The organism is Brevibacillus sp. NPDC003359 (assembly GCF_042878995.1).
Taxonomy (GTDB): Bacteria; Bacillota; Bacilli; order Brevibacillales; family Brevibacillaceae; genus Brevibacillus.
The window spans coordinates 1,644,139-1,759,481 of the sequence record NZ_JBIAOR010000001.1; the positions used below are offsets into that span (position 1 = coordinate 1,644,139).

Genomic DNA, 115,343 nt, shown 5'->3' on the forward strand with positions numbered 1-115,343 from the left:
GCCTGCTCCGCCGCCCATACCTCCGCCTTGGCCTGCTCTGCCGCCCATGCCTCCGCCTTGACCTGCTCCGCCGCCCATACCTCCGCCTTGGCCTGCTCCGCCACCGATGCCTTTACCACCACCTTGGCCTGCTCCGCCACCGATGCCTTTACCACCACCTTGGCCTGCTCCGCCACCGATGCCTTTACCGCCACCATGACCCGCTCCGCCTCCGTGACCTTTGCCGCCTCCGTGGCCGCGTTTGCCAGTTTTGATATTATCATAGGAATAAACAATGCTTTGGAACGTACGATTATCCACATTTCCTGTAACCGGCAATCCATGTTTTTTCTGATAATGTTTCACACCGCGTACGGTTACATCATCGTAGTATCCATTGATTTGGCCCGAGTAACTACCTAATGATTTCAACATCCCCTGAATCACATAAATATCTGGCCCATGAGCACCTTTACCCACTGCCAGTCCCGTATGAGGAAGAGAAAACATAAGGGTAACAGATAATAAAGCTGCACCGATGATTTTCTTTACCTTCCCTGTTTTCATAAGAGAGCCCAGGCTCCCGATTCCTATTATCATGCACAAGCACCCACCTTTACTTTTTTGGTAACCCCCCTTACTATTCCCTACTTTTCTTTCCTATTGCATCTGACCAATCTCTCTTCCTCTTATTTTTTTGCTGATATATCAACGTTTTTATGACTTGCAAAAATAAGGAAGAACACATATACTTTGGTTTAAATGATTAAGTTTATTAACGGAGTGTGCAATGACGAATCCAACTTGCAATGAAAAAGCGATTCAAATATTTATGGAGCTAAGTCCATACTTCCAAGGCTTGGGTGATCCGATTCGGCAGCAAATCGTAGCACTTCTCATCGACAAGGAAAGTATGAACGTAACCCAAATCGCCGAGCATATTCCCATGTCTAGACCTACAGTGTCTCATCACCTGAAAATATTAAAGCAAGCCGGCCTAGTAAACGTTCAAAAGAAAGGAACGGAAATGTTTTATCGGCTTGAAATTACAGAGGCGATCAGACTTTTTAAGCAATTGGTGACTTTCGTCGAAGAAGAATGCAGCTGATTTCAAATCGCTGCGAAAAGGGACAGTATGTCCCTGTTTTTTCACACTTATTCGTTAATGAACTTAAACAAATAAACATTTAATCAGAGGAGTATTTTCATGAATCTCACTAAAGCTTTAGTTGTTGGAGGCTACGGAACGGTTGGGAGCCAAATCGCCAAGATTCTGCACGATCACCACCCTACTCTCGAATTATTGCTGGGAGGAAGGTCTGCGGGAAAGCCTTTGCCTTTTGCGTCCACTAGGCTAAAGCCCTTCCTCCTAGACGTCTCCAAATCCGATCCTCTCGCCCATGCACCAGATGATTTGAACTTGATTATTAGTGTAGTAAATGATCCTGATGACACTCTGCTTCTTGCTGCGGTTCGCCGACAGATCCCTTTCATTGACGTCACGCGTTGGACAGAACGATTTACACGATCGATCGAACGCTTGAAGAATGAGAACATTGGCTCTCCAGTTATTCTAGCCTCAGGATGGATGGGTGGAACTGTAGCGCTTCTCGCAAGCATACATGCAGCTTCCCTACAAGATGTTCAAATTCATATGCACGCCCTTTATTCACTTCAAGACAAAGCGGGTCCAGATTCCACCGACTATATGGATCGCATGACGATTCCGTTTTCTGTCACCACACCCACTGGCGTAAAACAAGTCACACCCTTGTCAGATCCGGTACCCGTCACTTTTCCGAACGGATATCATACGAAATGCTATCGACTTGACACACCGGATCACACGACGCTCGTAAAAGCCCCAAACGTAACAACCGCTGATTTTCGCATCGCCTTCGACAATAAACTATCTACTTTGGCACTCGTTTCATTGGTAAAAAGTCGGATATGGAACCTGCTTAGCAAAAGCACACGTCAAAAAATACTGTACAATCCAGGCACAGGATCTCCTCACCATGTTGTCATCCAAATAAATGGGCGCAATCAGCATGGCATGAACGTAAAACGTCAAGTCGAGATCACTGATCCGAAAGGGCAGACTCACCTGACTGCGATGGGGGCTGCCATTTTTGCACAACAAATCATTCGGCAAAACGAACGCTCAGCTGTTACGTCTGGAATTCTTTTTCCAGAGGATTTGGGCCATTTCGAAATGAGTGCCGACGATATACTCCAGTTCTATCGATCCGTAGGGGTCCAGATTGTCATCCACGACGAAACAAAAAAGAGTAGGACGGTTTGATCGCCGCCCTACTCTCCATCATGTATCACTCATTATTCAAAAAAAGTACGCGGGGACTTCCGCCATTCGCCCAATACTTTTTCCTGTTCGCTTGTAATAACCCCTTGCTCTGATGCAACTTCCAAAAGTGCTGTGTAATTCGATATGGTGGAGCAAGGAATGCCTGCCTCCTCAAACAGGGCTTGGGCATCCGGGAATTGGTAGCTGAAAATGGCTACGACCCCCAGTACCTCTCCACCCTCAGCCTGCACAGCTTGCGCTGCTTTCAAGGAGCTGCCTCCTGTGGAAATCAGGTCTTCAATCACGACGACCTTTTGACCAGCCGCCAATGCGCCTTCAATCTGATTTTGGCGACCATGGCCTTTTGCCTTGTCCCGTACATAAATCATGGGTAGATCAAGCAGCTCTGCTACCCATGCAGCATGTGGAATACCAGCAGTCGCCGTTCCAGCCACGACTTGCGCATCTGGGTACTGCTCTTTGATCAAATCGGCAAATGCTTCCGCAATGGCGCGGCGCACATGCGGATAGGACATCGTGATCCGGTTGTCGCAATAAATTGGGGATTTGATCCCGGACGTCCATGTAAAGGGTTGCTCTGGTCGCAGATGGACTGCTCCGATTTCGAGAAGGTTCGCTGCAATATGTTTAGCGGTTGTCATTGTCGTCATTTCTCTTATTCCCTCCAGCTGGCTACTTTACGAACGATCTTTTTCCACTGCGGTGACGATACTTTGCCAAACACCTACCGGATCTTTTGCACCCGTAATCGCGCGTCCGATCACGAGGTAATCACTGCCCAAACGGAATGCCTGTTCTGGCGTAGTGATACGCGTTTGATCGCCTTGATCCGCTCCCAGTGGACGAATTCCTGGCGTTACTGTGACAAATGCATCTCCAGCAGCTTTTTTGATCATCGGTACCTCTAGCGGAGATGCAACTACCCCATCCAAACCAGCTTGCTTGGTCATCAGCGCATAGTGCACGACGACATCTTCTACCGCACCTGGAATCGCCAATTCTTGATTCATCGTTTGCAAACCAGTAGATGTCAGCATCGTCACACCAATCAGGAGGGGACGAGCAGCACCTGCCGCTGTCCCTTGCTCCAAGCCTTCTCTCGCTGCCGCCATCATGGCTACGCCGCCAGCCGCATGGACGTTTACCATGTCTGCTCCGAGACGTGCCAGGCTTTTCATCGCGCCTTTGGCTGTATTGGGTATATCGTGAACCTTCAAGTCTAGAAACACCTTGAGTCCTTTTTCCTTCAAGAAGGAAACGATTGCTGGTCCTTCTGCGTATGCAAGCTCCATCCCCACTTTTACATAGCGGATATGCCCTTGCAGGGGCTCGATGCACTTCTTGACTTCATCCAGTGTGGAAAAGTCGAGCGCAACAATCATGCGTTCGCGTATATCGGTCAATTGATGTTGCACACTGCTCTCCCCCTTTTCTTTGCTCCGGTCACTTATACGGTAATTGCCACTTTTGCACCAGCACGCTGGGCTGGCATTGCTTCTGTGGAGAATGTGATCGTCTCGAGTACGTGTAGGAGAGCGGAAGCTGTATCCAGTGAAGTCAAGCATACTGCTCCGTTTTCTACTGCTTCCCGACGGATGCGGAAGCCGTCACGTTGTGGCGTTTTGCCTTTTGTCAGTGTATTGAGTACGATGTTCGCTTCGCCTGTATGGATGACATCCAACAGGTTTGGCGTGCCTTCGGACAGTTTGCTTACGCGAGTCACTTGCAGTCCCGCTTGCTCCAAATAGTCTGCTGTACCTGCGGTCGCCATCAGCTTGAAGCCGAGGTGGCGGAAGCGTTTCACGATGTCTAGCGCTTCTTCCTTGTCTTTATCAGCAACAGTCACGAGCAAGGTGCCTTGTGTCGGGATATTCATGCCCGCTGCGACCAAACCCTTGTACAATGCTTTTGCCAATGTGCTCTCGCGTCCCATGACTTCTCCGGTCGATTTCATTTCAGGGCCGAGTGTAATATCGACGCGGCGCAGTTTTGCGAAGGAGAAGACTGGTACTTTGACAGAAACCATCGACTCCTCTGGATGGTAGCCCGGTGTAAAGCCTTGTTCGATAATCGAGTGACCAAGGATCGCTTTCGTTGCGATGTTCGCCATCGGAATCCCCGTTACTTTGGAGAGGAACGGCACCGTACGGGACGAACGCGGATTCACCTCGATCACGTATGGGCGGTCTTTATAGATGACGAACTGGATGTTGAGCAGGCCTTTGATTTGCAGCGCACGCGCCAGCTTCGTCGTCATGTCGATCAGCTCATCCTTGATCGCTTGAGACAAGGATTGCGGTGGATATACGGCGATGGAGTCACCGGAGTGCACTCCCGCGCGTTCGATATGCTCCATGATGCCTGGGATCAGGACGTTTTCGCCGTCGCAGATCGCATCGACTTCCGCTTCTACCCCGACCATGTAACGGTCTACCAGGACAGGGTGATCAGGATTTACTTTCACCGCTTTTTCCATGTACTCCAACAGTTCGGACTCGTTGTAGACGATTTCCATCGCACGTCCGCCAAGTACGTAAGATGGGCGAACCAGGACAGGGAAGCTAAGACCTTCTGCTGCCACAACTGCCTGCTCGACAGAAGTTACTGTTTTGCCTGGTGGTTGAGCGATGTCCAGCTCGCGCAACAGCGCTTCGAACTTCTCGCGGTTTTCCGCTGCATCGATGTTTTCCAAGCTCGTACCCAAGATTTTGATTCCGCGTGCAGTCAACTTGTCAGCCAGGTTGATCGCGGTTTGACCACCGAATTGTACGATGACACCTTCTGGTTTTTCCACATCGAGAATGTTCATGACGTCCTCGATGTACAGTGGCTCGAAGTACAGGCGATCAGAAGTGTTGAAGTCTGTTGAAACGGTCTCCGGGTTGTTGTTGATAATGACAGCCTCATAACCCGCTTCTCTCAGTGCCCATACAGCGTGGACAGTTGCATAGTCAAACTCGATTCCTTGGCCGATGCGGATCGGTCCGGAGCCCAATACGACCACGCGCTTCTTGCCAGTCTCGATGCGCTCGTCTTCCACTTCATACGCGGAGTAGTAGTACGGTGTTTGCGCTTCGAATTCTGCCGCGCAAGTATCTACCATTTTATATACAGGTACAAAGCCTTTTTCTTTGCGCATTGCGTGTACCGCTTCTTCTGTCTCACCGCACAGCTCTGCAATTTTGCGGTCCGTGAAGCCCATGCGTTTTGCCTCGTACAGCTTTTCGCTCGTCAAGCCTTTTGCCAGTTCAGCTTCAAAGACAATCATTTTATGGAACTTGTGCAGGAAGAACAGATCGATCTTGGTCAGGCTGTGCAGTTCTTCGATCGTCCAGCCACGGCGCAGTGCTTCTGCCAGGAGGAAAAGGCGTTCGTCATCGGCGTGCACCAGTCGAGCTTTCAAGTCTTGCTCGCTGATTTCTCCTGCTCCTTTGATCTCGATGTGATAGCTACCGATTTCCAAGGAACGGATGGCTTTCATGATCGATTCTTCAAAAGTACGTCCGATCGCCATGACTTCACCCGTCGCTTTCATTTGCGTACCGAGCTTGCGGTTGGCGGATTGGAACTTGTCGAACGGCCAGCGTGGAATTTTGCTGACGATGTAGTCCAGTGTTGGCTCGAAGCATGCGTACGTTTGGCCTGTCACCGGGTTTTTCAGTTCATCCAACGTGTATCCGATTGCGATTTTGGCTGCCATCTTTGCGATTGGGTAGCCAGTTGCCTTGGAAGCCAGTGCAGAAGAGCGGCTCACACGCGGGTTTACTTCGATCACGTAGTACTGGAAGCTGTGTGGATCGAGTGCGTATTGTACGTTGCAACCACCCTCAATACCAAGCGCTCGGATGATGTTCAGTGCAGATGTACGCAACATTTGATATTCGCGGTCAGCCAGAGTTTGGCTAGGTGCGACTACGATGGAGTCACCTGTATGCACGCCGACTGGGTCGATGTTTTCCATGTTGCAGACTACGATGCAGTTGTCGTTGGCATCGCGCATCACTTCGTACTCGATTTCTTTCATACCGGCAATGCTTTTCTCGATCAAGCATTGCGTGATTGGGGAGTATTTCAATCCGCTTGCGACGATCTCGCGGAGGGTTTCTTCATCTTCACAAATTCCGCCGCCTGTACCACCTAAGGTGTACGCAGGACGAACGATGATTGGATAACCGATTTCGTTTGCAAAATCGACAGCTTCTTCTACCGTGCTCACGATGACTGATTCAGGTACAGGCTCGCCCAGTTCATTCATAAGTGAGCGGAACAGGTCGCGGTCTTCTGCTTGCTTGATCGATTCCAACTTGGTTCCGAGCAGTTTCACATTTTCTTGCTCGAGAACTCCTGCTTCTGAGAGGGCAACAGCCATGTTCAAGCCTGTTTGACCTCCAAGCGTAGGTAGAAGTCCATCCGGCTTCTCTTGACGAATGACTCGCGCTACGAATTCAAGTGTGATTGGCTCGATATATACTTTGTCAGCCATGTTCGTATCGGTCATGATGGTCGCCGGGTTGGAGTTGATCAGAACTACCTCCATACCCTCTTCTTTTAACGCTTCGCATGCTTGCGTGCCTGCATAGTCAAATTCAGCAGCCTGCCCGATGACGATTGGTCCAGAGCCGATTACGAGGATTTTTTTCAGATTATCTTGTTTTGGCATGAGTTTTTTCCTCCTTAGCGGTTTCCATCATCGCAAGAAACTGGTCGAACAGGTAGCCGGAATCATACGGCCCTGGAGCTGCTTCTGGATGGTACTGTACTGAGAATGCATTCTTCGCTGCATGACGTACGCCTTCGATCGTGCCATCATTGAGTGCGATATGTGTAACTTCCAGTTCCGTGCCTGCCAGCGAGTCTTCTTTGACTGCATAGCTGTGGTTCTGGGATGTGATATATGTGCGTCCGGTTGGTAGCTCTTTTACCGGATGGTTGCCGCCACGGTGTCCGAATTTCATTTTCGTCGTGTCAGCGCCAGATGCCAGTGCGAACAGCTGGTGACCGAGGCAAATTCCGAACAGAGGATATTCACCCAAGATTTCGCGAATCATCTCTGCGGCTTGCGGTACGTCTTTCGGGTCCCCAGGGCCATTGGACAAGAGTATCCCGTCCGGCTGAATGCGGCGGATTTCTTCTGCTGTCACATTGTAAGGCACGACCACTACGTCGCAGTTGCGCTTTGTCAGCTCGCGCAAAATCCCGTGCTTGGCTCCGAAGTCTACCAGCACTACCCGATGACCTGTACCTGGGCAGCTGAAGACGCTTTTCGTAGAAACGCGCGATACTTGGTCTGTCATCAATGTCGTGCCGTTTAAGGACGCAACCAATTCAGCCAACGGGGCTTCACTGGTCGTAATCATCCCCTTCATCGTGCCGTGGTAACGAATTTTTCTCGTCAGCATCCGGGTGTCGATTCCGGCAATGCCCGGGATGTCATAGGTTTTCAACAGTTCATCGAGTGTGTTCGTATTGCGCCAGTTGCTCGGTGCCTCACAATGCTCGCGAACAACGAAGCCGTGAATGTATGGACGAACAGCTTCAAAGTCGTCTCGATTGATCCCGTAATTTCCGATCAGCGGGTATGTCATGGTGACGATCTGTCCGCAGTAGGATGGGTCGGACAAAACCTCCTGATAGCCAGTCAGCCCTGTATTGAAAACTACTTCCCCGTAAGACTCCTTTGTCGCTCCAAATGCCGTCCCGATAAATTCCGTTCCGTCTTCCAAGATCAATCTTGCACGCATTTATGCTCCTCCTCCATTGTCGTGTAAAAACTTGTGTCTTGTCTGTAAGTCGTTTTTACACGTTTTGATATACGATCTTGCCATCTACCAGCGTCAGGGTCGGCCAGCCTTTGCATACCCACCCAGCAAATGGTGTGTTGATTCCCTTACTTGCGAATGTGCTTGGGTCAATTGTTTTTTCCGTTTCCAGATCAATCACAGTCAGGTCTGCTGGTGCGCCTACTTCCAGACGCCCGTATGGCAGTTTGAATGCTTCTGCTGGCTTCACAGTCAACAGCTCAACCAGCTTCTTCAGGGTCAGCTCTCCGTTTTGCACGAGATTTGTGTACAGGAGCGGGAATGCTGTTTCCAGTCCGACAATTCCGAACGGTGCACGGTTAATCCCGTTTGCCTTTTCCTCTTGGGTGTGTGGTGCATGGTCTGTGGCGATCATATCAATGGTGCCATCTTTCAATCCCGCAATCAGTGCAGCGCGATCTTCACGAGAGCGCAGCGGCGGATTCATTTTCCAATTCGTATCCAGATTGTCCGGGATATCCTCGTCACACAGCAAGAGGTGATGCGGACTGACTTCACACGTTACATTTACGCCAGCGCGTTTCCCGTCGCGTACTAGTCTCACAGATTCTTTCGCGCTGATGTGGCATACGTGGTAGTGCACACCTGTCTGTTCTGCCAGCAAAATATCGCGGCCAACGTGGATGGATTCTGACTCAGAAGGTATTCCAGCGAGTCCATGTCGAGCTGCTACCACCCCGTCATGCAAAGCTGCTCCCGGGATCAACAGGTCTTCGTCCTCGCAGTGAGCGACGATGGAGATACCGAGCTCTGCTGCTTTTTGCATAGCCTTTTTCATCATCGCTGTTGATTGCACACCCACACCGTCATCTGTCAGCGCGAAGATCCCTGCTTCTTTTAACCCAGCGAAATCTGTCAGCTCTTTTCCCAATTGGCGAACGGTAATCGCACCATACGGGATTACGCGCGCCATACCTGCCTCGCTCGCTTTGTCCAAAATGTAGGTCACTGTCTCGACACTGTCGATGGACGGTCGTGTGTTCGGCATGCATGCTACTGTTGTAAATCCGCCTTGCACGGCTGCTTTTGCCCCTGTTTCGATCGTTTCTTTATGTTCAAAGCCTGGCTCACGCAGATGTACGTGGGCATCGATGAGACCCGCGCTAATCATGCCGCCGTGGCAATCGACCCATTCATGCCCCTCACGATCGAGCGTTTCCCCCATCGCTGTGATTCTTCCCTTTTCCACCAATATTTCCATCGGGGTGAGTTCCCCCGCCTGATTTAGTACGTTGCCGTTGCCAAGGATGATTCCCATGTCATTTCGCTCCCTTTCAAAAGAGTTTCTAGAACTGCCATTCTTGCTGCGACTCCGTTGGTCACTTGGGTTTGAATCAAGGACGTTTCGCATTCTACCAAATCGGTATGGATCTCAACCCCGCGATTGACGGGTGCCGGATGCATGATGACTGCGCCGGACTTCATCATTTTGGCTCTTTCCAGCGTGAGCCCGTGTGCCTTGTGGTACTCTTCCTTCGATAGATAGAGGGAGTCTGCATGGCGCTCTAGCTGAACGCGCAGCATCATAACCACATCTGCGGTTTGAACCGCTTCTTCCATTTCCACGATTTTGACACCTTGCGGGATTGGCGCTGGCATCATCGTAGGAGGCCCTGCAAGCAGCAGATTCACACCCAGCTTCGGAAGCGCATGGAGGTGAGAACCAAGCACGCGGCTGTGGCGCAGGTCTCCAATGATCGCTACCGTCAGACCAGAGAGCTTGCCAAACTGCCTTTTCATCGTCAGCAGATCAAGCAGGCATTGGGTCGGATGCTCATTGGTTCCATCTCCCGCATTGATCAGTTTCAGGTCGACACTTTCTGCCAGCTCTTGTAGCAGGCCTTCTTTCTTGGTGCGGATAACGGCTGCTTCCACACCCATTGCTTCCAAGGTACGGATCGTATCATAGACTGTCTCGCCTTTTACCGTAGAGGAGGTTTCCGGAATGAAGTTCAATACATGTGCGCCCAGTCGCTTTTGTGCTACTTCAAAAGAAAAGCGGGTTCTGGTGCTGGCCTCGAAGAACAGATTCGCGACAAACCGTCCTCGCAGGATATCCGCTTGCTCAGTAGGTCTGGCAGCCCAATACTCTGCTCGCTCGAGGAGCTGGATGATCTGTTCTTTCGATAAGTCTTTGAGGCCAATCAGGTGCGCTACATTTTTCATCATGAATCCCTCCGCTTCATTTTGGTCAAAAGAAAAAGCTTCTTGGCATCGCTTTGCATCTGGAGGCAAGCGAGACAAGAAGCTGGTTGAGTGCCTTTTTGGGCAGCCAAAACAGCGTTCTTTGCCTTGCCAGCCTCTCTGGACTGGATTTAAAGGATCGGGAACGTTTAGGCTATTTATTTTTGTTCTTCACGGTGCGCTTCTCCCATCGCGGACTCTTTACCTGGAAGGATCAGGTGCAGAATGATTCCTAGGAAGGTAGAGAGTGCGATATTATCGATGGTCAGATCGTTCAGGAATGCGATATCTGTACCTGCAAAACTGATTTTGTATCCGCCGATTCCCGTGACGAGGATGACCGCTGCGAGAATCATGTTGCGCTTGTCTGCAAAATTTACTTTGTGCTCGACGTACATCCGCAAGCCTTGTGCAGCGATGATACCGAACAAGATGATGGAGACACCGCCCAGTACCGGCGTTGGGATCGTCATTAAGAAGGCACTGATCTTACCTGCGAAGGCGAACATAATCGCGAGCACAGCAGCCAAACCGATGACGACGCGGCTGTATACCTTAGTAATCGCAAGGACTCCGATGTTCTCACCGTACGTCGTTGCTGGTGGACCGCCCATAATCGCAGCGAGTGACGTTGCAATCCCGTCCCCAAGTAAACTTCTGTGCAATCCCGGGTCTTTCATCAAATCACGATCCATGACCTTGCTCGTTACCAGCAAGTGACCGAGATGCTCCGCCAGTGTGACAAAAGCGACTGGTGCGATAACTAGGGCAGCGAGCCAAGCACTTGGATTCGCCATTGCACTCGTCACTTCTGCAAATTTGAAGTGAGAGGTAAACATTTCACTGAATCCAACAACCCATGGTGCATCTTTCACTGTTTGAAAATGAATCAGATCAGGGTGACGCAGCAGTGTGTATACATAACCTGAAACCATTCCGATCAAGATTGGGATAAGACCAAGGAAACCGCGTAGCATGACTGCTGCAAGCACGGTTATGACCACCGTAACGAGCGAGATTTCAATTGAAGTCAGTGACATTTGCGATTGGCCGTCTACGGTGACTTTCGTTGCCATGTCTACTGCTACGCCAGCCAGGCTCAGACCGATCACAACGATGACGGATGCGATGACGACTGGTGGCAGTACCCGATCAAGCCATTTGACTCCTGCTTTCTTCACGATTCCGGCGACGATGATGTACACAATCCCGGAGAGGAAGCAGCCTAAGAGCGCCGTCCCTACGCCATGCGATTGACTCACGACGATAATCGGACCGATGAAGGCGAAGGAAGAACCGAGATAGTTCGGAAGCTTTCCTTTGGTGATCCACAGGAACAGAAGTGTCCCGATCCCGCTCGCCAAGAGGGCCGTTGCTACGTCCAGACCTGTCAAGATCGGTACGAGTACAGTCGAGCCGAACATGGCAAACAAGTGTTGAATACTAAGTGGCAGCAATCGCGAAATATGTGGTGTTTCGTCTACATCGATGTAATTTTTTTGGCTCATGCCTGTATGCCCCCTGTTTTATCTTTGTTTCAAACAAAAAACCTCTTTGTGCGGACACAAAGAGGCTAGCTTCGCCATGCTCATGGGAAGTATCTTGCCTCTTGCCGACCTCACGGGATCGTTTTTAAAGAGGAGGTATTTTATTTTTACAGTAGCTGTCGGATGGACACAATGTCCATAACGTCCACTTCTGCCAATTGTACATCGACAATTTCCGTTCGAGCAGTTGGGAGGTTTTTTCCGACGAAATCAGGGCGGATGGGCAGCTCGCGATGACCGCGATCAACCAGGACAGCCAGTTGAATCATCCGTGGGCGCCCGTTATCAACAAGTGCATCCAAAGCAGCACGTACGGTGCGTCCGGTATAGAGAACATCGTCCACCAGAATCACAGTCTTGCCTGTGATTTGATCCGGGAGCTTGGAGCCTTGCAAAATGGCATCTTCAGACTTGTGCTGCAGATCGTCACGATAAAACGTAATGTCCAGCTCACCGACTGGCACTTTCACATTTTCAATCATTTCGATTCTTTCCACGAGACGTTGCGCGAGGTAGATCCCTCTGGTCTTAATGCCCACGATAATGAGATCCTCGACGCCTTTGTTTCGCTCGATAATTTCATGTGCGATTCGAGTGAGCGCGCGGCGGATCGCCGCTTCATCCATAATAACGCTTTTGTTGATCATCTCAATATCCCCCTTCTTGACGGGAACAGTGGACCTTACGAAAAAAGGCTCCTTGTCAGGAGACAAGAAGCCCTCGGACAAACTGACCGGACTGTAAGAGTCCCGCCTGCTTGTCATTCCGTGCCCTTGCCAGCCTCACTGGACTGGATTTAAAGGTTCCATTCGTCATGTAGAATTATGTCACGATTCTGGACGGGTGTCAATGCAGCCCGGAAAAGTCTAACTATTCCCAATAGACGCTGACCCATGGTGGCAAGTAGTTTGCATAATAACCAATGTCCCCTGTAATGTTTTTGATCAGCTCGATTTGTTTGTCCGCATCCTCGCCTATTCCTTGGATAAACAGGGAGCCATGCTCCGCTCGATCCAACCGCAAGAAAAGAAGCTGTTTCCCATCTGGAGATGGCGCAGGATAGTAATCCGCTGTATTCGCATCCCCTTTTGTCACCTGCTGCTCAGCTCCATCTGCGGATCGCCGCCAGATACCTTGTTCCGGTACCATGACCTTCTTTGGGTCGTACGAATACTGTGTAGCCAAGCCCCTAGTGAAAAGTAGCGTGTACGGAGCTTTTGGAATCCATACCGGATAAGTATCTACCACGATTGGACCAGGGCTGACTGTTTTGATCTTTCCTGCTCGATCCGCCAGCTTCAACTGCTTGTTAGTCGTGGCGATCCGGTCAGTGCCATCGATAAAAGCGAGCTGTTCGCTATTTGGTGTCCAGGTAAGCCAATCAGGATACGCCAAACCTGTACCGAGCTCTATTGGCTTTTTGCTAGGCTGTGTCAAATCAAACCATTGAATAGGTACGCCATCAGCAGACAAGGAGCCGGAGTTATACCTGACGAAGTAGGCGACAAACTTACCATCCGGGGATACTTTTAAGCCTGTCGCTGCCCATGGGTAGATTCCTTCCTCTACTTTTGGCGGTTCTGCAATTGGGTAGGCAGCCAGCGGTTTGCCTACAAGTGTGCGCAAGGCCAGCGTCATCGGCTTATTTTTTTCGGCGGGTAGCGAGACAAGCATGTTTTCTCCATCCGGCATCCAAGCAAAATCTGCGTAATCAGCCTTCGTTGTACTTTGCAAGGCTAATTCGCCACTGTCCTGGACGTCTTTTACAATCAGCAATGGTCTCGGCTCTTCATTGCTGCCGATATTCACGGTGTACGCTAGCTTGTTCGCTTTCGGGGACCATTTTGGCTTTTCAAAAACCGCTCGCTCGTCCACCTGCACAGCTTTGCTTCCATCTGCTCTAACGATCCACACGTAGCCCGGTGTCGAGTAATTGTCATTGCCTTTGTATTTCACGAACAGCAGCCACTTGCCATCCGGCGACCAGCCCACAATCTCTGCATAGCCGTCCTTTGTGATTTGCTTTATCTTTCCCGTTGCATCCCGTCCATCTACCAAAAACAAATGCTGGTTGCTCGTAAAAGCAATTTTCGCTGGAACGCTTATTTCCTTGTTCACACGCTCTGGACCTAGGCTTTGGGCTGCCACCTTTGCTTCACCGTTTGCTGTGACAAGTACAACCACAAGGACAAAAAGGCTGATCAGCATCCCCCATTTTCCGTTCACAGGCATTCACTCCTTACACTCTCTATTGAATGATGCAAAAAAAACGCCAGAAGAAAGTAATAAGCTCTCTACTAGCGTTTTCCAATCCAACTACCATTATGTAAGTGTCACATGAAGACTGGCTGCAACAACAAAAAACGATTGCCATACAGATCCTCGAAAACAACCTCAATCCCATACATCACGTCGTTTGGTTCACTCACAAACTTCACACCACGTTGACGCAGTGTTTCGTATGTGGACCAAAAATCATCCGTCTCCCATACCCACATGGGATTTTTGCCCACCTGACGAAGCATTTCCTGCGCAACCTCTTCCTGATGCCAATGGGTAGGGTCATGCAAGACGATCTCTATCTCCTGCCCAGGAAGACCGACGGTGAGCCAACGAGAACCATCATCCATGCGAGAATCCATGCGTTTTTCGAAACCGAGTTTTTCTGTGTAAAACCGCAATGCATCTTCGCAATCGTGAACGTACAGTGTCACATGCGCTAATCTTTTTAGCACGGTTGTTCCTCCTGTTCTCTTACGCTTGTCTGAGAACTTCTATGACGTCGAGTAATTCCTTCGGCATTGGCGCTTCGAATTCGAGCTGCTCTCCTGTACGGGGATGGATGAAGCCCAGTGTTGTCGCATGCAGTGCTTGTCCATCGAGCTCCAATGTATTTTTCGGACCGTATTTCGGATCTCCAGCCAGTGGATAGTCAATGTACTTCATGTGTACGCGAATTTGATGGGTCCGTCCTGTTTCGAGCTTCAGTTCCACCAACGTGTACTCCTTGAAACGCTCCAGCACGATAAAATGCGTGACAGCAGGCTTGCTGTTCTCAAAAACGACCGCCATTTGCTGGCGATTTTTCGGATCGCGCCCAATTGGTGCGTCAATCGTTCCCATTTCATGCGGGATGACTCCATGAACAATCGCGACATACTTTCGATCGACCGTATGTGCTTTCAATTGTTCAGCCAAACCCATATGTGCCTTGTCGTTTTTGGCTACCATCAACAGACCGGATGTATCCTTGTCAATGCGGTGGACAATTCCGGGACGCAATACGCCATTGATTCCCGACAAATCCATGCAATGTGCCAAAAGTCCATTGACGAGTGTCCCACTGTAATGACCAGGAGCAGGATGCACGACGAGGCCACGTGGTTTATTCACGACAACGACATCGCTGTCCTCGTAAATGATCTCGAGTGACATCTCCTCTGCCTGAATCGCCATTTCCTTTGGTGGTGGAACACGCAGGGTCACTTCGTCCTCTACTTGCAGCTTGTAGTTGTTTTTACTCGGTTCACCATTTACAGTGACACGGCCTTCTTTCACCCAAGCCTGCACCTGTGAACGGGACCAATCTTCATTTTGCAGCGTGATAAACTTATCGATGCGCTCGTTCGCATCCGCTGGCTCTACCGTCCAATCGTAACGTTCAAACAATTGCGTGTCATTCATGTATGTTCTCCACCTATCCGAGCTTTTTCATTATTATTCTCATGACTATCTGTTTTTCTTCCCATCCAGAAAAACATCCAGAAGCAAAATCCCCACGCCAATCGTGATCGCCATATCAGCCACGTTAAAGATCGGGAAGTTAATCAACGTAAAATCGAGAAAATCGACGACTTGACCAGTCATCGCACGATCAATGAAATTCCCGATGGCTCCACCTAAGACCAAAGACAGCGCCAGCGATGCACGAGGTTGGTTTTTCCCTAAGCGAATCAATGAAATGACAATCCCAATCACAACGGCAATGGTAATGACAACAAAAAACCAACGTCGATTTTGCAAGATGCCAAATGCCGCTCCCATGTTTCGATGGGAAGTTAGATGAAATACGTCCGCGATCAAAGGAATAGATTGCCCCAGTTCCATATACTTCACGACTAAATACTTTGTAAACTGATCAAGCGCAATAATTACTGCCGCAATGAGATAATACCACAATGGAATGTCCTCCTTATTCTGCTTCGACCAGCAACTGTACAAACACAATGTCAAATGATCATTTTACCAGAGACAGTCTACGTGAACAAGCGCTTTCCTTTTTTGTACAGTCGATAGCCTTTTCGCACGACTTCCAGCATCCACAATGGAATTTTCCATCCACGATCTTTGATAAATGGCAGATACACCTTGTAATACGCCTTGCGTAAATCACGCCATTTCGTGTCTGTATCATTGACATAGTAATCTGATACGTCAATCAAATAACCGCGTCCCTGATCCATTAAAACGTTTTTCCCATGGACATCATGCGGAAACAATCCCTTCCTGCGTGCCTCTTCTAGCGCTTCCTCCACGTCTTCAATCACTTGCAGAGGAATCGGGATACCGAAGCGAACACAGTCAAACAGGGGTATGCCGTTCATCCGCGTAATGACCAAGTATCCCTCCCCATAATCATAACAGACGGGGAAGGAACGAGTCTCCCCAAGCTTGCGATAGACTTCGATTTCCTGTTCGGCTCCTGGTCTTCCAGGTGCGTACAGCTTGATCACTACCTTCGGATAGTCCGGGTGGGCAAATACGGCAGCATAATTGCCGGTACCGACCAACTCCCACGGGTACGGTGTGTGGTGTACCACGACTGGATCATCCGGCGACAGACTCTCCACTTGAACTTCCTGTAAAAAAGCTTGCAATATATGCTGATCGATCCGCATCGTTTCTCATCATCTCTCATCAGTACCGACTTCGAACTACGTTAAAACAAAATTAATGAAGATTGCTCTACTACGATCATTCAGACAATTCCTCTAGGGGGCAAAAAATCCTTTGCACTGGTGAGGTCAGGAAATCCTGTCCGATTCCAATGAAAGGATTGCATATGGACAAGAATACCTCATTTTTTTCATTTGGTAAATGGGTTGAATGTCCACCAATAGCACCTGTTTTATGTAGTGTATAACGATTGATTCTATCTGATTCATGGAGAATAGAAGACTCTTTTATGGTGCTGTTGTGGTGGGGAGGAAACAGGAGAAAACGCTCAGATTCTAGGGCCACCCCCTGGGGGATTGACTGCACGACTCCATGCAAAAAGCGAAACCGCGTCCAAAGTAGTCCTTTCAGGATGTGTTTTCAGAGGTGGACGCTTAAGAGCATGTTTCGCTTTTTGCATTGCGTCTCGGTCGGTGTCCCTAAGATCTTCGCTTTTTTCTCCTGTTTCCTCTACAAGCTTTCAGTGTGATCCGATATTTAAATGCCCTAAAAGATTGAAGAATGTGATCAGTTACGCTATAGAAGAATATTTCCAGACGTAGCGACTTGTGGAGTCCTTACCGAGCGGAGAAGGGATTGGCGGGCAACAGAAACGCAACGTGCCCATACGTCGAAGCGGCTACCACTTTTGCGTTTCCCCGCTAATCCCTTCGGAGCGGGCAGTCCAGGCTTCCCTGTGGGACGGAGCCTGGAGCCTAGACTGGAAATATTCTTCTCTTCCCCGCAGCCACATAACAGAAACCTACACAAAAAAGAAGAACCTCGCACATCCATGCAGGCTCTCCTCTCATCCTTTTACACATTAATCTCCAAAAACCATTCGCGAATAGCATCTTGTAGCTTCTGCAAGGCAGTCGCATTTGTTGCTTCACAATAGATGCGTACCAGCGGTTCTGTGCCAGAAGGACGAATCAAGACCCAATGTCCTTCCTCGAGCAACAGCTTGACCCCATCCACTCGTTGAATCTCCAAAACCTGATAAGGACCAATGAGTGCAGGTGGCTTGGCGATCATTTGCTGTATCCATTGATCTTTTTCTGGCAGTTTCATGTCAAGCCGCGTATGGAATAGCTCGCCAAACTGCTCGTATACGTCTCGCAATATTTGATCGATCCCTTTGTTTTCATACGCGCACATCTCGGCGAGCAACAAATTGATGAGGACGCCGTCCTTCTCTGGGATGTGACCAAGAATACTGGCCCCACCACTTTCCTCTCCGCCAATGAGCACATCGCCTTTGCGCATTTCTTCACCGACGTACTTGAAGCCAACGGGCGTCTCCACCAGCTCAAGACCATAATGCTTTGCCATCCGATCCAGTAGATGTGTGGTCGCTACTGTCCTGACAATCCGTCCGGTCAAGCCTCGATTTTTTCGCAAATGATAGGTCAGGAGAACGAGTGCTTCGTTTGGCGTGATGTACTGCCCGAAGCGGTCGACGACTCCGAAGCGATCCGCATCGCCGTCATTGGCAAGACCAAGAGATGCTTGGCGTTCTACCACTTCTTTTTTTAGCAAATGCAAATGCTTATCGTTTGGCTCAGGCAAATCCCCTCCAAAAGCCGCGTCCGGGACTTCTCTGATTCCGACGTTTTTCACCCCAGCCTCTGACAAAAAACCGCTCACGTAGCCCATGCCGGCACCATGCATGGCATCGACAACAACAGATAAGGAAGACTTTTGCAAAACGTCCATGTTGATCATCCGTCTAAGATGCGCCTCGTAATGAGGACGCAGCACAATGATTTGCAGTAACTTGCGGGTCTTTGCTTCCGCGAGTGAAATCGTCCGCACCGATTTCACCTGGCAGGTTTCGGTGATCCACTCTTCCAATCTTTGCGTGATCGCGGGCGTTGCAGGTCCGGCATAGTCCGGAATGTATTTGATGCCGTTATATTCGGGCGGATTGTGACTTGCCGTGATCATGATTGCGCCACTCGCCGCAAAATGCTTCACGCCAAAGGCTACGGCAGGCGTTGGCGCTGCTTCGTTCACCAAATAGGTTCGAATGTCATTGGCGGTCAGGACAGCAGCAACCTCTTCCGCAAAGCGTCTCCCCAAAAAACGCGTGTCGTGCCCGACCAAAATAGGCTGCTCCTGTTGCCCGATTTCCTTGGTATAGCTGGCGATGGCTTGTGCGACAATGCGGACATTCTCGACAGTAAAGCCATCTGCGATTATGTCACGCCAACCGTCCGTACCGAACCGGATCGTTGTCATCTCCTCATCTCTCCCCTCGTTACCGCAACTCATTCATCTTCTCCAAATAACGCAAAACAGTGGCAACATAAGTAGCATGCGACCACGTCAGCGGTGCAACTGATACCGGAGCACCTGTATACGGATCGAGCTGTTCGGATAGCACGCCGCTTTGTAGGGCATGACGTACGACCCAGGCCAATCTGTTCTTTGGCACTTGGAGTTCTTCGAGCGATTTCGCCTTGGCAATTTCCCAATCAGCCACCCATAAGGTGCAAATGATCCACGGATTGCCCGGTACTTTCGCCGTGTCATGCGATTTTTTGAAATAGTAATCCCCTTGGTAGCGAGCTATTCCACCGATCGCAGTGTCTACCCGCAAACTCTTTTTGACAGCTTCCATCGTCCTCTCAACTCTTGGATCGTCTACGGAAAACACATCAAGCGCAAATAAGGCGAACAAGCTGCTCTCCACCGTGAAATCTTTTTCGACACTCCCATCTGCTCTTACATAAATCCCACGCAGAAAACGCCCGATTTCAGGGTCGTACAGATGCGTTTCCATTGCCCCACGAATGCGCTCTGCCCCTTCCGCGTAGCGTTTGTAGCGTCGATCATCCCCAAACAGTTGGGCGAAACGAGCTGCTGCCATCAAGCCTGCGAAAACCGTAGCGCTAGTAAACGTAAAAATTCCCCTTCGCTCTTCCCATAAGTCGTAGCTTGGCTTAGGGAGTTGCAGCTCAGAATGGACATACTCCAGCAAAAAGCGAGCCGCTGGACGAACCAACGTGGGATAGAGCGCCTGGCAGTCTTCAATTTGTTTGCCGCTCTTGTATTGCTCCCAGAGCGCGTACAGCACTAGCGCCGTCTCATCCTCCTGAATCGGCAGCTGAATTTCTCCGTCAACGATATATGGATGCCAGCTGGAGCCGACAGACCCATCCGGATTGTACTTGTGCAGTAAATACCCGTCCTTGTTCAATGCGTCGGCGCAAAATCGAAAAAATGGTGCGACCACTCCCGTATAGCCCGCTTTCGCCATCGCACTCGCAATCAACGCCCCGTCTCTAGGCCACATGTAGCTGTAATGGTCGCGATTGAATTGGAGAATATCCGAATCATTCGCAGCGAGAATAGCCCCGTTCTGATCGATTTGCGTGCGCACGAGAAGCAAGCTGGTCTTGTACAGATTGACAACCTCTGCCGGAAGATCAGCAAAGTCCCGCTCCTCCTTGTTAACCCAACGCTGCCAATAGACCGCTACCCGACTGAGCAAACGTTCCGGATCACTTTCGATTACATACTGGTTCAATGCTTTGACATCCTCATACGATTCACCAATGCACATCCAGTAAAAGAGCGCCTTCTCTTCTTGCGGTTGCAGTATGAGGGAAAAGGAGATCGTACTATCTACGGAGCCTTGTGCAATCGGATTGCCAGACAAAAGACCATCCTCCGCATCCCTCCAGGTCCCCTCTGCATAGTTGAACCGTTTGATTCCCACGCTATATTGATTAATCCCACCCGTATCCGTTTTTCCATTCGCCATGATGTACACATTGCGCTTGTAATGATAAATGGTGCGCAAGATGGGATCAAAAACACCTGTATCCCCTACCTCCGTCTCATTCAAGCTGAAGTCGTGATTAAAAAATAGCCTGACCTCCCGCACCTCGCTCGTAAGATTTCGAACGCACACCTTTTTCAAATAAATCGGGTCACGCTGATGTACCCCATCCGCGATTTGCAGGGAAATGCCCAGATGTTCATGATGCGCATGAACATCCGTCACCAAAGATTCCTGTCCGTATCCGAGCTTCCGCGTCCAGCCGTCTTCATCCAGCCAGGAAAAACGACCTTGCACCCAAATCCCCAGCTTGCTAAAGTGTCCCCCGACATGATTCAGCTGACCGACATACGGAAAGTAGAGATCTCGCATGTGCAGCTTGTCATCAAAATTAATCAGCAGCTTTCCGTTCCCGACGACGAGCGGTCTCGGCATGCCTTCACGTCCTTTTCGTTATAGGCTGTCGATCTCTCTCTTTTCGTGAAACTGATATTCGGCAATTCGCCTCGCATAGGAAGAAGCAAGCGTAGCTGCTGTCTCTGCCGTCGCCCCTTGCGAAATCACTTTTACGTGCGAATCCTCTGAATCGGGTAAAATCAACACCCAGCCGTTCGAATCGTATACCTTGATTCCATCGACGAGCTCCAGCAGCTTACCTTTGTTTTCTTCCATCACTCTGCGCATGACCTTCCCTTTTGCTGCCCATGGGCAAAAGACAGTCTTTTTCTCCATATGGCACGCGGGCAACAGCTCCAGCAGAACGCTAAGCGGTTTTTCCTCCGAAGCGAGATACGAAAGAATGGTCATGAGGCTGTATACCGCATCAAACATCGGATGAAAGCGCTGTTCGCTAGATACCTCCATCATGGAGCGTGGAGAGACCTTGGTGCGCACAACCTCCATTTGCAACAGCTGGGCCATATGCTCCAATTCAATCGGTGCACTTACAGGAAGGCCGATGCGTCGGTGTTGACCACTGCAAGCCAGCAGTTGCAGAGCCGTGATCTGCTCGTTCGAGAGCTTTTCTCCATGCTCGGTAAACAAGGCAAATTGCTCGCCATTTTTATCGAGACGAACCCCTATATCCGCGCCCTTATTACGAATACCGTCTTGGATGGAGCAGTAATGTGCAGTGACTCCCAGTGTATGCAAAAGTGGCGCAAGAAAGGTCGGGAAAAAACGCTGTTCACTATCGATCAGCAGGTGGAAGCGTTGGCGCTGGATGGACGAGACATTCAACTGCTGGACCAAAGCGTGAAGATAAGCTTCTTGTACTTGATGCTCGACTTGCAGTGCTCCCAACCGATGCAGGTTGCGAACATAAGTCTCTTGCCAGTAAGCATTCTCAATTTTGCGCTCCATATCACGGGAAATCGGCAGGCCCGCATGATCGATGAATTGGATGACAATCTCCTTATCATCCACTGGCTCTGCCATATATATATGAATGCCGCCTTTGCAAGCCAGAGAGCGTACACCGTATCGAATCAAGGGTGAATTGCCAATCCCGAGATCGACCGTATCAATTCCGGAAGAGCACAAACTCGTCATGATGCTATGCTTCAATAGTTGAGCAAATGGGTGTGAGCATGCCGAGAGCGCGATTTTATTCCCCGCTTGGAGTAAGTACGCATAGGCAGCAGCGAGTCTCGTGACGAATTCGGGCGTGATGTCGACGTTGCCAATGCCCTTGATTCCATGCGTCCCAAACAAATTTTTGGTTTGCTTGGCACCGTAGATGAGCGAAGTGGTGACAGTCGCGTTTTCCCCAATTTCCTTATCCGGCCAAATTTTGACCCCTGCCTTTACCACCGACTTCGCCCCAATGTGGCACTGGTCTCCGATGACCGCCCCTTCCCCGAGTTGTACACAATCTTCAATTCGGGTGTTACGGCAGAGGGTCGTTCCTGTGATCTCTGCTTTTTTCCCAATGACACTATTTTCCCAAATAATCCCCCTGGACAGCTTCGTACCGGAAGAAATCACCGTATTTTTTCCCAGAATGGAATAAGCACCAACGGCGACTCCAGCCTGTAAGTGTACATTTTCACCAATATAGACAGGGCCCTCCAAACGGACCGATGAATCGATGCGAACATCATTTTCCAAGAAAATGCGTGGCGCGATTTCCTGTGCTTTTATTTCGAGACCAACGCGTCCGTCCAGCAAGTCAAACTGGGCTTGCTGGTAAACCTCCAAAGAGCCAATATCAGACCAATAACCGCTTGCCTCATAGCCGTATAAAGGCTTTGCAGCTTGTAAAAAGGCCGGGAAAACTTCCTTGCTGAAATCCACTTCCCGCTCTTCTTCTATATAAGACAAGACCTCAGGCTCGCAGACGTACATCCCGGTATTCACCGTATCGCTGAAAACCTCCGCCCAGCTCGGCTTTTCTAAAAAGCGGGTAATGCGTCCGCTCTCATCTGTCATGACAACTCCGAATTCCAGAGGTGTCTCTACGCGTGTCAAAATCAACGTAGCCAGTGCCTGATTTTGCTCATGAAAGCATATGGCTGCCGACAAATCGATGTCTGTCAACGTATCTCCACTGATCACAACAAAGCGCTCATCGAGAAAATCCGCGCAGTTTTTCACGCTGCCTGCCGTGCCTAATGGAATTGTTTCTTCAAAATAGACGATTGAAACACCGTAGCGAGATCCATCACCAAACGTATCGCGGATGACATCAGGAAGATACTGGAGTGTCACTGCTATCTCTGTAATCCCATGCTTTTTCAATAGATCAATCGTGTACTCCATGCAAGGCCGGTTTAAGAGTGGCACCATTGGTTTTGGCGTGTGGCATGTTAACGGACGTAGTCGTGTACCTTTTCCCCCAGCCATGATTACTGCCTTCATCTTCTGTCCTTCCTCCTTCATCGTTGCAATCTATGTTGTCATGCCAACTTCCGCGGGTACGCCAAGTGAACGGTATATATCGATGGTTTGACTAGCCAGAATGGTCCAGTTATAAACCTGTTTGACGTCTTGCTTTGCCGCCTGGGCCAATCGATGCCGCTGATCAGGGTCGCGTAGTAGCCAGCGGAGTTGATTCGTCAGCGATTCGGGGTCGCCTGTGTACATCATGGCGCCGTTTTCTCCATGGCGAACGATCTCTCGCAGCCCTCCCGTATCCGCAACCAGAACAGGCGTACCCAGAGCCATAGCTTCCAACGCAACAATTCCAAAAGGCTCATACAAGCTCGGGAATACCGCCACATCAGCCAAGGCGAACAACTCATTTCGCCTTCCATCGTCTACGAAGCCCAAGAAGCGGACTTGCTCAGAAAGCCCCATCTGATGGACCAACTGCTTCCACTCGTCTTGCATCGGTCCTTTTCCGGCTACCAGCAACTTCGCATGCGGAAACTCATCGCGCAGCCTTGCCATGGCTTCTATCAAAAGATGAACACCTTTTTCCTGGACCAAGCGCCCTACAAAAAAGAGAACAGGACCATCACCTATCGCCAATTCCTGCCGAAGCTGCTCACGATTATCATCCGGTAGAGGAATGAGATCGACACCATTGTGAATGACACGCAATTGGGATAGTGGTGTTCCGAACAGGCGCATGACTTCCGACTCCATATACTTGCTGCAAACGATAATCGAGTCAGAGAGTTGTGTTAGCGTACGTTCACACTCATGAATCCTTCCTTGCAACGGTGTATGAATGCCTTGGTGTCGCCCATGTTCCAAAGCATGAATCGTGCTGACAAGCGGAAGAGAGTACCTCTGTTTCAGTTCGATTGCTGCCCAACTCACTAGCCAATCATGAGCGTGGATGACATCTGGCCACACCCCTAGTGACCAGAGCCGGGAGGTAGCATCGACCATCGCCAAATTCAGCTGAAACACCCATGAAAGAAAGTCAGCTTGTTCTTGGGGGATGTACGTAGGTAAGCGATGTACGTGAATCCCTTCCATCGTCTCATCTATGGAACATGAATCTGACGCACGTGTCAGCACATGCACCGCTATTCCTTGCTGGACAAGATGCCTGGCGAGATCGTAGGCAGCCCGACCAAGCCCCCCTACCACATGAGGGGGAAATTCCCATGCAAGCATCAAAACTGTTTTTGCAAAAGACTGATCTTGTGCAGCCGCTACCAATTGACGCGATACGTTCACTCTATGCGTTTGTTTAGGCAAATAGTACGTGATATCTAAGTGAGGAAAAATCGGATAGTCAGCTTCTGCTTGCGCAATAGCCTCTTCATCCAGTTGCTGTTCTCGATACATCGTCAAAAGAGACTGTAAACGAACCAAATGGTCATGAATACGTCGCACCGCATACTCTACGACGGTTTGACCGTCTAAAATAAATGCCCAATCACTGCTTTGGGCCAGCATCAATTCGCGGGCGGCCTGCTTGAGGCACCGCAAGGCAAGCTGATCTCCTTTCTTTTCATAAAAGGTGGTAATCGCTCCGATCAGTTCCCGCTCCGCTTGATGCAAATGCCTGTATATCCAGCCGTTGTTTTCGTTGAGCCAAACTTCTCCGTAGCCATTTCTTCCCCACGTAGACATAGGCAAGTGACCGCGATCCTGCTCTGGATACTCATCCAAATATTCAGACGGTGTGATTAATTTCACTTCTTTTGAATCACAAACCGTTTTTCGCATGAGATCATCCAAAAACTGCGGACCTTCGAACCACCAATGCCCAAACAGCTCCGCATCATAAGTGGCGACGACCAACGGCTTGCGATCCATCCAGTGACTGGCTTCCTCCACTTGGCGCTCCCGGTGATACAGGAAGTGTCCCGCATGTGACGATGCTTTTTCGCGCGCCCAGCTTGGCTCATACCAGTCTTTATCCCCTTCTTTTCCGGTGATGCGATAGTATTTCAAGCCGGTATGCACGCGAATGCCGTCAGGATGGATGTACGGCTCGATGTAGCTGATCTCCCTGTCAAATCCGATATCCCGGTAGTATTCACGGTAGTCATAGTCCCCTGGATAACCATCAATCGAGCTCCATACTTGGCGGGAAGCCACCTCATCTCGGGCAAAAGCAGCTACATCATGCGTTGTGAACAAAGGAGCCAACGCCCCTCTGCGCGGTACAGGCGTCGCATGCTCTATCGTGTGACTGTCTACAAAGAAGTAACGTAGCCCTGCCTCTTTCAGCAAACGATCCAGTCCAGGTGTATACCCGCACTCTGGAAGCCAAATTCCTTTCGGACGCCTTCCGAGAATCCGCTCATATGTATCGATCCCCACCTGAAGCTGAGCTCGAATCGCCTCTTCTGTTTCCACATAGGGCAAAAAGGAGTGCGTTGCTGCACAAGTGATAAGTTCGAGGCATCCACTGTCCGCAATATGCCTAAAGGCCTTGATCAGTTGAAAATCCCACTTGCGGCAATAGGCAATGATGGTTCGGAAACGCTCCACGTACATTTTGGCGATACGGTGTTCCTGGGGTTGATCTGCGGTTCGTTTGACTTCCTTCCCAGCCAATTCAACGGTCTTCGTTAGATGTGTACGAAAGCGTGCCACGATCAACTCATCGTCCAGCATGGAAAGCAATGTCGGGGAAATAGCAAGGGTCATGCGAAAAGCGATGCCGTCTGAGAGAAGCTTGTCAAAAACCATGAGCAAAGGAAGATAGCATTCCAGCATGGCTTCATACACCCAGCGCTCTTCCAGGCGATCGTCCCGATCCCCGTGTCGGACATATGGCAGATGGGCATGCAACACGAGGGAGAGATATCCTTTATGCACAAATGACACCTCACTTATTTGATGTTTTGGCATACAACGAGTAGGAGGAAAAATTCTCAAACCAGGAAGGGGTAGCTGGATCATGGACGGGCTCAACTAACGGTTCCCCCCAGTCAGCTTTTGAATTGCGCGGGGTAACTACCGCTTCCGAGCGCAATATCGGACAAAACCGATTCTGTTCATATAAACCAAAATCAACGATGTATGTACGTCCTGGTTCTAGATCTTTCACGTACCAGGAGTGAGCTTCTTCATGTACGAGCACATCTCGAACGGAATGCGCATTTTTCCCATCAAAGAAGCGTTCCGTTACATCATACAGACGCAAGCGCTTTTGAATGTGACGATAATCGGCTTGCAGGTACGATGCGATCATTCTCATGCGCGGCCAAGTGATTTCCCAATAGACAAATAACATAGTCGGACTTTGTACCATGACTTTGACAATGTCTCTGCCGTAAAACACAGGCAATTGCCAGTCCAGTTCCGTTCTAGCGGAAGGTGGTGTCACTGGTTTCGCACGGTCTTTCTGTAGGCGATACTTCACTTGACCGATCGTCAAACCGCACTCTTTGGCAATTTGTGCAATGGACATGGATTGTGAACGCAGTTCGAGAATTTTTTCCAGCATATTCCATCACCCTCCTCCGCCAACTTCGCCTATCTGTGCTTTCCCAATGTCAATCATAGCCAATGCTGTTAACAAAGACTGTCGAATGCTGGATGCACATCCCTTCTTCTTTTGTCGATCAACAATCAGGTTTTCGTCAAAGGCAAACAAAAGTTGCTCTCCTTCCATTCTTACAAAGCCACTTCTCTAGACATTCTTTTCTTTTTGACAATTAGGAAGAAAGATCTATATTCCATCATCTTTTGTTTTATTTGTAAGGATTTTCATATTGGATACCGATACTATAAAATATTCAATTCTACTTCCAAAAAGATTGAAAAAGGAGCCAACGAAAGAATGAATCGATCATGGATTAGCATGGTAACAGCAGGATCAATAGCAATCTCAGCGGTAGCGACAGGCTTGCCGCTAGCAGCTCAAGCGAAAAACACGCCGCCAATCCCATCCCAAGAGAGCAATGATTCGCAGATAGGGCATACACCCGTTCAGGAAAACATGTCGAAAAAAGAGTTACGCCAAGCAGCGAAACAGGAGAAGTACAGCATCTCGCATCTGAATACGTTGGATCATTCAGAGCTTGTTGAATTGTTGAAGGAAATCAGTTGGACACAAATCCCTGAATTGTTTACGTATAATGATGACACGCAGGAATTTTATGAAGATCGAGATCGGGTTCAGGCGATCATCGATGCGTTGGAAGAGAGTGGCAAGAACTTCACCAAGGATGACGAGCAAGGCATACATACATTTGTAGAGGTATTGCGTTCGGGGTATTACTTGGGGTACTACAATGACGGCTTAAAGTATCTGATGGAGCCAAAGTATAAGCAAAAGATTATTCCAGCTCTTCAAGCCCTCATGACAAATGAAAATTTTTTCTTAGGTACAAAGACTCAGAATGGAATTATCACTTCTACAGGTAAACTGATTAGCAACACGACTATTGATTCTGAGACGATCGGCCTTCTGTCCAAAGTAATGGACGAGTTTAACGATAATCGGGATAAATGGTCAGATGATCGTGAGGCAAGCGATGCTTTTTACAGCGTCCTTCAAGGGGTCGGCTATGTTCTGCTTTGGGGAGTAGATGATTCAGAAAAAGACGAGTTGGAAGGCAGCATCGACGCATTCCTTGACCCCATTTTTGACATGGCTGAAAATGGTGACACTTCCGCTGAACATGTCTGGTTAACGAACAATGCGCTGTATTACACAGGGAAATTAGGACGCTACTACAGTAATCCTGACAAAGCCAATGATATATTGACGAAAGCGATGAAAACTTATAAAAAGTGGAGCGAGCCATACTTCACTGCCGCGCAACAAATCGAGGAAACATATGGCGAGGATGCCAATGGGAAGAAAATCGACCTCGATGAAATGAAGAAAGAAGGTAAAAAGCATTACCTTCCGCAGCAATTTACTTTTGATGACGGAGCGGTTGTGTTCAAAACGGGAGATAAACTGACAGAAGAACAGGTTGAGCGGTTGTACTGGGCATCCAAAGAAGTGAAGGCACAATTTCATCGTGTCATCGGCAATGACAAGGAGCTAGAGAGCGGTAATCCTGATGATGTACTGACCATTGTCATCTACAATACACCTGATGAATATAAAATGAATCGCTTCTTGTACGGATACGATACCGATAATGGTGGTATCTACATTGAGGGTACCGGTACTTTCTTTACCTACGATCGGACAAAAGAACAAAGCATTTACAGTCTAGAAGAGCTGTTCCGTCATGAATTCGTACACTATTTGCAAGGAAGATATGAAGTGCCAGGCATGTGGGGACAGGGAGAGATTTACGAGAACAGCCGCTTGCCTTGGTATGAGGAAGGCGGAGCCGAGTTTTACGCGGGCGCTACCCGAACAGAAGGAATCAAGCCTCGCCAATCAGTTGTAGGCAATATTCGAAATGCAGCGCCATATCTCGATTACACAGCCGCTGATATGATGCGTGCCAAATACGGTACCCTGGCATTCTACGACTACTCATTCGCGCTACAGTACCATATGTTCAAGAATGATTTTGCTCAGTTGGACAAAATCAATGATACGATCCGTTCCAATGATGTATCTGCTTATGATGACTTGATCGAAGAATTCAGCCGTGATCGAGCTCTTGAACGTGGCTATCAAGACACCCTAGAAAAATTGATCGACCAGTATGAAGAGTTGGATGTTCCTCTCGTTTCTGATGATTACTTACGGACTGTGGACGTCACGAGCAAAGAAGAGGTTTATCGTCAAATCGCAGAGGTTGCCTCGCTGACGGATGTGAAAACAGATGAAAAAGACTCTGGGGATTTCCGAAGCTTCACGTTGCGTGGAGTCTATATGGGTGGAGCTTCCCAAGGGGAATTCCAGGATTGGCAAGAAATGAACCGCCTCACAGATGGATTCCTCAAGGAGTTATCCGATTTTTCCTGGAATGGCTATGACACGGTAACGAGCTACTTCACCAATTATCGTACAACAAAAGATGGACGCTTTGCCTATGATGTCGTGTTCCACGGGAAGATGGCTCATGAAGATGGACCAGAGACAGAGAATCCAACGCCTGCCCCTGACGAATCGTCTATTTCATTGGGTAAGCAGATTACAGGTAGCGTCAATCTTCAAAAACCGAGTAAGGAGTTCCGTCTCGATGTGAAATCAGCACAACCGCTGCAAGTCGAGATGGAAACGACACGAGGAGATGGGGTCGCTTGGCTCGTATTCCACGAGTCCGATAGAGAGAACTACATTGCCTATCCGAACAAGCGTGAAGGAAACAAGCTGATCGGATCATTTGATGCGAAACCTGGGACTTACTATGTGACTGCTTATACGTATGTTACAGGGCAAGATGACCAACCGTTTACATTATTGGTGACGGGTGAAGGTAGCCCGTCAGAGCAAATCTATCAAGAAATGGAGAGCAATGATTCCATTCAGGAAGCAAATGGTCCATTGCCGATTGGCACGACTGTATCAGGCGACATGAAAGCAAACGACTGGCAAGATATTTTTGCCTTACAAGTAGAGAAACCAGAAGAAATACGTATTTCACTGAACCCCGAGCAGGGACAAGGTGTGACTTGGATGCTATTCCATGAAGGAAATCCGGATCAGCCTGTAGCATACCCACAAGAGATAGAGGGAAATCTGCAAAGTGCCCATTATCAAGTAAAGCCAGGCCGTTACTACTTGTATGTATACAAATATCAAAATGAAGACGTTGTTTACACGGTAGAGACCAAGAAACGCTAATCCGCAGAACAAAAACACCCCCAAACGAGCTACAAGAATCGTTTGGGGGTGTTCGTTCTTTATATGATAGTTTTCCTGACCGTTATCGGCGCTTGGTTATTCGCCCAGAGCCCCCTACCTTCGTACGTGGGGGTGATTTACTTTTCGGTGGGGAAAAGCTCGAGCGTTTTGATGAGACAGAACCACTCGACTTCGAAGATTGATCACTGGAAGAACGAATAATTTTGCCCGAACTCCCGCTAGACGACGACTCTCCCTGCTTCTTGAAAAGGCTGCCGTCAGAACCTACCGTACCATCCGCGTTCTTCGTATTACTCCGTTTGAAAATACTTCCCGTACCCTCTTTGGTGATCGGCGGCGCTACTTTTTTGTCCTCGGTTGTAGGCACGCGATACGTCCCGGAAGGCTTGTATATGTCCTTGCTGGAGTAGCCACGATAGCTGCCCTTTGTACTTTTCTTAAGCCCGTCGAACAAATCGTCCAGTACGCTCGCTACAATGTATCCTTGCAAAAACGAAGAATCGTAGTTTTGCCGAACGTACTCTTTGTTGTCGACCTCGATCAACGTATCCGTCGGCTTGGCAGCGTCTTGTTGCAAATGGTATACCTCATCCGGATAAATGAGGAACATATGCTGCGGATCTTCTTTGGAGATTTCATCTGGCGTATTCTGCTCCGCCAGCTCCAAGGCTACTTCCGGTACGGTCTTGTCTTGCGCACGATAGATGCGTGACGACTGTCCATTGTCCTTGGTAGAGACGGATTCAAGCGGATAGGTCTCGCCAACCGCAGGGGTGCCACAACCCGCTAGCGTAAGGAGGAACAACGCCGGAATCAGCAGGAGCTTGATTGATTTCATCCATGGATTTGGCATGTACTTGTCCCTCCTCTCTATGTGCCGCGCAATACCTGCACATCCGCTGACAGAACGCTCTCTCCCTCATAGATCATGAAACGGCCATCCTGCCACTCGATTCGCAACAACTGGCGCTGATCGGATTGGAATTGCCAGATGTACTGCTCCCCTGACGTATGAAAAGAGGCTTTCCCCACAACCTGAACGGCGCCATTATATTGCTCCTCCAAATGGTAGGTCAAATCGTCCATCTCGATTGTGGTCGGTACTTCATCTATTGAATCCAGTCGCCCATCAATCACGCTATACAGATGATAGACGACCTTCTCCCGTTCCTCGATATACAGGTAGCGAATGGTCGTTCCATCCTGTAACGTAAGCATTGTGGCTTTGCGACTCGCATTGGTCGCCTTCCCTATCACCTGATAGGTGACGAGCGATACATCGACCACATCACCTGGCCCCACCGTCAGGATGCTCTTCTCCGGTGCAGGCGGCTCATGCTTGGCAAAAATATTTTGGATTCGCTTCATCAAACTCATGCTGTACTCCCTTCCCTATCACGTCTTACAGACATGCAGCCAAGATCAAGGCACCCACGAGATGGAATGAACCAGCCATCATGGCATGTGCCACTTTGCCTTCCTGCGTCCCTTTTTCCAAGTCCAGTCCGGCCACTTGCTTTAACAGCCATTCCACGATTCTCTCCAAAAGGAACAGAATGATAAATGAGAGCACAGAAACGAGCAGCGCTGTCCACAATAAGTTGGAGGTAATAATGGATTGCGATAAGATATATCCTTGCGCAAACAGCTTCATGACAAAACGCGTCGTGACCGCGATGTTTCCGTTTTTGATTTCCGTGATGTCCTTGTATTTCGTAAACAACGAATCGATCCACATCAAAACAAAAAGTAAAATGCCGCCGGCTCCTGTCCAAACCAGCATCCCTAGTATTTCTGTCCACGTCAAAGCGAATCACTCCACTTTCGTCAAGGTGTTTAAGGTCTGAAAAAAAGGGAAACCGCCTGAAGCGGTTTACCCCTCATATTTTTTCATCAGAGCAGCCAGTTCGTCCTCAACGGCTTGATCCTTATTCAGCTTCGCAATTTCATCATCTAAAGAACTCTGTTTTTTGTAAATCTCGCCGCTGGCTTCTGCTTCTGCTTCCATTTGCAGTGCTTTTTCTTCCATGCGTTTCAATCCAGACATGGCCGAGTTCGTGTCGAAGCCACCCATCGCCTGGTTGATCGTCTTTTGCGCTTTGGCTGCATTGACGCGGGCCACTAATGTTTCACGCTTGTTTTTCAGCTCGGTAATCTGTTTTTTCATTTCAGCCAGCTTCTCGCGCAATCCGTCGGCTGCCAGCTTGTTTTTCTCGTAGCTGTCCTTGTATTCGTTCATTTTTTGCTCGGCGGCTTTCTTTTCTTCCAGAGCTCGTCGAGCCAGATCAATGTTCTGCGCTTGTGCTGCGATGTGAGCTTGTTCTTCACGTTTTTTCACCAAGGCTTCCTGTTCTTCATACAGCACCTTGAATTTCTTTTCCAAAGCAATTTGGGCGGCAACCGCCTTCTCTGCTTCATTCAAGTCTTCTTGCATATCACGCAAATACTGATCTGTCATTTTGATTGGATCTTCTGCTTTCTCAATCAAAGAGTACAAATTGGACATGGTCAAATCACGAAGTCTTTTAAAAATGGACATGGATTATACCTCCTTGAGTACGTAACAGGTAGTTCGGCCTATATTTCCGCCGTTATACATGTATTTACGATGGTTACGCAAGTAAGTTTCAATTAATTATTATTTTATTTGCTCACCTTTATTTTTCGTAGTGCGCGGGAACATTACTACTCGAAAGTAAGTTCGCCCGATTCTACGCTTTTCAAAAGAAGTTTTGCTTGAAATTGTGTCCCATCCTGACGTTCAAGCTTCATTTTACCCGTTTTGCCTTTTTCAATGAGTGCTTTAATCTGTGTATCCGTCAGCATACGTCCATAATTCTCTTTCCATATGACGAATTTACAGCCCACGTTGTAATTCGAACAACCGTAACCTTTGCGTCCCATGAAAATAGAGCCTCCGCAACCCGGTCGTGGGCATTTGGTGATGATACTCGACACTGTACCAGTGGTCTTTGCTACCGTTCGAGTTGAAATCTTTGTTGTGGCATTCCTGCCACCTGTTCTGCCTGTACTTCGCCCGCCAGCTCGTCCTTTTGTTTTCGAAGATCCTTTCTGAGTGGTACCCTCACTCTCAAACAAGGTCTTCTCAGCACGAGATTGTACGCGAACCTTTTCTACGATCATCGTAGCGAATTTCTTTACATTCTCCATAAACTGCCTGTCAGAGGCGGACCCTCGGGAGATCTCATTCAAGCGGCGCTCCCAATGTCCCGTCATTTCAGGAGAGGTTAATAGTTCGACACCTGCTCCTCTAATCAATTCGATAGCGGTACGGCCTTTTAGCGCAAGTTGAATTTTTTTCCCCTGCATTTCAACGTAACCGACTTTTTTCAGTCGTTCGATGGTAGCGGCACGCGTTGCCGGAGTTCCCAGACCAGATTCTTTCATCGCATCACGCAGTTCCCCGTCCTCGATTTGCTTGCCTGCGCTTTCCATAGCCTTTAGAAGTGTTCCTTCCGTATAATGCTTGGGCGGCTGTGTTTCTTTCTCCTTTGCCATAGCATCCGAGCATACTACGCTGGCATCAGGTAGAATGATAAAAGGCTCGTTAACTTCAATCTCTTCTTTATCCTCTTCTTCTTTGGCCGCACCTTTTACATTCTTGGGCTTATCCTTCTGCTGATCGGCATAAATAATCTTCCAACCGAGACTTTTACGTTCTTTCACCGACGTTTTAAACATTTCTTTTTCCACATCGGTTATGACCGTATGCATCTTATACTCAGCTGGTGGATAGAACTGTGAAAGAAAACGGCGCACGATCAAATCGTATAGCTTTTGCTCATCTGGCGTAAGCCCGGAAGCCTTGCGATTTGTCGGCAGGATAGCATGGTGGTCGTCTACTTTTGCTGGATTACATATAAACTTGTTGCCTTTATGAACCAAACTACGGTTCGCACCCTTTACCAAATCGTCATATCCAGTGCCTTGCAAGGACGATAAGGTACTGTGCATTTCGGGAATATTTTGCTCTGTCACATAGTTGGAATTCGTCCGCGGATAAGAAATCACCTTATGTTTTTCATAGAGTGCCTGTGCTAAGTCCAAGGTTTTCTTGGCGGAAAAACCGTACTTTCCATTGGCCTCACGTTGCAGCAATGTCAGGTCATACAACTTGAATGGATACTCCTTGGTATCCTTTACTTCGTAGGATGCTATCCGCCCTTGTTTGCCTTTCACTTTACGAGCCAACATTTCTGCTTTAGATGAATCGGTTAAGCGATCCCCTTGCCAAATACCCTTGTACGTCCTCTCACCCTGCGAAAAATGACCTTCCACTTGAAAAAACGTAACCGATGAGAAAGCCTCTATCTGTTTCTGTCGATCATAAATGAGTGCAAGGACAGGTGTCTGTACTCGTCCGACAGAAAGGAGCACGTTATGTTTGGTCGTAAATGCACGTGAACCATTCATCCCTATTAGCCAATCTGCTTCACTACGAGCTTTTGCTGCCCTCGTTAAGTTTTCATAGGCTGCGGCATCTTTCATCTCCGCAAATCCTTTCCTGATCGTTTCAGAGGTCAAGTCCGAGATCCACAGTCTTTTAACGGGGTGACTCAATTTTAGATGTCGCTGAATGAGTGAAAATATGTGTTGACCTTCCCGCCCGGCATCGCATGCATTAATCAGCAGATTGCTTCGTTTGGCCAACTGCCCGATAATTTTTAGCTGATCGATTGTTTTCCGATTGGGTACTAGCTTAAATGGATCGGGAATGATGGGAAGATCATTTATGTTCCACTTTTTATATTTTTGGTCGTACGCTTCCGGTTCCGCTAGTTCAATTAAGTGCCCAATTGCCCACGTAATGATGTATTTTTCACCTTCTAAATAGGTGCGGTGATTTTTAGCTTTAGGATCTATTGCGGCGGCAATATTTCGTCCCATGTCAGGTTTCTCCGCAATAATTAATATCTTCAAATGGTTATCGCTCCTTCTAAAAACGCTCTAAGCAAATGTACCTATCATCTTCTGCCATGATCATTTTCATCGAATTAATAAAGACCACTAACCTGTCAAGAATCGGGCTAACGTTCTGGATTCCTCTCTATTTTACTACAAGTTAGCCCAGTATTCTCGTTCTGGCTACGACGGCCCATTCGATTTTTGACAACGCCTGACAATATGCCTCACTCATCTCGGCAGCATTAGCTGTCTCCTCCGCTTGATTCAGCACGCGCCATTCGACGCTCTTGTTTTTATACCAATCCAACTCCTTTGGCAGCTCATGGTGGATAGGCTTCCACACTTGACGCAGCGTTGGGGAAAACAGCCGCTTTGCCCCTGATCGCAGCTGACAGTTCATTAGTTTTACCTGATAAGGCTTGCCAGGCGCTATATCATTCACATCGTGAAAAAGATGGGGCCAATAATCTTTTCGCGAACCTGTGTGTGGCTGTTGCAATGCCCAAGCGTACGATACCTCCTGCCTATTCGTACCCCCGAACAGCAGACTGTACAGCCTTTTTCCCAAGCTGATTCTCTCTGGCAATGAGGCAAAATGAAACACCCGCTCACCCGTGAGCTGTAAAGAGCCCGCCCCTTTATAAGGAAGCAAGATCAGATTCAGATTCAAAAGCTCCTGTAGGGCAAACGGGATTGTGCGGACCACTGAATTTTGATAGGCCGAGTCTTTCATGATCTGATCTTCCAAGTAGTTTTGTTCATTGATGATCAATCCGATGGCGAGCAGCTGTTTGTCGTCGGTTTTCCAGAAATGATTCCAGATCGCCTGCATGAAAGTAGAGACGCCCAGATGAGGCAGTAAATAAAAAAGGTTGGTCTGTCGCCTGACACTTTCCTCATACAGTAACAATTGAGGGTACGCATCGTGAAAAATCAGCCAATTTCCCCTCTCCAAAAAAGAGAAATAATCCTGCTGTTCTTTTGTCCGAAGCAAGCGAGGCAATAATTCTCCCTGCAAATCGGTCATATTCCATCCTGCATTGCGCGATACGAGATGTGCCAATAACGCCCAATGAATTTGTGGATGCTTTTGATAAAACGATAAATAGGCGCGCGTTCTATCTATGTTGTCACGGTTGTGGGCGAGCGCCTCCTGCCTGATTTGCTCTACAGTCCTCCGATCTTGGTCCTTCAGTGGTGTTGATGATGCCGTGCGAGCCTTTTGGAGATGCATGGCCAGCGGCAAACGAGATGCGTATTGGTACCACGGCAAACCCATTGATGCTCTTCCCCCTCTCTTCCTTATGCGCCGTATTTTATCGGGAGGTGAATGAGTTGCGCGAAGTCCAGCAAGAAATCAGCCGTATTCAAGCCTTTTTGTTGCAGCGCCAACAAGAGGATGGCACTTGGCGCTTTTGTTTGGAAAGCTCACCGATGACAGATTCTCACATGATCATCCTATTGCGCACCCTTGGCATTCATGATGAGCGTTTGATGGAGAAGCTCACTGCCCACATCACGTCTCTCCAACACGATAATGGTGCCTGGAAGCTGTATCCTGACGAGCACGAAGGCAATCTGTCTACTACGATTGATTCGTATTACGCGCTACTGTTATCAGGCAAATACGCAAAGAACGAACCGAGAATGGCTCTGGCTCGTTCGTTTATTTTGGAAAAGGGTGGGCTGACACAAGCGAACATGCTGACTAAATTTGCTACAGCCGTGACAGGCCAATATCAGTGGCCCTCGCATTTTCTGGTTCCCGTCGAGATTGCTCTATTGCCCCCGAGCTTCCCTCTCAGCTTTTACGATTTTGTCGGATACGCACGTGTCCATCTTGCTCCCATGATGATTGTGGCTGATCGCAAATATGTAAAAAAGCCTGATAATGCACCAGACTTGTCCGATCTATACGCAGATACACCGATCTCTCGCGGTCTTTATCCGCATCGATTCCTAGAGAATTTCCTCAAGGAGGGGCAATCGTTCCTCGCCACTATCCACGATTCCTTGCAGCGTCTCCCCTTTTTACCTGGACAGTTACACAAGCTCGCCCTAAGGCGGCTAGAACAATACATCCTGGCGCGAATCGAACCGGACGGTACCCTGTACAATTATTCGACCTCCACCTTTTTCATGATAGTTGCGCTGCTCGCTCGCGGTTATTCTCCAAAAGACCCTCTCATCCAAAAAGCGATGCAGGGGCTTACGAATAGTGTCTTCGATTATGAAAACGGCGCACACTTGCAGCTAGCTACCTCAGCCGTCTGGGACACTGCACTCTTGGCTTCTTCTCTGCAAAAAAGCGGACTTTCTTCCGCACATCCCGCGATTCAAAAAGCAAACCGCTACCTTCTCCAAAAGCAGCAGCATACGTACGGTGACTGGAAAATCCGCAATCCAAAAGGAAAGCCTGGCGGTTGGGGCTTTTCAGACTACAACACCATGAACCCGGATATTGATGATACGACGGCTGCTCTGCGCTCTCTGCGCCTGCTCGCTCGTACGGATATAACAGTAGCAGCCGCTTGGAATCGAGGTCACGAGTGGCTATTGTCCATGCAAAACGATGACGGGGGCTGGCCTGCTTTTGAACGAAACACAGATGCTGATTTCATTCGCCTTCTGCCGATCGAAGGAGCCGATACCGTCAGTACAGATCCGTCCTCTGCCGATTTGACAGGGAGGACATTAGAGTTCCTCGGAAATTATGCCGGACGTACATTGACTGACCCCCATGTAGAAAAAGGAGTCCGCTGGCTTCTTAAACATCAAGAAGCAAACGGCTCTTGGTATGGACGCTGGGGAATTGCTTACCTATACGGCACATGGGCTGCGATTACCGGACTGATGGCGGTTGGCTTTTCCCCTACCGATCCCGCCATCGAAAAAGCGGTTGCGTGGCTGGTTGCCAACCAAAATCCCGACGGTGGCTGGGGCGAATCTTGCCAGAGTGACCAGAAAAAAACGTACGTCCCCCTCGGAGCAAGCACTCCCTCGCAAACGGCCTGGGCAATCGATGCACTCATAGCTGTGTCATCAAAGCCGACCGCAGAACTTCAACGAGGGATTCATTATTTGATCACTCACAATCAAACAAATGATTGGACGACTCGCTATCCGACTGGCGGGGGACGTCCTGGCGGCACTTACTTTGCTTATCACAGCTATCGTTGGATTTGGCCGTTACTGGCTCTCAGCCACTATCAGACCAAATACACGAACACGTAATAAACACCACTACCCTCTTCGCAAACCAAGATCTAACGGCTGAATAGGAACCTGGGGTGAATAAATCACGGTATGTGGCGGCGTATCAAAAATAGAGTAGCAGGACAGGACATCGGTGTCACCGATCAGCACAATCGACGACTGCGACACTCCACCAAAGCTGAAATCACCGACGTCTATTTTTTTGTTCGTCACCTTCATATTCATAGAACTTTTTCTCCTTTTCCTAAAACTCGCGCCTATCCATACATCGTATGCTGCTCACATTGGTTCGGTCGCAAAAACAGGTATGAACACCCAATGGCCTACGACATACAATACAGAGAGGATCTCTCCCAAAAGGATGTGCCGAACATGCCAGCATTCGTTGGAGTCATCAATGTAAACAACGTGGGCGGCGTTTTCAATGTCGGAGACGTCCGTAAAATAGCACCTACCACTTATGCCAAAACCTTCGCGGGTGGAGGTTCATTCAATTCTGGCACCAATCTGTCCTTTAAAATTCCACGTAGCGTCGTCTACGTCAATGAACAATCCGATAATGACATACCTCTTTTTGTAGAAGAAACGAACGATTACAGGGCAAAGGGACGCGATCTCGCATGAACTTTTTTGTTACGCAACACATCGTAATCAATTCGCTCAAGATCGAAGGTATCAGTAACTCTTCGGTGTGCCAAATAGGGAGCGCAGGGATTATCAAGCCCGTATCCAAGCTGTACAACACCGGCGGATACACGGAGCCAGCTCCACAGGTGGGGCGACAGCCCACAACCGCTTCGGAAGAATTCGTGCCCCTCATTCCGTTGGTTCAGCCCTCTCCCTTACGCCCTGGTCTGTTTTCACGGCTCAGCTAATTCGCTGTAAGTTAGATGAAGAAGGATGGTCGTCATGTACATGGACCCTGAAATGATGCAGTATTTTCAACAGTTACATGACTATATACAACTACAAAACAAAGAGATCGAGAAGATGCAGCAAATGCTCGAACAGCTGCAGCAAGATGTAAATGATCTCAAGGAAAAACAGATTCCTTCCGTGATCAAGAACGAGTACAAATTCGATCTCTTAAAGGTTGAACGACTGGAAGGGACACTCAATATCGGCTTAAACCCGAAAGGAAATGATGCTGGAATCGGTGATTTTTCCATCAATCAATCGATGGACATCCCTAATCCGCACCAAAGCAATGCTCCACTTTTTGACCGTGTCCAGAAGGAAATTTATCAGTACTTGGAGACAGATGCCTACCGCGTTCTTGAAAAAATCGAAACTGAGTGCAACTATCCACTCGATGACAATTATCGGGCCTTTATCCTCGATGACATTAAAAAGCAGATTGATCAGCGGATTAAGTATTATCTCGGTGAGCTGCCTACGGATGAACTGGAACCAGAGCAGCTCGATGTTTTCGTACAAAAAACAGCCCAAAAAGTCAAACGGGATATCAACAAGACCTGCGAAACGTTCGTGAAAAATTTACCTCGTGAGGTGAACGAACCATGATGAGGTATCAAGTGATAAACGAAGCCATTTGTGTAAAGAAGGTCTCCGTCGCTGCTCTTTCTTCTGCCGCTGCCTTGTTTATTGGCGACACACAGACGGTAGACCTCAGAGCGATTTATGAAACCCCACCCGAAAAAATGATTGTAGGTGCTACGATCCCTATTGATACTGCACTGCCTGCTTCATAAGGAGGGTTGTCACCATGTACCGAAGAACCAGTCATGTCCATAAGCTGGATGTCATCTCGGTCGATACCTCATCTGTTCTGCAAATAGGTGATTCCCGGCAGATTGATGCTGTCGCAAACATTTTAGCCGTTCAACGCGAACACGCCATCTTTTATGAAAATGAATTTATGTTCGAGGATTTCTCTGTCTTTTCGGTTCCTTTGACTCCCCCTAGTCACTCAGAACCGCTTTGCATCGATACGTTTCACGACTGTCCGCACATTTTCGTCCGAAAAGTGAAAGTCCCTTTCTTAGCAGGTGCGTCCGTCGTCCATATTGGTTCCAACGAGTCTATTACACTTGAAACGCGTGTCGTCAATATTCGTCACATTTTCCAAGAAGAGCCAAACAATGGAGGGAGGGGATAGGCTGTGCCTTCTGTCATTGGAGCTGTCAATATCAATAGTAATTCGGGTACAGTAAACTTCGGTGACACGCTTAACATATCTCCCAAAACTGCTGCCAAGACATTCTCCGGTTCAGGAGGCGGCAACACAGGTAACATCGTTAATACGCTCAACGGTGTCAACGCTACCAATACATTGGACCCCAATGTCGTCGATCAACCGATGTTTGGGAACATCTAATTCCTGCAGTGTTAATGTCTTATCATTGACACTGTTTTTATTTGGTCTAAAAAAGATTCAAAAAAGGAGGCACAGGGCCCCCTCCTTTTACAAACTCGCTTTAAACGTTGTTTTTCGTTCGTTCGCAGCTCCGTCACGCAACAAATAGATTTCTAACAAACCATCCTGATACTGGGCCTTCATCCCTTTTGAACTGACGGGAACCGGTAGAGCCAGCTTGCGAGAAAAGGGGCCGTAGCTTCTCTCCCCTTGTGAACGAAGCCCCCGGTGCTCACTTTCTTTGATGCTCCCTTTGACCTCCAACCAACGTTGGTCGGAGAGGGTAATCTCCAAGCTATCACGCTCGAAGCCCGGCAGTTCACAGGAGACAATGACCATCTGCTCTGATTGGAAGATATCCGTGGCCGGAGAAAAATGCGGATCGTCTACCTGCTCGAAACGCATCGGTCTTTCCTTCGGCTTTTTTTTCCCTTTTTTCACGGGTGGTACATTTGGCGCCGCTGTTGCGGCCGTCTTTTGGGCTGTTTGTTTATTGAGCGTCGCGATATTCTCCCAAAAGCTTGTATCCAGCACCTGCCCCATCTGGCTCAATGCTTTCCACGGATGATCTGGGTCAAAGCCCAGCTTGGACAAACTTTCGGATGCTTTTTGCAATTGCTTCATGGTCTCTTGCAAGTTTTTCATAATCTCCGCACTCCCTTCCCTGCACAGGCAAGACTGTCTTTGTACGATAGAATATGTACGTTTGCCTGGGGGGTGTGCTCAAGATCATCCAGTTTGCCCGATGTCAGCGCTATCTGTCACCGGTGCAGGCGGGGCCAAAATATCTGGTGGTGGCATGTTACTATCGGTCGGTTCAGAATTGGGTTCGCTATTGCCATCTGACGTTACAGGCTCCTGTGTTGGTTCTGTAGCAGGATTGGGTGGTGGTGTTGCTGGTTTTTGTGTTTTTGGCTGCTCTTTTGGTCCTGTCGTGGGCTTCGGGTTCGGAGCTGGCGACCTCTTCTCCGTTCTCATTTCGACCTTGGCTACTTCCGCTACAGCGGCATCGCTGAGCTGATCACTCGATTCTGTTACGCCCACTTCTTTTAGCAAGGCAGTTCGTACGGCTTGCATGTTCTCCCTCGGCCACAAGGAATACGGAGAGCTCCAGATCGCCCCATTATCCAAAGTAATCATGTTGCTTGACGAAAAGCTGGCGAAATCGAGTGCCAATCCTTTGATTTGGTCTTTCGAGAGATCGGTTTTGATATGCTGACCAACGGTATCCAGCACAGCTGTCAAACTCGATAATCCATCCATGGACATGCTCTTTTCTGCTACGGCACGAATCACCTGCTGCTGTCTGCGATTGCGATCGAAGTCGCTCGAGTTGTAAGCGTCTCCGCGTCTGTCGATGCGATGACGAACGAAGCCAAGAGCCTGCTCTCCGTTCAATACTTGTTTCCCTTTTTTCAAATTGCGGTAGACACCCTGCTTCGGCAATTCGTATACGAGATCGCGATCTACGTCAACCGTAATGCCACCCAGCTTGTCAATGACCGCTGTGAAGCCTTCAAAATCAAGCTGCACGTAATGCTCGACAGAGATCCCCAGCATGTGATTCAATGTTTTTTTGAGCATCGTCATGCCATTCTCTGTAACAGGCTTCCCTTTCATTTCTGCATCTTTCCTGTTATTTTCCCCTAATGCAAATACTTCATTGACCTTGTGATAGCCTGGATATCCTGGGATTTGCACGCGTGTATCACGGGGCAAGGATACCATGCTCAGCTTTTGCGTAACCGGATTGGCGACCGCTACGACCAAGACATCCGTGTTCAACATGCCGATGTTTTTGCGCGTATCCACCCCGACGATGACAAAGCCGATTGATTTCTTTTGTTCGTACGGCTTTTCTACAACAGGTTGATCCGGTAGTTTGTACGGGTCTACCGTAACTACGTCCAGTGTCTGGTTTAATTTGTTAAGGGCGAAGCCTGCTCCTATCGCTAACAAACAGAGGAATAAGCAACCCGCCAAGAGCAGATACATCCGCTTGCTTCTCTTACCACGCTTAATCCGTTTACGCGGCTGTTTTGCAGGAGCTTGAGGCTTGTCATTCTTGGCTTGCACGTTTGGTTCACTCCTTTTTAGAATCGCAGGGTCCACAGTGCTTAGGGTGATTGATTTTTCGATATATTCTGGAAAACCATGTCCCATTTTACCACAATATGTCGGAAAAATGTAGAATCCTGCCGATTCATCGCGATCTGTTTTCCATGAGAGTTCTTGCACTTGCGAATCGAAACAGGTAGTCTAAAACTGAGGAAAATCAGATAGATGAATGAGGGAATCGGAGGGACTTGAGAGTGGAACACATACAGGTGCTGATCGCAGGTGGCGGCATCGCAGGGTTGTCCGCCGCAATATGGTGCCAACGATTAGGTCTTTCTTATCTTCTTATCGAAAAAACGGATCGACTCGGCGGACAACTGCATCACATTTACAACGAGATTACCGACTTTCCGCCCCTTGTATATGACCAGGGAGCTGCCATTGTAAAGGAACTGCGCGCACATCCTTTCATCCAGCAGCAAAACATACGATTGAACGAAGCCATTCTTTCCATTGATCGGGTAACAAATCAGGTGATCACTTCGAAATCCGTCTATCGTGTCGACTATTTACTCATCGCCACAGGAGTTGGCTGGAATGAAATACCCGCCCTTTCTGATTGTCCGAACGTCCTGACGCCTTGGTTCTCTACAACCACCCAGGCACACACAATCGCAGGGCAAGATATTGCTGTTATTGGCGGAGGAGATCGTGCATTAGAGAGTGCAGCAAATTTGAGCTTCCATGCCCGACAAGTCTATCTGTTGGTTCGGAGCAGTGGGTGGCGTGCTCGTCCCGAATGGCAAAAGAAAATCACAGGCCTACCCAACATCCATGTCCTGTGGGAAACGCAAGTAAGTGATTATCAGGAGGAGGAGGCACGGACTATTCTGACACTCACCTCCACGCGCGCTGGCAATCCACAGACGATCGCAGTGGATTGGATCCTGCCACGAATTGGTGTTCATGGAAATACAGCTGGTCTCGAAGGCTTGGACACATTTGGCGATGACTATTTGCAAACGGATTCGAATCAACGAGTCCACTCTCCATGGATATACGCAGTCGGAGACGTGAGCAACGGAGCCGCTTATGCTAGTCTGTCTCTGGCAGTTGGTCAAGCGATGAAGGCGGTCAAGCATATTTCCTTGCAAATTCAAAACAACCGATCAATGAGCCTGTAGAGAGAAGGAGCGCTTTGCATGTACGCTTTTTTCGACGATTTCGGCTTACCTGTCAAGCTAACATTTTCCCCCGAAGAGTATCGGAACCATGAAGCAGGTCACGTGCTGATCTTCGCTTTTTATCAAGGGAAGCTGTTATTTACGCGCCATCGCACACGCGGTGTGGAGCTACCAGGGGGAAAAGTAGAAGCGGGTGAAAACAGTCTGGCAGCAGCAGTTCGTGAAGTCTATGAAGAAACCGGCGCCATACTGGAAGGAATTGAGCGCATCGGACAGTACACTATCGACGACTCGATGCGAAAAGACATCTATATCGCAAAGGTAGCACACTATACAAACCAGCCAAGCGGCTCTGACGTGCTTGCAACCATTGTGTTTGGGGATATCCCCCGAGATGTAAAAGGCAATCAAGAGTTTAGCCGCATTCTGCAAGATGATGTGTATCCGCTCACACTCGAACGAGCTTTACGTCATCCTTTCGCTGAGTTCTAACCATCATAAACAGGCTCGTCCCTGTCGCTCCCCGACATTGCCACCGGTGAGAATACCCGACAGAGACAGCCTGTTTATTGTTTTTCCTTTTCCTTTTTCCCCGACAACACACGCTTGACCAGCTCATTTGGATCAAAGCCATACTTTTCGATGGCTCTCTCACGTTGTACCTCATGTACCGTCTCTGGTTCAATTCCCAGTACCTCAGATATTTGCCGCCACGCTTGCGTCTCGTTGTCTTTTGCCCCCTGTCCTTGCTGCTCGACCTGCTTGGGCTTCAAGAAAAAGATCGCAACCACAGCGAAAACGAGTGATAAACCTGCGATGGACATAAACATGACCGTTCGCGAAATACCGAGCAACCAGGTAAAAATAGGCGGGCCGATCGCAACACCGATAAAACGGACACCGCTATACAAAGAAGTAATCATGCCCCGCTCTGTTTTTTGTACAGCCCCAACGATCATCGAGTTCAAGCAAGGTAAAATCATCCCCGTCCCCACGCTGCCGATGACCAAAATGCCAATCAGGACATAAGCCCCTTTGACAAAGCTGGCCAATATATAAGACGTAGCCAGCAAGAACATGCCAATAATCACAAACAGCCGCATCAGCTTCAGCTTCTTTTGGATGATGATTCCAGTCAAATATGCCGCAATACTCATTACGAGCAAGGGAATCGCCAAAAAAAAGCCTTTGATGACACCATCAATCTTGTATTTTTCTTCCAATAAATCAGACAGGTAAAAAAGTACGCCAAACAACGTGAATAGGCAGATGCTCCCAATAAAAAACGCGGGGACAAGCCATTTTCCATGCTGCTTAAACACTTGCGCGATCGAATGCATGTACTGCTTGACGGGGAGCGGCTTCCTATCCTGTTTCTTTTCTTTGGTCAGAAATAAAAACATCAGGAGGACGACTCCGCAAATAATCGGAAAAGCTAAAAAGACCATGTACCAAGATAGGAGAGCAAGTAAGGAGCCAATAATCGGACTTAATACTTTTCCCATTCCATTTGATGTCTCCAAGAGCCCCAATGCCCTACTCTCCGAAGCGCCATCGAACAGATCCCCTACCAATGCCATCGCGATGGGGGCTGTCCCGGCGGCCCCCATTCCCTGCAAGACACGCCCTCCCATTATGGCCATATAGGGTTGATCCAACCACAGCGCTGAAAGCCCTGCGACCAAACCACCCAGACCGTACACGGCAAGGGAAAAGATAATGACAATTTTTCTCCCAAATCGATCTGACAAATAACCGGCAAAAGGGATCACAATACCTGCTGCAATCGAAAAAGCGGTGATCAACAAGCTCGTCTGTAAGGCGGTGAGCTTCATTTCCGTTTTCATTGTAGGCAGTACAGGGATCAGCATCGAGTTGCCCAGTACCATAACTAATGGAACCCCGACAAGCCCAATCAGGTTTTTCGCATTTTGTGCCATACGAAACTCCTTGTCTTACGCATAAGCGCTACCGTCCCAGCGCATCGCGTTAATAATCTCCCAGTCAGGCTCGACGCCAATTCCGACACCAGCAGGAAGCGTCACTTCGCCATTTATGGGTCGCAGCGGAAACAATTGTGTAAAGGGATTCTCCATGACGTCCCATTCGACAGGCTCAATCGGATTGCTATCCATCTTGGTCCATGCTAGCAAGCAAGCTTGTGCAAAAAACGTATACAATCGTGCCAGCGAGCCATCAAAGGAATGCGGAGACACGCGATAACCAAACTGACGAGCCATTTGCAGATGTGTTCGATAATCATCAATACCTCCCGTATGCATCAGGTCCGGCTGTGCAATATCGATGGCGCCTCCCTCATACAAGGGCAAAAACTGTGCGCAGCGGATCAGGTTTTCTCCGCCAGCAAGCGGGATGGATAATGACGAACGAAGCTTGACATACTCGTTTGTACGATCCATGGGCATCGGCTCCTCCAACCAAAGCCAATTGCCATAACGGGAAAAAAGCGCCTCCCACTTCCGTGCAGTCGCACAGTCGTAGCTCTGATTGGCATCTACCGCTACTTGAACTTCTTCGGGGAGCATATTCATCAGTTTTTCGATGTGCTTCTGATCCTCTTGGACAGACCGACCGCCAATCTTCACTTTAACCATCTTGAATCCGTCGTCGACTTGCTGGCTGACTTGCTTCCATGACTGTTGCATCCAGTCTTCTGTTTCACGGTAGGATTGGAGGGAGGCATATACCGGGATGCCAGCATGAATCTGACCTCCCCATAGTTGACACACAGATAGCCCCGCCGCTTTCGCCAAAATTTCCGTAAGTGCCATACTGACACCTGAAGCCAATCGCTGATGCCACTTTCCGATGACATCGACAATGGCAACTCTATTATCCACCTGCTTACCCAACAAGTATGGAATGATACGCTCACAAAATCCCTTATGGAGCGTCGGTAGCCAATCGATAATTTCTCCCCAGCCATCTATTCCAGACCGTGTGATAATCCGAATGAGATAGCTGGTTCGATAACGCTTATACCCATTCGCATCTCCGTAAGCTTGCGATAGACGGTGAAAAAGCGGATACGTTTCTACGCGCTCAATTTGCAGGTCAGAGTCGGCTACCTGATCATGAGTAGTCATCCATTCCCTCTCGTTCTGCCTGCTCTCCCTCATAATCGTCATAGGAGAGAAAATTTCCTTTCCCTTCTCCTTTTCTCATGTACTCCTCATACGTCCCGCTTCTCATAAAATGCACACTGTCCGGTCCATGATAGCCTTCAATATCGGTATAACCGATTTCCTCCACTGCTTCGACAAAGCCATCCGGCTCATTGCTCTCGATATACATTTCGTCGTAATCTGTTTTGTCGGGTTCCTGGTACGAGAAGGGAGTGCTCGATGTGCCCCATGACTCGACAATTTGCCAAGCATCCTCACCATCAAATCCGTTCTGTCCCTCTTTTTCATCCAAAGACGTACGTCCAAACGGTGGCTGTAAAAACTGTTCTTCAATCGGACGAGACTCATTGACTGACGGCGCTGGTGCATGCTCCTTGCACGTTTGTGCCTGAGGCAGTGCTTCCAGTCGCTCCACGGGTATTTGCTCTCCACAGACCGTACACAGGCCGTAGGTGCCTTCCTCCATGCGCATCAGAGCCTGATCAATCTCTTTTAATGACTCACGATCGAGACTGTCTAGGGCCAGATCTTTTTCCCGCTCAAACATCTCACTGCCGATATCTGCCGGATGATTATCGTACATGGCAAACTCTTGCAAAGAGGTTGTCATTGGTTCTCTCATGCCATAATGGTCCTGTACGCGGTCTTCCAGTTCTTTTTTCTGTTCCAGCAGCTTTTCCCGGAAGCTGGCCACCATCTTTTGGTCCACGCTGTACACCACCTTTGTTTGGTTTCCTCAACAGGTAGTATGTCTTCGTCCCGCAGGAAATATGACCAACAAAACGGTCATAACCGTTTTGTTGGCATACATGCGCGCATATCCACTTTTATGAAAAACGTCGAGATGTTTTTCACAGAAAAAACCTGCCATCCCCAATAGGAATGACAGGTTAATCGATTGTTTCTTATTCTGTTACATGTGCGTAGTGTTGTTCTACGATATCTGCGCAACGTACGCAGAGCGACGCATGAGACTCGCGAGTGCCAACATCAGGTTTCACTACACGGCAACGCTCGCATTTTCCACCGTCTGCGGCAGAGACCACAGCAGCAATTCCTTCGAGTTGTACTGCTTCTGCTGGAGCAGACCCGCTGTGTACATCCACATGAGCCACGATGAACAGGTCAGCCAGATCGTCCATTGCTGCCAATGTTTTCGCAACTTCTTCCGTTTGTGGGTACAGAGCCAGCTTCGCATCAACAGAGTTACCGAACACCTTGTTGCGGCGCGCTTCTTCCATAGCTTTGAGAACCTCGTCTCGGATCGCCAGGAACGCATCCCATTTGCTCTCTGCTTCTGCTGCAAAGCTGAGATGTTGCTCGTCGCCTTCTGGCATATCTGTGAGCTGCACACTCTTCTCTTCCACACCTAGAATGAACGCCCACACCTCATCTGCTGTATGCGGCAACAATGGAGCAACCAGCTTCACCAGACTGAGTAAGCAATCGTACATCACCGTTTGGGCAGCACGTCGTTTCAAACTATCTGGCGCTTCTACATACAGACGATCCTTGCAGATGTCCAGATAGAACGCGGACAAATCAATGACGCAGAAGTTGTGAACGGCATGGAAAACGGTATGGAACTGATATTCATCGTACGCTTTGTGTGTACGCTTCGCGACTTTTGCTGCTTTCGCCAGAACGTAACGGTCCAGCTCACCCAGCTCTTCATACGCTACGCGGTCTGTTGCTGGATTAAATCCATCCAGGTTACCCAACAGGAAGCGGAACGTATTGCGGATTTTGCGGTACACTTCAGCGATTTGGTTCAAAATCGCATCGGAAATGCGCACATCTGCCTGGTAATCAACAGAAGCTACCCACAGACGCAAGATATCTGCGCCCATCTTGTCAATCACTTGTTGAGGCACGATAACGTTACCGAGGGATTTGGACATTTTGCGTCCTTCTCCATCCAATGCAAAGCCGTGACTCAGGACGGATTTGTAAGGAGCTGTGCCATACACAGCCACACCCGTCGAGAGAGAAGAGTTGAACCAGCCACGATACTGGTCAGAGCCTTCCAGATACATATCAGCCGGCCAAGCAATTCCTCTTTCGCGCAAAACAGCCTGGTGGCTGGAACCGGAGTCGAACCAAACGTCCATAATGTCCGTTTCTTTGCGGAAATCCTTGCAATCGCATTTGGTGCAAGAAAGCCCTTCCGGAACCAGCTCATTCGCTTCACGGGAGAACCATACTTTCGATCCTTCTTTGCGGAACAGATCAGCGACATGGTTGATCGTCGTGTCGTTAATGATCGCTTCATTACACGATTTGCAAAAGAAGATTGGAATCGGTACACCCCATACACGCTGACGGGAAATGCACCAGTCGCCACGATCCGCAATCATGTTTGCCAGACGAGTTTCTCCCCAATGCGGAATCCATTTTACATTTTTAATCGCTTCGAGCATTTGCTCACGGAATCCGTCGATAGACGCGAACCATTGCTCTGTCGCGCGATAGATTACCGGTTTTTTCGTACGCCAGTCATGCGGGTAGGAGTGCGTGAAGAAATTGAGCTTCAGGAGTGCTCCGTTTTCTTTCAGCTTTTCCGTTATCACTTTGTTCGCATCTTCATAGAACAAACCTTCAAAGCCTGGTGCCTCGCTGGTCATTTTACCTTCGTGATCGACTGGGCAAAGTACACCCAAATTGTATTTTTGACCCACGCTGAAGTCGTCTTCCCCGTGTCCAGGAGCAGTATGAACGCAACCAGTACCTGCATCCAGGGTTACATGCTCACCCAGAATGAGTGGAGACTTGCGATCGTAGAACGGATGCTGCGTCTCTACGCCTTCCAGATCTTGACCTTTAAAGGTCGCGAGAATCTCTACGCCTTCCCAGCCAATTTCTTTGCTCGCGGCTTCAATCAGACCGTTTGCGACCAGGAATTTGCGGCCATCTACCTTCACTACGTTGTACTCGAGTTCAGGGTTCAAGCTGATTGCGAGGTTTGCTGGCAATGTCCACGGAGTCGTTGTCCAGATGACTACGCCTGTTTCTGTGTCCAGCTTGCCTTTTCCATCTGCTACCTGGAAGCTGACGTAAATAGAAGGAGAGCGCTTGTCTTTGTATTCGATTTCTGCGTCAGCCAGAGCCGTCTCAGAAGACGGAGACCAGTACACGCAGCGCAGACCTTTATAAATATAGCCCTTCTTCGCCATTTCGCCGAATACGCGAATTTGGTTGGCTTCATACTCAGGCAGGAGTGTCACATAAGGATTTTCCCAATCGCCGCGAACACCCAGACGCTTGAATTGATCGCGTTGCTTGTCGATATAGGACCAAGCATACTCTTCACAGCGCTGGCGGAAATCGTTCACTTCGATACTGCGACGATCCAGCCCTTGTGCATTGATAATCGCTTGCTCAATCGGCAAACCATGTGTATCCCAACCTGGGATGTACGGCGCATAAAAGCCTGCCATGGATTTGTAGCGAACGATAAAGTCCTTGAGGATTTTGTTCAGTGCGTGACCGATATGGATGTCTCCATTCGCATACGGAGGGCCATCATGCAAGACAAAAGACGGGCGGTCTTTCGTACGATCTAACACTTGTTGATAAATATTTTGCTCTTCCCATACCGCTTGCATCTGTGGCTCGCGGCTTGGCAAATTTCCGCGCATGGGGAAATCTGTTTTTGGTAGCGCTAAGGTTTTGCTGTAATCCATGGCCTGATTCACTCCTTAAATAAATAAAAGCCTTCACTCATCCCATAAAAGGGACGAGAGAAAGCTCCCGTGGTACCACCCTGATTGAACAAACCCGTACGGCAAAAATCTGCAATCGGATTCGTTCCACTTCACTCATTCGTAACGGGAATGACGCGCTCACTTACTCACCTGTTTAAGGCTTTCGGATTTTGAACTCCCGGGTGATTTTCTGCGAAAGCAACTGGCCGGGTTTTCACCATTTCCCGACTCTCTAAGCAGTGCTGACTCACATACTCTTCCCGTTCATCGTCTATGATTTGTATAAGTGCCTATTTCGAAAAAGTTGTTTTTCATTATAGTACCATCATTGGTCGAACGTCAATGATTTATTCAACGGTGACAGCCGAATCTGCCTGTGGCTGTTCAATATTATCCCAATCGCCATTCTCCAACATTTCCAGCTGTGCCTCCAAAAGCGTACGGAAGCGCATGCGGTAAACAGAAGCGCGTTTCTTTAGTTCTTCGATTTCGATTGCAATTTTGCGGGACTTCGCCAGCGCTTCATTGACGATTCGGTCTGCATTTTTCTCGGCTTCTTTTAAGATGAGCTGCGCTTCCTTGCGTGCATTCGACTTTACGTCCTCTGCTGTCTCCTGCGCCACCAGAATCGACTTGCTCAAATTTTCTTCCAAGCTCTTATAGTAATCTACGCGCTCATTCAAAATGGCTACGCGCTCTTCCTGTTCTTTTTTCTCTTTTATCAAGAGCTCAAAATCTTTGATCACCTGATCGAGAAATTCGTTCACTTCGTCAATGTTATACCCACGAAAGCCTGTGCTGAATTCCTTATTATGTATATCCAACGGCGTTAATGGCACATGAACCCCCCACTTCTCCCGATAATTCGTTTACAATCATTTCGACAGGATTAGCAGTGTTTCCTGCCGTATTTTACAATTTTTTGCGCCTTCGTCCATCTTATGTAACCAGTCCGACAATCATGCGAAGTCTTCCGCTGCGTGTTGGACCTGCTACCTCAAGAATCTTGAACCGCCCGTAGCCAGCAAGTGAAACCATGTCCCCCATCTGGAGTTGATAAGATGGGTCTTCGATTACTTTCCAGTTGATTTTTACTTTTCCCGCTCGGATTGGCACCAGCGCTTTTGCGCGGGACATATTATGTACTTCTCCAATGATCGCGTCAATTCGCGGTGATGGCACAGTGATCGTTTTCTCTACAAAATTGGGTGCAGGCGGTGTAAACGCCTCCCATTTTATCCGCTCGAACTGGACAGATGTCCGATGAATTTGCGTCACCTGCGCACAAACAAAATCAGCAACTTCCTCTGCTACAATCGCGTAGCTGCCAGCTGAATCTGTCAGCATATCCCCGAATTTCTCCCGCTTCATTCCAGCACCTAGCATCGCCCCCATTACATCTCGATGCTCCAGCACATGAAAGCGCTGATCAGCCTTGATTGCCAATAAGGTAAGGCAATAATCCTCAGGCTCGGCAGGAAGGTATTCCGGATGAATGATGATACGAACACGCTCGGCACCCTCGTAGCCTCCATAAGGAGAAATCTTCACATCTCTTACCTGTGAAGATAGGCTCTGAAACATCATTAATTGCCTAGGGTCTACAAAATCAGTAAGGCGCATGGCCTGCTTCCGCTCTACTTGCGTCAGCATTTCCAGCGCCCGTTCAACAAAGGGACGTTCTTCTTTTGAAAAATGGTCAAATATGCTCATCGTCTCACTCGCCTACAGGATTTGCCTCAGGATGGCATCCAGTCCAGCATAGGCAAAACGCAATGCAATCAATGCGACAATAGGGGAGATATCGATAAAGCCGAGCGGTGGGATAAACCGGCGAAACGGTGCCAAGTAAGGCTCAACCAGTCTTTCCAGTAACTGTCCGATGCCCGTATCCCTCATTTGAGGAACCCATGACATCAAGATGTAAGCAATAATCATGAATTGATAAACCATAAAAGCAAAGTCTAAAATGTTAAAAACGACACTCATTGGCTCACCCTTCTACATTTGTCTTAGTTGGCTACTCTTCCAATACACTGGAGATCGTACCCTGAATATCTACATGGTCAGGCGTGCATACGAAGATTGTGTCCCCGACCTTTTGAATATCGCCGTTCAGCGCGTAGACCGTCCCACTCAAAAAATCAATAATTCTTTTCGCTTGGTCTTTTTCTACACGATGAAGGTTGACCACAACCGGTCTCCGATGACGCAGGTTATCAGCGATATCCTGTGCGTCGCTGTAATGACGGGGTTCACAGAGAATCAAACGGATTCCCTCCTTTTCCCGTGCTTGAAACGGTACCACGTTATTTGCTCGACTCATCGGCTGGCGCTTGTTCGTGGATTCTTGCCCTTCTCTTTCCTCTTCAACCGTTGTTGTCTCTTCGATGTATTCCTCGTTTTCTAACCCCAGAAACCCCATCAATTTATTCATAACACCCATACTCTTCCTCCTCTCTTACTCAGTGGTCTGGTTTGTTTTTTCATTACTCCGGCTTGACCAATACAGATCCCAGACGAATATATGTAGCTCCCTCTTCAATGGCCACTTCAAAATCACTAGACATGCCCATAGACAGCTCTTCCACCTGTGCGTGCGGGAATGCCATTTCGTTAATCCGTTGCTTCCACTCATAGAGGCCTCGGAACACCTGTCTGGCTTCCTCATGATTTTCGACAACAGGCGCCATCGTCATTAATCCGACGATACTTATATGTTTCATATTACTGGTTTCGCGCAAAAAAGCCAATACGTCATTGGGACTAAGCCCAAATTTTGTCTCTTCGCCTGATATATTGATCTGCAAAAAGCATTTTACGACATGATCCAACGCTTCACCGCGTCGATTCAGTTCCTCTGCCAAAGAAAGTCGGTCCAGCGAATGAATGTACGGGAATCGTCCTACGACTTCTTTTGCCTTGTTCGTCTGGAGGTGCCCGATAAAATGCCAGATCCCTTTATCACCGTGTAGCTGATGCTTGGGCAGGGCATCCTGCAAGCGATTTTCTCCGATATTCTCTACGCCTACAGCGAGCAAGTCCCCAATGGCATCTGCATCGACATACTTGGTTACTGCAATAATTTTTACTTCCTCACGTTTGCGGTTCGCCCGATCGCAAGCAGCCTGAATTCTTGCTTCGATGGATTGCAGTCGTTCTTTTAACAGTTCTTGTTCCTTGGTCATAACGAACCCTTCCCTTTCTTCTAGTCGTTTTCCTTCCAGCCCATATACGAAGCCATCCGTCCGGTAGTCCCTTGTATCCCTGCTTCCTTACGATGAGAGAAAAACAAGTCTGTTCTGCAGCTTGTACACCAATCCGTGGATAAAATATTCCCTGAAGAAATTCCTGCTTCGAGCAATACCTCTGTGTTTAGCTGACGAAGGTCCAGCATATACCGATCCCCTGTGGAGGAGATGACTGCTTTTTCCCAATGGGCTGCACAATCGCGTACCTGCGTCATGATTCGCTCGTCGACTTCATAGCAGCAGCCACCAATGGATGGCCCAATCGCGACGCGTATGTCCTCTGGATTTGTCTGATAGTGCTTCGTCATTGCCTTCACCATTTCCTCGGCAATACGCCCCACTGTCCCCTTCCAGCCTGCGTGCGCAAGTCCGATTGCTCCTGATTGGGGATCCAGAAAATAGAGTGGAACACAATCTGCATAAAACGAGGTCAGCAATACCCCTTTTTCAAGGGTAAACAAACCATCCGTTGCAGATATAACGTCCTCCAGACTTTCTTTTCCAGCACCACCAGCCGTGACCTGGCATACCCGATTACCGTGTACTTGATCGGCGCATGTCCACGCCGTAAAAGACATCCCGACTTGTTCTGCCAGCTTGCGTCTATTGGCTACTACGTTCGCAGATTCATCACCCACATGCAGCCCCATATTAAAAGACCCGTACGGTTGTTCACTTTCCCCGCCTGCGCGAATGGTAAACCCCGCCACTAATCCAGGAAATTGTTGCTCCCACTCTGTTAACGATAAGATTGACTTATCCTCTACCCTGACAAATGGTTCTCTCATGTTGTCACCTACCTCATATGGCTAATCATACCATAGCCGAAAAGAAAAGAAAGGCTATCCATGCCTTTCTCCCTTTACCCGTTAGTATTCTTCTCCACCGGAAGTTTTCACTTCAACTTTAAGTGCTTCTTCCATCCGAACAAGCACCACATCTTTCCCGATCTTCACAATATTGCGCCAAGGAATGACATAATCGTTCCCGGCAGAAAAGAAGCCGAGAAACTTGCCTGGTCCTGGTACGACAATGGCTTCCACTCGCCCATGACGCAGATCGATTTCCAAATCTGAAATTTGCCCAAGACGTTTCCCATCGAGAATATTTACCACTTCTTTGGTCTGGAAGTCAGAGATTTTTACCATTGTCCCTCACCTACTTTTCTCCGTTACTTTCAGTATATGAGTCCAAAGAGGAATATGTCCGCTTGTTTGCCAAAAAGTAAGGCGATTAGAAAACTTACTTTTTGATCGTACAAAAAACCCGAACGGTACAAGACCGCCGGGTTACCTTATGTGGTTTCTCATTACGATTGCACGTGCTTTTGCATATGGGCAATGGCCGCTTTTTCTAATCGAGAGACCTGCGCCTGTGAAATGCCGATTTCCTCTGCTACTTCCATCTGCGTTTTTCCTTCGTAAAAGCGCATGGATAATATCATTTTTTCTCGGTCACCTAGCCGCTGCATTCCCTCTCGGAGCGCAATTTCCTCTACCCATGTGACATCTTTGTTCTTCTCGTCACTAATCTGATCCATGACGTAAATCGGATCGCCGCCATCCTGATAAATCGGTTCAAACAATGAAACCGGATCCTGGATCGCATCGAGTGCAAACACGACATCTTCTTTGGCTACGTTCAATTCCTGAGAAATCTCGATAATGGTAGGCTCTCGCGAATGTTTGTTGGTCAGATTGTCACGCACCTGCAAGGCCTTGTACGCGATGTCTCGCAAAGAGCGGGAAACGCGTATCGGATTGTTGTCCCGTAAATAGCGTCGAATTTCTCCGATGATCATCGGTACAGCATACGTGGAAAACTTCACGTTTTGCCCGAGATCAAAGTTGTCGATCGCCTTCATCAACCCGATGCAGCCCACTTGAAACAAGTCATCCACGAACTCTCCGCGATTGTTGAACCGTTGAATTACGCTTAGCACCAGTCGCAAGTTGCCGTTGACCAGCTTCTCGCGGGCAGCCAGCTCCCCACTTTGCAGGCGCTCAAACAATTCCCGCATCTCTTTGTTTGTCAACACCGGAAGCTTGGAGGTATCTACCCCGCATATCTCTACCTTATTGCGCGTCACGTCTTTCCCTCCTCGAAGCAAGAAAAAAGTCCCTAACCCGGTTGTCTTGAAAGGCCGCGTAACTGACGCGTAGCCGACCAAGAAGGTGGCAAAAACCACCATCTGTTTCGGTTTAGGAACAGTATCCCCCCCAACTGGGAAAATATGCGTTAGACCATCTTGTTGAATTCTTTTCGCAACCGTTTTATAATTCGCTTTTCCAAACGCGAAATATACGACTGTGAGATTCCCAACAAATCTGCTACATCCTTTTGTGTCTTTTCCTCTTCTCCGGCTAAGCCGAAGCGCAGCTCCATGATAATTCGCTCGCGGTCAGACAGCTTATCCAGTGCCTTTTTCAGAAGCTTCCGATCCACTTGGTCCTCGATGTTTTTATAGATCGTGTCATTCTCCGTACCTAAAACATCTGACAGCAACAGCTCATTGCCATCCCAGTCAATATTGAGCGGCTCATCAAAAGATACCTCTGAACGAATTTTATTATTCCGTCGAAGATACATGAGGATTTCGTTTTCGATACAACGAGAAGCATACGTTGCCAGCTTGATGTTCTTGTCTGGATCAAATGTGTTCACTGCCTTGATCAAGCCAATGGTGCCAATGCTGACCAAGTCCTCAATGTTAATCCCCGTATTCTCAAACTTGCGGGCGATGTATACGACCAGACGAAGATTGCGTTCAATCAACATACCGCGGACAGCCGGATCACCAGACGGCAGTCGTCCGAGCAAGAGTTCCTCTTCGTCCCTGGTCAACGGTGGAGGCAATGCTTCACTCCCGCCAATATAATAGACTTCTTCGGCGCGTACACCAAGCCATAGCAAGATTCGGTACCAGGTCAATTGGAGTTGTAGGCGAAGTTTTACATACATGATTAGCCCTCCTGTTTGAGAATAAAGGTTGTTTCTTCTGTATAGATTTCCATCATGGCTGGATGCACGATGGCCTGATACTTGCCGTCAGCGGACAATGGGATCGGGTTAAGCCCGATTAGCACCCGTACTGTTTCAAAACGAACCCCGTCTTGTACGACCATGACATGGTCTGGTTTGATTGCGAGTAAAAAATCCATTCCCCTTGAAACGCTGCGATACGGAATCAAGCGTACCCGGGACTGCCATTCCAGCGGCAAATGGTCCCAAGATCCGTCCAGCTTCTCCCACACTCCACCGTTTTCATCGGCTTGTCGGAGAAGCGACGGCGGAAGCAAATGTGCGAACATGCGATTCTCGATAATCATGACGGGTATGCGTGTAATCGGCTCGTGAAGCTGGTTTCCTGTATCCACAAGTCCACGGCAAATGACTTTTTCCCCTGCCAACGTAACGACGACATCGACGAGAAAGGTTTCGATTCTTCGCGGTTCCTGGATCGCGCGGTAGCTCTTTTTCCCGAGGAAAAAGATCAGGATAAATCCGATCAGGACAATCCCCAAGGTTGGCTTGAAACCAACGCCAAACCCATCATTATGGGTGACAACCAGTCCATTCACAATTTCATTGCGCGGCGCCAAAAAATACTGTAGCCCAAGCACTCCCCCTCCAAATACGAATGCAACAAAGTAAAAAATGATCAAGTTTTGCGCAAAAGACAACAACCTCCTGTTCCCAAAAGCAATCCACAGCATGATAACGGAAAAGAGCAGTTTGACCCACCATTGATACATCGGAGAAAACACAGGAAAAAAGAAAAAGACCAGATACGCGGAGCCAAACAAGGAGGCAAGTATCATTCTCCACCACACCATGCGCTCTTTGCGAAAATAAGCAGTAAACCAGAGTAACAAGGTATCAATAGCCACATTCAGGAGTAGAATGATATCAAGATACACAACCACTTGCTCTCCCCCTCATCTTTTGACCGACTTGGCAGCAAGCATGTGTCCTAGCAAAAATGGTAAATAGTAGGACGACTTCTATCAGTAAAAGCAGTATATATCAATGTGTATGTAAAGTCTGTCAATTCTTGACGGTGTTTTTTTGGTTTTTTTGTCTAACATTTTTCATTTCAACCAACGAAAAAAAGCCTTGTCCCCACTGACGGGAACAAGGCTTTTTGACAGTCGTTTATCGCTTTAGTTTTTGTTGCGACGGCGATTGCGCAGGAATGCTGGAATATCCAGATTATCCAGATTGCCCATGGAGAAGAAGGACTTGTCTTCCTCTTCTTCCTTCGCACGGCTGTTATTCGTATTGGAAACTGGTGTCGGACGATTGCCAGGCGTGTTGATCGGCTGTTGCTGACGGCGAGGAGCTTCCGTCGCGCGTTGACTATGCTCGAAGCCTGTGGCAATCACGGTCACGACCAATTCATTTTTCAAATCCTCGTTAATAACCGCACCGAAAATCATGTTAACATCTGGGTCCGATGCAGAAGATACGATATCTGCTGCTTCGTTAACCTCGTACAAGCTCAGGTTGGTACCGCCTGTGATGTTCATGAGAACACCACGTGCACCATCAATTGCAGTCTCAAGCAGTGGGCTGGAAATAGCACGACGAGCTGCTTCAGCCGCACGATTTTCACCGCTGCTTACACCGATTCCCATGAGAGCAGAACCGCGCTCAGTCATAATCGTCTTCACGTCAGCGAAGTCCAAGTTGATCAGTCCAGGTACCGCAATCAGGTCGGAAATACCTTGAACCCCTTGTCGCAGTACATTGTCAACTTCGCGGAACGCTTCGAGCATTGGTGTATTCTTATCAACGATTTCCAAAAGGCGGTCGTTAGGAATCACGATCAGTGTGTCTACTTTTTCTTTCAGAGAAGCGATACCGATCTCACCGTGCTGGGAACGTCTGCGACCCTCAAAAGAGAACGGACGGGTTACTACACCAACTGTAAGAGCACCCATTTCTTTGGCGATCTCTGCAACAACTGGTGCTGCACCTGTACCCGTACCTCCACCCATACCGGCAGTTACGAATACCATGTCAGCTCCACGCAGGGCGTTTTCAATCAAATCACGGCTTTCTTCAGCCGCTTTTTTCCCGATCTCAGGATTCGCACCTGCTCCAAGTCCACGTGTGAGCTTTTCCCCAATTTGCAGCTTGATATCTGCACTAGAGAGCTGGAGTGCTTGCGCATCGGTGTTCAGGGTGATGAATTCCACACCCTTTACTCCACCTGCGATCATGCGGTTTACTGCGTTGCTACCTCCGCCCCCGCAACCAATGACTTTAATTCGTGCAAAGGATTCCAAGTCCATATCAAATTCCAGCATATTGCTAGTCCTCCCCAATTCAACATAAGAAAACTTCGTGGCTACAGAAGCCTGTCAACTAAACACAATGGAACGAATCGATCCCCAACTTCGTCATTGTAGTTAACCTCGGCAAAGCGAACTCCATTAAATAAATTCGCTAAACCAGTTTTTTACTTTTTCCATCAAACCGCCGCCTTCTTTTGGCTTGGAAGACGAGACGCTTTGCTTCTGAGTACCCTTGAATGAGGGGGTGACGCGAATGCTGCGGCGCTCCATCAACTGCAAGGCATATTGAATCAAACCTACCCCGGTGGTGTAGGCAGGATCTCGCACTCCGATGTAATCAGGAATCGCGATTCGAACAGGTGCGTCCAATTCTTCTTTTGCCAATTCCAACATGCCTGGCATAGCTACGGTACCACCCGTAAGAACATAGCCACCAGCAATTTCGTCGCGATAGCCCAATTTGTATACAGCATCCTCGACTAATTGGAATATTTCCGCAGCGCGCGGCTCGACAATATTGGCCAAATCCACTTGCGTAAATTGTTTTTCGACTTCGCTGCCAATTCGGTTCACCTTGAATTTCACATCTTCGGATGCTTCGTCAATTAGAGCACAGCCGTGTTTGGTTTTCACACGATCAGCAACATCTGTATGCGTACGCAGTCCCAGTGAAATATCGCTCGTAATGTGGTCGCCACCGATGCCGATCACGGTGGTCGCTGCCAGTTTACCCTGCTCGAATACACCGATCGTGGTAGAACCCGCACCGATGTCGACAAGAACGACACCCATGTTTTTGTCATCTTTGGATAGAGCAACAGTGCTAGCCGCAAGCGGTTGCAAGAATATTCCAGCTACACGCAGATTGGTTCGTTGAGCACAGCGAACGATGTTATGTACAACCGTTTTCAACCCGGTCACAATGGTCCCTTCCATTTCCAGTCGGACACCAATCATCCCACGCGGGTCCTTGATGCTCCCTTGTCCATCAACGATGTACTCCTTCGGGACTACCTCGATGATTTCACGGTCTGGAGGAATAGCCACGACCTTCGCTGCCTGAATTACGCGTTGAATATCTTCTTCTCGTATCTCACGGTCTTCGCTGGATACAGCGACAACCCCTTGGGTTTCATGCAGATCGATATGGTTTCCAGTGATCCCCACATACACTTCTTCGATTGAAACGCCAACCATGCGCTCTGCATGATCAACTGCTTCTCGGATGGCATGCACGGTTTGGTCGATGTCTACAATCACACCCTTCTTGATGCCTTCTGAATGTGATTGTCCGACGCCGATGATGTTGATGGAACCGTTGTTGATCTCGCCGATCATGACGCGTACTTTGGATGTTCCAATGTCTAGGCTGACGATGAATTCATTGCTTACCAAACCTGTGACACCTCCCCTGCTACGTCTTTTTTCTTGCTAAGATGAGAACACCTGCATAAATTATTCCACACAGGACAACCATTCCCTTTTTTTCTTATTGATTTTTTGTAAAAAAATGACCTTCTTCCCATTTTGCTTCGCGTTATTCTTGCTGATTGATCCATTTGGATAGAACAATTCTCCTAATGACAGCGAGATTGTTAAACAAGCGGACCCCGAAAGCCACGATCGCAGCCAAATACAGATCGATCCCCAAGAACCCCCCGATGAAGGCCAAGCCTGCTGCAAAAAGTGTGTTGAAAAAGAATCCAGACATGAAAATACGAACGTTAAAAGTACGTTCTAAAAACGAACGAATCCCCCCAAAGATCGTATCCAATCCAGCCAAGAGGGCTATTGATAGATAGCTGCTATACTCCTGGGGCACACGCCAATCCAGCAGGAAGCCGACGACAAGACCGACAATCAGTCCGATAAGCGGGAGCCACATGGTTACGAATCTCCTTTTTCTTTCACAGGTTTCATAAATTGAATGACACGTGTTTCGTTATTCGCTGAAATCATCAGCTTGTCCCGTTTTTCGGCCAGCACCTTCTTATTCGCCAGCTGAAAGTTCTCCTCTACACCCTCCAGCTTCAATGCGGACAACAATACTTCAGGTTCCCCCAATGCTTTTATCTCATACGGAGCCCTGATCGTCCTGGTATCGATTTGGATGACGTCTCCCACATTGCGGATCGCCGTGGTAGAAATCAGTCGATGTCCATTAATAGAAACAGCTTGTGCTCCGTTTGCAAACAGGATATTTACCAACCAGCGCAAATCTTCATCGTCAATCGTATAGTCGCCTACAACAGGCACAGGCATATGTTCATCGATAACTGGTTCTTCGGGCGTATGGGCGTCGACAACATCAATGACGATGCCTTCTCCCTCCATCCCTACCATACCAGCCATTCGGCGAGTCCGTGCCAACTCCTCTTTCATAACGGAGATGCTTTCATCTTCACTGAGTGAGGTTTCGTATTGGTAGTACAGCTGATTGTACTTTGAAATGTCTGCAAGCAGGTTTTTGTGTTTCTCCAGTTCTTTTTGCAACGTGGTCCGAAGTTCCGCGATGCTGCGAGACTCTTTATGAACAGGATGAAGACTGCTTCGTAATTGCACAGTCAACATCACACCTATGATAGCACTAATAATGGCAAGAATAAATGTGATTTTACGGCTTTTTTGTAACATAGGTAAACGCATCCTTTTATTTAGGAGTGTTTCGTTTTTGCGTCACCAACAAAGGCTGGAAGCTCTACCCGCTCTTTTTTGGCTACGCTTATCTGAACAAAATCTTGCAAGGAGTGCAAAACACCTCCTGGCAAATTCAAAGCACTATCTAGTGTGTCGGGATTTCCGATCGCTGTTACTACGAACGGCGCTGCTGATTTGATGCCGTTTACGATGATCGTGGGTCCAATGCAACGGATCTCGGAATTGCTCACCACCCGCTGTCCGTTAATGCTGATCGCCTCTGCACCTGCTGCACGCAGTTCATTGACGATCAGACGTACATCCTGCTCATGCACGATGTAGTTCGCGATGTCAGCGCTGTTCGCTGCATTCTGGCTATCCTGCATCGTTATGACGATACCCGGCCCTTGTACAGCGACTACCCCAGCCAGCATCCGCGCTGCACCCAGTTGACTGAGTGTTTCAGCAGCCTCCGACTTGCGCTCCGCCATCGCCTCTTCCACTTTTCCCACCTGACGCTGCAAATCGAGCAGTTGATTTTCCAGATGCCGATTTTGCTCCTTCTCCGCCAGAATTCGGTCATTCAGTTGCGTTTCCTGCTGGAACAGCTGATCATGCATTCGTTCTTTGCGCGTAAGCTTGTTCGTTTCGAAGGAAGTGGCCACTAGAAAGCCGGTAGAAAACGTCACGATGGTTAAATACAAATGAAATTTGCGACGACGACTCATTGTCTGCTTTCCCCTTTTTCATTTACTGCTGTGGTTGCTCTTGCCCTTCCTGTATAGGAATAGCCCCTTGAGCCCCGTACGGAATAAACCACGGCTGCTCAAACAATGAGAGCACCCCTTTTGTATCTGGCGGCAATTCTTTCACGATCGTCGGGTACCAGTTCATCATCTTGTCCAGCTTGTAGATGACGCTTCTTACTTCATTTCCGTCTCGCATGTACAGTGTTACGCGTTGCTTGTCGTAAACCGTTGGCGTCAGTGTAATATCCGAAATTTCCGCGAGTACATCTGGTGATAATTTCGATAGCGACTTGGCGAGGTGGGGAAGGAGCTCAGGTGAGGCCCAAGAGCTTATCAATGGCCTGTCCACTACGCGCTTTGCGAAATTAACCTGTTTGAGCACATAGCCATTGTCTAGCAAGGCATAGCGGCTTCCATCCTGCCCACTCCAAAATGCGACGCGTTTTTCTTCGGTTATATGTAGCGTGATCAATCCGGGGAAAGAGCGGCTCACCGTCACATCTTTTATGGCCTCTAATGGTTCTAAGTTATTTCGTACACTGTTCTCCCATACGTTTAAAAACTGCATGTCCTTTTTCAAGCCAGATTGAGCAATGATTTGCTCCGTCGTATAAATATCATTACCAATCACTCGAATCTCTTGCACCTTACTGTAAGGAGAACGGATAAAAACGATGATGAGAATGGTAAGAAAAAACAACACCAGTAGAAAGACCAGCTTGCGGTTGCCCCTTCTTCTGGGGCGTTGTTGCTTGACTTGCGGAATGCGTTCCTCAAATACCGCCATGGCCGTACCCTTCCTCATGTTTTTTAGGCTCATTGCCTAGGGAAAAGTTAATTCCTGGATGTCTTCCGAATAAATGTCATTAAACAAAACAGGGAAAGCGGCATAACATTATGCCGCCCACTCTCCCTCGGTTAAATCGATACTCGCGATATATCGGCTCCTAATTGACGTAACTGCTCTTCCAGCCGATCGTATCCGCGATCGATATGATGGATCTGGTTCACCGTGGTAATACCTTCTGCAGCAAGCCCTGCGAGTACTAAGGCAGCACCTGCTCGAAGATCTGTAGCTTCTACATTCGTAGCGGTCAATTTGTTGACACCCCGAATGATAGCGGAGCCAAGATCTACGTATATAGAGGCGCCCATTCGCGCCAATTCATTCACATGTTTGAATCTTCCTTCAAAAATGGTCTCTTTGATGACGCTTGTTCCCCTAGCCTGTGACAGAAACACCATCAGCTGCGCCTGCAAGTCGGTAGGAAACCCAGGGTATGGCGAGGTGATGATCCGGTCGTAGGCACGTGGACGGGAGGTGCTTTTGATTTCCATTATATCATGGCGGGTCTTGATTTCAACACCGCAGCTACGAGCGACCTCAATCAATGCCATCAATTGCTCAGGCAATGTATTCGTCAACTCGATATGTCCCTGTGAAATACCGACAGCCAGTAGATAGGTTCCTGTTACAATCCTGTCCGGTATGATCCGGTAACTGACGGAACGCAAGCGAGGTACACCACTGATTTCAATCGTATCGGTGCCTGCCCCTCTGATCCGCGCGCCCATTGCATTCAGGAAATTCTGGAGGTCGATGATTTCCGGTTCTCGCGCCGCATTACAAATTCGAGTCGTGCCTTTTGCCAGCACTGCCGCCATCATGATATTTTCCGTCGCGCCCACACTGGGGAAGGAAAGAAAGATATTGGACCCACGCAATTGTTTGGCCCGAAATGTAATGTAGCCTTCCGATTCTTCGATCTTGGCTCCAAGCGCAGTCAACCCAGCCAAGTGCAAATCAATCCTGCGCTCGCCAATGTCACATCCACCTGGCCTGGAAATCGTGACCTCACCCAGACGTGCCAGGAGTGGCCCCGCCAAAAAAATCGAAGATCGCATTTGGCTCATTAAATCATCCGGCACCTGCGGGACACAGACAGACGTTGTATCCAGATCGACACATCCGTCCTCATGCTTCGTATTCGCCCCAAGCAACGTCAAGATTTCGAGCATGACCTTAATATCTTTTAGATGGGGGACGTCATAGATATAGAACTGCCCTTCCGCGAGAACAGCAGCGGCAAGAATGGGAAGAGCAGCGTTCTTAGCACCTTGGATCCGAAGCGAACCGGACAGAGGTCTTCCGCCTTCGATCGCAAAAGTCTCCAAACTTTCACCTCCGTGTTACCCCTCGCCCACCACCAGGACTTCCGGATGCAGGTCAATCCCATTTTTCTCGAGAATAGTGCTCCGAACGTGATTAATCAAGGTGAGGACGTCGGCAGCCGTTGCTCCTCCGCAATTTACGATGAAGTTGGAGTGTTTTTCTGAAACCTGAGCTCCTCCGATGCGATAACCCTTCAGCCCAGCCGCCTCAATCAGACGACCTGCGTGGTCATTTGGCGGATTTCGGAACACGCTGCCGGCACACGGCATCTGCAGTGGCTGCGTATCGCGTCGTCGTTCCTTATTGGCAGCGAGCGTGGCCGCAATCTCCTCGCGGTCGCCCGTCCTCAATTGAAAACGGGCCTCTAGCACGATCCCTTTTTGCTTCTGCAAAAGAGAAGTCCGATAGCTAAAGCTCAGTTCCTCGTTACTCAACACTTTACTTTCGCCGTTTTCGAAAAGGATCTCGGCATCAATAAGAATACGTGAAAGATCAGATCCGTGTGCCCCCGCATTCATATAGACGGCGCCGCCTACCGTACCAGGAATTCCTCCTGCAAACTCCATACCTGTTAATCCCATCTTGCCTGTCTCCACCGCCAAGCGGATCATGGAATATCCGGCACCCACACACACCTCTTCGCCCCTGAACTCGCAGTGGCTTAAGCCCTCGGCCACTTTAAGCACGGCTCCACGTATCCCTCTGTCCCTCACCAGAAGGTTTGAACCGCGCCCGATTACGCTCCAAGGAATTTCATGACGATGGATGATCTGCAAGGCTTTTTGCAAGGATGCTTTATCCTTGGGTTGGATTAACAAATCAGCAGGACCCCCGATCCGCCACGTTGTATGATTAGCAAGGGGTTCATCGGTCCACACTTTTTCGATTCCTGCTTGCATGAGTTCATCTGCGATCTTTTTCATTTGTGAACCTCCTGATACGTTTGCTAGGTCGGACCTAGTCTTCTCACGTGTTTGCTCCATACTATGCGTCCGCCCAGATCGGCGTGACAATCGCCCATCTGATCATTTTTTTCTTGTAATCGCTTCTAATTGACGGACAATCTCCGTCGCAGCTTGCGGCATCCCCAAGGAAAGAGAACTGTTTTTCATCTCTTCCCATTTCGCTGGATTGGCAAGGATATTTTCCAAGGAAAGTAGCAAGCTCTGTCCGGTAAGCTCCCGCTCTACGATGACATGAGCTGCCCCCGCCCGTTCCAATCCCCTTGCATTTTTCTCTTGATGGTTATTCGTGACGTACGGGGACGGAATCAAGATCGAAGGCACACCTAGTGCCGTTATTTCTGCCAAGGTAGATGCCCCTGCACGACCAACCAATACATGCGTCGCCGCCAAAACATCCGGCATATTATGGACGAAAGGAAGCACAGAAATGTTACTTGGAAGTGTTCCCAGTTCATGAAGCTGTGCCGAAATCGTTTCAAAATGAACGTCGCCCGTCACATATACAAAATGAGTATCGGCATATTTGTCCAACTGCGTAACAACCGAAAGCACCGCCTCATTTATAGCGCGCGCTCCCCTGCTGCCGCCAAAGATTAGCACGATTTTTTTGTTGTTGTCCACGCCCAAAAAGCTACGACCCGCCTCTGCATTACCGTGCATGACTTCCGTTGCACGTGGATTTCCGGTCAGTACCGTTTTGGACGAGGGAAAATGGGCAAGCGATTCTTTGAACGAAACGGCTACCCGAGTAGCTGAACGAGAAAGAAACTTGTTGGTCAAGCCCGGCACTACGTTTTGCTCATGGATAAGAGTCGGAATCCCCAATCGCGAAGCTGCATATACGACTGGACCACATACGTAGCCACCCGTCCCAATTACGACATCCGGCTTGAATTCGCGCAGCATTTTCTTGGCATCGCCAACTGCCCGGACGAATTTCCACAAGGTCTTCAGGTTGTCCAACGACAACTTGCGTTTCAATCCGCTAATTTCCACCGCTTGGAATGGAATGTTTGATCTCGGAACCAATCCTGCTTCCAAGCCTTTTTTACTGCCAATATACAAAAAGGCAGCCTGCGGATTTTGGCGGGAAACTTCCCTCGCCACCGCAAGCGCCGGATAAATATGACCACCTGTGCCACCGCCTGTTAAGACGACACGCATACCTTCACACCCTTTTTTGAGAAGGGGTAGCAATAGACTGATTTCCTTGCTTATTGCCTACTCCCCTTGAGGTTTCTATTATCGAGAAAAACGAGAGATGTTCAACAAGACACCTACACCGGTGAGCATCAGGGTCAATGATGAGCCTCCGTAGCTTAAGAACGGCAACGTGATTCCTGTCACGGGAAACATCCCTGTCACAACACCGATATTGATGACCACCTGAATGGCAATCATCCCGATGATCCCTAGCGCAAGCAGGCTTCCGAACAAATCTGGAGCTGTAATCGCCGTCCGCATTCCCCTCCACAACAAGAGGAGGAAAAGCAGGAGAATGAGCGTGCCTCCGATAAAGCCCAGCTCCTCCGCGACAATCGAGAAAATAAAATCATTGTAAGGCTCAGGCAGGTACAAATGCTTTTGTCTGCTTTGCCCAAGACCAAGACCTAACAAACCGCCGGGACCTATTGCGTAAAGGGATTGGATGATTTGATAGCCGGTATTGAGCGGGTCAGACCACGGATCGAGGAAGGACGTAATCCTTTTGATTCGATAAGGAGCCGACAAAACCAAGCCGATGAAGCCGACAACTCCGATCATTCCCAATCCGACAAAATGGCTGATCCTCGCACCTGACGCAAAAATCATGACGACTGCTGTTCCCATCAAAACCGTCCCTGTACCCAAATCTGGTTGCAGCATGATCAAGCCAAAACACAGAACCGGGATTCCCAAGGCAGGCATAAGACCTTTTCGAAACAAGACAACTTGCTTCTGATTATCGGAGAGCCACTTCGCCAGGAATGCAACGACGCCAAGCTTCGCAAATTCACCTGGTTGAATTCCAAAGGCTCCAAAACCAAGCCAGCTTTTCGAACCATTTACTTCGATCCCGATGATCAGAACCAGAATCAACAGACCGATGCTCATCAGATACCCTGGCTTGGCCCATTGCTTCCACACCCAGTAGTCGATATTCATCGTAATGTACATGGATGTAATCCCTAACAGGGCGAAGATCAGTTGCCGTTTGGCAAAAAAATATGGATCGGAAAATGGTGGCTTTTGCGCTACGATCGCGCTGGCGCTGTACACCATCACGATGCCAATTCCCAATAAAAAAAGTGTTGCAAAAATAATTACGAAGTCGGGGGCAGAGCGTACCTTGCTCATTGTGCCAGGTCATCCTTTCTCATGCCGTCCCGCTTTTGTCGTATTCTTGATGGTGCAGTGGGACGTTATGCTAGGCTTGTATTAAGTCTATGCACGCCGTCCTTAAACATGCTCCCCCTTGTCTCAAACGAAGGAAACATGTCCCAACTCGCACAAGCAGGGCTCAGTAAGACCACATCACCTGATTCGGCCAACTGGGAAGCAGCAAGAACGGCTTTTTCCACAGTATCGACATGGATACGCTTATTAATCCCTGCCTCCCGAGCACGTTCCAGTAAAATCGGAGCCGTTTGCCCGAGAGCGATTACTGCTTTTACCCGATCTTGGATCACAGGCAGCAGCTCCCGAAAATCAACACCACGATCCAGCCCGCCGCAAATCCAGACGATTGGCTCCTTACATGCTTGCAAAGCGCGCGATGCCGCTTCCGGGTTGGTCGCTTTTGAATCATTGAAGTATTTGACACCACGAATTGAATCCACGAACTCCATCCGGTGCTCTACCCCTGGGAAGGTAGTCAGAACTTGTATGATCGATTGCTTGTCCACGCCCGCGAGCTTTGCAACAAGAATCGCTGCCAGTGCGTTGTCCAGATGCGGAACGGTAATGTCTGCGATCGCAACGATTGGCTCTGTATTTCCATTCCCATCTGCAAATAGGATCAAACCATCCTTGACAAAAGCTCCCTTTGGCACCTCTTGACTCTTGCTAAAATAGTAGATGGATGCAGGAAGGTCTTTGCATTTTTCTACGATCTCTGGTTGGTCATAAGGCAAAATAGCTGCGTCATCTGCCGTTTGGTTGGCAAACATTTTCAGTTTGGCTGCCAAATACTCTTCCATTGTGTGATGGTAATCCAGATGAGCAGGATACAGATTGAGCAAAACACCGATATGCGGGCGGAATTCCCTCGTCCCCATCAGTTGGAAGCTACTCAATTCGGCAACTAGCCATTCATCGGGACCCGCTTCCTCCGCCAGACCGCACAACACGGTACCAATGTTGCCTCCTACCTTCGCATCCAGACCCGCTTCTTTGAAAATCAGTCCGACGAGCGTAGTGGTCGTGGTCTTGCCATTGGAGCCTGTAATGCCGATAATCGGTGCCTTGGCAATCAGGGAGGCTAGCTCCACCTCCGTCACAACAGGAATGCCAAGTGCCTGCGCCTGCTTGACGGGTGCTGCTTCATACGGAATCCCCGGATTTTTGACCACTAGGGTTACCCCTTCATGAATCAGATCATCTGGGTGATAACCGCAAATGACTGGAATCCCCAACGATTCCAGCTCTTCTATACCCACTGCTTCTTCACGTGGCTTTTTATCATTTACGACGACATGAGCACCAAAGCGGTGTAGCAGTTTTGCCACTGCGACACCGCTCTTTGCCATACCAATTACGATGACATGCTTATCATGAAAACGCATCATCTGATTGTCACCACCTCAAGGTATACACCCAATCCAGCAAAAAACATACCGACGAGCCAGAACGTGACAACCACGCGCCACTCTGACCAGCCCGTTAATTCAAAATGATGATGCAGGGGACTCATGCGGAAAATACGCTTTCCACGTGTCTTAAAAGAGACTACCTGCATAATGACAGAAAGCGTCTCGACAACAAATACCCCACCGATAATAGCCAAAAGCAATTCCGTCTTGGTCATGATCGCAATTCCCGCCAGCGCTCCACCGAGTCCGAGTGAACCCGTATCGCCCATAAACACGCGTGCCGGATGTGCATTGAAGACGAGGAAACCAAGTACCGCACCTACAACAGCCGCACTAAAAATAGCGGTGTCATAATCTTGACCAAACCATGCGATGATCGCATAAGCACCAAAAGCGATTGCTCCCGTCCCTGCCAATAGTCCATCCAATCCATCTGTGATGTTAACGGCATTTGTTGTACCTACCAAGAGGAACAACAGGAATGGGAAGTAAAAATAGCCAAGCTCTAGCTTCCACGGTGTACCTGGCAGATGAATGGACGTGTCATGCCCCATCATGAGCAACAAAATGTAAGCGCCGATTGCCAAGACAATTTGACCAGCAAACTTTTGTTTGGCGGTTAACCCGAGGTTGCGTTTTTTCTTGATTTTGATGAAATCATCCAAAAAGCCGATTAAACCGTATCCAAGAGTCACCAGTAATAGGAAGTAAATTTCCATTTTTGCATTGGCAAACTTCAACACGGTAAATATGAGTGCCAAAAGAACGATGGTGCCTCCCATCGTGGGAGTTCCAGCCTTCTTAAAATGGGATTTCGGTCCTTCCTCACGAATTGCCTGCCCAAATTTCAGGCGGCGAAGGAAGGGAATAAACAATGGGCCAATGAGTACGGCGATGAGAAACGCAGCGACGATCGTGACGATCAGGACGTTGTCAACGAACATGCCCGAGCCTCCTTTCTTTCGATGCAGTGTGTTGCATCTGTTCTATTCTTGGTTGTACCGGGCAATCGCTTCGCGTGCAACTTCACGGTCATCGAAGGGCAACACCTGGTCTTTAATAATTTGATACGTTTCGTGTCCTTTTCCGGCGATCAAGATCACATCGTCCGGCTTTGCAAGCGAGACTGCATGTGCAATTGCTTCCCGTCGGTCAGTCAGTGCCGCATAACGATCGGGTGCCACTTCCGACAAGCCAGCCAGCATGTCATCAAGAATCGCCTGCGGCTCCTCCGAGCGCGGATTATCTGATGTTAAGACGGTCAGATCAGCATACTTCGTTGCAATTTGCGCCATAATTGGGCGTTTGGTTCGATCCCTGTCGCCTCCGCAGCCAACGATGCAAAATACGTTGCCACGGGCAAATTCCTTGACGGTCATCAATGCATTTTCCAAGCTGTCTGGCGTGTGGGAGTAGTCGACGAGTACCGCAAACGGCTGACCAGCATCTACTGCTTCAAATCGTCCATTTACGCCTGCTACTTCTTCCAGACTCACTTTGATTTCTTCTAGTGAAATACCTTCTGCGAGTGTAACCGCGATAGCTGCCAAAGCGTTATACACATTGAACTTTCCCATCAGCTTCAAGTTCAGACGCGCACTGCCAGCGAAGCTTTCCACTGTAAAGGAAGTTCCTTTGCTCGTTATTTCGATTTGTTTTGCCCTTACATCTGCTGGTTGATCGATGCCGTATGTAATGACTCGCGCAGGTGTAACGGTGGCATATAATTCGGACGCCTCATCATCCGCATTCAGTACAGCCGTTTTTAAGCGGTCTGTGTCGTAGCCGTTGCCCAGCTGGGAAAACAACAATGATTTGGCGTAGCGATAGTTTTCCATCGTTTTATGATAGTCGAGGTGATCCTGCGTCAGGTTGGTGAAAACCGCTGTATGGATTTCGCAACCGCGGACTCTTCCCAGTTCCAGAGCATGGGAGGAAACCTCAATAATCGCATAGTCTGTGTTCACATCGCACATGCGACGAAAGCTTCTTTGCAAATCTATGGCATCCGGAGTCGTATTTTTGACTTCCTCCGTTACGTCTCCAATTCTCATATGGATCGTGCCGATTAAGCCTGTTTGCTTGCTTTGATCGCGTAAAATTTTGTCGATCAAATGCGTAGTGGTCGTTTTGCCATTTGTCCCCGTTACGCCAATGACTTTTACTTCTTTTGTGGGAGATCCGAAAATACGATCAGCCAGCATAGCCATTGCCCGCCGGGTATCCGGTACTTTGACAATAGTCGCTGGCACGTCCAGATCTTGTTCGGATAACACGGCAACGGCACCATTTTTCACCGCCTGGGCCGCGAACGTATGTCCATCCACGGTATATCCAGTCAGACAGACAAACAAGTAGCCGGGCTTTACCTGGCGCGAGTCTGCTGTCAAACCCGTAATCTCCATGCTGTCATCCCCCGAAACCGTTACTGGCAACAAAGGCATGAGCAGATCCCGTAGAAACATGAAACAGGCACCCCATTCTCCAACTAGTATAGACAGAAATTTGAACATTTGTACTTGGCTACGCCGATCATTTAGGCGCAGTCTTGACGAGCAAAGGCAGAGCGAACGTAGACAAGCCTACTCCCCTCCGCCTTCGAAATCTCATTTTAAAGCTAATTGGTCAATTTGTCACCAAGGTATATGCGAATTTTTCCGCCCTCATCAATTTTTATTCCGGGTGCAGGGGACTGCTGGATGACGTACTGACCTTTACCTGAAACGACTAACGGCAGAGTATCATATGTTGTCACTACGTCTCTCATGGATTGTCCGACCATGTTTGGCACTTCGATTGGCGCCCTTTCTCCAAGAGCTTTGTTAATTTCCTTGGGGATGCCATCTTTTCGTTTGGGTACATTCAAATGTTGAAGGGAAGATTCCATAATACTTTTTACACTCGGGGCAGCGATCAATCCACCAAATGCCAGTGCTTTCGGATTGTCTACGGCGAAGTATACGACGATTTGCGGATCATCAGCCGGCGCAAAACCGATAAACGACACGATGTATTCCCCATCGACGTAACGACCATTTTTTACCTTTTGCGCTGTTCCCGTCTTTCCTCCTACCCGATACCCTTCAATATATGCCTTATTACCCGTTCCTTGAGCAACTACACTTTCCAGCGCATGCCGAACTTTGGCTGAAGTCTCCTCGGTAATCACCTGTCGAACTTCTGTCGGCAAGGTTCTTGCCACGACATCGTGTGTCACACTATCCCGCCATTCTTTGGCGACAAACGGCTTCATGAGCTTGCCACCATTGATAGTGGCTGAGACTGCGGCCATTTGTTGAATCGGCGTTACCGATACCCCTTGACCGAAAGAAGTTGTCCCAAGCTCTACGGGTCCCACTTTTTTCAAGTTGAATAACAGCCCATTTTCTTCGCCGATCAAATCGATTCCTGTCTTCTGTCCGAAGCCAAATTTTTTGATGTAGTCAAAAAGTCGTTCTTTTTGCAGTCGCTGGCCCATCGTAACAAAGCCAGGGTTACAAGAATTCTCCACCACTTCTAACATCGTTTCCTGTCCATGCCCCTGCCGCTTCCAGCATCGCAATCGCTTACCTGCCACGTTGATGAATCCCGGATCGTAAAAGCCCTCGTTTAGATTGATGACACCTTCATTTAAAGCGGCTGCCAGGGTCACAATCTTGAAAGTGGAACCAGGCTCGTATGTTTTCCAAATGGGGAGATTTCGATTGTACACCTCTGAAGGATAGTCCCTGTACTCATCCGGTTGGAAAGTCGGCCGGCTGCCCATCCCCAATATTTCCCCTGTCTTCGGATTCATGGCGATGGCCAGAACATCATCAGGCTGATAAGCAACCACCGCCTGATCCAGCTCGCGTTCGATAAACGATTGGATGGTACTATCGAGTGTTAGATACATGTCCATGCCATTTACGGGTGCGACGTAGTCTTCAGTTCCACCTGGCAGTACACGTCCTTTGGCATCGGACGGAAACGAGATATGGCCATCGGTACCCATCAAGAAGGGATCGTAGATTTTTTCCAGACCTGTCAACCCTTGATTATCAATACCTGTGAAACCAAGAATATGGGCAGCCATATTTCCGTTCGGGTAAAAACGCTTCGTATCCCCTGCTAAGTATATACCGGGCATGTTCAGTTCTTGTATTTTTCTCGCCTTTTCAAGAGATAGTTTTCTCCCGCCTGGAATCTGGTTGTTGCTCATTTCTTTTTTCGTAATGGCACGAAATACATCTTCTTCTTTTTGCTCCAAAATGATGGCGAGCTGTCTCGCTGTTTCTCTAGGGTCCTTGATCTGCGCCCCTACCGATACCAGTGTGGGGACGGTCATATTCGTCACGAGCTCATTGCCGCTTCTGTCTAGAATGCGACCGCGATTGGGTTGAAATTTAATTTCCCGTTTGAGCAGTTCATCTGACATTTGCGAGAGTTTCGGCCCTTCTATCAATTGAACATAACCCAATCGGGTGACAAGCGCCGAATACAGAACCACTCCTATAATCAAGATGATAAAAATGCGACGGCGTACAGTAGCATTGGATACCCGCAAAGCGAGTCCCCCCTCGAATAGGTTGTCTCTTCTTAACCTTATTCGCAGGGGGGACTAGTTAGAACTATGGGGTTGTCGGTGTTTGCGGTGTTTGGTCTCCCGGTTTGTCAGGAGGAGGTGCCTGTCCAGATGCTGGCGGCTGTGCTTCTCCAACTTGCCAAGTTTGCTGACCGGAAGATGGCGGAGCCGGATTATTTCCACCTGTTGGATTTGTAGTAGGATTCGACACCGGATTGTTTGGCGTCGTTGTAGAAGGCACTGTGCCGCCCTCCTGACCTGGAGATGGTGTTGTCGGTACAGGTGGTTCCGACACGGATTGCAGTGTCACCTGAAGCAACTCTGTACCCTGAAGCAGTGTTCCCGGAGGAATGCTTTGCTGGGTGACGAAGCCAGTTCCAGTCGATTTCATTTCGAGATTGATCAAAGAGCTGAACTCCATGACGTCACGCAATGATTTTCCTTTGAAATCAGGCATCTTCGTTCCTTTGACCCTGTCTGTTACGAGGATGATCTGTTCACCCAGAACAACCTGTTCATAGGCTTCCGGATACTGTTTGACGATTTTCGTACCTGTCCCGGCTACCGTGACTGTCAAACCGTCCTGCTTTGCCCGCAATTGCGCGGCTGTCGTGGACATCCCATCAAACTTAGGCAATGTCTTCGGTGTAGCAGGTGAGGATGCCAGTGCTGCCTGCGTTGCTTTTTTCGGCGTCGTCTTTTCATTCTTTTTGACTACCGACAGATCAGGCTGCTGCTGCAAATATTGCAGACTACGTTCCATAATGGATTTAAACATTGGCGCGAGCATCATTTGTCCCCACAATGCATACCAGGCATCTGTTTGCGGATCATCAATAACGACATAAACCAACAGCTTTGGATTGTCTTTTGGCGCAAAACCGATGAAGGAAACAACGTAACGACCATCCATAATTTTTCCGGTGTTGGGATCATATTTCTGTGCAGTTCCCGTCTTTCCCGCTACCTGGTACCCTTCGATCTGATATTGCAAACCGGTCCCGGGCTTCTCGGAGACAACCTTACCCAAAATGTCGCGTGTCTGCTTGGCAGTCGCTTCACTTACAACCCGCCCCGCAACCTCTCGTTGCGTGCGATTGACGACTGCTCCCGTGTGAGGATCGCGCATTTCTTTTAAAATATGTGGTTTAAGGAGCTCTCCTCCATTCGCGATTGCCCCTACAGCGGCAACCTGCTGAATCGCCGTGACCGTCGCTGCTTGTCCATACGTTGTTGCAGCCCAGTCACGCGGTGATCGAGGTTTTTCCAGGTTGATCAGACTTCCTTTTTTCTCGTAGGGAAGCTCTATTCCGGTTACTTCACCCATCCCGAATTTTTTGAAGTATTTCTTCAGACCTTCCAGCTTCAACCGTTCATAACCCAACTTCACGAACAATACGTTACTGGATCGCTGAACCCCTTCCAAAAAGGTGATCTTTCCCCAACCGGCACCATTGTTGTGGTCGCGGATCGGAATCTGCCCCTTGATGGTATAAGCACCTGATTGATAGGTTTCATTCTGATTAAACATTTTTTCTTCAATCGCTGCTGCCAGCGTAATAATCTTAAAGGTAGAGCCCGGCTCAAACATCGTAGTGACAGCATGGTTATTATAATTTTCAATCCCGTTGTAGTACGTATTGGGATTAAACTGCGAGCGGTTGCCCATGGCCAAGACATCACCGGTTTGCGGGTCGGCTACAATGACCGTCATACCCTTCGGCTTGTACTGCTGCTCCACCTTGTCAAGCGCTTGTTCTACATAATTCTGGATTTGCCGGTCAATTGTCAGATAAACATCTAAACCATCCTTTGCCGGAATGTACTCCCCTTCTCCGTCTGGCAGCTGGTAGCCTGCGCGATCCTTTTGGTAGGCAATATTTCCCTTTTTTCCAGCCAATTCTTCGTTCAATTGTAGCTCGATCCCCATTTTCGGTTCATCATACAAATCAAGATAACCGATCACATGGGAAGCGAAGGCGTTATTCGGATAAACCCGGCGAGTCGTTTCAGTCAAATAGATGCCTGGGAGCTGATTCTTTTTGAGCTTCTCACCGCTTGGCAGTGTCGGATATTGCAAATTCAGAATGCGGTTTCTCTGCTCTTCACTGATCTTTAGCCCGTAGCGTCCCAATTCCACTACTTTACTTGATTTGGTCAAATTCTTTACCAATTCTTGAACAGGCGCATTCAAAATAGGAGCCAGCATATTCGCTGTGTAGTAAGGGTCTTTCACCACATCTTCGTCTCTCGCATCAAGTGGCTTCAGCCTTGCATTTACCGTGTATGCCTTACCATCATACGCCAAAATCTCTCCGTTTCGATCATAGATCGCTCCACGCTTCGGCTTCAAAACATGTTCCCGGTCCCACTGCTTTTGTGCAGTTTCCATGATTCTGGCAGCCTCTGCTGTTTGGATCCAATAAATTCGAAAGCTCAACGTCGAAAAGGTCAAGATCAGGCATAAGGCTACCACGAGAATCCGCCAATTTACTTTTCGTTTCCATTCCATCTCCATTCCATCTCCATTCAACTCCATCGCATCAAAGATCGCGCTCTCCCTAACCAAGCTGCTGTAGAATGTATGCCTTTTCGGGAGTCGAACGCATACTAGCCGAGTCAGGAGCAGACTCGGGCCCAGCTAAGAAAAAATGTTACCGCACGTGAGAGCAGTAACATTTAAGGTTTTTGGGGTTGTGTTTGCGGCAGAGAACTCGCTTGTACTTCTGGTTTCCCAATCGTATGTACAGCTGCTGGATTGTATACCATCCCCTGCTTCTCTGCTTCTTTTTGCAGGCGATCCCGGTTGGTCATTTGCTCAATTTGCAATTTCAACGTTGCACTTTTTTCTGCCGTCACACGGTTTTCATGTTTGGTGCTTTGAATTTCATAATTCAACTGGGAAATTTGCGAGTAGCGGACACCCACTAGACCCAAGCCGACGACGGTTAACGAGATAAATAAGAGATACAGCAATTTTTCTCCGGTCGGAATCGTTGGCTTGATTCGAACCGTGCGTTTTGTTGTTTTCGTTACAGAGCGGGATTGTTGTTCCAACTCCATAGCTAGATTTCCTCGGTAGTAATAACTCATCGCTTCTCCCTCCCCTTTCTCGTCGATCCCGGTCTACAGCTTCTCTGCTACCCGTAGTTTAGCTGATCGTGCACGTTTATTCGCTTCTAGTTCTTCTTCTGATGGCAAAATCGGCTTCTTTGTAATCACTTTTACAACAGCTTTATTTCCGCATGTGCAAATTGGAAAGGCTGGCGGGCATGTGCACCCTTTTGAAAAGTCTTGATAAATTTGTTTGCAGATTCTGTCCTCTAGTGAATGAAACGTGATGACACTTACGCGACCATCTGGATTCAAAACCTCAACAGCATCGACGACGGCCTCTTTGAATGCGTCTAATTCATCATTGACTGCGATCCGAATTGCCTGAAAGGTACGCTTCGCCGGATGGGGTCCGGTACGGCGCGCAGCGGCAGGAATTCCTTCCTTAATCAACTCAACCAATTCACCAGTTGTTTTGATCGGCTGCTTCTTCCGTTGTTGAACGATTTGCCGGGCAATTCGCCGGGAAAATTTCTCTTCTCCGTACAGCCAAATAATCTTGGCAATCTCTTCTTCTTCCCACTCATTGATAATGTCATAGGCGGATAACGGAGCCTGTTGGTCCATTCTCATATCCAGAGGCGCATCAGCATTGTAGCTGAAGCCACGCTCTCCCTCATCCAACTGCGGAGAGGATACCCCAAGGTCAAACAAAATCCCGTCTACGCCAGTCAAACCTAGATCTCTCACAATGTCTTTGATATGGCGAAAGTTGCTCTTTACCAGCGTGACTCTATCCATATAGGAAGCGAGTCTTTCGCGGGCATTATCCAGCGCCCAATCGTCCTGATCGATGGCGATAAGTCGACCGCCCTCCGTCAGCTTGGAAGCAATCAAACTGCTATGACCTGCTCCACCGAGTGTACAGTCTACATAAATGCCGCCGGGACGAATGTTTAGCCCTTGGACAGCCTCTTCCATCAAAACCGTTACGTGATGAAACGACAATGTCGTCACTCCTGTTCTTCTCGCTGCTACAAATTAAAATCAACCAGTTTTTCGGCAATTTCTCCAAAAGAGCCTTCTGACTGGGCAAAATAATCTTCCCAGCGTTCCTTGCTCCATACCTCTACACGGTTTGACACCCCGATGATCACACATTCTTTTTGCATGCCTGCATGCTCACGTAAATTGGGTGGTATGTTTACCCTTCCCTGCTTGTCCCACTCGCATTCGGTGGCACCTGAAAAGAAAAATCGTGTAAATGCGCGAGCATCTGCTTTTGTAAATGGGAGAGACTTGAGTCTTTCCTCTAGTTGCTTCCACTCATCTTGCGGATAAGCAAACAAACATTGGTCCAGCCCGCGGGTAATGACAAAGGAAGTGCCTAGCCCTTCACGGAATTTGGCTGGGATCGTCAGGCGGCCTTTTTCGTCGATGCTGTGTTGATATTCCCCCATGAACACGCCCTGGTCCCCCACTTTCCTGTCGGCTGGCTCCACTTTCCCCCACTTTTCCCCACCTAGTACCTATTTGTTATTATAAAAAAAAATCCTGCGTTTGTATGCAGGATTTTTTCGCATATTTTTTTGCCGGGAAAAGACGGGATTCGAGGTACTATTCGACCCAGCTTTCCAGGTAGGATTTTTGCTCATCTGTCAATTTGTCGATTCCGATGTTCAGGGCTTCCAATTTGTATTGAGCTACCATTTGATCCAACTCGAATGGTACGTTCAGCACTTTTTTGCCAATGGTTTTGTACTGTTCATTGACATAAGCCAAGGATACCGCTTGCAGCGCAAATGTCATATCCATGATCTCAGCCGGGTGTCCGTCGCCAGCAGCCAAGTTCACGAGGCGGCCTTCTGCGAGCAGATACACTTTTCGACCGTCAGTCAAGACAAATTCTTCAATATCTTTACGCACAATACGGGAGGATGTCGACATTGCATTCAAATCGACCTTGTTTACTTCGACATCGAAGTGACCCGCGTTGGACAAGATTGCGCCATCTTTCATCACAGCAAAATGCTCTTTGCTGATGATATCGCGGTTACCTGTCACTGTTACGAAGTAGTCACCGTGCTTCGCAGCTTCGAGCATTGGCATTACTTCAAATCCATCCATGTAAGCTTCTACTGCTTTGATTGGATCGATTTCGGTTACGATGACTTTTGCGCCCAAGCCTTTTGCACGCATCGCTACACCTTTACCGCACCAGCCATAGCCCGCTACCACAACGGTTTTACCGGCTACTACGAGGTTCGTTGTACGGTTGATACCATCCCATACGGATTGACCCGTACCATAACGGTTATCGAACAAGTATTTGCAGAATGCATCGTTTACGGCAACCATCGGGAATTCCAGCTTGCCTTCTTTTTCCAACGCTTTCAGACGCAGAATACCTGTTGTCGTTTCTTCTGCACCACCACGCACTTGAGACAACAGATCACGGCGCTCGCTGTGCAAAATGGTGATCAGGTCGCCACCGTCGTCAATGATCAGGTCAGGACGAGTTTCCAGTGTTTTGATCAGGTGATCTTTGTACTCAGCAGGATCTGGATTGTATTTCGCAAATACGCGAATGCCGTCTTCCACCAACGCTGCACAAATGTCATCTTGCGTGGACAGCGGGTTGGAACCGGTAATGGTTACTTCAGCGCCACCAGCTTGAACTACTTTTGCCAGATAAGCTGTTTTCGCTTCCAAGTGCAAGGAGATCGCAACTTTCAATCCTGCAAACGGCTGCTCTTTTTCAAAGCGCTCGCGAATGCGGTTCAAGACAGGCATGTGTTCTTTTACCCAATCAATCTTCAGATGGCCGTTGTGCGCCAACGCCATATCTTTTACGATGCTTTCAGATACTGTGTTCATGTACGGATGGACCTCCTTTTATCTCATAAAGCAACCTTGTCTATCATATCATACGAAAGTTTAACCATCATCAGTTTTTCCAATTATTTTCCTGTCATCGGCAGTTTTCGCTCTGCTGTTTCTACCGTAAGCAGCTCCAAAAAGCGTAACAAAGCCTGTGGCATCCATTTCTTTTTATGGTAGACCAACTGCCGGAAAACACGGATATCCGGATGGGAAAACGAGAGTATCACAAGTGTACCATTTTTTACTTCTTCTTGTACGACAATTTTCGGAAGCAACGCAATTCCTAAATCATAAGCAACACATTGTTTTATCGCTTCCAGACTGCCAAATTCAAAAGAAGATTCTACGGTGGCTCCTGCTTCACGCAACACCGATTCCATCATCCCTCGGTAACTGCATCCCTTTTCCGTAAAAATCCAGGTTTCCCCGCTAAAATCGTGAGTTTCTACCTTCTCTTTTTTCACAAGCGAATGGGTAGGCGCTGCAACAACAACTAGTTTTTCCTCACCTAAAACGACATTTGTTAGCTCAGATTGATCTTGGAGCCAATCGAGCACAAAGGCGAAGTCGAACTTCCCTTCCTTTACCCCCTGTCTCAAGTCTTGACAGATGCCCGGTGCAAGCATGATCCGCATACGCGGCTGCTCCAAGCGAAATTTTTGCAAATAAGGCGGTAAATAAAAGGCTGCCAGTGACTCCACTGTTCCGATACTCAGTGTTCCTGCAAGATGTGCTTGTTCTGACAGATTCGCTTTCGCCTCGTCTAATACAGCTTGCAGCTGTTCGCTGTAGCTAAGAAGCACTTCGCCTGCGTGGGTAAGCCTGATTTTTTTGCCCCAACGCTCGAATAGGCTGACACCGAACTCCGATTCCAGATTTTGAATTTGGGTCGTCACACTTGATTGCGCGTAGCCTAAAATTTCTGCTGCACGAGTAAAGCTCTGGCACTTTGCTACTTCACGGAATGTTTGCAAATATCGAGTATCCAGATTTCTCCCTCTTTTCATCGGAAAAATCGATTTCAATTATCTAATATTATAGATAACTCCGATAATTAAGTCTATGCTACACTTCAGTTACCAACGACAAGGTAAGAAAAAAAGCGAGGGATCTACCAATGGGGAAATTATCCACGCAAGCCCCTGGCCTAGCCAAAACACTGCGACTTCCGCAAATCGTCGCCTTATACATCGGGGCGGTGATCGGTTCCGGAGTGCTGCTCATCCCCGGACTCGCAGCCGAAAAGGCAGGTCCTGCTTCCATTTTAGCTTGGCTCGTCATGTCTATTCTTGTCCTGCCCATGGCTGTTACGATGGGGCTGTTATCTGCTCGTTATCCGAGCTCAGGTGGAGTCTCTACATTTGTGCGGACAGCGTACGGAGATCGATTCGGAAACATGGTGGGCTGGTTCTTTCTTTTGTCTGTCCCGATTGGCGCACCTATTCTGAGTGTGACAGGGGCCAACTACATTGCGATCCTGCTGAACTGGGGTGAGTCGCAAGTTTATGCGACTGCTGCTCTGCTTCTTCTCGCTGTCCTTGTGATGAATGTTGTAGGCTTGCATGTAGCTGCACGTGTCCAAACGATTGTTGTCTCGCTGATTATCACGATTTTGATTTTGGCCGTTGTCGCAAGCATTCCACATGCATCTGTCAATCACTTTACCCCTTTTATGCCTAACGGTTGGTTGAGTGTCGTGCAAGCAGCAGGTCTGATGTTTTGGTGCTTCATTGGGTGGGAAGCTGTGACGCATCTCTCAGAGGAATTCGTCGATCCTGCGAAAAACGCGATTCGCGGTGTTTTGTGGAGTGCGGGAATCGTCGCTCTCTTGTATTTTGCCGTAGCCTTTATGACTGTGGCTACGCATAGCTACGGGATCGGCATCTCCGCTGCCTCGCTCAGTGTCATGGTTCAACTCTCTCTGGGGTCAATCGGCGGATGGATTGTAGCCGTAACTGCCTTGTTCATTTGTATCGCAACAGCCAACGCTTACATCGGAGCTGCTTCACGCATCGCTTACTCGTTGGCGCAAGAAAAGATCGCTCCTCGCTGGTTTGGTACCCTCCATGCCAAGTACCGGACACCAACAGGCGGCCTTCTGTTTCTCTCTCTTTGTTTTGTCGTCGTTCTGGGCGTTCTGTACTTCGACGTGATCGACTTGTCCAGACTCATCGAACTTCCCAATGCAACCTTTTTTACGACTTACATTGGCGGTTGTCTGGCTGGGGTCCGACTCTTGCGCCACAGCCGCGTAGGCCGAATCGCTTCCTGGACTTCTCTCGTATGTACAGTAGGACTTTATCCTTTTTTGGGATGGTCCACTCTCTATCCCCTCGTGATTGCACTCGTCCTTTTTATCTGGCAAAAACGTCATGCCTGACACGCAAAAAGGCTGGGTAATTGCCCCAGCCTTTCGTAGCGTCATTCATCTTTTCCAATCAGTCTAAACGTTTTGCCATCGCTTGAGGAAAGATAAAACGTGCGATCGACACTTCCACCCAAATCTCCTGCGTAATATTGAATCGTCATTCTGTATTTATTCATTCCGATTTTTGCAAAGTACATCAGCTCATTAAACTGTGGAAACCGGACATAATCGTACACTTCATACTGCATAAACGAAAAATGCTCACGTAAAAACGATTCACTGACAGGCAGATTGTTTTTCTTTACATACGCGACGAGATCATCAAAGCGACGAATCTTTTGCTTTTCCATCACGTCACCTACAAATGACGAAACAGCTTGTGTCATTGCCTTTTTCTCGCTCTCTGTAACATTGCCAGGGTACAGCTCTGCGATTTTTGATTCCAGACGGTTTAAGAGGACGACTGCTTGAGCTCTGCTGATTTTGTCATCAGGGCGAAAGCTCCCATCTGGGAATCCAGCCAATATCCCCATTTTATAGGCAGGGTAGACCGTCATCACCTGATTTTCATTTTCGATCGAGATATCCGTGAAAAATTTTGCTGTCGTTCCCCGATACTTTTCACCTTCTGATTGGTGCCCGATGGCTGCAAGCAAGGTTCTTGCGGCTTCCAACCGCGTCATGTTATCCGTCGGTTTTCCAGATGGCATAATACCCGCTGAAGCCAAATGGTGATAGTTTTTTTCCGACCAACGTCCCGCAGCAGCCTGCAAGTAGGTCTCTTTGATAAAGCTGTCAGGCTCATGGCCTGTGAAGGAAGGAATGACGCGTTCAATCAGGGATAAAAACTGTTCTTGTGACACTGTTTGCTCTGGTTTAAAGGTTCCGTCAGGGAAGCCCTTGATTAATCCTTTTTGAGTAGCAATCCCTATTTCTTTTGCTGCCCAATGTCCATTTGTGTCGATAAATGCAGGTGAATTGGCTACGTATTCTTCCCGTGCGTCGGCCTTTTTCAATCCTGCGGTTGCGATGCCCGTCAATAAAACTGACAAGCTTACAACTAGTAGAGTGGCTTTTTTCCCGATTTGTTGTAATGTAATCTGCATCCCGAGTACCACCTTTCCCAAAAAACAATCCATTACTACTAATACGCAGAATTTGTCGGAAAAGTTTCGGCATAATTTGAAGAAATCTTTTCCATCTGCTTAAACAGCAAAAAAATAGCCGGGTCCACTTCTAGGACGATCCGACTATTTTGCGCTGCATATTACAGGTAATAAAGTTGATGAGTACCATCATGCGCAAATGGCGCATCTACTAATCGGTCAAGCAAGCCAAGACCATATTTATTCGCAAACGGGAAAAACGAATGCTTTCTTTCTTGCAGCCCACCTTCAGGCAACAAAGCGGTCTCAATTCGTTGGACGCGCACATGCTCCACGTCATCTTTTTGCTGTAGAGAACGAATCAGACGCTCTTCCAAAAAGGATACTTGCTCTAACAGTAGCTTACTATTTTTCTCAGCCAGACCACGCAATCCGCCATCCAGAGAAACGACTTCCTCTACCAGTGGACGATAGATCGACATGATCGACTCCCGTGCTGATGCGAATTGCTGCTCCAACGGATGTGGTGCCTGCTTTTGGAACCACTCCGTTTTCCATGTGGCGAAATCAGTTAAGACTTGTTCAACAGAAAGCCCCAAGCTATCCAGCAGTCTTAATTGAGCACCTTCCACAAGGGTAATGGACAAACGAGGCAATACGATCGGCATCTGCATCCCGAATAGTTCGAATACCTCCCGATAAAACGCCCAATAAGCAATCTCGCCCGGACCTCCAATGAAGGCAAGCGTAGGAAACAGATGCTCCTGCATCAACCCGCGGGTAACGACATTTGTGCTAAAACGCTCAGGTGAGTCTGCAACCTGCTTGAGCAATTCATCGCGGGTGTAAGAACGTCTCCGATTGATAAAACGCTCCCCGTGACGTTCTAGCAGCAATCGATCATCGCCCTCATAGATGAACAGATTGGCTTGATGCTCTTCCACTTGCAATTGAAGCGGATAGCCAGCCGTTGAAATCCGATCCGTTGCCTGTAGTAACACCTTTGCCAATTGCTCATTATTTTCTATGATCTGTGAAAAAATGGGTTGCTGCAGTTCACGAACAAACGGCAACGAGGATTCAATCAGAACAAGACCATGCTTACCAAATAGTTGTGCCATCAAGCGGGCAAACCACTCTGCGACTGTATGCGAATCTGCTGCAGTCTGCGTTAGCAACTCACGAATTTGTTTGGTTTCGGCAGTCTCTGCTTGCCCCTGGAAAAACTTTTCCAGGAACTGCGTACACAGTTCAGGGTCCAAGGGTAGCGTACTTGCCGATTGTCGGCCCTTTTTGTTCAGAGCCATTCGCTCTTTATGCAGGCGCTTCCCATCGTCCGCTCCCCAGAAAACATGATCAATCTCATCGATGTCATGGTCTTCGCCAGCAATCCAGAACACCGGAATGACGTTCGCCTGAAGCTCGGCAGACAGCCTCTTCGCTGCCTGAATCAGATGAACAGCTTTGTTGATTGTATAGAGCGGTCCACCCAGAACACCTGCTTGCTGACCACCGATGACCACATATGTGTCTGGCTGTTTGAGCAACTCGATATTGTTCAGTGCTTCAGGGTGAGTACCCATCTCTTTATTAAAACGATATAAACCTTCCACGAGCTGGTTCCGGTGAGGATAGGATTGACTTTGAAGCCATTCCACGCGTTCTCGGTAGGACTGTTCACGGTAGGGATTATGTGCAAAAAACTGCATTGCAGAGGCATTTTGCTGCTGGTACTCCTGTGCCAGCGGATTCGCCAATGGAAGCGCGAGACATTCAACATTCATGCTAGCTCACCTTTCTTAGGGCCATGGTCAACCAAAATTATACCATGCTCCACAGCCACAAAAAACAAGACAACCCACTTTAATGGGTTGTCAAAGTGTAATACAGGCTCGTTTGCGCTTGTATTAAAATTGTGGAGGGGTGACGGACCAGATCAACAAGGCTTCCGTTTCTCCCGTATTTTCGATTGAGTGTGTTTTGCTGCTATCAAATGAAATACTGTCTCCTGCTTCCAATACGTGCTCTTCATCGTTGAAGCGCGCTGTTACACTACCGGAAATGACCGAGAAACATTCTTCTCCCTCTGACTGCACGAACTTGTCGACAGCCATTTCTCCAGGCATCAGCCGCACTTCCAGCATCCCCAGTTTGGCACTACCCCCCATCGAGAGCAGCGAATAAGTGCCCGTCGATTCAGGAAAGACCAGTTGTCTGCGTTTTTGCAAGCGAGTCACATGCACCTGCTTTTGATCAATATCTTCGAAAAAATGAATGATGGGTGACTCCAGAGCTTTGGTGATTTTCCACAGCGAGTCCAGCGACGGCTGCGAAATTCCACGCTCTACTTGGCTCAGCAAACCTTTGCTTAACCCTGTCTTGCCTGCCATAATTTCCAAGGTAAAGCCTCGTTCTTTCCGAATCATTCGAATCTTGTGACCGATGGTCTCGATGGGAAGTCGCATATTTCCAACCTTCTTTCTTATCGGAATAAATACGATATGTATCAACAGTGCTTTACACGACACCCATCGTTTTGATAATACCGGTCGTAAACAGCACTATGTAGACAATTCCAAACCAGAGAAACGACAAACGCCAGGCTGAAAATCCTACCTTTTTGAGGGAGAGCCGCCCCTTCCACTTCATCTGTATCCACCCAAGGAGCACAGTTACCACTAGGTAAAAGCAGAATACCCACAACCAAGCGGAAAAAGCCTCGGGCCAGATTAGTTCGTAAGCGGAAACAGCAGAGCGAATCACCAAAAGATTCGTGATATTTATCGCAAAGCGGCCTGCCAATTTCTTGTTTCGCGTCGTCACATACAAGATGAAATAAACGAGCGGAAACCCGAGAAACGGCACAACCGTCAGCGTACCCCACAAATAGGCCCAGAAATCCGCCAAAATGGTCATCTACTGTCGCCTCCCTCCTTCCGTATTCCCATGTCTGACTTAAGTAGGATAACGCGAAGCAAGGTTTCGTGCAGTGGAGTCGGAATTCCGGCATTTTTTCCTACTTGGACGAGGTAGCCGTTGATAGACTGCACTTCAGTCGGTCTGCGCTTCATTATATCCTGCAGCATGGAGGAAAGATTATGGGAAGTATTTCGGCAAATGGAGACAATTTCCTGCAAGTCTGCATCCTCGATTTTTTGTCCGGCATACGCAGCCACTGCAGCTGCTTCCACAAATAAAGCACGCATAAGCTGTTGCGTATGTGAATTTTCGAGGAGAGCCCCATTCGGGATTTCAAAAAGCGCGGTTAACGGATTGATCAGCGCATTTGCGATGAGCTTGCGCCAAGCGAAGGGCTGTATCGCCTTTTCATAGACAGCCTCCATGCCTGTTGATAACGCCCACTCGACAAATGTGCGAATCAATGGATCATTGCGATCAGAAATCTCCCAAGAACCTACGCGCAAAGTACCAGTACCGGTATGCACGACTTCTGTAGGCGACAATCTCCTAGCTCCTTCCGTATTAATCGCAAAGAAGCACTGCGTCTCCGTTAAAACGGTTCGAAGCAACTCGTAATGACCCATGCCATTTTGCAGAGCGATCACTCTTGCCTCATGGTTTAACCCTTGTAAGGCTGGAAGTACGCTGTGCAAATCTGGCTGCTTTACAGTTAATAAATACAGATTCCCTTCAGGCAATCCTTCTTCAATGGGACGAGCAACGATGGGAACAGTGACTATTTCGCCATCAAGCCTTTGAAAGCTGAGCCCGCGTTCATTTAGCTGATTCGCCTGGAGTGAACTGCGTGTAACAATCGTAACAGGTTGTCCAGCGAGTGCGAGCCTTGCTGCATACAGCAGCCCGACAGACCCTCCACCTATAACTACCACCTGACACGTCTTTGGCTCTAGCAGCATTTGTTCACCCACATTAATCATTGCTTATTTTTCAAGAATAACAGAGTTTTCGGGATTGTTCAATTGATTGACACAAAAAAAGATCGAAATTATCGAAATATTCCTTTGTTCTCACACATTTTCTGTAAAAAAAATCAGGCTATCGCCTTTTGACGACAACCTGACCGTGATTTATACGGGATAAACAGCATGCTTTCTGTCCGAAAAAACGTGACGCTTTTCCTTATATACCTCGTAGCGCTGAATTAATTCTCGTCTCAGTTCACTTGGAGGCACAACAGCATCTACGATCAAGTTGGATGCCAGCAAGTACAGATCGATGTCTTCCTGATATTCTCTGCGTTTTTCTTGAATAAACGCTTGACGCTCCGCCGGGTCCTCAATCGCTTGAATTTTGTTACTGTAGACGGCATTGACCGCTGCTTCTGGTCCCATTACAGCGATTTGGGCACCTGGCAGTGCAAGGCAGGCATCTGGTTCAAATGCTGAGCTGGCCATTGCATACAAGCCAGCACCATACGCTTTGCGTACAATAACGGATATTTTAGGAACTGTGGCTTCCGCCATTGCGGAGATCATTTTGGCCCCGTGCCTGATAATCCCTGCGCGCTCTACCGCTGTCCCAATCATGAAACCTGGAACATCCGCCAAGAACAAGAGTGGAATAGAAAACGCATCGCACAACGTGATGAATCGAGCCGCCTTGTCAGCCGAATCGACAAACAGAACTCCTCCCTTCACACGCGGCTGGTTGGCAATGATTCCGACTGGTTTGCCATCCAGACGTGCCAATCCGGTAATCAGTTCTTGGGCAAATAACTTTTTGATTTCAAAGAACGAATCCTCGTCGACCAATGCTGTAATCACATCATGCATATTGAAAGCTGCATTTTGGTTCTCCGGCACGATGCTCGTGATCTCCTTTGCTGAAGGCACAGGTGCTTTCGGCAGTACAGTCGGTGGCGTCAACGTATAGTTCGCCGGGAAGAAACGGAGATAGCTGCGCGCTGCTTGAATCGCCTCTTCTTCATTGGCGGCCAGTACGTCACCGCATCCGCTGACGGAGCAATGCATGCGTGCACCGCCCAACTCTTCCAAGCTTACTTTTTCTCCAATCACCATTTCCGCCATACGCGGGGAGCCTAAGTACATGCTCGCGTTTTTGTCGACCATGATGACAATGTCACAAAAAGCTGGGATATAAGCGCCACCAGCAGCAGAAGGTCCAAACAAAATGCACACTTGTGGAATTTTGCCGGAGAGCTTCACTTGGTTATAAAAGATTCTCCCAGCACCCCGGCGGCCTGGGAACATCTCCAATTGGTCAGTGATACGCGCTCCTGCTGAATCGACCAGATAAAGAAGAGGAACACGCATTTTTTCAGCTGTTTCCTGGATGCGAATAATCTTTTCGACAGTCCGCGATCCCCAAGACCCCGCTTTCACTGTCGAATCATTGGCCATCACGCAGACAGTTTGACCATTTACCTTGCCGATTGCGGTCACAACTCCATCCGCCGGCAGATCACCTGCCATCACATTCGCGAACAGCCCATCCTCGACCATGAACTCATCATCGAACAATAGCTTGAGACGATCGCGGACAAACAGCTTGTTTTGCTCCTTGAGCTTGTCATGATACTTGGCATCGCCCCCTTGCACTACTTGGGCCATTTTTTCATGCAATGTGTCTTCCAAATGTTTGGTCATCAGCGTAATCCCCCTCGTCACTCTCCGCGGTATATCGGTTTTCGTTTTTCTTGAAAGGCTGCGAGTCCTTCTAGGCGGTCTTTCGTCGGGACGAGCACCTTGTACGCATTGCTCTCAATTTGAAGTCCGCTAGCTAATTCGACCTCTACTCCACAATCGATGGCAAACTTGGCTTGGGCTAGGGCAAGTGGAGCATTCGCTGAAATCTGCTCGGCCAAAGAAATGGCTGTCTCCATGAGTTGATCAGCGGGAACAATCCGATTGATTAATCCAATGGATAGCGCTTCCTCCGGCAATACACGCCTCGCCGTGAAAATAAGTTCCTTGGCGACGCCTTTTCCAACCAGCCGAGGCAAACGCTGTGTTCCGCCAGCACCAGGGATAATCCCGAGCGATGTCTCCGTTAAACCCATCTGTGCTTGTTCACTCATGATTCGCAGATCGCACGCCAACGCCAATTCTGTACCGCCCCCCAGCGCCAGCCCGTTAATCGCCGCGATGACTGGTTTCGGTAGCTTTTCCAGCTCTGTGAACGTATCTCGAATCGTTTGGATGTATACTTCGACCTGTTGTGGTGACATGGAGCGCCGCTCTCTTAAATCCGCACCAGAGCAAAACGCCTTGTCACCAGCACCTGTAACAATGACCGTCCGGATATCACGATCATGGCTGATTTCACTGATCAAGCCGCGCAATGTCACGAGCGTCTCCAGATTGAGGCAATTAAAAACTTCTGGCCGTTGCAGCGTTAGTACGCCGATTGCGCCCTCTCTTTGCAGGGAAACCGTCATATTTTATCCCCTCTTTGCGAATGTGTGGAAATACAGATCATCCAGCCGGTTTGCTTGCGAGCGATGCCCGCAGCACTTTTGAGGGGAGCTCTTTGTCCAGCTGCTGCCCAATAAACGCACCAGCCTCAATCAACTTCTCGAGATCCACACCCGTTTCATAGCCCATTCCATGCAACATGTAGACCAAATCTTCCGTCGAAATGTTGCCGGCAGCTCCTGGCGCATACGGGCATCCACCGAGGCCACCGATTGAGCTGTCAAAGATCCAAATTCCTTCATCTAGCGCTGCTGCTACGTTCGCTAATCCAGTTCCTCTCGTATCATGAAAATGGGCGGCTAAGCGCTCGCTCGTAACATCTTTCACAAGTTCTCTAAAAACCTCATGAACCTGCTTCGGTGTTGCAACCCCTATCGTATCCCCGAGAGAAATCTCGTACACTCCCATTTCCAAAAGTGCCTCTGTCACTCTGCGGCTATTATCCAGTGGAATGTGTCCCTCATACGGACAACCGAACACCGTTGAGATATATCCCCGAACCTTCATCCCGAGTGCCAGCGCTTCCTGTGCAACCTCCCGCAGGATCGGATACGTGTCTTCTATTCCTTTATTAATGTTTTTTTGATTATGCGTTTCAGAGGCAGACATGAATAGGGCAATCTCTGTCAGTCCGCATTGGCGCGCCCGCTCCAGACCACGAATATTTGGAACCAATGCGCAAAGCGTGACCTCTTGGCTGCGATTGATTCCTAGCAAGACCTCATCTGCATCCGCCAATTGGGGTATCCATTTCGGATTTACAAACGAACTCGCTTCTATCCGCTTCAAGCCTGCTGCCATCAGCTTATGAATCAGCGTGATTTTTGCTGCTGCCGGAACAATCGCGCTCTCATTTTGCAGCCCGTCACGAGGACCTACCTCCACAATTTGTACATGCACAACCAGTCACCTCCTCGCCTAGCGGTCGCTCAGTTTAGAAGTATTCTAATCCTATTCCAAAACGACGATGATATCGCCATCGTTGACAAAATCGCCAATATTCGCTTTTACTTCCACAACCTTGCCTGAGGCTTGTGCCTGTACAGGAACTTCCATTTTCATCGATTCCAGTACAAGGACATCTTGTCCTTCATTGATCTCGTCACCTGGTTGTACTAGGACATTAATAACGGTTCCTGCCATATTGGCTGCAACTTGTTTCATGGATGGTTCTCTCCCTTACATATCATTCGTAATTAACGTTTTTCCGTGCTTGATTTCGCTCCCCGCTCCGTAACAAACCATGTCGTATAGTTACCTTCACGGAATTGATCGTCCTGCAATACTTCTTGCAAAAACGGAATGTTTGTTTTAATGCCAGTAATCAGAAAATGATCCATAGCCTTCTGCGCCTGTTGCACAGCCTCTTCTCTCGTCGAGCCCGATACGATGACCTTTGCAATCATCGGGTCGTAAAAAGGAGTCACCTGTGTCCCTGTCTCTACCCCATCATCAATTCGTACATGTTCGAACGAAGGCGGTTGGTACAATGTAATCGTCCCTGGCGATGGCAGGAAGGTCACTGGGTCCTCTGCATAGACACGCAACTCAATCGCGTGGCGCAGCGCTTTTACGTCCTCTTGCTTGATCGATAGCGGGTGCCCATCGGCAATGTCTAACTGGAGCGCCACGAGGTCCATTCCGGTCATTTCTTCCGTCACAGGATGTTCTACTTGCAAGCGCGTATTCATTTCCAAGAAGTAAAAATGTTTCTGCTCATCTACGATAAACTCAACCGTCCCCACACCCGAGTAGCCGACTGCTTTCGCTGCTGTAACCGCAGCATCGCACAGAAGCTCTCTCGTAGCTGTGTCCAAGAAGGGAGAAGGGCTTTCCTCCAGCACCTTTTGATGTCTGCGCTGTATGGAGCATTCCCGTTCGAGTAAGTGGATGACGTTACCATGCTGATCGGCAACGACCTGCACTTCGATGTGCCGTGGACGTTCCACATATTTCTCCATATACATCGCATCGTTACCGAAATACGCCTTTGCACGACCTTTCGCCGATTGGTAGGCTTGACGCAGCTCGGCCTCGTCTCGACAAATGTGCATCCCGATTCCTCCACCACCCGCACTTGCCTTTAGCATCACGGGATATCCGATGGACATAGCGATGACAGCTGCTTCATCTGGAGAATCGATTGCCTGTTCGCATCCTGGAACAACTGGTACTCCTGCAGCCTCCATTATTTGGCGGGCAGTCAGCTTGTCACCCATTTGACCGATGACCTCTGGCGTTGGACCAATGAATAGAAGACCTTCCTCCAGAACACGGCGGGCAAAAGCTTCGTTTTCTGACAAAAGACCGTAGCCCGGATGAATCGCATCGGCACCGGTGCTTTTCGCTGCTGCAAGAATGGCCTCTACGTTCAGGTAGCTGTGTGGCACAGGCGGTGGACCAATATGGACTGACTCATCTGCTTCGCGTACAAATGGCAGATCCTTGTCTGCATCCGAATAGACAGCAACCGTAGCCACTCCTCTTGCCTTGCATGTACGGATAATTCGTCTGGCAATTTCACCACGGTTTGCGATTAATACCTTGCGCATGGCAACGCTCCCCTCTTTGACAAACCGACTACAACCGTAAGCGCTTCCAAATTGTTTGCCTGGTTTGTATCATGTGATGCTACTTTCTATTTTGCCATGAGAATGCTCATAGTTCTAGGATGAAATTTTAAATTTTTCCAAGGAAGCGAAATCATTTCCTTACAATCCCTCCATTAAAAAAAGAAAAACACTTCGGAAAAGCCAATCATCGTGTATAATAAAGGGGCGGGGCCAGTAGGTGGCCAAGGCAAAGAGCTGTGAGAGGAGTGGCTAACCATGTTTGAAGTAAGACGTTTGCAAATCAACTATAAGACACTGGAGGAATTCCAGAAGTTTCGCGAATTTGGCCTGGAGGAGCTTTCTATGAAGGAAGACCTGGAGGCGAACATCGTGGAAAACGATTCGGAATCTCCATTTTACGGTATTTATGACAACGATCTTATGGTAGCACGTATGAGCCTCTACAAAATTGACGGGAAATACGATCGTTACTTCCAACCTGCGCAAGACTATTATGAGCTGTGGAAGCTCGAAGTCCTGCCTGACTACCGTCATAAAGATTACGGTACTGCTTTGGTCAACCACGCGAAGAGCTTTGGAGCTCCTATTAAAACCAACTCCCGTTGTCGCGCAGACGATTTTTGGTTGAAAATGGGCTTCACGCCTGTGAAGTACAACCCAATGCGCGATCGTGGAGAGAACCCGTACGTTTGGTTGCCAGAGAGCGTAGAGCTGCAAGACTAGTTCACTTTTCGGATACGAACGGTAGATGATGATTCTTTCGCCCTTAACCTTGCTTTGCAGGGTAGAGGGCGATATTTTTTTATTTTCTGACTATCTCCTGTTTCGGAGGGCACAGATATGTATTGTTTTTTCGCGTTGGAAGTAAACTGCCTCTTTATGACAGCATGAGCGGGAGTGATGACTCCCGCTCATGCTGTCATACGAAACGTCTGAAACCTGCTTTCCTGTTCTCAGCCTCTGCCGCAGCAGCGCCGCCCTTGACGTTGATTGTTCAAGGGTTGAGTGATTCCTTTGGGCGGAGATGGTTGCGGTTGTGGAGAGGTCTGGTTCGGTTGGTTGGAATTTTGCTGTGAATTAACGGAATTGTTTGAAGTATTTTGGGATTCATTCAAATTTTCCTTATTGTGCACGTGATTAGTTCCTCCTTTTCAAAAAACCTTTTCTCTTAAACAGCTATCAAAGAATTACCCCTCTTGGTGGCGGCGGCGTCGATGAAAAATCACCACATATAGAGAGGCTTCCTTCTTGTCCTCCCCCTATTGGAATCGACTGGAATTTGACAGCTACTTGAAAGCCAGCAGTACCAGGCACTTCAAAAGCGGCTTCTGTCAACGCAGTACCAAATAAATCAAATGTTAGAAACTGGCCTGGGCCAATTCCGTTGACAGGTGGATTACTCGTTACACTAAGTTCATCCCTGTACTTGCCACATTGATCAGCTGCTTCATGATCAAAATCAGCTGAAAAAACACCATCCCAACTAACTGGGGTAGTTCCGTTCTTGAGGAAATTACTAACAGTCGCTGAAGTATCCAACAAATTGAAAAAGATTCTCGACAGTTGACCTGGGCTAGGGGAAGTATTCACTACATTGCGCCTGCGTTGAAGAAACAACGGTAACAGAAATGTTTGCAGAAAATAACATTCCATTGAAGGTACCTGACAGGGAAGCAAATATTGTGATTCATCATTCTCCTTTCTTCTTTTCAAGTAAGGGTTGCCCCATCCTAATTTATGCATGACTTGTACGGCTTGCTCCACTGACATCCGTGGATTGTGTTTTAGGATTAACGTCAACAGATCCGTAGCAGTCATGGGAAAGAGGGCTGGTATCATCTGTTTCTCTGTTCTTTGGTCTTGAAGAGCAAGTTCTTCTCTCACCGTTTCCTTGCGTATTACGTGAACCCATTTATTTTCGCCGGAAAAAACAAGTTGATTGTAAACATGAAGAAAATACAGATACTCTCGCTCAGTCACCGGAAGGTACAGACTAGGTCCTTGGTTCATGTTCCGTGGAAGCTCTGGTATGGAAGGATATAGAATGACTTTTTCCAATATTTCGAGGATCGACGTGCTGAGGTAATGTACTCCCGGTACATTACTGGTTAAGCGTTCAACCAGGTCCAAGAGACTGATTAACGGATAATTGGGACGATTTTTGTACCACTCAGCTAACACTTGCTTCAGATCAATTTTACTTGCGGCTAAAAATTCGGCGAAACGATCTACACCTATTTTTAATCTGTTAAAAGATTCTTCTGTCAGCTTCATGGCAAGAACACGGCTGTCTATTTGGCAGCTTTGATTGTAACGATCAACCGTATGAACGATCATCTCAGGCAGCGATTGTTTTCGAGTATCATCGTTTTGCAAGAATCTGATGAGCAGATACCATGGTAAACCCGCAAGTGGAGTGTTTCCTCCCAACGGAGCGATCAAATATTTGACGGGTTGCCCGGCGATCAGAGCAATTTCATGCCAAACCCCAATCATATTCATAAAACAGGCATCCAATACGAGAATATCAATCGCTTTTCTAGTTTCCCTGTGTGAATATTCGAAAGCTTTTCCAATTCCTTTCAAACTCATGATACAAGGCGTTGGTTGGGTAAGATCATTCATCGCACCGACAAAGCCTGCCCCATGCCCTGACAAGATAACCATAACGTGGTTGGAAGGATAATGGGTAACTCCCCATGTAATGAACTGAGCCAGGGTACGGGGGTCTGCCATGTTCAAATAGCCTAGATCTTCCAAAAATGACACACCTGTGTGATGAATCTTATACCGTCGGACGCCATCCCATTGAGACGTGTCTCGCTGGCAGACTCGAGGTCTTATGAGCTGCACTAACTCCGTAGAAGCTCGAGCTACCTGGAGCACAATGGTCACATCATGGGCTACCGATTCCTGCGTCATGGTCTGAAAACTTCGCTGAATTTCCGGTTCCAGATCGTTATTTCCGTTTGCATAAACGAGAATCGTCCATTTCTTTTGACGATGGCCTGTCTCTTGCTTAAGCAACTGGATTTTCTCCTTTAAACGTGGGAGCACAGCGAGGGGATGAATGAACATCATATCCCTCCTTTCTTCGTGGCTATTATGAATCAATTCTATTGGTATGATATGGCGGCACAAACATCGTGCATGGACTTGTATCCTAGTATTTCTTAACCATTTTGCTAAATTATCCTATCACTCAGAGATACTCGTACAATCACGTGGATGATTTTCACATAAGATACCACATACTCAAGAGAGGAGGGATTATGAATGGCATGCACAATTAATTTTGAGTTAGAATTTAGCAGTACGACGATCTCGTGCGAAAGCTGTTGTATCAATGCAAATGCATGTAGTCAGTCAGGGATTGATGGCGGAGTAGTTCTAACAGGTTTTATCGACGTAGAAAAAGTATTTGATGTTAATACAACAATCACGACTGGTGGAGAATCTGAAACATTTAAGAAAAAAGTTTTCCTGGAAAAGAAACTGCCTTTTCAGGTCTTATTTGCACAACTCGCTAACTGTAGACAGACTCCCTAAATAGTTTCAATGCCCAAACAGCCTACCTCAACTGAGTGTAGGCTGTTTAGGCATTCACGTACCCGTGAGAAAAGTAGGAATTTGAATCTGGCCACGGCGATGCCCTATCTCTTGCAGAAATCACCGGATTTTCTTCTTTAAGCTAGTCTTCACAGTGTTCCAATTCGACAATGAGTATCTGAAAGGGAAGCTTCTTCTCTAAAAAAATAACCCGTTCCCCCTCGCATTTGTCTCGTATTTTAATCAACTTTTCCACATCAATAAATCCTGTCAGAACAACCCCTTCACCTACCGTATCGCACGGTGAAATGATCGAGGACTTCGCGATAATTTTTGTTTCTATGGGCACAACCTTGACATTCTTCTTGCGTTCTTTCGATTTCACAATATCCCTCATTTCCAAAAGGAATGATGACTTTCTTTTCACACCTCCCTCGATGTCTATCTATATGATATGGCGGTGCGACAATCGTGCATGGACTTTTATCCCAGTTTTTCTTAACCATTTTCGCCAAATTTCCCTATGCTTAGGGATACTCGTACAATCACGTGGATGATTTCCACATAAGATACCACATACTCAAAAGAGGAGTGATTATGAATGGCATGCACAATTAATTTTGAGTTAGAATTTAGCAGTACGTCGATCACGTGCGAAAGCTGTTGTATCAATGCAAATGAATGTAGTCAGGCAGGGATTGATGGCGGAGTAGTCTTAACAGGTTTTATCGACGTAGAAAAAGTATTTGATGTTAATACAACAATCACGACTGATTCTTCTTCAGAAACATTTAAGAAAAAAGTTTTCCTGGAAAAGAAACTGCCTTTTCAGGTCTTGTTTGCACAACTCGCTAGCTGCACACAAAATCCTTAGTAGTTCAATGTCTAAACAGCCTACACTCAACTGAGTGTAGGCTGTTTAGGCATTCATGTATCAACATGGAAAAATAGACATTTGAATCAGGCATTCCGTCCATGCGCCTGTCGTGTTTCATCCGTATACATAGTGGGAACAAGGGCTGGTGTAATTCAAGGGGACGACTCCCCGAAGCCTTACGCATTTAACATGTAGGAAGGAGTGCTTTTCATGCATAGTGGAAAAAGAAATGTCAAGAAATTCAGTAAAAAATCCAAACCGAGCAATATGAAAACCTTTAGAAAGAAGAGCAGAGACCCGCAAGCAAGAACATTTCAAGCCCAAAATCTGCAACAGCCCGAGAGCAAAAACACTTCCAACGAAAATCGAAAGAACAGCCCGTATCGACCTACTATAAGCTTGAGCAGTGACAATCCAGGTAGTGTTAAGAACTTTCTGAACCGCCACAACATTAACTTGAATGAGGAAATTGAAAGCATTACGGAACCGATTACGGTTTTTAACAGCGACAACGATTGCGAATCAAATGTAGAAGTCATTCAGGTGGAAACAAAAGTAACAGCGAAAGCCTCCATCATCCCCTCAGTAGGTGCTATTGCAGATGGAGTGGCTCTCACGGGGTTTATTGATGTCGAGAAGTTGATCGAAATTAAAGAAGAACGTGAAGAAGATGATGACGACGACGATGATCACAAACACCACAAATGCCGAAAAAAGAAGAAGAAGAAAAAGAAAAAACGAGTGCTTTTTTTGGAAAAGAAACTACCTTTTCAAGTCCTAATTCTTGAACTTAAAACAGATGATTGTGATGATGATGATGACGACGATGATGACGACGATGACGATGATGACGACGACGATGACGATGATGACGACGATGATGACGACGATGATGATGACGACGACGACGATGACGATGACGATGACGATGACGATGACGATGACGACGATGACGATGACGACGACGATGACGACGATGACGACGATAAATGCAATGACGATGATTAAAGCCAACAAGCGTTAAAGGAGATAAAACAAAAAGGGCAGGCACTTTCCGACCAATCGTCGACGGAAGACCTGTCCTTATGCGGAATCACTGTCTTAGTACGGAATTCGAAACTTCTCGAAAAACCGATCAGGATAGCGACCGGTACGGGGTGTTGTGGATAAGAATTCCAAACACCCCCGTCGTCGGCCAGTTGTTGGTGCAACATACTGTTTAAGGGAAGCAGACTTCTACCCGCTTCTTTTTTCATTACATAGAACTAATTTTATTTTTCCACGCGCTCCAAATTCCCATTTTCGTCCATTTTAAAGATTGCTTTGTTGGAATCCTCTTCCTGCAAAAAAGCAAGCTTGCGCGCACGTTCCATGATCTGTACCAACGCACGGTAGTCATCGTTGACACCCTGAACCTGATCCAGTTCTTTTCTAGCGCGTTCATGGGCTTCTTTCAATTCTTTTAACTCCAGCTCTTTTCCTTCCAACTCTTGTTCCAATTGTCGTACGCGTCGAGTCATTTCTTTTTGATTGACGAGCATGCGAATAACCGCTTCAATCTGCTGCTCCTCAACATCCTCGTACTTGTGTACCTCTACTGCTGGTGTCTCAGAACGTTTTGTGTGCAACGCGACAACCTCGACCTCAGCCACCACAGGAGTCGGTGTTTGAATCCTCCCGAGCTTTTTCAGCTGCTGTCGTTGGCTTTTGGCAATCGAAATGGCCGCATCGTACCGTTTACGCACGCAACTGTTCCAGCGGAAGCCGCACGCAGCTGCTGTCCTTCCTAACCTTTGACCCACTTCTTCAAATGCAGCAAGCTGTGTGCCGCCTTCGCGTATGTGGCGCAAGGTGACTTCCGCCAACACTAGATCGTCATCTTCGGTCCATGCGTCTTGTCTGGAAGCTACCATATGAGTCCCTCCCGTTACCTTTAAAAAGGATGATGTATTTCATCCTATGCTTTTCCCTACTCTTGTAGAATCGCTTTCTACTAGAAAAAGTATGTCCAAGCAAATAAATGTTTAAACGAAAAGGACTACATCGATCAGGACGATGGGCGCTTTGTCAGGAAACTTTCCACTACGGCGACGTGTTCAGGGCTACCCCATAGATGCGCACATTGACTCACTTCGCGCCGGATTCGTTCTTCTTGCGGGATGCCCATACGCTTCCACTGCAAGATCTTCATGTACGCTTCAATGCCAGCTAGTGGTTGAGCCGCCACTTTCCGAGCGAATCGATATACTTCTTCATGCAGCTTCTCTTCTGTGTAAACCTCATCAACAAAACCGTAGGACTTGGCTTCCTCTGCACGTAATCTGTCACTAGTCAACAGGAGAGCGAGTGCTTTTGACTCTGGCAGCAAGTCCAACAGCCGACTTCCTCCACCCCAGCCTGTCGTAATATGCATGCTGATTTGTACAAACCCGAAAATCGCCCTTTCACTGGCAAACCGGAAATGACACGCGCCCGCAAACTCACAGCCACCTCCAACTGCTGCGCCGTTAATCATGGCAATCACTGGTTTGGAATACTGATCAATCGCTGACAAAAGCCCTGTTACTTTACTGAGCAATGGATAGGCCTGTTCAAAACCGCGCGCTGCAATAAACTGATTCAAATCGCCCCCGGAAACAAAGCTTCTTCCCGTCCCTGTCACAATCAAAACCTTTACCTCAGGATCAACTTGGCATTCTTGCAAGACCTGCTGTAGTTCATCAACCAGCTCCACGCTGATCGCATTATGTACATGCGGTCGATTTAATGTGATCGTGGCGATTCCGTCCTGCTTTTGCAAAAGCAAGGTTTCCATAAAAACTCCCACTTTCTTTATCAGGTTGTTGCTTTATTGTACCTTTCAGCGGACAAACAAAAAAGAGGAGGTATGCACCCCCTCTTTATTACGACAGCAGATTTTTCATGGCGGAAGAATTGAATCCGACGATCAGGTTTTCACCGTCAGTCAGGATCGGACGCTTCAAAAGCTGAGGATCTTCACTAAGCATTTCGAGCAGTTCCTTCACCGACATATCATTAACATCGACATCCAGGTTTTTAAAACGCTGACTTCTCATCGACAAGATTTCATCCAAGCCATTAGAAGTCATTTTGATGATATCCAGCAGTTCTTCTGCTGTCGGTGGATTTTTGAACAAGTGACGCTCTTCGTAATTCACTCCATTTTCTGCCAGCCATGCCTTCGCTTTGCGACAGGATGTGCAGCTCGGATAAGTGAAAAACGTTAATTTTTGTGTTTGTGTACGTTCAGCAACGGCCATTGGTTACCCCTCCATCTTAACTATCACGAATGATTTCATCTATAAAAGTCTTACCATTTGAAGTTCTTGATGTTTCGTTCAGTCCCTTACAAAAAGTTAGCCAATAAATTTTTTTCCTTACTTTGGATTTTAATGCTTCATTAACACTATGTCAATAGTAGTTAATCTAAAAACTAGACGAAAAATTCATGTGATATGCTGTTGTAGCACACTGCTACCTTAACAAGAAACACAAAATGGGATACACTTATGTGGATTGTTTACTCGAATTTATGGAGATTGTTTTGAGAAAGGGGTTTCGGCATGAACCACGATGCGCAAAAGTTAACCAGTTGTTTAGCTGACCCCACCCGTTTTTCCATTTACCAATTTGTCGCCTACTGTAAAGATCCCATCACGGTTCAGGATATAGCTGATCACTTCTCTATCCACCCTAATGTGGCACGCTTGCACTTAACGAAGCTAGAGGACGTGCATCTACTCACAGCTGTTACAGACAAAAGTGGTAAGGGAGGACGCCCCAGTCGGTTGTACTCATTATCTGAACAGGTTGTGAGTCTGCAATTCCCACCACGTGACTATCAGCTTCTGGCCGATATCGCGATTGAAAGTCTTCTCTCGCTCGGCGAAGCTGGCGAAGCCGCTCTAATTAAAATGGGACATCGTATTGGAACAGAGATGGCAAAACGGGCGGTTGTCCAAAGTGGAATCAATTTAGAAACTACCTCTATGGAAGAAAAATTGGACCTGATCCATCGGATTGTCGTGGCTCAGGGATTGAAACCAGACATCGAAGCAATGGATGAAGGAAAGCTGCGTTTTCGCGTAAATAATTGCACCTTCTCTGACAGTGCTAAAAAATATCCGAATGCCGTATGCCAGATGCATAACGCTCTGTTGATGGGAATATTCGAAACGTACTTAGGGAACATTGAATTACGTGAGGATGATTCCAAAATTCGCGGTTGCCAATCATGCAACTATACGCTAATTCAGTATTAGCACCGCAAGTCCAGTCTCTCCTCCCCGGGCGACAACAATCCGTCATACCTTTATCGTTTACACGTGTTCACCTGTCCTATATAATGGGGAAGGAATCTTGTAAATCTTACCGTTCGAGGCAAAAAGGGGGGACAAAAATGGATCGTATGTATCGCGTTCTTGGTTTCTGGACCATCGTGATCGCGTTGATGGCGTTCTGGGCAGAATTGTACCCGATGGCGCTCATCTTCTTCAGTTTGACTGCTTTCTTTGTAGCGCTGAGCTACATGAACCTGACTGAACGAGTATACCTAAACATTTTCTTCGGCTTTATGTTCCTGTCTTTTGTTGGATTCACGTATTACACGTTCTTCGTGATGCCTGTAGGCCCACAAGAACACGCTTTACTACAACTGATCATGTAAGAAAAAAGATGCTCGTCATGAGCATCTTTTTTTGTGTTCTCCGTTCTCCTCTTCTTTTACTCCCGGGTGCCTTTTTCTTGGACCATGACCCAAAAACGCCCACCCAAGCCAGCAGGATCGATCAACTGCTGGATCGCCCGATTCCGTTTCATCGCAACGCTCGTGAAAGGGTCTGTATCCATATGCGCGACCGCTTTATGAAGCAAGCCATTCCTCATCAAAAACCGCTCCTGTCTCATATAGTCTATTTCCCGTAAACCAGCCTTTTCTCCATACTCTTTCCACGCAGAAAAATTCACGTGTGTCGTCAAGTCTTGTTCGCCTATGTGGATATACGGATTCGTATGAGCTTGATGACGATGGTAGCACATCAGTGTTCCATTTTTGCGACTGGGATGGTAGAGCTCTTTTTGCAGGTCACCGTAATCAATGGTGATGACGAACCCTCTTTTCAACAGGCAGGAAACTTCTTGCGAGGCTTCTTCCATTGTCAAATTTACCTCGATACGCATTCCGACTGGCAGCTTCAAATTCAGCCCGCGCACATATTCCCCTAGCGCTGGAGTCATCTCCCCCAAACACTCTTCCAACCCGTCCTCACCAACACGCACCCACACTTCTTGCCAGCCGGATCTGGTTTTCTCTGCAATATGTACAGGGAACGCATCCAGCCATTCATTCGAGAAGATAACCCCTTCTATTTTTTCATGCTTGGCAGCTTCACTCACGGAAGAATACCACCGCTTCGAACCCTCGTGCCACTGGAGCGCCTCTTGCTGCATTTTCCGATGATACGGACTCGCTTCTATTAAAACGACCGTCAGTTCTTTGTATACCTCTGGCTTACTCTCACGGATGCGCTCCAGCATGTGACGACATACAGCCCCAGTTCCACCACCAATCTCAACAAGAACAGGCGAAGTAATATTCGCCTCCTCCCATAATGCCAAGAGGGCATCAGCGATCGTTTCCGCAAAGACGGGATGTACCGATGCACTTGTATAAAAATCTCCCGCTTTGCCTACTTTGGGTTGTTCGACCATATAATATCCAAAAGTGTCATGGTATAGTGCCAACTCCATAAAGCGCGCGAACGTAATCGCTTTCGCTGGTTGGTTTGCTATTTCCTTGCGAATCAGTTCGATCATCGTCATTAGCTCTTCTCCTGCTATCCAAATTCAACTAGATAAGGCTATAATACGAAAAGAAGCATACAATATGGAAAGGCAAAAGCAAAAGGTGAAATCATGCGCAAATTTCTTCTCGTCTTGTTCCTGCTTGTATGTCCACTGACGGTGTTCGCCCAGGAAGAGCCCGCTACCCCTTTGGAGCAGCTCATCCTCCAGCAGCATTTTACACAGAAAGAGCTGGAGCGAACCCTCACCTTACTTAAGGAAGAAGAGACGCGGACATACGGGGAAATCGCTCAAATGGATCTCGATTTGCAACGACAAAAGCTGGTGATGGAAGCGACACAACGTCGTGCCGGTGAGGTAGCGCGGGCCTACTATATGGGCGAGCGTACTAATCTTCTGACGTTACTATTAAATGCGGAAAATTTCAATCAGTTCTTATTGATGTACGACTTCTACGAGATCTTGTTCGAGCGTGACATGTCTCGACTAGAGTCCTATCATACTGAGCGCAGCAAGCTCACCGCGATGCAATCCGACAAAAAGAATCGATTGAACCAACTTCAAACGTTGCGAAAAAAATACGAGCTTCAATTAGCAGAGATGCTCGCCATTGCCGCTGAAAAAGAAAAAAACGTACAAAAACTGGATGACCCGACGATCGTGGAATCCATGATGAATCACTTGATATTAGACTGGGAAAAACGTGGTTTGCCCGCATTCCAAACGTTCTTTGGAATGCTTGCGCAGGTCATGGTTCAAGTTCCCGAGTTGGCGACGCCGGATCGAATTCAGTCGGATGGTCTCCTCAAACATACGCTAACCATCAACCAGACTGACTTCAACAATTTTTTGGTAGAGAAAGACGCCTTGTTCAAACAATCCCGTTTTTCATTTGAGGATAACAAGCTGACCGTGGAAGGCACGTATGATCAGATGGAGCTAAAGCTCGTTGGTAACTACGAGCTCGTCTCCCCAACCCATCTCAAATTCCACATTACCGAGCTGTACTTTGATGGCTTTGCCTTGCCTCAATCAACCGTGGAGGAAATGGAGGAAGCGTACGATCTCGGATTTTATCCGGAGCTGATCTCCCCCAATATCCAAGTACAAGGCATCACGCTGATGGACGAAGAATTAAAGCTCCAGTTACAACTCAATCTTCCATTTGGATTCGGAAAGAAGTAAAGCCAGCTATTTGTTAGCTGGCTTTTTTCTTGGAAACAACCTTATTTACATGAGCTGGTATTTCCTTCTGCAATTGTGTCATGTATTGAATCGCTTCTTTCGTAAGCGTAGGGTATTTCTGCCCCTGTTTCAGCTTTTCCAATGTTTCTGACACCGGGTAAATGACATAATTGCGCTTGTTATTTTTTCGATAAAAATGAACGTAGGTCGGAATCATTTCAGCGCTTTCGATGCTGGCCTCTCCTGACTCATTCTTGTACAGCACAACCTTCAGGATTGCGCCAACATCCTTGTAGTCCCATCGTTGCGCAGAGATGAAATTGCCCAAAGAATAGGTGATCAGCCCTTTGTGTTCACGCCCGTCTTCGAGGGTAACCGTCTTCCATTCGTAAGGTTGTACTACATGTGGATGCGCGCCCAATATCAAGTCCGCTCCAAATGTTAAAGCTTGCTCTGCGGTCTTGATTTGTTCAGGACTTGGCATGCGTTGATACTCATTTCCGAAATGAAGAGCCACTGCAACCAGATCGGCTCCCTTTTCTCTTGCCCGGGCGATGTCTTTTTTCATCAATTCCGGCGAAATCAGATTGACCAGATATGGCTTGCCTTCTGGAATCGCGATTCCATTCGTTCCGTACGTATACGATAGCAAGGCTAGTGTGAATCCGTCCTTGGTCAACAACAAGGGCTCATCCCGTTCCTCGGGACTTGCAAACGTTCCCGTGTGCTTCAGACCGGCTTCATCAAGATATTCGATGGTTTGCAGAACCCCTTGTTCTTTGCGGTCCATCGAATGATTATTCGCTGTCGATACCGCAGTAAATCCCATTTCCTTCAACGTATGTGCGAGCGACTCAGGAGAATTAAACATCGGATAGCCTGAGTATTTTGCCTGGCTACCGCTCATCGTTGTTTCAAGATTGCCGATGACCAAGTCTGCCTCACGGAACATCGGGATGACATTTGGGAAGAAACGTTTAAAATCATAGCTTTTCGTCGCTGGGTCCCAGACGGCATCCAACTGCTCCTGGTGCATCATGATATCCCCAACGGCAAGAAGGGAGATACGCTGTTCAGGAAATCTTGATGGCAATGTCGGAGGTTGCGTCTCCTGTTGATTAGGCACTGTCTGTGATGGTGTTTCGGGACCAGGCACTTTCACGTTGGGTGCTTGGGCGATGGGTGCTGCACACCCAACCAGACTCGTGCAGGCGATAATGAGAATGAGTGCCCATTTCCATGTTCGATTCATAATGAATAACTCCTTTAGTAAATGGTGACCCCCTTCATTTTCTCCACCATCTGACAAAATCCTCTCCCAATCTTTATAAAGAATAATGAAGGGACTAACGAAGCATGCCTGTGACAAACGGATTGTACGTTTTCTCGTAGTCGATCGTCGTCTTCGGTCCATGTCCTGGATAAACAATGGTTTCATCATCGAGCTCAAACAGTTTGTCTTGAATGCTGATCATCAGTGTCTCGTAATCTCCTCCGAAGAGATCCGTACGCCCGATGCTCTGGTTAAACAGAACGTCGCCACCGAAGCAGTGCTGGCCAATTACAAATGAGCAACTGCCCGGAGAATGACCTGGCGTATGCAGCACCTGAATGTGAAAACCTGCCAGCTCCAAAGTCTGACCATCCTCCAGGTCGTGCTCGGCCCGCTCACATACGATGAGTTCAGGCAGATTCCAGCGTCGCGATCCATTGAGATCAGGGTTGGTGAGCCATTCCTGCTCCAATGGGTGAATGCAAACCGGGGCTTTTGTCAATTCTCTTACTTGGTTAAGACCGCCAATGTGGTCCAAATGGGCATGCGTCAGAAGAATGGCAACTACGTTTTTATTCGCGAGAGCGTGGAGCAACTGATCTGGCTCCATACCCGGGTCAATCACAATGGTTTGGTTGGTCGCGGTGTTTGTCACCACATACGCGTTGGTTTGAAATGGTCCCAACGCATAGGATTCAATAGCAAAATTTTGATTCGTCATAGGAAACCTCCTTGATTTTTTGATACGATAGAAAAAATACGTTGCAAACATGGGGGTATGACATGCGCCATATGTACGGAATAGAACTAAATGTACCGGCCGGGAAGCTCCCTGGCTTCTATGCTCAAGTCATACATAAAATCGGAGATCATGTCAATGTCTTTGATCGGGACAAACTGCTTTTTATTGTAGAGAACCAAGCCGAACAAGAGAAGCTGGAAACCATTTTGGAGAAATCCAACATGTTAGGTGACGCTTTTTCACTACTGTTGCTCCCTTCAGCATCTACAATCGATCAACTCGATGATATCGGTTTTATCTCCCAAAATGAACATTTGTATGTATATGCAGATCGAGTTGCCATCGTAACGCTCGGGGCTTCTACCCAATCAGAAGATCAATGGGCAGCCATGGAGCAACTCCACGAGCATGTTCTAGGCGTGGTACCTGAAAATCCCCAACAACCTGAAGCCTACCTGATCGATCAAAGCTTGATTCCTTTGGCAGAGGGAATCGCGAAGGCTTATCAAGTGAACCTCGCTTGGCTCCATCCAACTGAATGAGTTCTACAAAAACAAAAAGGGAGTTCCTGATAAGCGAACTCCCCTCCTTTTTACGATGCTTTACGATCAAATCGGAACCATGCCACTTGATTGTCCACAAGACCAAAATTGGCGGTGTACTTGCCGCCTTCATATACCACTTCTTGTTCGCCCTCTCCTTTGCCATATAGCTTCTCTAGCTGTTCAGCGCTATCAAACATGACGAGTCCTCGATATGTTTTGAACTTTTGCACATCCTCACGGGGAACTCCTCCCAGCATGATCGATGTCAATTCACCTTTGTGTACTTTGATCATCATCTGGGTTTGATCAATCAAGAGCATCCCCATCACGGCGTCACCCGCCCCCTGGGCCATCTGCTCCACCGTGTAGCTTTGCCTTGTCACCATATCCATAAAATCAGCTTTTGTCGGCTTCAAGATATCCATCGCTTCTTTTATGTTCTGTCCGAGAAAAATGCCGTTCACTCCGTATTCCTTTTGATTTTCAGGGTCAAATGCAGCAGTTGGTTCCGACTGGGCCGAACACGCGACCAAGACAACTACAGCCAACACCCAAAACGCAGTCATTCGCAAGCGTTTCCAGATCATTCTCCTGTGCCCACCTTTGCTACCCGCTCTTTTGGTTATCTTAGCGTATCCGGCAAGCATCGGGCAAGCATCGGGAGACGAGCTTATTCTCGTGTTCCGCTGACTTTACGGCGCGGTCGATTTGGCGGCAGATTGCTGTCCACCGATTGTTTGAAGCTTTCTAATATTTTGAGGAGTGATGCGAAAAAAGGCGAGCCGAAAACCGCAACAATTCCCCACATCCAGGTTCCTAACTGCCACGAATTTTTTACATAAGCGGATTCAGAACCAGTTAAAATGAGAGCCGGGTCTAGACCAAGCATGCCAAAAATGACACCAGCAGCCAATACGGAAATAAGCAGATTGAAAAAGCGCTTGTAGTGCATCAATCGAGCAGCATGATACTGATCCTCCCAGCAATTTTCTTTCGCCTCATAGTCCGTCGCCAAAAAGGGAACGACTGATTTGAAAGCTTCCGTAACACCCGCTGCCGCGCTGGACACCGCTGTTATATAAATCAAAAAAGAAATAGATGAATCCAACGTAACCATCATTCTTCCCTCCTTTGTACATATGTATGGAGATGGAGGGACAACTTGCAAAGTTTTTTGCAGTTTGTATATTTCCCCTTTGTTGTTTATACGGTAACATGTGAAGTGCATGTAAATATGAGGAAGGGCAGGGATTGCTATGCAGGACTTTTCTTTTGTATGGAATCAGTATGACTTGATTCGCGGAATGTTTTTGGCGAGATTAACGGAAATAACCGAGGAAGAAGCAGACGTGGTTCCAGATGGCTTTAAAAACAACATTCGCTGGAATATTGGTCATATTCTCCTGACACAGGATTACTTGCTCTTCGGACCAGAAGGAATGAAATGTCCTCCGTATTACGCAGCGATGTTCTCTCCAGGAACCAAGCCTGCTGATTGGCAAAAAGAAGGACCTTCCCTCGAGACCTTAGCTGCAGAGCTAAAAGAACAACATGTGCGTATTAAAGAAGAATTGCATTCCCGTTTGAATGATCCATTGCCAAAACCGTTTCAACTAGGAGACAAAGGCACTATGCATACTTATGGGGAAATGATGGTCTTCACTCTTTTCCATGAAGGAATGCACATCGGATGTATTTCGTCATTGCGAAATGCGATCGCAGCTGCTACATAAGGAAATCGAACAAAGACGCGGGTATTTTTAATCCGCGTTTTTCTTTTTACCTCCGAATCTGCAAAAAATGAAAACCGCTCCAATGAGGAGCGGTCCTTGTCGAGCCCGAATTGCTTATGGGGTTCTACCGGTTATTCTCTTTGGCTCTTCAACCTCCATCGTAGAGAAAAGTAGCTAAAGGAATCGGTTAATCTCCATACGACTTTCGTCGATTGCTTGATCATGATTATCCACGGATCTTCGCCTCCTGCAAGGCATTTCGCCGTTTACTTACATGAATCATCGGGCTCGACAGAAATAGTATGACCTCCTCGCTGTTTTTCATACATCCTCTTTACAATAAATCTGCGGCCAGCTGTGCGAGCACACTCCGTTCGCCTTTTTCCAGTCGGATATGTCCAGCTAGCTTTTGGTCTTTAAACACTTCTACCACGTAGGTTAGACCGTTGTTGTTCTCATCCAGGTACGGATGATCAATCTGCTCCGGATCACCCATTAGCACAATTTTCGAGCCATCCCCTACCCTCGTCAGAATCGTCTTCACTTCATGCTTTGTCAAGTTTTGCGCTTCATCAATGATAATAAATTGTTCAGGGATGGAGCGCCCTCGAATATACGTCAACGCTTCCACCTGCAAGCTACCCATGCCTGCCAAAATTTTATCCAAATCACCTGGGCGTTTTGTGTTGAATAGATATTCCAAATTATCATAAATCGGTTGCATCCACGGCCGAAGCTTTTCTTCTTTTTCGCCGGGCAAATAACCGATGTCTTTTCCAAGCGGAACGATAGGTCTTGCCACTAACAGTTTTTTGTATTTTTGCTGGTCCTCGATTTGCAGCAGGCCCGCTGCTAATGCCAGCAAGGTTTTTCCTGTACCAGCCTTACCGGTCATAGTTACTAAAGGGATATCATCTCGTAGCAGCAATTCGGTTGCCATCCGTTGCTGCACGTTACGGGCTCGGATGCCCCAAATCGGATCATCATCTGACACAAGCATTTCTAACATTTTTCCGTCCGGGTCGACTTTTCCAATCGCTGAAATAGATGGGTTACATTCGTCCTTCAGCACTAAAAATTGATGAGGGTAAAAGCGATAGCGTGGGAAACAGGATGCCAGCTGCAGCTTTCTTGTCGCATAGTAGGTCTTGATGATATCGGATGCTACCATCATCTTCTGATAACCCGGATAAATACTGGAGAACTCCCCCACAACTCGATCTGAAAGAAAATCCTCTGCGGAAATATTCAATGCATCAGCCTTGACTCTCATGAGAGCATCCTTGCTTACCAAAATGACTGGTCTTGGCTGCGGTTTTCCGTTTTCCTCCTCTTGTAAGTTTAGTGCGACCGCCAAAATGCGGTTGTCATTACTCATTTCCGTGAATTGTTTCTGAAGGCGGTGGAATGAGGAATGATTCAGTTCCACTCGAAACAACCCACCTGTTTCTAGGGTAATACCAGTGTGCAAATGCCCCAGCTCTCGAAAACTGTCAAAGAGCCGAGATACGTACCGAGCATTGCGGCCAATTTCATCCATGTACCGCTTTTTGGAATCGATTTCTTCCAATACGACAGCTGGTATGACTATTTCGTTGTCAGCGAATGAAAACATCGCCCTTGGATCTTGCAGGAGTACGTTGGTGTCCAGTACGTAGATTTTCTTCAAAATCTCGCCTCCTATTACCCTTCTTATATACCCTATGCAATTTTTGGAGGGATGCTCAAGTGCGGCGACGTGATGTACTACAGTCTATGTTCAGGTAGACAGAGATAGACGACCCATTGACAGAATGAAAATGGGCAGCCCAGAACAAAATACTTGTAACCCTGCCCTCCTCACGAAGGAAGGCAATACTGGGAAAGGGAGAATGCCTGTGAAACGGATCATGATCTGCTGCCTCGGTTTTAGCTTGTTGCTTACAGCATGCATGTCGGGCAATAATCCGCCGGCGAATCAGGCCGCAAAACAGCCCAAGCATGCCACTCATACTCAACGCGTTCAGCAAACAGTTCCTAAGCCTGCTTATAATCAATCTTCTCAAGCCACCGCTGATCGTCTGGTCCAACTGGCAACACGTGTGAAAAGGGTACACAGCGCGACTGCTGTAGTCTTGGGCAAATATGCCGCAGTCGGTATTACAGTTGATCCGAATCTGGATCGCCCAGAAGTCGGCGTCATTAAGTATACGGTTGCGGAAGCACTGAAAGAAGATCCTCAAGGAGCGAACGCTGTCGTAACCGCAGACCCTGCCGTCGTACAGCGGTTACGGGAGATGAGAGATGATATTCGTCGCGGTCATCCTGTTGCCGGCATTACGGAAGAGTTAGCGGATATCGTAGGTCGGATTATGCCGCAGCTGCCGCGTAGCGTGCAGCCTCGTGAAGAAACACCTTCTCAAGTAAAAGAAAAACGCATGCACAAAGAGCCGCAAGGACAAAACAAAATCAACGCAAATCGTACAGGAACACCTTAAAAGAAAAGAGGTATTCCCCGGATTTAAGCCCGGGAGAATACCTCTTTTTCTTTATTGACTAATGCTTCAGAAGGCAAATAATCCAATGCTTGCTTCAAATCTGCCACCAAGTCATCGAAATCCTCTAAACCAGCTGACAACCTGATCAAACCATCCGTAATTCCTCTTGCAGCTCTTTCCTCAGCAGGCATCGCTGCATGAGACATCGTAGCTGGGTACGAAAGAATCGTTTCCACTGCCCCGAGGCTAACGGCCACAATCGGCAATTTTACGCGATCAAATAACGCTTTCGCTCGCTCGCGGCTCCCTACATCAAAGGAAAGAACAGCCCCATGACCACTCGCTTGTTCTGTCTGAATCAGGTGACCGGGGTGATCCGCCAGTCCCGTATAGTAGACTCGGCTTACTTGTGGATGCGTAGACAACCAGTCAGCCAAGCTCGCGGCTGTCTTCGTGCTCACATCCAGACGGGCTTTCAATGTTTTGAGCCCACGCATCACGAGCCAGCAGTCCTGCACACCCAAAATCGCTCCCATGCCATTCTGGATAAAGTAGAGCTGCTCCCCTAACGCAGCCTCTCTCGTCACGGCAAGACCTGCCACGACGTCGCTATGACCTCCGATAAACTTCGTCGCGCTATGAATGACCACATCTGCTCCAAGTTCCAATGGACGCTGGTAATACGGGGTTAGGAACGTATTATCGACAATGACGAGCAAGCCATGCTCCTTCGCGATACGAGAAACCGCAGCAATATCTGTCACCTTCAAGGTGGGATTGGAAGGGGTCTCTAGGTAAACGCCTTTCGTCGCCGGTGTAATAGCTGCACGAACAGCTTCTGTCTCTGTCGCATCCACGAATGTAACGGAGATGCCCATTCTCGACAATACCTTGGTCAAAAACCGAAACGTACCTCCGTATACATCTTCCGCCACTACCACATGGTCTCCGGCTGAAAACAGCATGAACACGCTGGAAATAGCAGCCATGCCAGATGAGAATGCAAAACCCCGTGCACCTCCCTCCAGCGACGCAATGGCTTCCTCTAGAGCCTGCCTCGTCGGATTGCCTGATCTGGCATAATCGAAAGAACCTGGCTGATCGATATCAGCCTGATGAAACGTAGAAGCCTGATAAATGGGAACCGACGACGCACCTGTGAACGGGTCAATGCAAGTCGAACCGTGGAGGATCTTGGTTGCAAAATTCATCGTACACTCCCCCCTACGACCAAACTAGCATTCAATGCCTGAAACAAATCGGCTACGACATCATCTGGATGCTCGATGCCAACCGACAGTCGCAACAATCGATCACAAACACCGACATGCACTCTGACTTCTTGCGGGATATCGGCGTGAGTCTGCGTCGCCGGATACGTACACAATGACTCGACACCACCCAGACTTTCCGCAAAGGACACGATTTGCAGATTTTGCAGGAACAATCCCACCTGCTCTACATCGCGTACACGGAACGATACCATCCCACTATGCCCAGTCGCTTGATTCACCTGTATCTCATGCCCCGGATGCTCTGGCAGACCTGGATAAAATACCTCCGCCACTGCCGGATGCTCACGCAGCCCTTCCGCTACAATCAAGGCATTGGATTGATGACGCTCCATGCGCAATGCCAATGTTTTCATCCCGCGAACGAGAAGCCAGCAATCTTGTGGTCCAAGTACAGCACCGATTGAATTGTGCAAAAACCGGATTTTTTCCGACAACTCTTCCCCTTTTGTTACGATGAGTCCAGCCAGCACATCGTTATGTCCTGCCAAATACTTGGTTGCACTATGTAAGACGATATCTGCACCAAGCTCTAGTGGGCGTTGACAATACGGGGTTAAGAATGTGTTATCTACAATCGTAAGGAGCCCGTGTTGTTTCGCCAATTTCGTTACTGCTCGAATATCGGTAATCTGCATGAGCGGATTGGTTGGTGTCTCGACGAAGATGGCCTTTGTATCTGGGCGAATCGCATTTTTGAGTGCACCAATGTCACGCAAATCCACATACGAAAACGTAAGACCATAGCGAGAGAGCACTTGCTCGAACAAGCGATAGGTTCCTCCGTACAGATCGAGTGAAACGATTAGATGATCCCCTTGGGAAAACAAGCCCATGACGGTATGAACAGCAGCCATTCCTGAAGCGCAAGCGAAACCTGCATCTCCTGATTCCGCTTCAGTGATGGTCTCCTCCAGGATAGTGCGAGTAGGATTGGCTGTACGTGTATAATCATATCCAGTGCTCTGGCCCAAGGCAGGATGGCGATAAGCCGTTGCATAGTAAACAGGAAAGCTCACCGCCCCTGTTTTTTCGTCTCTGCCTACTCCCGCCTGAATCAACTTCGTTTCTAATTTCATATCTGTTTCTCTCCCTCCAATAGTGTTCGAGGGCATCAAAAAAGCCCCCTTTCCTCTGAAAGAAGGCTTTGTTTACGTCACCGTAAGCAAATCCTTCTCATCTTTCAGAGTTTGATAACTCTGCAGGAATTAGCACCATTATCTCCCTGTTAAAATACAGGTGATTGGTTGCCGGGCATCATCGGGCCAGTCCCTCCGCCGCTCTGGATAAGAAGATTGCTATTCAATTTGATTGACCCTAATACTAAAGGATCGGCAGGATTCTTGTCAACAATTTATTTCCACCCGTTAGTTTGCATCTTTTAAGGCAGTCATAACTTGATTGTCCAACTTCGCTGCCGCGTTTTTATCATATGTCTTTTCATATTGAGGTTCTACGGAAATACGGGAACCGTAAAACATAATATCACGAACGGCCTCAATTTTGATTTCCGCCATGGCTAGCTTGAGTGGAACACCCTCCAGTCGGTCTGTTTTGACGGTAGCACGACCATTAATGGCAAAAGAGGAGCCAGCACCGATCAAATGCAGGACAACTTGTGGTTCCTTTGCAATATTAGCCAAAATACGTGAGCGGTTATCCACGGCAAAACGAATCGTATCGGCGGTGACAGCATACGTCCAGGACAAGGAGCTGAGCGATGGTGCCCCTGACTCATGGTCTACTGTGCCCAAGGTAACAAAACGCTCCTTTTGCAAGAGCTTGTATAAATCTTCGGAAAGAGATTGGGAAACAGTTTCAGCCATTTCAAAGCCTCCTAACAAACGTTTTGTACGTTCATTGTACTCTTCGCATAGCCGATAGGCAAACCTTTCCTCTTCACCTTGATTCTGGTTGTCTTTTTCCCTAGACTGGTAGTAACGATACCGAATTGTGGAAGGGGATGGACAGCTTGTCACCTACAGATCGCCTCATGCAACAAATAGATCAAGTTCTTGAAGAGCTTCAGGAAGTTCGAAAGGTAAATGAGCGGATGCATAAAATTGCGATGTTCCTGGAGGATATCCGATTAGCAGATGTGATTCAAAATTACACAGCCCCGCGCAAGCTGCTCTGGATCAATTTCCTCGCAGGTCTTGCCCGGGGTCTGGGGTTGACGATTGGTACTGCTATCGTTTTAGCTTTCCTCGGCTCCCTCTTGACGCAATTTCTTTCGATCCCCATTCTGGGGGATTACATCAGACAATTGGTGGAGTACGTCGAGACTTACAAGCAGCGGCCTTAACGATAGAGACTAGTCTCTGTCTCCTTGATCGTTGTCATCGTCGTCATGATCATCATCGTGGTTGCCATGTTTTTTCCAATATCCATACGCGTTGCCGTTGGGATGCTTATCTTTATCTTTATCTTTATCTTTATCTTTATCTTTATCTTTATCTTTATCTTTATCTTTATCTTTCTGCTTCCCTTTTTCTTTTTCTTTTTTCTTTTTGTCATCATCATCGTCATCTGTTTTCTTCACAGGCTCGACAATAACTTTTGTGCTTAATGCGACGTCAGCTTTCTTGACCAGCTTATCGTTTTCATACAAGGCAAATTGAATCGATTTGGCGCTAAAGGAGTGATTCTTGTAAGACAATGTCAAAGAAAACTCACCTTTGTCATTCGGTTCAATTTCTTTTTTCTTCCCGTCAGGAGCGATTACAAACAATTTAGTATCGTCCTTTTTATTCCAGCCGCTTACTGTCCCCTTCACCTGAATGGACTTGGCTGCAGGATTGTTTACAGCAGTCGCCTTGATGGCATATGCGGTAGCTTGATCCTTGTCAGGAGCGTTCACGATTTCTACCTGAACGGACTCGGAATCAACCTTCTTGCCATTCTCGTAAACCTCGATCAAGGCTTTTTGATCTTTCGCTGCTTGTACGTCCTTTACTGAAACCGTAAAGCTGCCTACGCCATCCCACAGCTTCTTCACGTTTGCCTCTTTTTTCACACCATTATAGGTGACAGTTACTTTGTCTGCCCCCTGCTTGACAATTCCTTTAACTTTTAATTCCTTTTTCTTCGCATCCAAAACAGACATCGTATGGATGATCATTTCCTTATCTTCTTCTGCTTTCGGAACAATCTTTACCTTTTCGCTATCTACCAACTTACTGCCTTCATAGG

At 48.0% G+C, this 115,343-nt stretch carries 112 protein-coding genes, 1 riboswitch and 1 other annotated feature (1 of these 114 running past the window's edge); of the genes, 24 read left to right on the forward strand and 88 right to left on the reverse strand.

What is annotated here, in order from left to right:
• On the reverse strand, positions 1-579 hold a 579-nt coding region (locus tag ACFYU8_RS07640), incomplete at its 3' end, for a peptidoglycan-binding domain-containing protein (protein ID WP_391365577.1).
• Between the two features lie 190 nt (positions 580-769).
• Here ACFYU8_RS07640 and ACFYU8_RS07645 point away from each other — a divergent pair.
• Both ACFYU8_RS07645 and ACFYU8_RS07650 read left to right on the forward strand, forming a co-directional pair.
• On the forward strand, positions 770-1,087 hold the full coding sequence (locus ACFYU8_RS07645) for an ArsR/SmtB family transcription factor (RefSeq protein WP_390294321.1): 318 nt from the start codon (positions 770-772) through the stop codon (positions 1,085-1,087).
• Between the two features lie 99 nt (positions 1,088-1,186).
• A complete protein-coding gene (locus ACFYU8_RS07650; protein WP_390294319.1) occupies positions 1,187-2,284 on the forward strand; it encodes a saccharopine dehydrogenase in 1,098 nt (365 codons plus the stop codon).
• 32 nt (positions 2,285-2,316) lie between these two features.
• Here the strand turns inward: ACFYU8_RS07650 and pyrE are convergent, their stop codons facing one another.
• From pyrE to ACFYU8_RS07745, 19 genes are all read right to left on the reverse strand, one after another.
• Positions 2,317-2,955, reverse strand: coding sequence for an orotate phosphoribosyltransferase (gene pyrE, locus ACFYU8_RS07655; protein ID WP_390294317.1), 639 nt, complete (start codon positions 2,953-2,955; stop codon positions 2,317-2,319).
• Between the two features lie 27 nt (positions 2,956-2,982).
• Positions 2,983-3,720, reverse strand: coding sequence for an orotidine-5'-phosphate decarboxylase (gene pyrF / locus ACFYU8_RS07660; RefSeq protein ID WP_390294315.1), 738 nt, complete (start codon positions 3,718-3,720; stop codon positions 2,983-2,985).
• Positions 3,721-3,752: 32 nt separating this feature from the next.
• A complete protein-coding gene (gene carB / locus ACFYU8_RS07665) occupies positions 3,753-6,965 on the reverse strand; it encodes a carbamoyl-phosphate synthase large subunit (RefSeq protein WP_390294313.1) in 3,213 nt (1,070 codons plus the stop codon).
• Complete coding sequence (locus tag ACFYU8_RS07670; RefSeq protein ID WP_390294311.1) at positions 6,949-8,046, reverse strand: carbamoyl phosphate synthase small subunit; 1,098 nt, start codon at positions 8,044-8,046, stop codon at positions 6,949-6,951. The genes carB and ACFYU8_RS07670 overlap by 17 nt, the downstream gene beginning before the upstream one ends.
• Before the next feature lie 55 nt (positions 8,047-8,101).
• Entirely contained in the window at positions 8,102-9,382 is a 1,281-nt protein-coding gene (locus ACFYU8_RS07675) for a dihydroorotase (protein ID WP_390294309.1), read from the reverse strand.
• Positions 9,349-10,290: an aspartate carbamoyltransferase catalytic subunit gene (locus ACFYU8_RS07680; protein ID WP_390297184.1), complete on the reverse strand. Its 942-nt coding sequence runs from the start codon at positions 10,288-10,290 to the stop codon at positions 9,349-9,351. Before ACFYU8_RS07680 ends, ACFYU8_RS07675 begins: the two co-directional genes overlap by 34 nt.
• A 176-nt stretch (positions 10,291-10,466) precedes the next feature.
• A complete protein-coding gene (locus ACFYU8_RS07685) occupies positions 10,467-11,816 on the reverse strand; it encodes a solute carrier family 23 protein (protein WP_390294307.1) in 1,350 nt (449 codons plus the stop codon).
• Between the two features lie 146 nt (positions 11,817-11,962).
• Positions 11,963-12,502: a bifunctional pyr operon transcriptional regulator/uracil phosphoribosyltransferase PyrR gene (gene pyrR, locus ACFYU8_RS07690; protein ID WP_390294305.1), complete on the reverse strand. Its 540-nt coding sequence runs from the start codon at positions 12,500-12,502 to the stop codon at positions 11,963-11,965.
• 223 nt (positions 12,503-12,725) lie between these two features.
• The gene (locus ACFYU8_RS07695) at positions 12,726-14,087 is read right to left on the reverse strand and encodes a TolB family protein (protein ID WP_390294303.1); all 1,362 of its coding nucleotides are present in this window, start codon (positions 14,085-14,087) and stop codon (positions 12,726-12,728) included.
• 101 nt (positions 14,088-14,188) lie between these two features.
• Entirely contained in the window at positions 14,189-14,590 is a 402-nt protein-coding gene (locus ACFYU8_RS07700) for a VOC family protein (RefSeq protein WP_390294301.1), read from the reverse strand.
• Between the two features lie 19 nt (positions 14,591-14,609).
• Positions 14,610-15,539 (reverse strand): RluA family pseudouridine synthase, encoded by a 930-nt coding sequence (locus ACFYU8_RS07705; RefSeq protein ID WP_390294299.1) that lies wholly within the window; start codon positions 15,537-15,539, stop codon positions 14,610-14,612.
• 45 nt (positions 15,540-15,584) lie between these two features.
• Entirely contained in the window at positions 15,585-16,034 is a 450-nt protein-coding gene (lspA, locus tag ACFYU8_RS07710; RefSeq protein ID WP_390294297.1) for a signal peptidase II, read from the reverse strand.
• A 77-nt stretch (positions 16,035-16,111) separates the two neighbouring features.
• A complete protein-coding gene (locus ACFYU8_RS07715) occupies positions 16,112-16,753 on the reverse strand; it encodes a serine/threonine protein kinase (RefSeq protein WP_390294295.1) in 642 nt (213 codons plus the stop codon).
• A gap of 853 nt (positions 16,754-17,606) precedes the next feature.
• Positions 17,607-19,031: a phosphoglucomutase/phosphomannomutase family protein gene (locus tag ACFYU8_RS07720; protein ID WP_390294293.1), complete on the reverse strand. Its 1,425-nt coding sequence runs from the start codon at positions 19,029-19,031 to the stop codon at positions 17,607-17,609.
• 19 nt (positions 19,032-19,050) lie between these two features.
• Positions 19,051-21,012 (reverse strand): glycoside hydrolase family 15 protein, encoded by a 1,962-nt coding sequence (locus ACFYU8_RS07725; RefSeq protein WP_390294291.1) that lies wholly within the window; start codon positions 21,010-21,012, stop codon positions 19,051-19,053.
• An 18-nt stretch (positions 21,013-21,030) separates the two neighbouring features.
• Positions 21,031-23,436, reverse strand: a complete 2,406-nt coding sequence (locus ACFYU8_RS07730) for a sugar phosphate nucleotidyltransferase (protein ID WP_390294289.1) — start codon at positions 23,434-23,436, stop codon at positions 21,031-21,033.
• A gap of 30 nt (positions 23,437-23,466) precedes the next feature.
• On the reverse strand, positions 23,467-26,304 hold the full coding sequence (locus tag ACFYU8_RS07735) for a 1,4-alpha-glucan branching protein domain-containing protein (protein WP_390294287.1): 2,838 nt from the start codon (positions 26,302-26,304) through the stop codon (positions 23,467-23,469).
• Positions 26,305-26,314: 10 nt separating this feature from the next.
• Positions 26,315-26,935 carry a DUF4912 domain-containing protein gene (locus tag ACFYU8_RS07740; RefSeq protein WP_390294285.1) on the reverse strand — a complete coding sequence of 207 codons (621 nt, stop codon included), beginning with the start codon at positions 26,933-26,935 and terminating at the stop codon, positions 26,315-26,317.
• Between the two features lie 6 nt (positions 26,936-26,941).
• Positions 26,942-27,103 carry a hypothetical protein gene (locus ACFYU8_RS07745; RefSeq protein WP_390294283.1) on the reverse strand — a complete coding sequence of 54 codons (162 nt, stop codon included), beginning with the start codon at positions 27,101-27,103 and terminating at the stop codon, positions 26,942-26,944.
• Between the two features lie 168 nt (positions 27,104-27,271).
• Between ACFYU8_RS07745 and ACFYU8_RS07750 the strand changes: the two genes are divergently transcribed.
• Complete coding sequence (locus ACFYU8_RS07750) at positions 27,272-30,193, forward strand: collagenase (protein ID WP_390294281.1); 2,922 nt, start codon at positions 27,272-27,274, stop codon at positions 30,191-30,193.
• Between the two features lie 82 nt (positions 30,194-30,275).
• Here the strand turns inward: ACFYU8_RS07750 and ACFYU8_RS07755 are convergent, their stop codons facing one another.
• From ACFYU8_RS07755 to ACFYU8_RS07780, 6 genes are all read right to left on the reverse strand, one after another.
• Positions 30,276-31,067 (reverse strand): DUF4247 domain-containing protein, encoded by a 792-nt coding sequence (locus ACFYU8_RS07755; RefSeq protein WP_390294279.1) that lies wholly within the window; start codon positions 31,065-31,067, stop codon positions 30,276-30,278.
• Positions 31,068-31,084: 17 nt separating this feature from the next.
• Entirely contained in the window at positions 31,085-31,591 is a 507-nt protein-coding gene (locus ACFYU8_RS07760; RefSeq protein ID WP_390294277.1) for a DUF4178 domain-containing protein, read from the reverse strand.
• Positions 31,592-31,616: 25 nt separating this feature from the next.
• Positions 31,617-32,021, reverse strand: coding sequence for a DUF350 domain-containing protein (locus tag ACFYU8_RS07765; RefSeq protein ID WP_007717777.1), 405 nt, complete (start codon positions 32,019-32,021; stop codon positions 31,617-31,619).
• 66 nt (positions 32,022-32,087) lie between these two features.
• Complete coding sequence (locus ACFYU8_RS07770; protein WP_390294275.1) at positions 32,088-32,753, reverse strand: PspA/IM30 family protein; 666 nt, start codon at positions 32,751-32,753, stop codon at positions 32,088-32,090.
• A 146-nt stretch (positions 32,754-32,899) separates the two neighbouring features.
• The gene (locus tag ACFYU8_RS07775) at positions 32,900-35,155 is read right to left on the reverse strand and encodes a type IA DNA topoisomerase (RefSeq protein WP_390294273.1); all 2,256 of its coding nucleotides are present in this window, start codon (positions 35,153-35,155) and stop codon (positions 32,900-32,902) included.
• 142 nt (positions 35,156-35,297) lie between these two features.
• Complete coding sequence (locus ACFYU8_RS07780; protein WP_390294271.1) at positions 35,298-36,419, reverse strand: DUF2515 domain-containing protein; 1,122 nt, start codon at positions 36,417-36,419, stop codon at positions 35,298-35,300.
• Between ACFYU8_RS07780 and shc the strand changes: the two genes are divergently transcribed.
• Entirely contained in the window at positions 36,392-38,374 is a 1,983-nt protein-coding gene (shc, locus tag ACFYU8_RS07785; protein ID WP_390294269.1) for a squalene--hopene cyclase, read from the forward strand. The genes ACFYU8_RS07780 and shc overlap by 28 nt on opposite strands.
• A 9-nt stretch (positions 38,375-38,383) precedes the next feature.
• Here the strand turns inward: shc and ACFYU8_RS07790 are convergent, their stop codons facing one another.
• Positions 38,384-38,581 (reverse strand): hypothetical protein, encoded by a 198-nt coding sequence (locus ACFYU8_RS07790; protein ID WP_390294267.1) that lies wholly within the window; start codon positions 38,579-38,581, stop codon positions 38,384-38,386.
• A 147-nt stretch (positions 38,582-38,728) separates the two neighbouring features.
• On the opposite strand from ACFYU8_RS07790, the gene ACFYU8_RS07795 reads away from it, so the two are divergent.
• From ACFYU8_RS07795 to ACFYU8_RS07820, 6 genes are read left to right on the forward strand one after another with little or no spacing between them, the layout of a single operon-like run.
• Complete coding sequence (locus ACFYU8_RS07795; RefSeq protein WP_390294265.1) at positions 38,729-38,980, forward strand: spore germination protein; 252 nt, start codon at positions 38,729-38,731, stop codon at positions 38,978-38,980.
• On the forward strand, positions 38,977-39,231 hold the full coding sequence (locus tag ACFYU8_RS07800) for a spore germination protein GerPB (RefSeq protein WP_390294263.1): 255 nt from the start codon (positions 38,977-38,979) through the stop codon (positions 39,229-39,231). Before ACFYU8_RS07795 ends, ACFYU8_RS07800 begins: the two co-directional genes overlap by 4 nt.
• A 34-nt stretch (positions 39,232-39,265) precedes the next feature.
• Positions 39,266-39,880, forward strand: coding sequence for a spore germination protein GerPC (gerPC, locus tag ACFYU8_RS07805; RefSeq protein ID WP_390294261.1), 615 nt, complete (start codon positions 39,266-39,268; stop codon positions 39,878-39,880).
• A complete protein-coding gene (locus ACFYU8_RS07810; protein WP_390294259.1) occupies positions 39,877-40,068 on the forward strand; it encodes a spore gernimation protein in 192 nt (63 codons plus the stop codon). Before gerPC ends, ACFYU8_RS07810 begins: the two co-directional genes overlap by 4 nt.
• Before the next feature lie 14 nt (positions 40,069-40,082).
• Positions 40,083-40,475, forward strand: coding sequence for a spore germination protein GerPE (locus ACFYU8_RS07815; protein WP_390294257.1), 393 nt, complete (start codon positions 40,083-40,085; stop codon positions 40,473-40,475).
• Positions 40,476-40,478: 3 nt separating this feature from the next.
• The gene (locus ACFYU8_RS07820; protein WP_390294255.1) at positions 40,479-40,694 is read left to right on the forward strand and encodes a spore germination protein; all 216 of its coding nucleotides are present in this window, start codon (positions 40,479-40,481) and stop codon (positions 40,692-40,694) included.
• Positions 40,695-40,781: 87 nt separating this feature from the next.
• Here ACFYU8_RS07820 and ACFYU8_RS07825 read toward each other — a convergent pair whose 3' ends face one another.
• Both ACFYU8_RS07825 and ACFYU8_RS07830 read right to left on the reverse strand, forming a co-directional pair.
• Entirely contained in the window at positions 40,782-41,378 is a 597-nt protein-coding gene (locus ACFYU8_RS07825) for an Hsp20/alpha crystallin family protein (protein ID WP_390294253.1), read from the reverse strand.
• An 84-nt stretch (positions 41,379-41,462) separates the two neighbouring features.
• Positions 41,463-42,809, reverse strand: coding sequence for an LCP family protein (locus ACFYU8_RS07830; protein WP_390294251.1), 1,347 nt, complete (start codon positions 42,807-42,809; stop codon positions 41,463-41,465).
• 236 nt (positions 42,810-43,045) lie between these two features.
• Between ACFYU8_RS07830 and ACFYU8_RS07835 the strand changes: the two genes are divergently transcribed.
• Both ACFYU8_RS07835 and ACFYU8_RS07840 read left to right on the forward strand, forming a co-directional pair.
• The gene (locus ACFYU8_RS07835; RefSeq protein WP_390294249.1) at positions 43,046-43,975 is read left to right on the forward strand and encodes an NAD(P)/FAD-dependent oxidoreductase; all 930 of its coding nucleotides are present in this window, start codon (positions 43,046-43,048) and stop codon (positions 43,973-43,975) included.
• A gap of 18 nt (positions 43,976-43,993) precedes the next feature.
• Positions 43,994-44,467 (forward strand): NUDIX domain-containing protein, encoded by a 474-nt coding sequence (locus ACFYU8_RS07840; protein WP_390294247.1) that lies wholly within the window; start codon positions 43,994-43,996, stop codon positions 44,465-44,467.
• A gap of 74 nt (positions 44,468-44,541) precedes the next feature.
• Here ACFYU8_RS07840 and ACFYU8_RS07845 read toward each other — a convergent pair whose 3' ends face one another.
• The 34 genes from ACFYU8_RS07845 to ACFYU8_RS08010 form a co-directional block, all read right to left on the reverse strand.
• Positions 44,542-45,915, reverse strand: coding sequence for an MFS transporter (locus ACFYU8_RS07845; RefSeq protein WP_390294245.1), 1,374 nt, complete (start codon positions 45,913-45,915; stop codon positions 44,542-44,544).
• Between the two features lie 15 nt (positions 45,916-45,930).
• Entirely contained in the window at positions 45,931-47,082 is a 1,152-nt protein-coding gene (locus ACFYU8_RS07850; RefSeq protein ID WP_390294243.1) for a mandelate racemase/muconate lactonizing enzyme family protein, read from the reverse strand.
• Positions 47,069-47,842: a TraR/DksA C4-type zinc finger protein gene (locus tag ACFYU8_RS07855; protein ID WP_390294241.1), complete on the reverse strand. Its 774-nt coding sequence runs from the start codon at positions 47,840-47,842 to the stop codon at positions 47,069-47,071. Before ACFYU8_RS07855 ends, ACFYU8_RS07850 begins: the two co-directional genes overlap by 14 nt.
• A gap of 184 nt (positions 47,843-48,026) precedes the next feature.
• A complete protein-coding gene (gene ileS / locus ACFYU8_RS07860) occupies positions 48,027-50,804 on the reverse strand; it encodes an isoleucine--tRNA ligase (protein WP_390294239.1) in 2,778 nt (925 codons plus the stop codon).
• Positions 50,805-50,850: 46 nt separating this feature from the next.
• Positions 50,851-51,102: a binding site (T-box leader), on the reverse strand.
• Between the two features lie 70 nt (positions 51,103-51,172).
• Positions 51,173-51,664 (reverse strand): DivIVA domain-containing protein, encoded by a 492-nt coding sequence (locus ACFYU8_RS07865; protein ID WP_144614106.1) that lies wholly within the window; start codon positions 51,662-51,664, stop codon positions 51,173-51,175.
• 100 nt (positions 51,665-51,764) lie between these two features.
• Positions 51,765-52,538 (reverse strand): YlmH family RNA-binding protein, encoded by a 774-nt coding sequence (locus ACFYU8_RS07870; RefSeq protein WP_390294237.1) that lies wholly within the window; start codon positions 52,536-52,538, stop codon positions 51,765-51,767.
• Positions 52,539-52,550: 12 nt separating this feature from the next.
• Positions 52,551-52,814 (reverse strand): YggT family protein, encoded by a 264-nt coding sequence (locus ACFYU8_RS07875; protein WP_390294235.1) that lies wholly within the window; start codon positions 52,812-52,814, stop codon positions 52,551-52,553.
• Between the two features lie 31 nt (positions 52,815-52,845).
• Positions 52,846-53,271 carry a cell division protein SepF gene (locus ACFYU8_RS07880; protein ID WP_390294233.1) on the reverse strand — a complete coding sequence of 142 codons (426 nt, stop codon included), beginning with the start codon at positions 53,269-53,271 and terminating at the stop codon, positions 52,846-52,848.
• Between the two features lie 43 nt (positions 53,272-53,314).
• Complete coding sequence (locus ACFYU8_RS07885; protein ID WP_390294231.1) at positions 53,315-54,013, reverse strand: YggS family pyridoxal phosphate-dependent enzyme; 699 nt, start codon at positions 54,011-54,013, stop codon at positions 53,315-53,317.
• Between the two features lie 20 nt (positions 54,014-54,033).
• Complete coding sequence (gene pgeF / locus ACFYU8_RS07890) at positions 54,034-54,864, reverse strand: peptidoglycan editing factor PgeF (RefSeq protein ID WP_390294229.1); 831 nt, start codon at positions 54,862-54,864, stop codon at positions 54,034-54,036.
• 81 nt (positions 54,865-54,945) lie between these two features.
• Complete coding sequence (locus ACFYU8_RS07895; protein ID WP_017249551.1) at positions 54,946-55,224, reverse strand: YlmC/YmxH family sporulation protein; 279 nt, start codon at positions 55,222-55,224, stop codon at positions 54,946-54,948.
• Between the two features lie 161 nt (positions 55,225-55,385).
• Positions 55,386-56,165 carry an RNA polymerase sporulation sigma factor SigG gene (gene sigG, locus ACFYU8_RS07900; RefSeq protein WP_007717728.1) on the reverse strand — a complete coding sequence of 260 codons (780 nt, stop codon included), beginning with the start codon at positions 56,163-56,165 and terminating at the stop codon, positions 55,386-55,388.
• Positions 56,166-56,314: 149 nt separating this feature from the next.
• Entirely contained in the window at positions 56,315-57,037 is a 723-nt protein-coding gene (gene sigE / locus ACFYU8_RS07905) for an RNA polymerase sporulation sigma factor SigE (RefSeq protein WP_390294227.1), read from the reverse strand.
• 2 nt (positions 57,038-57,039) lie between these two features.
• Positions 57,040-58,002, reverse strand: coding sequence for a sigma-E processing peptidase SpoIIGA (gene spoIIGA / locus ACFYU8_RS07910; protein ID WP_390294225.1), 963 nt, complete (start codon positions 58,000-58,002; stop codon positions 57,040-57,042).
• A 237-nt stretch (positions 58,003-58,239) separates the two neighbouring features.
• Complete coding sequence (ftsZ, locus tag ACFYU8_RS07915; RefSeq protein ID WP_390294223.1) at positions 58,240-59,388, reverse strand: cell division protein FtsZ; 1,149 nt, start codon at positions 59,386-59,388, stop codon at positions 58,240-58,242.
• A gap of 126 nt (positions 59,389-59,514) precedes the next feature.
• Entirely contained in the window at positions 59,515-60,771 is a 1,257-nt protein-coding gene (gene ftsA / locus ACFYU8_RS07920; RefSeq protein WP_390294221.1) for a cell division protein FtsA, read from the reverse strand.
• Between the two features lie 142 nt (positions 60,772-60,913).
• Positions 60,914-61,261 carry a small basic family protein gene (locus ACFYU8_RS07925; RefSeq protein WP_007717721.1) on the reverse strand — a complete coding sequence of 116 codons (348 nt, stop codon included), beginning with the start codon at positions 61,259-61,261 and terminating at the stop codon, positions 60,914-60,916.
• A 2-nt stretch (positions 61,262-61,263) separates the two neighbouring features.
• Positions 61,264-62,010 (reverse strand): DUF881 domain-containing protein, encoded by a 747-nt coding sequence (locus ACFYU8_RS07930; protein ID WP_390294219.1) that lies wholly within the window; start codon positions 62,008-62,010, stop codon positions 61,264-61,266.
• Positions 62,011-62,030: 20 nt separating this feature from the next.
• Positions 62,031-62,741, reverse strand: a complete 711-nt coding sequence (locus ACFYU8_RS07935; RefSeq protein WP_390294217.1) for a DUF881 domain-containing protein — start codon at positions 62,739-62,741, stop codon at positions 62,031-62,033.
• 22 nt (positions 62,742-62,763) lie between these two features.
• On the reverse strand, positions 62,764-63,549 hold the full coding sequence (locus tag ACFYU8_RS07940) for a cell division protein FtsQ/DivIB (protein WP_390294215.1): 786 nt from the start codon (positions 63,547-63,549) through the stop codon (positions 62,764-62,766).
• Positions 63,550-63,680: 131 nt separating this feature from the next.
• Positions 63,681-64,937 carry a UDP-N-acetylglucosamine 1-carboxyvinyltransferase gene (gene murA / locus ACFYU8_RS07945; RefSeq protein ID WP_376897566.1) on the reverse strand — a complete coding sequence of 419 codons (1,257 nt, stop codon included), beginning with the start codon at positions 64,935-64,937 and terminating at the stop codon, positions 63,681-63,683.
• Between the two features lie 15 nt (positions 64,938-64,952).
• Positions 64,953-65,858, reverse strand: a complete 906-nt coding sequence (gene murB, locus ACFYU8_RS07950) for a UDP-N-acetylmuramate dehydrogenase (protein ID WP_390294212.1) — start codon at positions 65,856-65,858, stop codon at positions 64,953-64,955.
• A gap of 102 nt (positions 65,859-65,960) precedes the next feature.
• Entirely contained in the window at positions 65,961-67,064 is a 1,104-nt protein-coding gene (gene murG / locus ACFYU8_RS07955; RefSeq protein WP_390294210.1) for an undecaprenyldiphospho-muramoylpentapeptide beta-N-acetylglucosaminyltransferase, read from the reverse strand.
• 78 nt (positions 67,065-67,142) lie between these two features.
• The gene (gene spoVE / locus ACFYU8_RS07960; RefSeq protein WP_390294208.1) at positions 67,143-68,237 is read right to left on the reverse strand and encodes a stage V sporulation protein E; all 1,095 of its coding nucleotides are present in this window, start codon (positions 68,235-68,237) and stop codon (positions 67,143-67,145) included.
• Between the two features lie 65 nt (positions 68,238-68,302).
• Entirely contained in the window at positions 68,303-69,667 is a 1,365-nt protein-coding gene (murD, locus tag ACFYU8_RS07965) for a UDP-N-acetylmuramoyl-L-alanine--D-glutamate ligase (RefSeq protein WP_390294206.1), read from the reverse strand.
• Complete coding sequence (gene mraY / locus ACFYU8_RS07970; RefSeq protein ID WP_390294204.1) at positions 69,664-70,635, reverse strand: phospho-N-acetylmuramoyl-pentapeptide-transferase; 972 nt, start codon at positions 70,633-70,635, stop codon at positions 69,664-69,666. Before mraY ends, murD begins: the two co-directional genes overlap by 4 nt.
• A 42-nt stretch (positions 70,636-70,677) precedes the next feature.
• Entirely contained in the window at positions 70,678-72,156 is a 1,479-nt protein-coding gene (locus ACFYU8_RS07975) for a UDP-N-acetylmuramoyl-L-alanyl-D-glutamate--2,6-diaminopimelate ligase (RefSeq protein ID WP_390294202.1), read from the reverse strand.
• Positions 72,157-72,308: 152 nt separating this feature from the next.
• Entirely contained in the window at positions 72,309-74,237 is a 1,929-nt protein-coding gene (locus ACFYU8_RS07980) for a stage V sporulation protein D (RefSeq protein ID WP_390294200.1), read from the reverse strand.
• 64 nt (positions 74,238-74,301) lie between these two features.
• Complete coding sequence (locus ACFYU8_RS07985) at positions 74,302-76,767, reverse strand: penicillin-binding protein (protein WP_390294198.1); 2,466 nt, start codon at positions 76,765-76,767, stop codon at positions 74,302-74,304.
• Between the two features lie 167 nt (positions 76,768-76,934).
• Positions 76,935-77,348: a cell division protein FtsL gene (gene ftsL2, locus ACFYU8_RS07990; RefSeq protein ID WP_390294196.1), complete on the reverse strand. Its 414-nt coding sequence runs from the start codon at positions 77,346-77,348 to the stop codon at positions 76,935-76,937.
• Between the two features lie 33 nt (positions 77,349-77,381).
• A complete protein-coding gene (rsmH, locus tag ACFYU8_RS07995; RefSeq protein WP_390294194.1) occupies positions 77,382-78,326 on the reverse strand; it encodes a 16S rRNA (cytosine(1402)-N(4))-methyltransferase RsmH in 945 nt (314 codons plus the stop codon).
• A 17-nt stretch (positions 78,327-78,343) separates the two neighbouring features.
• Positions 78,344-78,775 (reverse strand): division/cell wall cluster transcriptional repressor MraZ, encoded by a 432-nt coding sequence (gene mraZ / locus ACFYU8_RS08000; RefSeq protein WP_007717680.1) that lies wholly within the window; start codon positions 78,773-78,775, stop codon positions 78,344-78,346.
• A gap of 151 nt (positions 78,776-78,926) precedes the next feature.
• Positions 78,927-80,186 carry an adenosylhomocysteinase gene (locus ACFYU8_RS08005; protein WP_390294192.1) on the reverse strand — a complete coding sequence of 420 codons (1,260 nt, stop codon included), beginning with the start codon at positions 80,184-80,186 and terminating at the stop codon, positions 78,927-78,929.
• Positions 80,187-80,269: 83 nt separating this feature from the next.
• Positions 80,270-81,199, reverse strand: coding sequence for a LysR family transcriptional regulator (locus ACFYU8_RS08010; protein WP_390294190.1), 930 nt, complete (start codon positions 81,197-81,199; stop codon positions 80,270-80,272).
• Between the two features lie 110 nt (positions 81,200-81,309).
• Between ACFYU8_RS08010 and ACFYU8_RS08015 the strand changes: the two genes are divergently transcribed.
• Complete coding sequence (locus ACFYU8_RS08015; protein WP_390294188.1) at positions 81,310-82,572, forward strand: APC family permease; 1,263 nt, start codon at positions 81,310-81,312, stop codon at positions 82,570-82,572.
• 41 nt (positions 82,573-82,613) lie between these two features.
• Here the strand turns inward: ACFYU8_RS08015 and ACFYU8_RS08020 are convergent, their stop codons facing one another.
• The 10 genes from ACFYU8_RS08020 to ACFYU8_RS08065 form a co-directional block, all read right to left on the reverse strand.
• Positions 82,614-83,666, reverse strand: a complete 1,053-nt coding sequence (locus tag ACFYU8_RS08020; RefSeq protein WP_390294186.1) for an S-layer homology domain-containing protein — start codon at positions 83,664-83,666, stop codon at positions 82,614-82,616.
• 161 nt (positions 83,667-83,827) lie between these two features.
• Complete coding sequence (bshC, locus tag ACFYU8_RS08025; protein WP_390294184.1) at positions 83,828-85,450, reverse strand: bacillithiol biosynthesis cysteine-adding enzyme BshC; 1,623 nt, start codon at positions 85,448-85,450, stop codon at positions 83,828-83,830.
• 123 nt (positions 85,451-85,573) lie between these two features.
• Positions 85,574-86,131 carry a helix-turn-helix domain-containing protein gene (locus tag ACFYU8_RS08030; protein ID WP_390294182.1) on the reverse strand — a complete coding sequence of 186 codons (558 nt, stop codon included), beginning with the start codon at positions 86,129-86,131 and terminating at the stop codon, positions 85,574-85,576.
• A 52-nt stretch (positions 86,132-86,183) separates the two neighbouring features.
• Positions 86,184-86,582, reverse strand: coding sequence for a DUF3397 domain-containing protein (locus ACFYU8_RS08035; protein WP_390294180.1), 399 nt, complete (start codon positions 86,580-86,582; stop codon positions 86,184-86,186).
• A complete protein-coding gene (locus ACFYU8_RS08040) occupies positions 86,579-87,544 on the reverse strand; it encodes a ketopantoate reductase family protein (RefSeq protein ID WP_390294178.1) in 966 nt (321 codons plus the stop codon). Before ACFYU8_RS08040 ends, ACFYU8_RS08035 begins: the two co-directional genes overlap by 4 nt.
• A gap of 171 nt (positions 87,545-87,715) precedes the next feature.
• Positions 87,716-89,254 carry an acyl-CoA carboxylase subunit beta gene (locus tag ACFYU8_RS08045; RefSeq protein ID WP_390294176.1) on the reverse strand — a complete coding sequence of 513 codons (1,539 nt, stop codon included), beginning with the start codon at positions 89,252-89,254 and terminating at the stop codon, positions 87,716-87,718.
• Positions 89,255-89,271: 17 nt separating this feature from the next.
• The gene (locus ACFYU8_RS08050; RefSeq protein ID WP_390294174.1) at positions 89,272-90,045 is read right to left on the reverse strand and encodes an enoyl-CoA hydratase-related protein; all 774 of its coding nucleotides are present in this window, start codon (positions 90,043-90,045) and stop codon (positions 89,272-89,274) included.
• A gap of 37 nt (positions 90,046-90,082) precedes the next feature.
• Positions 90,083-90,982 carry a hydroxymethylglutaryl-CoA lyase gene (locus ACFYU8_RS08055; RefSeq protein WP_390294172.1) on the reverse strand — a complete coding sequence of 300 codons (900 nt, stop codon included), beginning with the start codon at positions 90,980-90,982 and terminating at the stop codon, positions 90,083-90,085.
• Between the two features lie 51 nt (positions 90,983-91,033).
• Positions 91,034-91,246 carry a biotin/lipoyl-containing protein gene (locus ACFYU8_RS08060; RefSeq protein WP_015892116.1) on the reverse strand — a complete coding sequence of 71 codons (213 nt, stop codon included), beginning with the start codon at positions 91,244-91,246 and terminating at the stop codon, positions 91,034-91,036.
• A gap of 32 nt (positions 91,247-91,278) precedes the next feature.
• On the reverse strand, positions 91,279-92,634 hold the full coding sequence (locus ACFYU8_RS08065) for an acetyl-CoA carboxylase biotin carboxylase subunit (RefSeq protein WP_390294170.1): 1,356 nt from the start codon (positions 92,632-92,634) through the stop codon (positions 91,279-91,281).
• 276 nt (positions 92,635-92,910) lie between these two features.
• Here ACFYU8_RS08065 and ACFYU8_RS08070 point away from each other — a divergent pair, with 276 nt between their 5' ends.
• Complete coding sequence (locus ACFYU8_RS08070) at positions 92,911-93,378, forward strand: N-acetyltransferase (RefSeq protein ID WP_390294168.1); 468 nt, start codon at positions 92,911-92,913, stop codon at positions 93,376-93,378.
• A gap of 456 nt (positions 93,379-93,834) precedes the next feature.
• Here ACFYU8_RS08070 and ACFYU8_RS08075 read toward each other — a convergent pair whose 3' ends face one another.
• Positions 93,835-95,682, reverse strand: a complete 1,848-nt coding sequence (locus ACFYU8_RS08075; RefSeq protein ID WP_390294166.1) for a clostripain-related cysteine peptidase — start codon at positions 95,680-95,682, stop codon at positions 93,835-93,837.
• A 249-nt stretch (positions 95,683-95,931) separates the two neighbouring features.
• Between ACFYU8_RS08075 and ACFYU8_RS08080 the strand changes: the two genes are divergently transcribed.
• Positions 95,932-96,204, forward strand: a complete 273-nt coding sequence (locus ACFYU8_RS08080) for a hypothetical protein (RefSeq protein WP_390294164.1) — start codon at positions 95,932-95,934, stop codon at positions 96,202-96,204.
• Between the two features lie 142 nt (positions 96,205-96,346).
• On the opposite strand, the gene ACFYU8_RS08085 is transcribed toward ACFYU8_RS08080, so the two are convergent.
• A complete protein-coding gene (locus ACFYU8_RS08085) occupies positions 96,347-96,589 on the reverse strand; it encodes a hypothetical protein (protein ID WP_390294162.1) in 243 nt (80 codons plus the stop codon).
• 216 nt (positions 96,590-96,805) lie between these two features.
• On the opposite strand from ACFYU8_RS08085, the gene ACFYU8_RS08090 reads away from it, so the two are divergent.
• Together ACFYU8_RS08090 and ACFYU8_RS08095 are read left to right on the forward strand one after the other, a co-directional pair.
• Positions 96,806-97,078 carry a hypothetical protein gene (locus tag ACFYU8_RS08090; protein WP_390294161.1) on the forward strand — a complete coding sequence of 91 codons (273 nt, stop codon included), beginning with the start codon at positions 96,806-96,808 and terminating at the stop codon, positions 97,076-97,078.
• Between the two features lie 213 nt (positions 97,079-97,291).
• Positions 97,292-98,089: a hypothetical protein gene (locus ACFYU8_RS08095; protein ID WP_390294159.1), complete on the forward strand. Its 798-nt coding sequence runs from the start codon at positions 97,292-97,294 to the stop codon at positions 98,087-98,089.
• A 263-nt stretch (positions 98,090-98,352) separates the two neighbouring features.
• Here the strand turns inward: ACFYU8_RS08095 and ACFYU8_RS08100 are convergent, their stop codons facing one another.
• From ACFYU8_RS08100 to ACFYU8_RS08110, 3 genes are all read right to left on the reverse strand, one after another.
• Entirely contained in the window at positions 98,353-98,994 is a 642-nt protein-coding gene (locus tag ACFYU8_RS08100; RefSeq protein ID WP_390294157.1) for an RsfA family transcriptional regulator, read from the reverse strand.
• A gap of 134 nt (positions 98,995-99,128) precedes the next feature.
• Positions 99,129-99,896, reverse strand: coding sequence for an enoyl-CoA hydratase/isomerase family protein (locus ACFYU8_RS08105; RefSeq protein WP_390294155.1), 768 nt, complete (start codon positions 99,894-99,896; stop codon positions 99,129-99,131).
• Positions 99,897-99,984: 88 nt separating this feature from the next.
• On the reverse strand, positions 99,985-100,362 hold the full coding sequence (locus tag ACFYU8_RS08110; RefSeq protein ID WP_390294153.1) for a Spx/MgsR family RNA polymerase-binding regulatory protein: 378 nt from the start codon (positions 100,360-100,362) through the stop codon (positions 99,985-99,987).
• Positions 100,363-100,665: 303 nt separating this feature from the next.
• On the opposite strand from ACFYU8_RS08110, the gene ACFYU8_RS08115 reads away from it, so the two are divergent.
• Both ACFYU8_RS08115 and ACFYU8_RS08120 read left to right on the forward strand, forming a co-directional pair.
• A complete protein-coding gene (locus ACFYU8_RS08115; protein WP_390294151.1) occupies positions 100,666-101,364 on the forward strand; it encodes a helix-turn-helix transcriptional regulator in 699 nt (232 codons plus the stop codon).
• Positions 101,365-101,501: 137 nt separating this feature from the next.
• Positions 101,502-101,768 carry a DUF2626 domain-containing protein gene (locus tag ACFYU8_RS08120; protein WP_007723294.1) on the forward strand — a complete coding sequence of 89 codons (267 nt, stop codon included), beginning with the start codon at positions 101,502-101,504 and terminating at the stop codon, positions 101,766-101,768.
• A gap of 56 nt (positions 101,769-101,824) precedes the next feature.
• Here the strand turns inward: ACFYU8_RS08120 and ACFYU8_RS08125 are convergent, their stop codons facing one another.
• Complete coding sequence (locus ACFYU8_RS08125; protein WP_390294149.1) at positions 101,825-102,922, reverse strand: class I SAM-dependent methyltransferase; 1,098 nt, start codon at positions 102,920-102,922, stop codon at positions 101,825-101,827.
• A gap of 93 nt (positions 102,923-103,015) precedes the next feature.
• Between ACFYU8_RS08125 and ACFYU8_RS08130 the strand changes: the two genes are divergently transcribed.
• A complete protein-coding gene (locus ACFYU8_RS08130; RefSeq protein WP_390294147.1) occupies positions 103,016-104,089 on the forward strand; it encodes a hypothetical protein in 1,074 nt (357 codons plus the stop codon).
• A 13-nt stretch (positions 104,090-104,102) separates the two neighbouring features.
• Here the strand turns inward: ACFYU8_RS08130 and ACFYU8_RS08135 are convergent, their stop codons facing one another.
• Positions 104,103-105,341, reverse strand: coding sequence for a CapA family protein (locus tag ACFYU8_RS08135; RefSeq protein WP_390294145.1), 1,239 nt, complete (start codon positions 105,339-105,341; stop codon positions 104,103-104,105).
• Positions 105,342-105,435: 94 nt separating this feature from the next.
• Complete coding sequence (locus ACFYU8_RS08140) at positions 105,436-106,083, reverse strand: MBL fold metallo-hydrolase (protein WP_390294143.1); 648 nt, start codon at positions 106,081-106,083, stop codon at positions 105,436-105,438.
• Between the two features lie 62 nt (positions 106,084-106,145).
• Here ACFYU8_RS08140 and ACFYU8_RS08145 point away from each other — a divergent pair, with 62 nt between their 5' ends.
• On the forward strand, positions 106,146-106,646 hold the full coding sequence (locus ACFYU8_RS08145; RefSeq protein ID WP_390294141.1) for a hypothetical protein: 501 nt from the start codon (positions 106,146-106,148) through the stop codon (positions 106,644-106,646).
• Between the two features lie 50 nt (positions 106,647-106,696).
• Here the strand turns inward: ACFYU8_RS08145 and ACFYU8_RS08150 are convergent, their stop codons facing one another.
• Together ACFYU8_RS08150 and ACFYU8_RS08155 are read right to left on the reverse strand one after the other, a co-directional pair.
• On the reverse strand, positions 106,697-107,236 hold the full coding sequence (locus ACFYU8_RS08150; RefSeq protein WP_390294139.1) for a hypothetical protein: 540 nt from the start codon (positions 107,234-107,236) through the stop codon (positions 106,697-106,699).
• Positions 107,237-107,319: 83 nt separating this feature from the next.
• Positions 107,320-107,766, reverse strand: coding sequence for a hypothetical protein (locus tag ACFYU8_RS08155; RefSeq protein WP_390297181.1), 447 nt, complete (start codon positions 107,764-107,766; stop codon positions 107,320-107,322).
• Positions 107,767-107,905: 139 nt separating this feature from the next.
• Between ACFYU8_RS08155 and ACFYU8_RS08160 the strand changes: the two genes are divergently transcribed.
• Positions 107,906-108,382 carry a DinB family protein gene (locus ACFYU8_RS08160; RefSeq protein WP_390294137.1) on the forward strand — a complete coding sequence of 159 codons (477 nt, stop codon included), beginning with the start codon at positions 107,906-107,908 and terminating at the stop codon, positions 108,380-108,382.
• 334 nt (positions 108,383-108,716) lie between these two features.
• Here the strand turns inward: ACFYU8_RS08160 and ACFYU8_RS08165 are convergent, their stop codons facing one another.
• Complete coding sequence (locus ACFYU8_RS08165) at positions 108,717-110,051, reverse strand: PhoH family protein (protein ID WP_390294135.1); 1,335 nt, start codon at positions 110,049-110,051, stop codon at positions 108,717-108,719.
• A gap of 202 nt (positions 110,052-110,253) precedes the next feature.
• On the opposite strand from ACFYU8_RS08165, the gene ACFYU8_RS08170 reads away from it, so the two are divergent.
• Positions 110,254-110,859: a YhcN/YlaJ family sporulation lipoprotein gene (locus ACFYU8_RS08170; RefSeq protein WP_390294133.1), complete on the forward strand. Its 606-nt coding sequence runs from the start codon at positions 110,254-110,256 to the stop codon at positions 110,857-110,859.
• A gap of 23 nt (positions 110,860-110,882) precedes the next feature.
• Here the strand turns inward: ACFYU8_RS08170 and ACFYU8_RS08175 are convergent, their stop codons facing one another.
• The 3 genes from ACFYU8_RS08175 to ACFYU8_RS08185 all read right to left on the reverse strand — a co-directional run bounded on the left by ACFYU8_RS08175 (position 110,883) and on the right by ACFYU8_RS08185 (position 113,977).
• A complete protein-coding gene (locus tag ACFYU8_RS08175; protein WP_390294131.1) occupies positions 110,883-112,070 on the reverse strand; it encodes a trans-sulfuration enzyme family protein in 1,188 nt (395 codons plus the stop codon).
• Positions 112,067-113,230 carry an aminotransferase class I/II-fold pyridoxal phosphate-dependent enzyme gene (locus tag ACFYU8_RS08180; RefSeq protein WP_390294129.1) on the reverse strand — a complete coding sequence of 388 codons (1,164 nt, stop codon included), beginning with the start codon at positions 113,228-113,230 and terminating at the stop codon, positions 112,067-112,069. The genes ACFYU8_RS08175 and ACFYU8_RS08180 overlap by 4 nt, the downstream gene beginning before the upstream one ends.
• Positions 113,231-113,324: 94 nt before the next feature.
• Positions 113,325-113,444: riboswitch (SAM riboswitch) on the reverse strand.
• A 74-nt stretch (positions 113,445-113,518) separates the two neighbouring features.
• Positions 113,519-113,977, reverse strand: coding sequence for a pyridoxamine 5'-phosphate oxidase family protein (locus tag ACFYU8_RS08185; protein WP_390294127.1), 459 nt, complete (start codon positions 113,975-113,977; stop codon positions 113,519-113,521).
• A gap of 137 nt (positions 113,978-114,114) precedes the next feature.
• Between ACFYU8_RS08185 and ACFYU8_RS08190 the strand changes: the two genes are divergently transcribed.
• On the forward strand, positions 114,115-114,456 hold the full coding sequence (locus ACFYU8_RS08190) for a DUF5665 domain-containing protein (protein WP_007723262.1): 342 nt from the start codon (positions 114,115-114,117) through the stop codon (positions 114,454-114,456).
• Positions 114,457-114,465: 9 nt separating this feature from the next.
• Here ACFYU8_RS08190 and ACFYU8_RS08195 read toward each other — a convergent pair whose 3' ends face one another.
• A protein-coding gene (locus tag ACFYU8_RS08195; protein ID WP_390294125.1) for a hypothetical protein crosses the window boundary here: on the reverse strand, positions 114,466-115,343 show its 3' portion. It continues 562 nt past the right edge of the window; only the last 878 of its 1,440 coding nucleotides appear in the window; the start codon falls outside the window, past its right edge; the stop codon is at positions 114,466-114,468.

Coding starts and splice junctions, on each gene's coding strand:
- ACFYU8_RS07645 (WP_390294321.1), top strand. CDS start 770: ATGACGAATCCAACTTGCAATGAAAAAGCGATTCAAATATTTATGGAG.
- ACFYU8_RS07650 (WP_390294319.1), top strand. CDS start 1,187: ATGAATCTCACTAAAGCTTTAGTTGTTGGAGGCTACGGAACGGTTGGG.
- pyrE (WP_390294317.1), bottom strand. CDS start 2,955: ATGACGACAATGACAACCGCTAAACATATTGCAGCGAACCTTCTCGAA.
- carB (WP_390294313.1), bottom strand. CDS start 6,965: ATGCCAAAACAAGATAATCTGAAAAAAATCCTCGTAATCGGCTCTGGA.
- ACFYU8_RS07670 (WP_390294311.1), bottom strand. CDS start 8,046: ATGCGTGCAAGATTGATCTTGGAAGACGGAACGGAATTTATCGGGACG.
- ACFYU8_RS07675 (WP_390294309.1), bottom strand. CDS start 9,382: ATGGGAATCATCCTTGGCAACGGCAACGTACTAAATCAGGCGGGGGAA.
- ACFYU8_RS07680 (WP_390297184.1), bottom strand. CDS start 10,290: ATGAAAAATGTAGCGCACCTGATTGGCCTCAAAGACTTATCGAAAGAA.
- ACFYU8_RS07685 (WP_390294307.1), bottom strand. CDS start 11,816: ATGAGCCAAAAAAATTACATCGATGTAGACGAAACACCACATATTTCG.
- pyrR (WP_390294305.1), bottom strand. CDS start 12,502: ATGATCAACAAAAGCGTTATTATGGATGAAGCGGCGATCCGCCGCGCG.
- ACFYU8_RS07695 (WP_390294303.1), bottom strand. CDS start 14,087: ATGCCTGTGAACGGAAAATGGGGGATGCTGATCAGCCTTTTTGTCCTT.
- ACFYU8_RS07705 (WP_390294299.1), bottom strand. CDS start 15,539: ATGAATGACACGCAATTGTTTGAACGTTACGATTGGACGGTAGAGCCA.
- ACFYU8_RS07715 (WP_390294295.1), bottom strand. CDS start 16,753: ATGCGGATCGATCAGCATATATTGCAAGCTTTTTTACAGGAAGTTCAA.
- ACFYU8_RS07720 (WP_390294293.1), bottom strand. CDS start 19,031: ATGACAACGATCCGGTTCGGTACGGACGGTTGGCGTGACATAATCGCA.
- ACFYU8_RS07725 (WP_390294291.1), bottom strand. CDS start 21,012: ATGCCGAGACCGCTCGTCGTCGGGAACGGAAAGCTGCTGATTAATTTT.
- ACFYU8_RS07730 (WP_390294289.1), bottom strand. CDS start 23,436: ATGAAGGCAGTAATCATGGCTGGGGGAAAAGGTACACGACTACGTCCG.
- ACFYU8_RS07740 (WP_390294285.1), bottom strand. CDS start 26,935: ATGCTGGAAAAAATTCTCGAACTGCGTTCACAATCCATGTCCATTGCA.
- ACFYU8_RS07745 (WP_390294283.1), bottom strand. CDS start 27,103: ATGGAAGGAGAGCAACTTTTGTTTGCCTTTGACGAAAACCTGATTGTT.
- ACFYU8_RS07750 (WP_390294281.1), top strand. CDS start 27,272: ATGAATCGATCATGGATTAGCATGGTAACAGCAGGATCAATAGCAATC.
- ACFYU8_RS07755 (WP_390294279.1), bottom strand. CDS start 31,067: ATGCCAAATCCATGGATGAAATCAATCAAGCTCCTGCTGATTCCGGCG.
- ACFYU8_RS07760 (WP_390294277.1), bottom strand. CDS start 31,591: ATGAGTTTGATGAAGCGAATCCAAAATATTTTTGCCAAGCATGAGCCG.
- ACFYU8_RS07770 (WP_390294275.1), bottom strand. CDS start 32,753: ATGTCCATTTTTAAAAGACTTCGTGATTTGACCATGTCCAATTTGTAC.
- shc (WP_390294269.1), top strand. CDS start 36,392: ATGCGTATTGGTACCACGGCAAACCCATTGATGCTCTTCCCCCTCTCT.
- ACFYU8_RS07780 (WP_390294271.1), bottom strand. CDS start 36,419: ATGGGTTTGCCGTGGTACCAATACGCATCTCGTTTGCCGCTGGCCATG.
- ACFYU8_RS07790 (WP_390294267.1), bottom strand. CDS start 38,581: ATGAATATGAAGGTGACGAACAAAAAAATAGACGTCGGTGATTTCAGC.
- ACFYU8_RS07795 (WP_390294265.1), top strand. CDS start 38,729: ATGCCAGCATTCGTTGGAGTCATCAATGTAAACAACGTGGGCGGCGTT.
- ACFYU8_RS07800 (WP_390294263.1), top strand. CDS start 38,977: ATGAACTTTTTTGTTACGCAACACATCGTAATCAATTCGCTCAAGATC.
- gerPC (WP_390294261.1), top strand. CDS start 39,266: ATGTACATGGACCCTGAAATGATGCAGTATTTTCAACAGTTACATGAC.
- ACFYU8_RS07810 (WP_390294259.1), top strand. CDS start 39,877: ATGATGAGGTATCAAGTGATAAACGAAGCCATTTGTGTAAAGAAGGTC.
- ACFYU8_RS07815 (WP_390294257.1), top strand. CDS start 40,083: ATGTACCGAAGAACCAGTCATGTCCATAAGCTGGATGTCATCTCGGTC.
- ACFYU8_RS07825 (WP_390294253.1), bottom strand. CDS start 41,378: ATGAAAAACTTGCAAGAGACCATGAAGCAATTGCAAAAAGCATCCGAA.
- ACFYU8_RS07840 (WP_390294247.1), top strand. CDS start 43,994: ATGTACGCTTTTTTCGACGATTTCGGCTTACCTGTCAAGCTAACATTT.
- ACFYU8_RS07845 (WP_390294245.1), bottom strand. CDS start 45,915: ATGGCACAAAATGCGAAAAACCTGATTGGGCTTGTCGGGGTTCCATTA.
- ACFYU8_RS07850 (WP_390294243.1), bottom strand. CDS start 47,082: ATGACTACTCATGATCAGGTAGCCGACTCTGACCTGCAAATTGAGCGC.
- ileS (WP_390294239.1), bottom strand. CDS start 50,804: ATGGATTACAGCAAAACCTTAGCGCTACCAAAAACAGATTTCCCCATG.
- ACFYU8_RS07870 (WP_390294237.1), bottom strand. CDS start 52,538: ATGAGCATATTTGACCATTTTTCAAAAGAAGAACGTCCCTTTGTTGAA.
- ACFYU8_RS07875 (WP_390294235.1), bottom strand. CDS start 52,814: ATGAGTGTCGTTTTTAACATTTTAGACTTTGCTTTTATGGTTTATCAA.
- ACFYU8_RS07880 (WP_390294233.1), bottom strand. CDS start 53,271: ATGGGTGTTATGAATAAATTGATGGGGTTTCTGGGGTTAGAAAACGAG.
- ACFYU8_RS07885 (WP_390294231.1), bottom strand. CDS start 54,013: ATGACCAAGGAACAAGAACTGTTAAAAGAACGACTGCAATCCATCGAA.
- pgeF (WP_390294229.1), bottom strand. CDS start 54,864: ATGAGAGAACCATTTGTCAGGGTAGAGGATAAGTCAATCTTATCGTTA.
- ACFYU8_RS07895 (WP_017249551.1), bottom strand. CDS start 55,224: ATGGTAAAAATCTCTGACTTCCAGACCAAAGAAGTGGTAAATATTCTC.
- sigE (WP_390294227.1), bottom strand. CDS start 57,037: ATGTATGTAAAACTTCGCCTACAACTCCAATTGACCTGGTACCGAATC.
- ftsZ (WP_390294223.1), bottom strand. CDS start 59,388: ATGCTGGAATTTGATATGGACTTGGAATCCTTTGCACGAATTAAAGTC.
- ACFYU8_RS07925 (WP_007717721.1), bottom strand. CDS start 61,261: ATGTGGCTCCCGCTTATCGGACTGATTGTCGGTCTTGTCGTCGGCTTC.
- ACFYU8_RS07930 (WP_390294219.1), bottom strand. CDS start 62,010: ATGTTACAAAAAAGCCGTAAAATCACATTTATTCTTGCCATTATTAGT.
- ACFYU8_RS07935 (WP_390294217.1), bottom strand. CDS start 62,741: ATGAGTCGTCGTCGCAAATTTCATTTGTATTTAACCATCGTGACGTTT.
- ACFYU8_RS07940 (WP_390294215.1), bottom strand. CDS start 63,549: ATGGCGGTATTTGAGGAACGCATTCCGCAAGTCAAGCAACAACGCCCC.
- murB (WP_390294212.1), bottom strand. CDS start 65,858: ATGAAAAAGATCGCAGATGAACTCATGCAAGCAGGAATCGAAAAAGTG.
- murG (WP_390294210.1), bottom strand. CDS start 67,064: ATGCGTGTCGTCTTAACAGGCGGTGGCACAGGTGGTCATATTTATCCG.
- spoVE (WP_390294208.1), bottom strand. CDS start 68,237: ATGAGCAAGGTACGCTCTGCCCCCGACTTCGTAATTATTTTTGCAACA.
- murD (WP_390294206.1), bottom strand. CDS start 69,667: ATGATGCGTTTTCATGATAAGCATGTCATCGTAATTGGTATGGCAAAG.
- mraY (WP_390294204.1), bottom strand. CDS start 70,635: ATGTTCGTTGACAACGTCCTGATCGTCACGATCGTCGCTGCGTTTCTC.
- ACFYU8_RS07975 (WP_390294202.1), bottom strand. CDS start 72,156: ATGTTTCTACGGGATCTGCTCATGCCTTTGTTGCCAGTAACGGTTTCG.
- ACFYU8_RS07985 (WP_390294198.1), bottom strand. CDS start 76,767: ATGGAATGGAAACGAAAAGTAAATTGGCGGATTCTCGTGGTAGCCTTA.
- ftsL2 (WP_390294196.1), bottom strand. CDS start 77,348: ATGAGTTATTACTACCGAGGAAATCTAGCTATGGAGTTGGAACAACAA.
- ACFYU8_RS08005 (WP_390294192.1), bottom strand. CDS start 80,186: ATGAACACAGTATCTGAAAGCATCGTAAAAGATATGGCGTTGGCGCAC.
- ACFYU8_RS08010 (WP_390294190.1), bottom strand. CDS start 81,199: ATGAAAAGAGGGAGAAATCTGGATACTCGATATTTGCAAACATTCCGT.
- ACFYU8_RS08015 (WP_390294188.1), top strand. CDS start 81,310: ATGGGGAAATTATCCACGCAAGCCCCTGGCCTAGCCAAAACACTGCGA.
- ACFYU8_RS08020 (WP_390294186.1), bottom strand. CDS start 83,666: ATGCAGATTACATTACAACAAATCGGGAAAAAAGCCACTCTACTAGTT.
- bshC (WP_390294184.1), bottom strand. CDS start 85,450: ATGAATGTTGAATGTCTCGCGCTTCCATTGGCGAATCCGCTGGCACAG.
- ACFYU8_RS08030 (WP_390294182.1), bottom strand. CDS start 86,131: ATGCGACTTCCCATCGAGACCATCGGTCACAAGATTCGAATGATTCGG.
- ACFYU8_RS08035 (WP_390294180.1), bottom strand. CDS start 86,582: ATGACCATTTTGGCGGATTTCTGGGCCTATTTGTGGGGTACGCTGACG.
- ACFYU8_RS08040 (WP_390294178.1), bottom strand. CDS start 87,544: ATGCTGCTAGAGCCAAAGACGTGTCAGGTGGTAGTTATAGGTGGAGGG.
- ACFYU8_RS08045 (WP_390294176.1), bottom strand. CDS start 89,254: ATGACCAAACATTTGGAAGACACATTGCATGAAAAAATGGCCCAAGTA.
- ACFYU8_RS08050 (WP_390294174.1), bottom strand. CDS start 90,045: ATGACGGTTTCCCTGCAAAGAGAGGGCGCAATCGGCGTACTAACGCTG.
- ACFYU8_RS08060 (WP_015892116.1), bottom strand. CDS start 91,246: ATGAAACAAGTTGCAGCCAATATGGCAGGAACCGTTATTAATGTCCTA.
- ACFYU8_RS08065 (WP_390294170.1), bottom strand. CDS start 92,634: ATGCGCAAGGTATTAATCGCAAACCGTGGTGAAATTGCCAGACGAATT.
- ACFYU8_RS08070 (WP_390294168.1), top strand. CDS start 92,911: ATGTTTGAAGTAAGACGTTTGCAAATCAACTATAAGACACTGGAGGAA.
- ACFYU8_RS08080 (WP_390294164.1), top strand. CDS start 95,932: ATGGCATGCACAATTAATTTTGAGTTAGAATTTAGCAGTACGACGATC.
- ACFYU8_RS08090 (WP_390294161.1), top strand. CDS start 96,806: ATGGCATGCACAATTAATTTTGAGTTAGAATTTAGCAGTACGTCGATC.
- ACFYU8_RS08095 (WP_390294159.1), top strand. CDS start 97,292: ATGCATAGTGGAAAAAGAAATGTCAAGAAATTCAGTAAAAAATCCAAA.
- ACFYU8_RS08100 (WP_390294157.1), bottom strand. CDS start 98,994: ATGGTAGCTTCCAGACAAGACGCATGGACCGAAGATGACGATCTAGTG.
- ACFYU8_RS08105 (WP_390294155.1), bottom strand. CDS start 99,896: ATGGAAACCTTGCTTTTGCAAAAGCAGGACGGAATCGCCACGATCACA.
- ACFYU8_RS08110 (WP_390294153.1), bottom strand. CDS start 100,362: ATGGCCGTTGCTGAACGTACACAAACACAAAAATTAACGTTTTTCACT.
- ACFYU8_RS08115 (WP_390294151.1), top strand. CDS start 100,666: ATGAACCACGATGCGCAAAAGTTAACCAGTTGTTTAGCTGACCCCACC.
- ACFYU8_RS08120 (WP_007723294.1), top strand. CDS start 101,502: ATGGATCGTATGTATCGCGTTCTTGGTTTCTGGACCATCGTGATCGCG.
- ACFYU8_RS08125 (WP_390294149.1), bottom strand. CDS start 102,922: ATGACGATGATCGAACTGATTCGCAAGGAAATAGCAAACCAACCAGCG.
- ACFYU8_RS08130 (WP_390294147.1), top strand. CDS start 103,016: ATGCGCAAATTTCTTCTCGTCTTGTTCCTGCTTGTATGTCCACTGACG.
- ACFYU8_RS08135 (WP_390294145.1), bottom strand. CDS start 105,341: ATGAATCGAACATGGAAATGGGCACTCATTCTCATTATCGCCTGCACG.
- ACFYU8_RS08140 (WP_390294143.1), bottom strand. CDS start 106,083: ATGACGAATCAAAATTTTGCTATTGAATCCTATGCGTTGGGACCATTT.
- ACFYU8_RS08145 (WP_390294141.1), top strand. CDS start 106,146: ATGCGCCATATGTACGGAATAGAACTAAATGTACCGGCCGGGAAGCTC.
- ACFYU8_RS08150 (WP_390294139.1), bottom strand. CDS start 107,236: ATGATCTGGAAACGCTTGCGAATGACTGCGTTTTGGGTGTTGGCTGTA.
- ACFYU8_RS08155 (WP_390297181.1), bottom strand. CDS start 107,766: ATGGTTACGTTGGATTCATCTATTTCTTTTTTGATTTATATAACAGCG.
- ACFYU8_RS08160 (WP_390294137.1), top strand. CDS start 107,906: ATGCAGGACTTTTCTTTTGTATGGAATCAGTATGACTTGATTCGCGGA.
- ACFYU8_RS08170 (WP_390294133.1), top strand. CDS start 110,254: ATGCCTGTGAAACGGATCATGATCTGCTGCCTCGGTTTTAGCTTGTTG.
- ACFYU8_RS08175 (WP_390294131.1), bottom strand. CDS start 112,070: ATGAATTTTGCAACCAAGATCCTCCACGGTTCGACTTGCATTGACCCG.
- ACFYU8_RS08180 (WP_390294129.1), bottom strand. CDS start 113,230: ATGAAATTAGAAACGAAGTTGATTCAGGCGGGAGTAGGCAGAGACGAA.
- ACFYU8_RS08185 (WP_390294127.1), bottom strand. CDS start 113,977: ATGGCTGAAACTGTTTCCCAATCTCTTTCCGAAGATTTATACAAGCTC.
- ACFYU8_RS08190 (WP_007723262.1), top strand. CDS start 114,115: ATGGACAGCTTGTCACCTACAGATCGCCTCATGCAACAAATAGATCAA.